This window comes from Ruegeria sp. H7 (genome assembly GCF_056532945.1).
Genome location: NZ_JBQFNZ010000002.1, coordinates 617,251 through 728,582, shown reverse-complemented (window position 1 = coordinate 728,582; position 111,332 = coordinate 617,251). Strand labels below are relative to the sequence as shown.

The 111,332-nt window shown below is 59.1% G+C and carries 109 protein-coding genes, 3 tRNA genes, 1 other RNA gene and 1 pseudogene (2 of these 114 only partly in view); 67 read left to right on the top strand and 47 right to left on the bottom strand.

What is annotated here, in order from left to right; translation table 11 throughout:
• The 3 genes from tgt to lon all read left to right on the top strand — a co-directional run.
• Nucleotides 1-1,078, top strand: partial view of a tRNA guanosine(34) transglycosylase Tgt gene (tgt, locus tag ACR0AC_RS08665; RefSeq protein WP_480872814.1) — the 3' portion only. It extends 53 nt beyond the left edge of the window; the window shows 1,078 of its 1,131 coding nt (coding positions 54-1,131); its start codon lies beyond the left edge, outside the window; the stop codon is at nt 1,076-1,078.
• Nucleotides 1,079-1,170: 92 nt separating this feature from the next.
• Nucleotides 1,171-1,578, top strand: a complete 408-nt coding sequence (locus tag ACR0AC_RS08660) for a DUF6636 domain-containing protein (RefSeq protein ID WP_170450936.1) — start codon at nt 1,171-1,173, stop codon at nt 1,576-1,578.
• 226 nt (nt 1,579-1,804) lie between these two features.
• Nucleotides 1,805-4,213: an endopeptidase La gene (gene lon / locus ACR0AC_RS08655; RefSeq protein WP_480625966.1), complete on the top strand. Its 2,409-nt coding sequence runs from the start codon at nt 1,805-1,807 to the stop codon at nt 4,211-4,213.
• Between the two features lie 50 nt (nt 4,214-4,263).
• On the opposite strand, the gene ACR0AC_RS08650 is transcribed toward lon, so the two are convergent.
• From ACR0AC_RS08650 to ACR0AC_RS08640, 3 genes are all read right to left on the bottom strand, one after another.
• On the bottom strand, nt 4,264-5,850 hold the full coding sequence (locus ACR0AC_RS08650) for an APC family permease (protein WP_480872812.1): 1,587 nt from the start codon (nt 5,848-5,850) through the stop codon (nt 4,264-4,266).
• A gap of 106 nt (nt 5,851-5,956) precedes the next feature.
• Nucleotides 5,957-6,031: transfer RNA gene (locus ACR0AC_RS08645), tRNA-Val, on the bottom strand.
• A 112-nt stretch (nt 6,032-6,143) separates the two neighbouring features.
• Nucleotides 6,144-6,881 (bottom strand): porin, encoded by a 738-nt coding sequence (locus tag ACR0AC_RS08640; RefSeq protein WP_170630117.1) that lies wholly within the window; start codon nt 6,879-6,881, stop codon nt 6,144-6,146.
• A gap of 334 nt (nt 6,882-7,215) precedes the next feature.
• Here ACR0AC_RS08640 and ACR0AC_RS08635 point away from each other — a divergent pair.
• The 4 genes from ACR0AC_RS08635 to ACR0AC_RS08620 all read left to right on the top strand — a co-directional run bounded on the left by ACR0AC_RS08635 (nt 7,216) and on the right by ACR0AC_RS08620 (nt 11,413).
• Nucleotides 7,216-7,292: transfer RNA gene (locus ACR0AC_RS08635), tRNA-Asp, on the top strand.
• 45 nt (nt 7,293-7,337) lie between these two features.
• Nucleotides 7,338-7,414, top strand: a tRNA-Asp gene (locus ACR0AC_RS08630).
• Nucleotides 7,415-7,593: 179 nt separating this feature from the next.
• Complete coding sequence (gene uvrA, locus ACR0AC_RS08625; protein WP_480872811.1) at nt 7,594-10,452, top strand: excinuclease ABC subunit UvrA; 2,859 nt, start codon at nt 7,594-7,596, stop codon at nt 10,450-10,452.
• Between the two features lie 91 nt (nt 10,453-10,543).
• On the top strand, nt 10,544-11,413 hold the full coding sequence (locus tag ACR0AC_RS08620; protein WP_480872808.1) for a fused MFS/spermidine synthase: 870 nt from the start codon (nt 10,544-10,546) through the stop codon (nt 11,411-11,413).
• A gap of 1 nt (nt 11,414) precedes the next feature.
• Here the strand turns inward: ACR0AC_RS08620 and mmsB are convergent, their stop codons facing one another.
• From mmsB to ACR0AC_RS08600, 4 genes are all read right to left on the bottom strand, one after another.
• On the bottom strand, nt 11,415-12,287 hold the full coding sequence (gene mmsB, locus ACR0AC_RS08615; protein WP_480872806.1) for a 3-hydroxyisobutyrate dehydrogenase: 873 nt from the start codon (nt 12,285-12,287) through the stop codon (nt 11,415-11,417).
• A gap of 3 nt (nt 12,288-12,290) precedes the next feature.
• Nucleotides 12,291-13,331, bottom strand: coding sequence for an enoyl-CoA hydratase/isomerase family protein (locus tag ACR0AC_RS08610; RefSeq protein WP_480872804.1), 1,041 nt, complete (start codon nt 13,329-13,331; stop codon nt 12,291-12,293).
• Between the two features lie 7 nt (nt 13,332-13,338).
• On the bottom strand, nt 13,339-14,481 hold the full coding sequence (locus ACR0AC_RS08605; protein ID WP_480872802.1) for an acyl-CoA dehydrogenase family protein: 1,143 nt from the start codon (nt 14,479-14,481) through the stop codon (nt 13,339-13,341).
• Nucleotides 14,482-14,595: 114 nt separating this feature from the next.
• Nucleotides 14,596-15,711 carry a carboxylate-amine ligase gene (locus tag ACR0AC_RS08600; protein ID WP_170734676.1) on the bottom strand — a complete coding sequence of 372 codons (1,116 nt, stop codon included), beginning with the start codon at nt 15,709-15,711 and terminating at the stop codon, nt 14,596-14,598.
• Nucleotides 15,712-15,851: 140 nt separating this feature from the next.
• On the opposite strand from ACR0AC_RS08600, the gene ACR0AC_RS08595 reads away from it, so the two are divergent.
• Together ACR0AC_RS08595 and ACR0AC_RS08590 are read left to right on the top strand one after the other, a co-directional pair.
• Nucleotides 15,852-16,703, top strand: a complete 852-nt coding sequence (locus tag ACR0AC_RS08595; RefSeq protein ID WP_480872800.1) for a class I SAM-dependent methyltransferase — start codon at nt 15,852-15,854, stop codon at nt 16,701-16,703.
• A gap of 71 nt (nt 16,704-16,774) precedes the next feature.
• Nucleotides 16,775-17,251 (top strand): fasciclin domain-containing protein, encoded by a 477-nt coding sequence (locus ACR0AC_RS08590; RefSeq protein ID WP_170450914.1) that lies wholly within the window; start codon nt 16,775-16,777, stop codon nt 17,249-17,251.
• A gap of 74 nt (nt 17,252-17,325) precedes the next feature.
• On the opposite strand, the gene ACR0AC_RS08585 is transcribed toward ACR0AC_RS08590, so the two are convergent.
• Together ACR0AC_RS08585 and ACR0AC_RS08580 are read right to left on the bottom strand one after the other, a co-directional pair.
• Nucleotides 17,326-17,910 carry a L,D-transpeptidase gene (locus tag ACR0AC_RS08585; protein ID WP_170453041.1) on the bottom strand — a complete coding sequence of 195 codons (585 nt, stop codon included), beginning with the start codon at nt 17,908-17,910 and terminating at the stop codon, nt 17,326-17,328.
• A 203-nt stretch (nt 17,911-18,113) separates the two neighbouring features.
• Nucleotides 18,114-19,613, bottom strand: a complete 1,500-nt coding sequence (locus ACR0AC_RS08580; protein ID WP_480872798.1) for a CoA-acylating methylmalonate-semialdehyde dehydrogenase — start codon at nt 19,611-19,613, stop codon at nt 18,114-18,116.
• 105 nt (nt 19,614-19,718) lie between these two features.
• Here ACR0AC_RS08580 and ACR0AC_RS08575 point away from each other — a divergent pair, with 105 nt between their 5' ends.
• The 3 genes from ACR0AC_RS08575 (at nt 19,719) to coaD (ending at nt 21,694) form a co-directional block, all read left to right on the top strand.
• On the top strand, nt 19,719-20,621 hold the full coding sequence (locus tag ACR0AC_RS08575; RefSeq protein ID WP_170621753.1) for a LysR family transcriptional regulator: 903 nt from the start codon (nt 19,719-19,721) through the stop codon (nt 20,619-20,621).
• 59 nt (nt 20,622-20,680) lie between these two features.
• Complete coding sequence (locus tag ACR0AC_RS08570; RefSeq protein WP_170450908.1) at nt 20,681-21,118, top strand: CBS domain-containing protein; 438 nt, start codon at nt 20,681-20,683, stop codon at nt 21,116-21,118.
• Nucleotides 21,119-21,202: 84 nt separating this feature from the next.
• Nucleotides 21,203-21,694 carry a pantetheine-phosphate adenylyltransferase gene (gene coaD, locus ACR0AC_RS08565; RefSeq protein WP_170450906.1) on the top strand — a complete coding sequence of 164 codons (492 nt, stop codon included), beginning with the start codon at nt 21,203-21,205 and terminating at the stop codon, nt 21,692-21,694.
• On the opposite strand, the gene gap (ACR0AC_RS08560) is transcribed toward coaD, so the two are convergent.
• From gap (ACR0AC_RS08560) to gap (ACR0AC_RS08550), 3 genes are all read right to left on the bottom strand, one after another.
• Entirely contained in the window at nt 21,686-22,690 is a 1,005-nt protein-coding gene (gap, locus tag ACR0AC_RS08560; RefSeq protein WP_170450904.1) for a type I glyceraldehyde-3-phosphate dehydrogenase, read from the bottom strand. The genes coaD and gap (ACR0AC_RS08560) overlap by 9 nt on opposite strands.
• A gap of 93 nt (nt 22,691-22,783) precedes the next feature.
• A complete protein-coding gene (locus tag ACR0AC_RS08555; protein ID WP_480872795.1) occupies nt 22,784-22,927 on the bottom strand; it encodes a hypothetical protein in 144 nt (47 codons plus the stop codon).
• Between the two features lie 71 nt (nt 22,928-22,998).
• A complete protein-coding gene (gene gap, locus ACR0AC_RS08550) occupies nt 22,999-24,000 on the bottom strand; it encodes a type I glyceraldehyde-3-phosphate dehydrogenase (protein WP_170450900.1) in 1,002 nt (333 codons plus the stop codon).
• Nucleotides 24,001-24,181: 181 nt separating this feature from the next.
• Here gap (ACR0AC_RS08550) and ACR0AC_RS08545 point away from each other — a divergent pair, with 181 nt between their 5' ends.
• Together ACR0AC_RS08545 and ACR0AC_RS08540 are read left to right on the top strand one after the other, a co-directional pair.
• Complete coding sequence (locus ACR0AC_RS08545) at nt 24,182-25,153, top strand: DUF808 domain-containing protein (protein WP_480581342.1); 972 nt, start codon at nt 24,182-24,184, stop codon at nt 25,151-25,153.
• A gap of 89 nt (nt 25,154-25,242) precedes the next feature.
• A complete protein-coding gene (locus ACR0AC_RS08540) occupies nt 25,243-26,043 on the top strand; it encodes a thioesterase family protein (protein ID WP_480872793.1) in 801 nt (266 codons plus the stop codon).
• Between the two features lie 48 nt (nt 26,044-26,091).
• Here ACR0AC_RS08540 and tkt read toward each other — a convergent pair whose 3' ends face one another.
• On the bottom strand, nt 26,092-28,113 hold the full coding sequence (gene tkt, locus ACR0AC_RS08535; RefSeq protein ID WP_480872791.1) for a transketolase: 2,022 nt from the start codon (nt 28,111-28,113) through the stop codon (nt 26,092-26,094).
• 236 nt (nt 28,114-28,349) lie between these two features.
• Between tkt and ACR0AC_RS08530 the strand changes: the two genes are divergently transcribed.
• The 3 genes from ACR0AC_RS08530 to ACR0AC_RS08520 are packed head-to-tail and all read left to right on the top strand — an operon-like array spanning nt 28,350 to nt 29,949.
• A complete protein-coding gene (locus tag ACR0AC_RS08530) occupies nt 28,350-29,207 on the top strand; it encodes a hypothetical protein (protein WP_480872790.1) in 858 nt (285 codons plus the stop codon).
• The gene (locus ACR0AC_RS08525; protein WP_170518380.1) at nt 29,207-29,602 is read left to right on the top strand and encodes a cell division protein ZapA; all 396 of its coding nucleotides are present in this window, start codon (nt 29,207-29,209) and stop codon (nt 29,600-29,602) included. The genes ACR0AC_RS08530 and ACR0AC_RS08525 overlap by 1 nt, the downstream gene beginning before the upstream one ends.
• Nucleotides 29,599-29,949, top strand: coding sequence for an MliC family protein (locus tag ACR0AC_RS08520; RefSeq protein ID WP_170734679.1), 351 nt, complete (start codon nt 29,599-29,601; stop codon nt 29,947-29,949). The genes ACR0AC_RS08525 and ACR0AC_RS08520 overlap by 4 nt, the downstream gene beginning before the upstream one ends.
• 7 nt (nt 29,950-29,956) lie before the next feature.
• On the opposite strand, the gene grxD is transcribed toward ACR0AC_RS08520, so the two are convergent.
• The 5 genes from grxD to ACR0AC_RS08495 all read right to left on the bottom strand — a co-directional run bounded on the left by grxD (nt 29,957) and on the right by ACR0AC_RS08495 (nt 36,553).
• On the bottom strand, nt 29,957-30,319 hold the full coding sequence (gene grxD / locus ACR0AC_RS08515; RefSeq protein ID WP_170518386.1) for a Grx4 family monothiol glutaredoxin: 363 nt from the start codon (nt 30,317-30,319) through the stop codon (nt 29,957-29,959).
• A 70-nt stretch (nt 30,320-30,389) separates the two neighbouring features.
• Nucleotides 30,390-30,626: a BolA/IbaG family iron-sulfur metabolism protein gene (locus tag ACR0AC_RS08510; protein WP_039530494.1), complete on the bottom strand. Its 237-nt coding sequence runs from the start codon at nt 30,624-30,626 to the stop codon at nt 30,390-30,392.
• A gap of 145 nt (nt 30,627-30,771) precedes the next feature.
• Nucleotides 30,772-32,931 carry a phosphoribosylformylglycinamidine synthase subunit PurL gene (gene purL, locus ACR0AC_RS08505; protein ID WP_480872788.1) on the bottom strand — a complete coding sequence of 720 codons (2,160 nt, stop codon included), beginning with the start codon at nt 32,929-32,931 and terminating at the stop codon, nt 30,772-30,774.
• 190 nt (nt 32,932-33,121) lie between these two features.
• Entirely contained in the window at nt 33,122-35,374 is a 2,253-nt protein-coding gene (locus tag ACR0AC_RS08500; protein ID WP_170450883.1) for a mechanosensitive ion channel family protein, read from the bottom strand.
• 270 nt (nt 35,375-35,644) lie between these two features.
• Nucleotides 35,645-36,553, bottom strand: coding sequence for a LysR family transcriptional regulator (locus ACR0AC_RS08495; protein ID WP_170450880.1), 909 nt, complete (start codon nt 36,551-36,553; stop codon nt 35,645-35,647).
• Nucleotides 36,554-36,722: 169 nt separating this feature from the next.
• Here ACR0AC_RS08495 and ACR0AC_RS08490 point away from each other — a divergent pair, with 169 nt between their 5' ends.
• The 10 genes from ACR0AC_RS08490 (at nt 36,723) to ACR0AC_RS08445 (ending at nt 48,168) form a co-directional block, all read left to right on the top strand.
• Nucleotides 36,723-40,142 (top strand): indolepyruvate ferredoxin oxidoreductase family protein, encoded by a 3,420-nt coding sequence (locus ACR0AC_RS08490; protein WP_480872786.1) that lies wholly within the window; start codon nt 36,723-36,725, stop codon nt 40,140-40,142.
• Between the two features lie 79 nt (nt 40,143-40,221).
• Entirely contained in the window at nt 40,222-41,100 is an 879-nt protein-coding gene (locus tag ACR0AC_RS08485; protein ID WP_170518396.1) for a lysophospholipid acyltransferase family protein, read from the top strand.
• 8 nt (nt 41,101-41,108) lie between these two features.
• Nucleotides 41,109-41,918: an aspartate/glutamate racemase family protein gene (locus ACR0AC_RS08480; protein ID WP_170518399.1), complete on the top strand. Its 810-nt coding sequence runs from the start codon at nt 41,109-41,111 to the stop codon at nt 41,916-41,918.
• A 94-nt stretch (nt 41,919-42,012) separates the two neighbouring features.
• Complete coding sequence (gene argC, locus ACR0AC_RS08475; protein ID WP_480780556.1) at nt 42,013-43,041, top strand: N-acetyl-gamma-glutamyl-phosphate reductase; 1,029 nt, start codon at nt 42,013-42,015, stop codon at nt 43,039-43,041.
• A gap of 7 nt (nt 43,042-43,048) precedes the next feature.
• Nucleotides 43,049-43,495, top strand: a complete 447-nt coding sequence (gene ccmE, locus ACR0AC_RS08470) for a cytochrome c maturation protein CcmE (RefSeq protein WP_170518405.1) — start codon at nt 43,049-43,051, stop codon at nt 43,493-43,495.
• A 150-nt stretch (nt 43,496-43,645) separates the two neighbouring features.
• Nucleotides 43,646-44,257, top strand: a complete 612-nt coding sequence (locus ACR0AC_RS08465) for a holin-associated N-acetylmuramidase (protein WP_480872783.1) — start codon at nt 43,646-43,648, stop codon at nt 44,255-44,257.
• Nucleotides 44,248-44,826 (top strand): holin family protein, encoded by a 579-nt coding sequence (locus tag ACR0AC_RS08460; RefSeq protein ID WP_480872781.1) that lies wholly within the window; start codon nt 44,248-44,250, stop codon nt 44,824-44,826. Before ACR0AC_RS08465 ends, ACR0AC_RS08460 begins: the two co-directional genes overlap by 10 nt.
• Nucleotides 44,827-44,901: 75 nt before the next feature.
• On the top strand, nt 44,902-46,866 hold the full coding sequence (locus tag ACR0AC_RS08455) for a heme lyase CcmF/NrfE family subunit (protein ID WP_480872851.1): 1,965 nt from the start codon (nt 44,902-44,904) through the stop codon (nt 46,864-46,866).
• Nucleotides 46,863-47,318, top strand: a complete 456-nt coding sequence (locus tag ACR0AC_RS08450) for a cytochrome c-type biogenesis protein (protein WP_170450864.1) — start codon at nt 46,863-46,865, stop codon at nt 47,316-47,318. Before ACR0AC_RS08455 ends, ACR0AC_RS08450 begins: the two co-directional genes overlap by 4 nt.
• A 73-nt stretch (nt 47,319-47,391) precedes the next feature.
• Complete coding sequence (locus ACR0AC_RS08445) at nt 47,392-48,168, top strand: enoyl-CoA hydratase-related protein (protein ID WP_480872779.1); 777 nt, start codon at nt 47,392-47,394, stop codon at nt 48,166-48,168.
• A 6-nt stretch (nt 48,169-48,174) separates the two neighbouring features.
• Here the strand turns inward: ACR0AC_RS08445 and bmt are convergent, their stop codons facing one another.
• The gene (gene bmt, locus ACR0AC_RS08440) at nt 48,175-49,191 is read right to left on the bottom strand and encodes a betaine--homocysteine S-methyltransferase (RefSeq protein ID WP_480872777.1); all 1,017 of its coding nucleotides are present in this window, start codon (nt 49,189-49,191) and stop codon (nt 48,175-48,177) included.
• Between the two features lie 125 nt (nt 49,192-49,316).
• A complete protein-coding gene (locus ACR0AC_RS08435; RefSeq protein ID WP_170518424.1) occupies nt 49,317-49,637 on the bottom strand; it encodes a DUF1476 domain-containing protein in 321 nt (106 codons plus the stop codon).
• A gap of 187 nt (nt 49,638-49,824) precedes the next feature.
• On the opposite strand from ACR0AC_RS08435, the gene purC reads away from it, so the two are divergent.
• The 6 genes from purC (at nt 49,825) to ACR0AC_RS08405 (ending at nt 58,262) form a co-directional block, all read left to right on the top strand.
• A complete protein-coding gene (gene purC, locus ACR0AC_RS08430; protein ID WP_170450855.1) occupies nt 49,825-50,580 on the top strand; it encodes a phosphoribosylaminoimidazolesuccinocarboxamide synthase in 756 nt (251 codons plus the stop codon).
• 264 nt (nt 50,581-50,844) lie between these two features.
• A complete protein-coding gene (gene purS, locus ACR0AC_RS08425; RefSeq protein ID WP_117872765.1) occupies nt 50,845-51,075 on the top strand; it encodes a phosphoribosylformylglycinamidine synthase subunit PurS in 231 nt (76 codons plus the stop codon).
• Between the two features lie 25 nt (nt 51,076-51,100).
• On the top strand, nt 51,101-51,769 hold the full coding sequence (purQ, locus tag ACR0AC_RS08420; protein ID WP_170450854.1) for a phosphoribosylformylglycinamidine synthase subunit PurQ: 669 nt from the start codon (nt 51,101-51,103) through the stop codon (nt 51,767-51,769).
• Nucleotides 51,770-51,805: 36 nt separating this feature from the next.
• Complete coding sequence (locus tag ACR0AC_RS08415; protein ID WP_480625980.1) at nt 51,806-53,584, top strand: sensor histidine kinase; 1,779 nt, start codon at nt 51,806-51,808, stop codon at nt 53,582-53,584.
• Nucleotides 53,585-53,595: 11 nt separating this feature from the next.
• Entirely contained in the window at nt 53,596-54,930 is a 1,335-nt protein-coding gene (locus ACR0AC_RS08410; RefSeq protein ID WP_170450850.1) for a sigma-54-dependent transcriptional regulator, read from the top strand.
• Between the two features lie 518 nt (nt 54,931-55,448).
• Nucleotides 55,449-58,262 (top strand): Rne/Rng family ribonuclease, encoded by a 2,814-nt coding sequence (locus ACR0AC_RS08405; protein ID WP_480872774.1) that lies wholly within the window; start codon nt 55,449-55,451, stop codon nt 58,260-58,262.
• Between the two features lie 50 nt (nt 58,263-58,312).
• Here ACR0AC_RS08405 and ACR0AC_RS08400 read toward each other — a convergent pair whose 3' ends face one another.
• Nucleotides 58,313-58,546, bottom strand: coding sequence for a sulfurtransferase TusA family protein (locus tag ACR0AC_RS08400; protein ID WP_480872772.1), 234 nt, complete (start codon nt 58,544-58,546; stop codon nt 58,313-58,315).
• 113 nt (nt 58,547-58,659) lie between these two features.
• On the opposite strand from ACR0AC_RS08400, the gene ACR0AC_RS08395 reads away from it, so the two are divergent.
• From ACR0AC_RS08395 to ACR0AC_RS08380, 4 genes are all read left to right on the top strand, one after another.
• Nucleotides 58,660-59,412, top strand: a complete 753-nt coding sequence (locus ACR0AC_RS08395; RefSeq protein ID WP_170450844.1) for a cytochrome c biogenesis protein CcdA — start codon at nt 58,660-58,662, stop codon at nt 59,410-59,412.
• Nucleotides 59,413-59,467: 55 nt separating this feature from the next.
• Nucleotides 59,468-60,670: a hypothetical protein gene (locus tag ACR0AC_RS08390; protein ID WP_480872770.1), complete on the top strand. Its 1,203-nt coding sequence runs from the start codon at nt 59,468-59,470 to the stop codon at nt 60,668-60,670.
• The gene (locus tag ACR0AC_RS08385) at nt 60,667-62,016 is read left to right on the top strand and encodes a cytochrome P450 (RefSeq protein ID WP_480872768.1); all 1,350 of its coding nucleotides are present in this window, start codon (nt 60,667-60,669) and stop codon (nt 62,014-62,016) included. The genes ACR0AC_RS08390 and ACR0AC_RS08385 overlap by 4 nt, the downstream gene beginning before the upstream one ends.
• 73 nt (nt 62,017-62,089) lie before the next feature.
• Complete coding sequence (locus ACR0AC_RS08380; RefSeq protein ID WP_170621770.1) at nt 62,090-62,971, top strand: fructose bisphosphate aldolase; 882 nt, start codon at nt 62,090-62,092, stop codon at nt 62,969-62,971.
• A 3-nt stretch (nt 62,972-62,974) separates the two neighbouring features.
• Here the strand turns inward: ACR0AC_RS08380 and ACR0AC_RS08375 are convergent, their stop codons facing one another.
• From ACR0AC_RS08375 to fumC, 4 genes are read right to left on the bottom strand one after another with little or no spacing between them, the layout of a single operon-like run.
• On the bottom strand, nt 62,975-63,577 hold the full coding sequence (locus ACR0AC_RS08375) for a DNA-3-methyladenine glycosylase I (RefSeq protein ID WP_170450836.1): 603 nt from the start codon (nt 63,575-63,577) through the stop codon (nt 62,975-62,977).
• A gap of 59 nt (nt 63,578-63,636) precedes the next feature.
• A complete protein-coding gene (locus ACR0AC_RS08370) occupies nt 63,637-63,858 on the bottom strand; it encodes a ribbon-helix-helix domain-containing protein (protein ID WP_170621772.1) in 222 nt (73 codons plus the stop codon).
• Nucleotides 63,855-64,031, bottom strand: coding sequence for a DUF4169 family protein (locus ACR0AC_RS08365; protein ID WP_170450832.1), 177 nt, complete (start codon nt 64,029-64,031; stop codon nt 63,855-63,857). The genes ACR0AC_RS08370 and ACR0AC_RS08365 overlap by 4 nt, the downstream gene beginning before the upstream one ends.
• Nucleotides 64,031-65,425, bottom strand: a complete 1,395-nt coding sequence (gene fumC / locus ACR0AC_RS08360; RefSeq protein ID WP_170450830.1) for a class II fumarate hydratase — start codon at nt 65,423-65,425, stop codon at nt 64,031-64,033. The genes ACR0AC_RS08365 and fumC overlap by 1 nt, the downstream gene beginning before the upstream one ends.
• Nucleotides 65,426-65,632: 207 nt before the next feature.
• Here fumC and ACR0AC_RS08355 point away from each other — a divergent pair, with 207 nt between their 5' ends.
• Nucleotides 65,633-66,196 (top strand): hypothetical protein, encoded by a 564-nt coding sequence (locus tag ACR0AC_RS08355; RefSeq protein WP_170518459.1) that lies wholly within the window; start codon nt 65,633-65,635, stop codon nt 66,194-66,196.
• A 29-nt stretch (nt 66,197-66,225) separates the two neighbouring features.
• On the opposite strand, the gene ACR0AC_RS08350 is transcribed toward ACR0AC_RS08355, so the two are convergent.
• The 9 genes from ACR0AC_RS08350 to ACR0AC_RS08310 all read right to left on the bottom strand — a co-directional run bounded on the left by ACR0AC_RS08350 (nt 66,226) and on the right by ACR0AC_RS08310 (nt 73,224).
• Nucleotides 66,226-66,684 (bottom strand): ClpXP protease specificity-enhancing factor SspB, encoded by a 459-nt coding sequence (locus ACR0AC_RS08350; protein ID WP_170450827.1) that lies wholly within the window; start codon nt 66,682-66,684, stop codon nt 66,226-66,228.
• A 76-nt stretch (nt 66,685-66,760) separates the two neighbouring features.
• Entirely contained in the window at nt 66,761-68,014 is a 1,254-nt protein-coding gene (gene chrA, locus ACR0AC_RS08345) for a chromate efflux transporter (protein WP_480872764.1), read from the bottom strand.
• Nucleotides 68,011-68,826 (bottom strand): sulfurtransferase/chromate resistance protein, encoded by an 816-nt coding sequence (locus tag ACR0AC_RS08340; protein WP_170450823.1) that lies wholly within the window; start codon nt 68,824-68,826, stop codon nt 68,011-68,013. The genes chrA and ACR0AC_RS08340 overlap by 4 nt, the downstream gene beginning before the upstream one ends.
• Nucleotides 68,827-68,955: 129 nt before the next feature.
• Nucleotides 68,956-69,387, bottom strand: coding sequence for an ester cyclase (locus tag ACR0AC_RS08335; protein WP_170450821.1), 432 nt, complete (start codon nt 69,385-69,387; stop codon nt 68,956-68,958).
• A 100-nt stretch (nt 69,388-69,487) separates the two neighbouring features.
• Nucleotides 69,488-69,835: a transfer-messenger RNA gene (ssrA, locus tag ACR0AC_RS08330) on the bottom strand.
• Nucleotides 69,836-69,871: 36 nt separating this feature from the next.
• Nucleotides 69,872-70,234: a DUF4345 family protein gene (locus ACR0AC_RS08325; RefSeq protein WP_170518469.1), complete on the bottom strand. Its 363-nt coding sequence runs from the start codon at nt 70,232-70,234 to the stop codon at nt 69,872-69,874.
• Between the two features lie 64 nt (nt 70,235-70,298).
• Entirely contained in the window at nt 70,299-70,949 is a 651-nt protein-coding gene (locus tag ACR0AC_RS08320) for a hypothetical protein (RefSeq protein ID WP_170518472.1), read from the bottom strand.
• Between the two features lie 13 nt (nt 70,950-70,962).
• On the bottom strand, nt 70,963-72,363 hold the full coding sequence (locus tag ACR0AC_RS08315) for a selenium-binding protein SBP56-related protein (RefSeq protein WP_170450815.1): 1,401 nt from the start codon (nt 72,361-72,363) through the stop codon (nt 70,963-70,965).
• A 129-nt stretch (nt 72,364-72,492) separates the two neighbouring features.
• Nucleotides 72,493-73,224 carry a FadR/GntR family transcriptional regulator gene (locus tag ACR0AC_RS08310; RefSeq protein WP_480708165.1) on the bottom strand — a complete coding sequence of 244 codons (732 nt, stop codon included), beginning with the start codon at nt 73,222-73,224 and terminating at the stop codon, nt 72,493-72,495.
• 86 nt (nt 73,225-73,310) lie between these two features.
• On the opposite strand from ACR0AC_RS08310, the gene ACR0AC_RS08305 reads away from it, so the two are divergent.
• The 19 genes from ACR0AC_RS08305 to ACR0AC_RS08215 all read left to right on the top strand — a co-directional run bounded on the left by ACR0AC_RS08305 (nt 73,311) and on the right by ACR0AC_RS08215 (nt 90,099).
• Nucleotides 73,311-74,102: a DUF2182 domain-containing protein gene (locus ACR0AC_RS08305; protein ID WP_480872762.1), complete on the top strand. Its 792-nt coding sequence runs from the start codon at nt 73,311-73,313 to the stop codon at nt 74,100-74,102.
• 4 nt (nt 74,103-74,106) lie between these two features.
• Nucleotides 74,107-74,811: a DUF1326 domain-containing protein gene (locus tag ACR0AC_RS08300; protein WP_170450809.1), complete on the top strand. Its 705-nt coding sequence runs from the start codon at nt 74,107-74,109 to the stop codon at nt 74,809-74,811.
• Nucleotides 74,811-75,338 carry a DinB family protein gene (locus ACR0AC_RS08295; protein ID WP_170450807.1) on the top strand — a complete coding sequence of 176 codons (528 nt, stop codon included), beginning with the start codon at nt 74,811-74,813 and terminating at the stop codon, nt 75,336-75,338. Before ACR0AC_RS08300 ends, ACR0AC_RS08295 begins: the two co-directional genes overlap by 1 nt.
• Nucleotides 75,339-76,442: a dimethylsulfoniopropionate demethylase gene (locus tag ACR0AC_RS08290; RefSeq protein ID WP_480872761.1), complete on the top strand. Its 1,104-nt coding sequence runs from the start codon at nt 75,339-75,341 to the stop codon at nt 76,440-76,442.
• A gap of 103 nt (nt 76,443-76,545) precedes the next feature.
• Nucleotides 76,546-77,541: an acryloyl-CoA reductase gene (gene acuI, locus ACR0AC_RS08285; protein ID WP_480872760.1), complete on the top strand. Its 996-nt coding sequence runs from the start codon at nt 76,546-76,548 to the stop codon at nt 77,539-77,541.
• Nucleotides 77,542-77,709: 168 nt separating this feature from the next.
• The gene (gene frr, locus ACR0AC_RS08280) at nt 77,710-78,273 is read left to right on the top strand and encodes a ribosome recycling factor (protein WP_170450800.1); all 564 of its coding nucleotides are present in this window, start codon (nt 77,710-77,712) and stop codon (nt 78,271-78,273) included.
• Nucleotides 78,274-78,282: 9 nt separating this feature from the next.
• The gene (locus ACR0AC_RS08275; protein WP_170450798.1) at nt 78,283-79,014 is read left to right on the top strand and encodes an isoprenyl transferase; all 732 of its coding nucleotides are present in this window, start codon (nt 78,283-78,285) and stop codon (nt 79,012-79,014) included.
• Nucleotides 79,011-79,793, top strand: coding sequence for a phosphatidate cytidylyltransferase (locus ACR0AC_RS08270; protein WP_170453037.1), 783 nt, complete (start codon nt 79,011-79,013; stop codon nt 79,791-79,793). Before ACR0AC_RS08275 ends, ACR0AC_RS08270 begins: the two co-directional genes overlap by 4 nt.
• Nucleotides 79,793-80,965: a 1-deoxy-D-xylulose-5-phosphate reductoisomerase gene (gene dxr / locus ACR0AC_RS08265; protein WP_170450795.1), complete on the top strand. Its 1,173-nt coding sequence runs from the start codon at nt 79,793-79,795 to the stop codon at nt 80,963-80,965. Before ACR0AC_RS08270 ends, dxr begins: the two co-directional genes overlap by 1 nt.
• Nucleotides 80,966-80,969: 4 nt before the next feature.
• Nucleotides 80,970-82,322 carry an RIP metalloprotease RseP gene (gene rseP, locus ACR0AC_RS08260; RefSeq protein WP_170621781.1) on the top strand — a complete coding sequence of 451 codons (1,353 nt, stop codon included), beginning with the start codon at nt 80,970-80,972 and terminating at the stop codon, nt 82,320-82,322.
• Between the two features lie 79 nt (nt 82,323-82,401).
• On the top strand, nt 82,402-82,530 hold the full coding sequence (locus tag ACR0AC_RS08255) for a hypothetical protein (protein ID WP_480708172.1): 129 nt from the start codon (nt 82,402-82,404) through the stop codon (nt 82,528-82,530).
• Between the two features lie 127 nt (nt 82,531-82,657).
• Nucleotides 82,658-85,018 carry an outer membrane protein assembly factor BamA gene (bamA, locus tag ACR0AC_RS08250; RefSeq protein WP_170450791.1) on the top strand — a complete coding sequence of 787 codons (2,361 nt, stop codon included), beginning with the start codon at nt 82,658-82,660 and terminating at the stop codon, nt 85,016-85,018.
• A 6-nt stretch (nt 85,019-85,024) separates the two neighbouring features.
• Nucleotides 85,025-85,609, top strand: a complete 585-nt coding sequence (locus ACR0AC_RS08245; protein ID WP_480872759.1) for an OmpH/Skp family outer membrane protein — start codon at nt 85,025-85,027, stop codon at nt 85,607-85,609.
• A gap of 72 nt (nt 85,610-85,681) precedes the next feature.
• Nucleotides 85,682-86,155, top strand: coding sequence for a 3-hydroxyacyl-ACP dehydratase FabZ (fabZ, locus tag ACR0AC_RS08240; RefSeq protein WP_170450786.1), 474 nt, complete (start codon nt 85,682-85,684; stop codon nt 86,153-86,155).
• A complete protein-coding gene (lpxA, locus tag ACR0AC_RS08235) occupies nt 86,152-86,937 on the top strand; it encodes an acyl-ACP--UDP-N-acetylglucosamine O-acyltransferase (protein ID WP_480872758.1) in 786 nt (261 codons plus the stop codon). The genes fabZ and lpxA overlap by 4 nt, the downstream gene beginning before the upstream one ends.
• A gap of 4 nt (nt 86,938-86,941) precedes the next feature.
• Nucleotides 86,942-87,736, top strand: coding sequence for an LpxI family protein (locus ACR0AC_RS08230; protein WP_480872757.1), 795 nt, complete (start codon nt 86,942-86,944; stop codon nt 87,734-87,736).
• A complete protein-coding gene (gene lpxB / locus ACR0AC_RS08225) occupies nt 87,736-88,902 on the top strand; it encodes a lipid-A-disaccharide synthase (protein WP_480872756.1) in 1,167 nt (388 codons plus the stop codon). Before ACR0AC_RS08230 ends, lpxB begins: the two co-directional genes overlap by 1 nt.
• Nucleotides 88,895-89,470: a hypothetical protein gene (locus ACR0AC_RS08220; RefSeq protein WP_480872754.1), complete on the top strand. Its 576-nt coding sequence runs from the start codon at nt 88,895-88,897 to the stop codon at nt 89,468-89,470. Before lpxB ends, ACR0AC_RS08220 begins: the two co-directional genes overlap by 8 nt.
• 83 nt (nt 89,471-89,553) lie before the next feature.
• Nucleotides 89,554-90,099 (top strand): carboxymuconolactone decarboxylase family protein, encoded by a 546-nt coding sequence (locus ACR0AC_RS08215; RefSeq protein WP_480872752.1) that lies wholly within the window; start codon nt 89,554-89,556, stop codon nt 90,097-90,099.
• On the opposite strand, the gene mnmA is transcribed toward ACR0AC_RS08215, so the two are convergent.
• Nucleotides 90,096-91,241, bottom strand: coding sequence for a tRNA 2-thiouridine(34) synthase MnmA (gene mnmA, locus ACR0AC_RS08210; protein ID WP_480872750.1), 1,146 nt, complete (start codon nt 91,239-91,241; stop codon nt 90,096-90,098). The two genes, ACR0AC_RS08215 and mnmA, sit on opposite strands and share 4 nt — an antisense overlap.
• A gap of 129 nt (nt 91,242-91,370) precedes the next feature.
• Between mnmA and sciP the strand changes: the two genes are divergently transcribed.
• From sciP to ACR0AC_RS08185, 5 genes are all read left to right on the top strand, one after another.
• On the top strand, nt 91,371-91,664 hold the full coding sequence (gene sciP / locus ACR0AC_RS08205) for a CtrA inhibitor SciP (protein ID WP_170450771.1): 294 nt from the start codon (nt 91,371-91,373) through the stop codon (nt 91,662-91,664).
• Between the two features lie 84 nt (nt 91,665-91,748).
• Nucleotides 91,749-92,465, top strand: a complete 717-nt coding sequence (gene ctrA, locus ACR0AC_RS08200; RefSeq protein ID WP_170450769.1) for a response regulator transcription factor CtrA — start codon at nt 91,749-91,751, stop codon at nt 92,463-92,465.
• Nucleotides 92,466-92,588: 123 nt separating this feature from the next.
• Nucleotides 92,589-94,841 carry an NAD-dependent DNA ligase LigA gene (gene ligA / locus ACR0AC_RS08195; protein ID WP_480872748.1) on the top strand — a complete coding sequence of 751 codons (2,253 nt, stop codon included), beginning with the start codon at nt 92,589-92,591 and terminating at the stop codon, nt 94,839-94,841.
• Nucleotides 94,838-96,928: an ATP-dependent DNA helicase RecG gene (recG, locus tag ACR0AC_RS08190; protein ID WP_480872746.1), complete on the top strand. Its 2,091-nt coding sequence runs from the start codon at nt 94,838-94,840 to the stop codon at nt 96,926-96,928. Before ligA ends, recG begins: the two co-directional genes overlap by 4 nt.
• Nucleotides 96,929-97,039: 111 nt before the next feature.
• Nucleotides 97,040-97,162 carry a hypothetical protein gene (locus ACR0AC_RS08185; protein ID WP_480581227.1) on the top strand — a complete coding sequence of 41 codons (123 nt, stop codon included), beginning with the start codon at nt 97,040-97,042 and terminating at the stop codon, nt 97,160-97,162.
• A 187-nt stretch (nt 97,163-97,349) separates the two neighbouring features.
• On the opposite strand, the gene ACR0AC_RS08180 is transcribed toward ACR0AC_RS08185, so the two are convergent.
• Complete coding sequence (locus ACR0AC_RS08180) at nt 97,350-97,988, bottom strand: MarC family protein (protein ID WP_170450764.1); 639 nt, start codon at nt 97,986-97,988, stop codon at nt 97,350-97,352.
• 59 nt (nt 97,989-98,047) lie between these two features.
• A complete protein-coding gene (locus ACR0AC_RS08175; RefSeq protein WP_170450762.1) occupies nt 98,048-98,500 on the bottom strand; it encodes an iron-sulfur cluster assembly scaffold protein in 453 nt (150 codons plus the stop codon).
• A 48-nt stretch (nt 98,501-98,548) separates the two neighbouring features.
• On the opposite strand from ACR0AC_RS08175, the gene hisI reads away from it, so the two are divergent.
• Nucleotides 98,549-98,938, top strand: coding sequence for a phosphoribosyl-AMP cyclohydrolase (gene hisI, locus ACR0AC_RS08170; protein ID WP_170450760.1), 390 nt, complete (start codon nt 98,549-98,551; stop codon nt 98,936-98,938).
• Between the two features lie 54 nt (nt 98,939-98,992).
• On the opposite strand, the gene gluQRS is transcribed toward hisI, so the two are convergent.
• The 4 genes and pseudogenes from gluQRS to ACR0AC_RS08150 form a co-directional block, all read right to left on the bottom strand.
• Nucleotides 98,993-99,874, bottom strand: a complete 882-nt coding sequence (gluQRS, locus tag ACR0AC_RS08165) for a tRNA glutamyl-Q(34) synthetase GluQRS (RefSeq protein WP_170450758.1) — start codon at nt 99,872-99,874, stop codon at nt 98,993-98,995.
• Nucleotides 99,871-100,485, bottom strand: coding sequence for a methyltransferase domain-containing protein (locus ACR0AC_RS08160; RefSeq protein WP_170450756.1), 615 nt, complete (start codon nt 100,483-100,485; stop codon nt 99,871-99,873). The genes gluQRS and ACR0AC_RS08160 overlap by 4 nt, the downstream gene beginning before the upstream one ends.
• A 37-nt stretch (nt 100,486-100,522) precedes the next feature.
• A complete protein-coding gene (gene trmFO / locus ACR0AC_RS08155; protein WP_170450754.1) occupies nt 100,523-101,863 on the bottom strand; it encodes a methylenetetrahydrofolate--tRNA-(uracil(54)-C(5))-methyltransferase (FADH(2)-oxidizing) TrmFO in 1,341 nt (446 codons plus the stop codon).
• Between the two features lie 257 nt (nt 101,864-102,120).
• Nucleotides 102,121-102,915 (bottom strand): annotated as a pseudogene (locus ACR0AC_RS08150) (enoyl-CoA hydratase); the annotation flags it as partial.
• Nucleotides 102,916-102,964: 49 nt separating this feature from the next.
• Between ACR0AC_RS08150 and ACR0AC_RS08145 the strand changes: the two are divergent.
• A complete protein-coding gene (locus ACR0AC_RS08145) occupies nt 102,965-103,408 on the top strand; it encodes a PaaI family thioesterase (RefSeq protein ID WP_170450751.1) in 444 nt (147 codons plus the stop codon).
• A 60-nt stretch (nt 103,409-103,468) separates the two neighbouring features.
• On the opposite strand, the gene ACR0AC_RS08140 is transcribed toward ACR0AC_RS08145, so the two are convergent.
• Nucleotides 103,469-103,696 carry a YjiS-like domain-containing protein gene (locus ACR0AC_RS08140; protein ID WP_170450749.1) on the bottom strand — a complete coding sequence of 76 codons (228 nt, stop codon included), beginning with the start codon at nt 103,694-103,696 and terminating at the stop codon, nt 103,469-103,471.
• Nucleotides 103,697-103,795: 99 nt separating this feature from the next.
• Here ACR0AC_RS08140 and ACR0AC_RS08135 point away from each other — a divergent pair, with 99 nt between their 5' ends.
• Nucleotides 103,796-105,199 (top strand): aminotransferase-like domain-containing protein, encoded by a 1,404-nt coding sequence (locus tag ACR0AC_RS08135; RefSeq protein ID WP_170621790.1) that lies wholly within the window; start codon nt 103,796-103,798, stop codon nt 105,197-105,199.
• 4 nt (nt 105,200-105,203) lie between these two features.
• On the opposite strand, the gene ACR0AC_RS08130 is transcribed toward ACR0AC_RS08135, so the two are convergent.
• Nucleotides 105,204-105,950, bottom strand: coding sequence for a glycoside hydrolase family 19 protein (locus ACR0AC_RS08130; RefSeq protein WP_170621791.1), 747 nt, complete (start codon nt 105,948-105,950; stop codon nt 105,204-105,206).
• A 260-nt stretch (nt 105,951-106,210) separates the two neighbouring features.
• On the opposite strand from ACR0AC_RS08130, the gene rplM reads away from it, so the two are divergent.
• Together rplM and rpsI are read left to right on the top strand one after the other, a co-directional pair.
• Entirely contained in the window at nt 106,211-106,669 is a 459-nt protein-coding gene (rplM, locus tag ACR0AC_RS08125; protein WP_039536983.1) for a 50S ribosomal protein L13, read from the top strand.
• A 6-nt stretch (nt 106,670-106,675) separates the two neighbouring features.
• Nucleotides 106,676-107,161, top strand: coding sequence for a 30S ribosomal protein S9 (rpsI, locus tag ACR0AC_RS08120; protein WP_170518545.1), 486 nt, complete (start codon nt 106,676-106,678; stop codon nt 107,159-107,161).
• 57 nt (nt 107,162-107,218) lie between these two features.
• Here rpsI and ACR0AC_RS08115 read toward each other — a convergent pair whose 3' ends face one another.
• The 4 genes in view from ACR0AC_RS08115 to ACR0AC_RS08100 are tightly spaced (at most 26 nt apart) and all read right to left on the bottom strand, a layout consistent with a single transcriptional unit that may run on beyond the window.
• Nucleotides 107,219-108,379 (bottom strand): ABC transporter substrate-binding protein, encoded by a 1,161-nt coding sequence (locus ACR0AC_RS08115; RefSeq protein WP_170621792.1) that lies wholly within the window; start codon nt 108,377-108,379, stop codon nt 107,219-107,221.
• Between the two features lie 26 nt (nt 108,380-108,405).
• Nucleotides 108,406-110,292 (bottom strand): AMP-dependent synthetase/ligase, encoded by a 1,887-nt coding sequence (locus tag ACR0AC_RS08110; protein ID WP_480708186.1) that lies wholly within the window; start codon nt 110,290-110,292, stop codon nt 108,406-108,408.
• 5 nt (nt 110,293-110,297) lie between these two features.
• Nucleotides 110,298-111,071, bottom strand: a complete 774-nt coding sequence (locus tag ACR0AC_RS08105) for an ABC transporter ATP-binding protein (protein ID WP_170450737.1) — start codon at nt 111,069-111,071, stop codon at nt 110,298-110,300.
• A protein-coding gene (locus ACR0AC_RS08100) for an ABC transporter ATP-binding protein (protein ID WP_170450735.1) crosses the window boundary here: on the bottom strand, nt 111,068-111,332 show its 3' portion. Its footprint extends 500 nt past the window's final position; 265 of the gene's 765 nt are visible here — the last part of the coding sequence; its start codon lies beyond the right edge, outside the window; its stop codon occupies nt 111,068-111,070. Before ACR0AC_RS08100 ends, ACR0AC_RS08105 begins: the two co-directional genes overlap by 4 nt.

The following is a 111,332-nucleotide window of genomic DNA, read 5'->3' as shown; positions in this document are numbered from 1 at the left end:
CGGCGTGATCAACACGCCAAGGGGCGAGGTGCGCACGCCGGCCTTCATGCCGGTCGGCACCGCGGCGACCGTCAAGGCGATGATGCCGGAAAGCGTGCGTGCAACCGGGGCGGATATTCTGCTGGGCAACACCTATCACCTGATGCTGCGTCCCACGGCCGAGCGGATTGACCGTCTGGGGGGCCTGCACAAATTCATGAATTGGGAGCGGCCCATTCTGACGGATTCGGGCGGGTTTCAGGTCATGTCGCTGGCCGGGCTGCGCAAGCTGACCGAGAAGGGCGTGACCTTCAAATCTCATGTGGATGGGTCCAAGAACGAACTCACGCCGGAACGCTCGATGGAAATCCAGCGCCTGCTGGGCTCGGACATTGTGATGTGTTTCGACGAATGCCCCTCGCTGCCCGCCGACCGGGAGCGGATTGCCGAGTCGATGCGCCTGTCGATGCGGTGGGCCGAGCGGTCGCGCGATGCGTTCGGGGATCGTCCGGGTCACGCGCTGTTTGGGATCATGCAGGGCGGTTTGGAACAGGATCTGCGGGAAGAAAGCGCCGAGGCGTTGAAAGCCATCGGTTTCGAAGGTTACGCCATTGGCGGTCTGGCCGTGGGTGAAGGGCAGGAGGCGATGTTTGACTGCCTCGACTATGCCCCCGATTTCCTGCCCACCGACAAGCCACGCTATCTGATGGGCGTGGGCAAGCCGGATGACATCGTCGGCGCGGTGGCGCGCGGTGTGGACATGATGGATTGCGTCCTACCGTCGCGCTCTGGCCGTACCGGACAGGTTTTCACCCGTCGTGGCGTGGTGAACATCAAAAACGCGCGGCATGCGGACGACCCGCGCCCACTGGATCAGGAATGCTCGTGCCCGGCCTGTTCGAATTATTCGCGCGCCTATCTGCATCATGTGTTCCGGTCGAACGAGATGATCTCGGGCATGTTGTTGACCTGGCACAACCTGCATTATTTCCAGGAGATCATGCAGGGCATGCGGGATGCCATCTCGGCCGGAAGCTTCGATGCGTGGCAGGCCGATTTCCATGCAACGCGCGCGCAGGGCGATATCGAGCCGCTATAGCCGTCCCGTTCGGGTGACAATTGCGTGGTTTTCAGGTAGTCTGAGGACACTTTAAGCAATGTTATTTTTAGTTCGTGACCCGGAGAGTTTTTATGTTTCGCCTTTTTCTCGGCGCAGCAATTTTCTGCGCGACACCTGTCATTTCAGATGTCTGGACCTTTGAAACCCCTTCCGAAAATATTCAGTGTTCGGTGGGCGAAGGCGCTGAGTCTTCTGATATCCAGTGCACGATAATCGAAAAGTCCGGCCAGCCCGCGTTACCTCGGCCTTCCGACTGCCAATCCGACTGGGGCCATGATTTCCTGATGTTCAATACCGGCCCCGTGGAAATGCTGTGCCAGCCGCTGAATCGAAACCGCGGCGGGTTTAACCGTGCGGAATATGGTGTCACGGGCCAGTTTGGTGGGTTTACCTGTAGCTCCTCGCGGAAAGGTCTGGAGTGTCGCAATCAGGACGGCCACGGGTTTTTCCTGTCCCGCGCCGTGCAGCGCGTGTTCTGATCTTTTTTGCCTGCGTATTTCTCACGCAGGGTGCGTTAATTTCGGTGGATATGTTTCCGGGACGCCTTGCAGTCCGGAAAACCTCGGGTCATGCTGCGCCAGAGACATGATGGTGAGGTTGAAATAGGGCGGTGACAGCCCCACCTTTAACCATCCAAGACAGGAGACGGCCAAGCGTTGCCTCAAGCAGGGACCAGAGCCGTCTTGCCAACGATAAGGATAGAGCATGCAAGAGCCTCTGAATTCCTCATACCCCGTCCTGCCGCTGCGCGACATTGTGGTTTTCCCGCATATGATCGTGCCGCTGTTCGTGGGCCGAGACAAATCGGTCCGCGCGCTGGAAGAGGTGATGCAGGATGATAAGCAAATTCTGTTGTCCAGCCAGATCGACCCCGGTGTCGATGATCCGGAAGTGGACGGCATCTATCAGGCTGGTGTTCTGGCCAACGTTCTGCAACTGCTGAAACTGCCCGACGGCACCGTCAAGGTGTTGGTCGAAGGACAGGCGCGTGTGCAGATCACGGAATTCCTTGAAAACGATCAGTTTTTCGAGGCGCGTGCCGAGTATCTGACCGAAATCCCGGGCGATGTGACCACCACACAGGCGCTGCTGCGCACTGTAGCGGATGAGTTCGAGCGCTACGCAAAAGTGCGCAAGAACATCCCCGAAGAGGCTCTGACCGCCGTTGGTGAAACCACCGAGCCTGCCAAGCTGGCCGATCTGGTGTCGGGTCATCTGGGTATTGAGGTTGAGCAAAAGCAGGAACTGCTTGAGACGCTCAGCGTCAGCGAACGGCTTGAGAAGGTCTATGGCCTGATGCAGGGCGAAATGTCGGTTCTGCAGGTCGAGAAAAAGATCAAGACCCGCGTCAAATCCCAGATGGAGAAGACGCAGCGCGAGTACTACCTGAATGAGCAGATGAAGGCCATTCAGAAGGAACTCGGCGATGGTGAGGACGGTTCGAACGAAGTCGCCGAGCTGGAAGCCAAGATCAACGAAACCAAGCTGTCGAAAGAGGCCCGCGAAAAGGCTGAAGGCGAGCTGAAAAAGCTTCGCAACATGAGCCCGATGTCGGCCGAAGCCACCGTCGTGCGCAACTATTTGGACTGGATTCTGTCGCTGCCGTGGGGCACCAAATCCCGCGTCAAAAAGGACTTGGGCCGCGCGCAGGACATTCTGGACGCTGATCACTATGGGCTTGAGAAAGTCAAAGAGCGGATCGTCGAATATCTGGCGGTTCAGCAGCGTTCGAAAAAGCTGAAAGGCCCGATCCTGTGCCTTGTTGGCCCTCCCGGTGTGGGTAAAACCTCGCTGGGTAAATCGGTTGCAAAAGCCACGGGGCGCGAGTTTATCCGCATCTCGCTGGGTGGTGTGCGCGACGAATCCGAGATCAGGGGCCACCGTCGCACCTATATCGGCTCAATGCCCGGCAAGATCATTCAGGCGCTGAAAAAGGCGAAAACCACGAACCCGCTTATCCTGCTCGATGAAATCGACAAGATGGGGCAGGACTTCCGTGGCGACCCGGCCTCGGCGATGCTGGAAGTGCTGGATCCGGAACAGAACAGCACGTTCATGGACCACTACCTTGAGGTCGAATATGACCTGTCCAACGTGATGTTCCTGACAACCTCGAACAGCTACAACATGCCGGGGCCTCTGCTGGATCGGATGGAAATCATCCCGCTGGCCGGTTACACCGAAGAGGAAAAGAGTGAGATCGCCAAGCAGCACTTGATCAGCAAGCAGGTCAAGAACCACGGTCTGAAAGCCAAAGAGTTCGAACTGACCGATGAGGCGCTGCAAAAGATCATCCGCACCTATACCCGCGAGGCGGGCGTGCGGAACCTTGAACGTGAAATCGCCAAGGTTGCGCGGAAATCGCTGACCAAGATCATCAAGAAAGAGGCGGAAACCGTGACGGTGACGCCGGACAATCTGGATGATTTCTTGGGTGTGCCGAAGTTCCGCTATGGCCTGGCCGAGCAGGACGACCAGATCGGCGTCGTGACCGGTCTGGCCTGGACGTCCGTGGGCGGTGATCTGCTGCATATCGAGGCGCTGAAACTGCCCGGCAAGGGTCGGATGAAGACCACCGGTAAGCTGGGCGATGTGATGAAGGAATCCATCGACGCGGCCTCGTCCTATGTGCGGTCGATCTCACCGAAGATCGGGGTGAAGCCGCCGCAGTTCGACAAGCTGGACATTCACGTCCACGTGCCGGATGGGGCAACGCCCAAGGACGGCCCCTCGGCGGGTCTGGCGATGGTGACCTCGATTGTCTCGGTCCTGACCGGCATTCCAGTGCGCAAGGACATTGCCATGACGGGCGAGGTTTCGTTGCGCGGCAATGCGATGCCCATCGGTGGTTTGAAAGAGAAACTGCTGGCGGCGCTGCGCGGTGGCATCAAGACGGTTCTGATCCCGGAAGAAAACGAAAAGGATCTGGCCGAGATTCCGGACAATGTGAAAGAAGGGCTGGAAATCATTCCCGTCAAACATGTCTCGGAAGTATTGAAACAAGCACTGGTGCGCGAGCCAGAGCCCATCGAATGGGACGAGGCCGCCGAGGAAGCTGCTGCCGCTGCGACAAAGGCTGCGGAAAACGCAGGCCCATCAGCGACGGCGCATTAAGCGTGCGGAAAAGATTGAAAAGGCGGGGCCGGACCCCGCCTTTTTTCGTTTCAGAACCCAATAATCGGTTTTTTGGGGTCCAGTATCTCTTCTTCCGCGATGTATTGTTGAAACTTTTCATCCCGTAGGGCGGACCGAACGGCGAGGGCGAAAACTACCGCCGAGAACAGGGTGCAGAGTACAATGTCCCACCCGAACGGAATTTGCTTCAGCGCGCTGTCACCGAACTGACCGAGGTATGAGATCAGGCCGATGCCCGCCAGATAGGGCACCAGCCACAGCGCCTCGGTCACGTCCATCTCATCCAGCCGACCCCAGAACCGGACTAAAAGCAGGACCATCCCTGCCATCAGCGCGATGCCCAGCCGCCATACGGTGTCCCAGCCGCTCCAATAGACGACCAGAGTTGCAACGGCGAAGGCGGTGACGGCCACCAGTTTGACGGCGGGGATGCGGATGGATCTGGGGTGGTCGGGCATCAAGCGGCGCAGGCAGACAACGGCGATTGGCCCCACCGCAAAGGACAAGACAATTGCGGCCCCGTTCAGGGCGATGACTGTGGTAAAGGGCACCGTCAGCAGAAACACAATGCCGATTACAAAGTTCAAGGCCAGCGCCCAAAGCGGCACGCCAAACGTAGACAGAATCGTCAAGCGTTGCGGCAGGAACCCGTTCTTCGACAGGGCGAGTGCAATCCGGGCATTCGACCCGGTGGCCACAAGCCCGTTGCCGAAGGGGCCAATGACCGATCCCACATTCAGCAGGCTGAGAAACCAGACCATCCCAACGGACATGATGACCGCATCCAGCGGGCCTTCGCCGCCAAAGTTTAGGCTGTTCCACCCGTTTTTCAGCATGTCGGCGTCAAGCGCACCGATGAACGCGACTTGCAGGCCCAGGTAGATCGCTGCGCACAGGATGATCGACAGGATCAGAGCGGCGGGAATGTCGAATTTCGGGTTCCGAACCTCTCCGGCCATGTCGACCACGTGGCGGAAACCGATGAACGAAAAGATCACCCCTCCGGTCGATACAGCGGCCATGATGCCTTGCAGACCGTAAGGCGCGAATCCGTCGGGGTGCGAGAAGTTCTGCGTGTCAAACCGGCTGGCAATCAGAAGCACCGACAGCACAATCGGAATTGCAATCTTGGCCCATGTCAGCGCGGCGTTGACCTGGGTGAAGAACTTGACGCCCAGCGCGTTGATGGCGACGAACAGCAGCATGAAGAACAGGGCCACTGCAATACCCGCGCCGGTCAGATCTCCGGTCGCTGCAGTGTGGAGCCACGGGGCGTAGGGGGCCAGGTATTTCAACATTGCCTCGACTTCGATCGGGGCCGTGGTGTTGTAGCCGATCCAGGCCGTCCAGCCCATCGCCATCGACACGATGTTGCCGTGCGAGAACTGCGGTACGCGGGCGATGCCGCCGGGGATCGGTAGCATGGCCGAGATTTCGGCGAATGTAATAGCAAGGATGAACATTGCCACTGCACCAATGATCCATGACAGGATCGCAGCAGGACCCGCGTGTTGCACCGCCAGCAACGGCCCGAACAGCCATCCTGACCCGATGATTCCGCCGACGGAAATGAAGGTCAGACCCACAAGGCCAATATCCCGCTTGAGTTTGGCCATGCGTATCCTCTTGTTCACGCGCCGTTAATTCAGCGATTGTGAAAAGGATACGCAGTTACAACGCCCGGTGGCAAGCTAAGCGGAGTCACACGATTGGAAAGGGGAATGGTGGGTGATAAGAGATTTGAACTCCTGACATCTTCGATGTGAACGAAGCGCTCTACCACTGAGCTAATCACCCATAGGGCGGCCTCTTACCGCAGGTCTTGGTGCTCTGCAAGGGCGGGAAGATCAGTTTTTCCCGGCTAACGTGCGCAGAACGAAAGGCCCCGGAAAACCGGGGCCCTGGTGTTTTACAGACCGGGCAGGCCAGGCAGTTTGGCCAGAACACCGCGACGGCCAAATGTCGTGCCGCGATCGTTGCCAAAGTTTACACGAACGCCGACGCCCACATAGGCCTCGTTCGAGCTGCCGGAAACCAGCGGAGATGAGATGTGTGCGACGCCGATATTGCCATAAACTTCGGCGTTGTCAGCGGCGGCATAGGTGGCGCCGATTGCAAAAAGGTTGTAATCCAACGCACCCACAAAGTTGTCGACAATGTCCCAGCTTGCGGTGAAGTCCCAGCGGTCACTCAGTTCGGTTGTGGCCGAAACTCCGAAAATTGTTCCGTCCAGACCAGAGACGTTGCTCAGTTCCTGGCGACCGATATAACCTTCGATCTCTGCCGGGCCTGCGTCGAAGCCACCCTCGATTCCGAAAAAGTCGAAATCAGCATCTTCCAACTTTTCCTGACCGTAGAACGCACCAAACGACGCGTTGCCGCTGGTGTGCAAGTTGGCATGCAGTGTCCAGTTCGTTGCGGTTTCGCCGAGGTCCTGAAAACGATAGCCGCCCAGATCCAACTGGGCGCTGAACGCGCGGGTGAAGGCCAGTTCAGCAGCTCCGTTCAGGTTGTAGACGTCACCAAAATCGGTGTCGGTGAAGGTTGAATACCCCAGATCAAGATAACCGCCTGTAAGTTCGACAGCCTGCGCCGCGCCGGTCGACAGGGTTGCTGACAGGGCGCTGTAGATAAAGAGTTTTTTCAAGATTATGCTCCGATCTTTTTTTGTTGGCCGGGCCCCGGAATGTGGCCCTTTTTGCGCGCGCAGCATTAGGTTGATTCTGCTTTGCGGTGTATTGATTCACTTGAATTAACTGGTGCTGTTGCCGGGGTGTCACATTGAGGGTGAAGCATGCTGTTTCTGTGCGGAAATCCACGGACAACCGCGTGCCATTTGACCGTATCCAGAAAACTGACGCCGCCGCCCGGACAGCGGCATGCGTAAAATTCTGGAATTCGGAAAAAACTTCAAAACGCCGCTTGACGATGCCGGGGCGGGGCCATAATACACCCCAACGTTCAGAGCGAACGTGCAGCGGGCGGTTGTAGCTCAGTTGGTTAGAGTACCGGCCTGTCACGCCGGGGGTCGCGGGTTCGAGCCCCGTCAACCGCGCCATCGCTGCAATCCTTGGTCCAGGATAAAGGCCATGAAAATAGATGCGCGGTTGTAGCTCAGTTGGTTAGAGTACCGGCCTGTCACGCCGGGGGTCGCGGGTTCGAGCCCCGTCAACCGCGCCATTTTCTCCTTTAGTTTACACCTCAGACCATCAGCGATTGCCCTGCAAGGCCCAACTGCGTCGCGCCTTGTCAGTAGGTGTCGGCAATAATTGGTTCGTTCACACTTTGTTCTAACTTTTCTGTTGGAGACTCAGCGCCGCTCGCCTATTTCTAGGACACTTGTCTGGTTGGGGGCCTGAATGGCTGAGCTGAAGAACATCGAAGTGCGCGGCGCGCGCGAGCATAACCTGAAAGGGATCGACGTCGATATTCCACGGGATCAGCTGGTGGTGATCACCGGTCTGTCCGGCTCGGGCAAATCCTCGCTGGCGTTTGACACGATCTATGCCGAAGGTCAGCGCCGCTATGTCGAAAGCCTGTCGGCCTATGCGCGTCAGTTCCTGGACATGATGGAAAAGCCTGATGTGGACCATATCAGCGGTCTGTCCCCGGCGATTTCCATCGAACAAAAAACGACGTCGAAAAACCCACGTTCCACCGTGGGTACTGTGACTGAGATCTACGACTATATGCGTTTGCTCTTTGCGCGCGCAGGAACGCCTTACAGCCCTGCGACCGGTTTGCCGATCGAAGCGCAGCAGGTGCAGGACATGGTCGATCGGATCATGATGATGGAGGAGGGGACGCGCGGCTACCTGCTGGCCCCTATCGTGCGCGACCGGAAGGGTGAATATAAGAAAGAGTTTCTGGAACTGCGCAAACAGGGCTTTCAACGTGTGAAAGTTGACGGCGAATTCTACGAGTTGGATGAGCCTCCGACGCTGGACAAGAAATTCCGTCACGACATCGACGTTGTGGTCGACCGTCTGGTTGTGCGCGAAGGGATGGAAACCCGGCTGGCCGACAGCCTGCGCACGGCCTTGGATTTGGCGGATGGGATCGCGATTCTGGAAACCGCCCCGCGCGAAGGTGACCCGGAACGCATTACGTTCAGTGAGAATTTTGCTTGCCCGGTCAGCGGCTTCACCATTCCCGAAATTGAACCACGCCTGTTCTCGTTCAACGCCCCTTTCGGGGCATGCCCGGATTGTGACGGTTTGGGGGTCGAGCTGTTCTTTGACGAACGCCTCGTCGTGCCGGATCAGACATTGAAGCTGTACGATGGTGCCTTGGCCCCATGGCGCAAAGGGAAGTCCCCGTATTTCCTGCAAACCATCGAGGCCATCGCGCGGCATTATGAGTTCGACAAGAACACGCCGTGGAAGGATTTGCCCGCCAAGGTGCAGCAGGTCTTCCTGCGCGGCTCGGGCGATGAGGAAATCCAGTTCCGCTATGACGAAGGCGGGCGGGTCTATCAGGTCACGCGCAGTTTTGAGGGCGTGATACCGAACATGGAACGCCGCTATCGCGAGACCGACAGCGCGTGGATTCGCGAGGAATTCGAACGGTATCAAAACAACCGCCCCTGCGGCACCTGCGAAGGCTACCGCCTGCGCCCCGAGGCGTTGGCGGTAAAGATCGCGGGCCTGCATGTGGGTCAGGTGGTCGAGATGTCGATCCGCGAGGCGCTGGCTTGGGTTAAGGATGCGCCGAACCATCTGAGCGTGCAGAAGAACGAGATCGCGCGCGCCATCCTCAAGGAAATCCGCGAACGCCTTGGATTCCTGAATAACGTTGGTTTGGAATACCTTACGCTGTCACGTTCAAGTGGCACACTGTCCGGAGGGGAAAGCCAGCGTATCCGCTTGGCCAGCCAGATCGGCTCGGGCCTGACGGGTGTTCTGTATGTACTGGACGAGCCATCCATCGGCCTGCACCAGCGCGACAATGACCGACTGCTGGGTACACTGAAGAACCTGCGGGATCAGGGGAACACGGTCATCGTCGTAGAACATGACGAAGAAGCCATTCGCGAGGCGGACTATGTGTTCGACATTGGCCCCGGCGCGGGTGTGCATGGCGGGCAGGTGGTCAGTAAAGGAACGCCAGCGGAAATCACGGCTGACGCCGCTTCGATCACGGGTCAATATCTGGCCGGCACGCGAGAGATTTCGGTGCCGACCGAACGGCGCAAAGGTAACAAAAAGAAGGTTTCGGTTGTCAAAGCGACGGGAAACAACCTGAAGAACGTCACCGCCGATTTTCCACTGGGTAAATTCGTCTGCGTGACCGGCGTGTCCGGGGGCGGCAAATCCACGCTGACCATCGAGACGCTGTTCAAAACCGCCTCGATGCGTCTGAATGGCGCGCGTCAGACACCCGCGCCATGTGAGACCATCAAGGGGCTGGAATTTCTGGACAAGGTTATCGACATTGACCAACGGCCCATCGGGCGGACTCCGCGTTCGAATCCAGCGACTTACACGGGGGCCTTCACCCCGATCCGCGACTGGTTCGCTGGCCTGCCCGAGGCAAAGGCGCGCGGGTACAAGCCCGGGCGGTTCAGCTTCAACGTCAAAGGTGGCCGTTGCGAGGCGTGTCAGGGTGACGGTGTCATCAAGATCGAGATGCACTTCCTTCCCGACGTTTACGTGACCTGCGAGACCTGCAAGGGTGCGCGCTACAACCGCGAGACGCTGGAGATCAAGTTCAAGGGCAAATCCATCGCCGACGTGCTGGACATGACGGTGGAGGACGCGCAGGAGTTCTTCAAAGCCGTGCCGTCGATCCGCGACAAGATGGATGCGCTGGCGCGTGTGGGGCTGGGCTATATCAAGGTCGGTCAACAGGCCACGACCCTGTCAGGGGGCGAGGCGCAGCGGGTTAAGCTGTCGAAAGAGCTCAGCAAACGTTCCACCGGGCGCACCTTGTATATTCTGGATGAACCGACCACGGGTCTGCATTTCGAAGATGTGCGCAAGCTGTTGGAAGTGCTGCATGAATTGGTCGATCAGGGAAATACGGTTGTTGTAATCGAACACAATCTGGACGTGGTGAAAACCGCCGACCATATCATCGATATCGGCCCCGAAGGCGGTGACGGTGGTGGTGAGATTGTCGCGACCGGCACCCCGGAAGAGGTGGCCGAGGTCGAGCGCAGCCACACCGGGCGGTATCTGAAACAGATGCTTGATGCAAAGGCGGTTGCCGCCGAGTAGCCCGCTCACGCATACTGCCAGGAATACGTCTATTGGGGACGGCGCCTGGCAAATCGGCGGTGTCGGTGCGTCCAACGCGAACGGAGGTCGCATGGCCGATCCAGATCCGACCGTGTTCATCTCGGCATCCTTACCCGGCTCAATTGCACAGCGGCTGAGGCATTTGCAGGATCTGCCGGATGGTTTGGTCGAGCATCGGCAGGGCCAAATCGGTCAGGTGGTCGTTGCAAAGAGCGGGAGCGAGCTGTTTCTGGTGTTTTGCCCCAGCGGAGTTCCTCTGACCAACGACGCGCTCAGCGGAGTCATGTCGCGCATTGATCTGACAAACCCGCTGACTCTGACCGGTGGTTATACGCAGGCGATGCTGTTGTGCCTTGCTTTCGTGCCTCGGCCCGAGCGCGTCTATGTCATGGGCGGTGGCGGTGGGCGGGTGCCCACGGTTCTTCATGCGCTGCTCGATGATGTCATGATCACCGGCTCGGAGATTGATCGGGAAGTTCTTGACCTGTCATACCGGTATTTCGGTCTGAAAGACGGTCCGCGCCTGCGGATTTCCTGCGCCGACGGCAGCTTGCATTTGGCCGAACAGTTGGACGCGCAATTCGACCACATCTATCTGGATTGCTTCGCGGCGGACGGGCGTGTGCCGCAGTCCTTGTCCACGCCCGCGTTCTTTGAAATGTGCGCAAGCAAGCTAAGGCCCCGGGGCGTGGTCTGCATGAATCTCGTGGACAGCGACCCTCGGCTGTCTGAGCAGAAAGCGGACTTTCAGGCGGTTTTTGCAGATGCCTGCATGGTTGAAGTCGAGGGCACGCATGTTCTGTTCGGATGCAAAGAGGCGTGTGCCGATCCGGACAGTGTTTCGGCATCCGCGCGCGCGCTGCAAACGCGGATGCCGTTTGGGTTTGATTTGTCCGAATACGCAGATCGGCTTTGTATCTTATCCCAAGACGAAAGTTAGATCAGCCGCGACCGCGTTTCTCGAATCGAGGCAGCATGGCACTGAAATCCATACCATTCCCGTCTTCACCTTCGACGAATTGTTCATACAACGCCGTTGCGGCTTGCCCCATCGGAGTGTCCGCATCGGCGCTTTCGGCGGCTTGCTGGCTGAGGCGCAGGTCTTTCAGCATCAGCTCGGCGGCAAAACCGGGTTGGTAGCCGTTATCCGCAGGGCTGGTTGGGCCAACGCCGGGGGCGGGGCAATAGGCGTTCATGGTCCAGCTATAGCCGGAGGACGTGCTGACGACGTCGAACATTTTTTGACGGTCCAGCCCCAGCTTGTCAGCCAATGCAAAGGCTTCGCAAGTAGCGATCATGGTGACGCCGAGGATCATGTTGTTGCAGATCTTGGCCGCTTGACCGGCCCCGGCTTCGCCGCAGTGCACGGCCTTTTGCCCCATGATCTCGAACAGGGGGGCAGCTTTGGCAAAGGCGTCTTCGGATCCACCGGCCATGAAGGTCAGCGTACCTGCCGAGGCCCCGCCGATCCCGCCCGAAACAGGTGCGTCGACCGAGAGCAGGCCTGCGGCACCGGCTTGATTGGCAACAGCGCGGGCGCTGTCGACATCGACGGTTGAGCAGTCGATCAGAGCGGCACCGGATTGCATATGTGGAATGATCTGATCGGCGACGGCGCGCAGGATGGCTCCGTTCGGCAGCATTGTGATAACGGCGTCCGCGTCCGCGACGGCCTCGGCAGCTGTCTCAACATTGGTGACACCGTCCACGCTGACCCCTGCGGTATCAAAACCGCGCACCGTGTGACCGGCTTTGGCCAGATTGGCCGCCATGGGCGCGCCCATATTGCCCAGCCCGATGAACCCGATTTGCATGTCTTACTCCTCCTCGAATGTCAGGGCGTCCTTGCCCAGCGGCTGCAACATCTTCGACACCGCCACAGCTGGCACGGTCATATCCGCATATTGCCAGCGGGGATTGCGATCTTTGTCGATGATTTGCGCCCGGATGCCTTCCAGAAAATCACCATGTTGCATGGCGCGGAAGGTGAAACGGTATTCCATTTCCAGCGCCCGACGCATGGTTAGCGTGGCCCCGCGCAGGCGGTGCAGCATTTCCACCGTGCAGGCCGCCGACAGCGGCGCGTTCCGTTCCAGCTTGGCCAGCGCCTTCACCGCGAATTCGGAACCACTGCTCCGCAGGTTGGTTAGAATATCGCCGAGTGTCTCACCATCGAAGGTGCGGTCAATTTCGGGTTGCAGACCGGCAAGTTCACCGTTGGGCGGCGTGGCGGCTTGTTCGCCAATCAGATCGGCGTTGCCGGACGCCTCCAGCATGTCGATCAGATCAGCCCACTGATCCTGCGGGATGAAATGATCGGCGAACCCGGCAAGGATCGCATCAGCGGGGCCCATGCGGTGCCCGGTGGTGCCCAGAAACTCTCCCAATCGACCGGGGGCCAGCGCCAACATCAGCGTGCCGCCGACATCGGGAACCAGCCCGATGGAGCATTCGGGCATTGCAATCTGAGAGGTTTCGCCAACAACCCGGTGGCTGCCGTGGCAACCGATTCCGACGCCGCCGCCCATGGTGAAGCCTTGCAGGAAGCTGATGACAGGTTTGGGGTATTCAAAGATCAGGGCGTTCAGCCGGTATTCGTCGCGCCAGAATGTCTGACCATAGGCGAAGTCGCCCTCGACTCCGGTCTGGTAAAGTTCGGCAATGTCCCCTCCGGCGCAAAAGGCCTTGTCGCCTTCCGCGTCGAAGATGATCAGATCGACCGCATCATCCTCGCGCCAGTTGCGCAGGGCTGCGTCGATGGCCATGCACATATCGTAGGTCAGCGCATTCAGCGCCTTGGGTCGGGTCAGGGTGATGCGCCCGGCGCGGCCGGTTGTGCGGATGTCGATGTCGGACATGTAACCTTTAGCCTTGTGCAATCATCTGGCGCGCGACGATCACGCGCATGATCTCGTTCGTGCCTTCCAATATCTGATGCACCCGCAGATCGCGCACAAGCTTTTCGATGCCGTAATCGGCCAGATAGCCGTAGCCGCCGTGCAATTGCAGGCACTGATCGACCACCTTCGATCCGGTCTCGGTCACGAATTTCTTGGCCATGGCGCAGAATTTGGTCGCATCCGGAGCGCCTTGATCCAGTTTCCAGGCCGCTTGGCGCAGAAAAGTGCGGGCGGCCTGCAGTTCGATCTCCATATCCGCCAGGCGGAATTGCAGGGCCTGGAACTGGTCGATGGATTGGCCAAAGGCTTTGCGTTCGGACATGTATTGCAGGGTCATGTCCAGCCCGGCCTGTGCCGCGCCCAAGGAACAAGAGGCGATGTTCAGACGCCCGCCATCCAGACCCTTCATGGCGTATTTGAACCCGTCGCCTTCAACGCCGACCAGATTGCCGGCTGGAATTTTGCAGTCGTCGAACTGGACCTGCGCGGTGGGTTGGCTTTTCCAGCCCATCTTTTGTTCCAGCGCACCAAAGCTGAGGCCGGGTGTTCCGTCTTCGACATAGACGGTCGAAATACCTTTGGGGCCGTCCTGACCGGTACGCACCATGCAGACATAGGCGTCCGAATATCCTCCGCCGGAAATAAAGGCCTTTGACCCGTTCAGCGTGTACCCTTCATTAGTGCGTTCGGCGCGGGTTTTCAGCGCGGCCGCGTCCGAGCCTGAGCCCGGTTCGGTCAGACAGTAGCTGAGCACTGTGTTCAGGCTCAGCACGCTTGGCATAACTTGGGATTTAAGGTCGTCGCTGGCGAAGCTGTCCAGCATCTTGGCGCACATGTTGTGGATCGACAGAAACGCCGCGACCGAGGGGCAGGCCATCGACAAGGCCTCGAAAACCAGTGTCGCGTCCAACCGGGTCAGGCCCGACCCGCCGCTGTCCTCGGACACGTATAGCGCACCGAATCCAAGTTCCCCGATCTTGGGCCACAAGTCCTTTGGAATGGTGCCGTCGCTTTCCCATTGGCGCGCGAATGGGGCGATGTTTTCCTGCCCAAACGCATATGCCATATCGAAGATGGCTGTCTGTTCCTCGGTCAGCCCGAAATCCATGGCGTACCCTCCCGCAGGTAAAGAATTGAACGCTTGTTTATTTCGCAATCGTTACAGAAATTTTGCAAGATCAGCAATCGTTCGCGGGCTGCGCGGCGACTACGCGCCGCAGGGTCACAGATCGGCGTGAAACTCTTCGATCAAATGGCGAACGACCGCCTGACCGGGGTCCTCGCCTTTGGCGACAGCTTCGGCATGTGCGCGCCGTTGGCGTGTGGCCGAGGTCCCGTTTTCGGCAATCTGCCGCAATCGCGCGAGTTCGGTCATGGTGCCCAGCGCCTCGGCATCTTCGGCCAGCATGCCCATCAGTTCGCCCATCAACTCGGCCATCGGTTTGATCGAGCGATCCCCGAAATCGATCAGCCCTTCGCCAACACCATAGCGCTGAGCGCGCCACCGGTTTTCACTGATCAGGAACCGATCATACTGTCGCCACCGCAGATTTCGCGCCTTCAGGCGGCACAGCATCCGGGTCAGGGCCTGCACCAGTGCCGCCAGCGACAGGGTATGTTCCAACCGGGGCTGCACATCCATGATGCGGGTTTCAAGCGTCGGGAACCGGTGCGACGGGCGCAGGTCCCACCAGATTTTTGAGGTATCCTCGATCACACCCAGTTCGACCAGAACGCCGGTGGTACGCTCGTATTCGGACCAGCTGTTATAGTCAGGTGGCAGCCCTGTGCGCGGCAGGTTGTCGAAGACAGTCAGCCGGTAGGAGGACAGGCCCGTATCCTCTCCGTTCCAGAAGGGCGAGGATGTGGACAGCGCCAGAAGGTGAGGCAGAAAGTAGCAGAGCTGGGGCATCAGGTCAGCCCGCAGCGCCGGGTCCTCGACCCCCACATGAACGTGCATTCCGCAGATCAGCATTCGTCGCGCAACACCGCCCAAGGCATGTTGCAGGGCATCGTAGCGTTCCTTCCGGGTGTGGTGCTGATCCTTCCAATTGGCGAACGGGTGGCAGGATACCGCAATCGGGCTGAGGTTATATGCGGCGGCGTGTTTCGACACACAAGATCGCAGCCGCTTCAGATCCTCACGCGCGCCTTTGATCGTGGTATGAGGGCGCGTTCCGACCTCGATCTGGCATTGCAGGAATTCGGGGCTGACCTGACCTTCGAAATCGGCCTGGCAGGCTTCCATCAGGGCGGCGGGGGCTTCGGTCAGTTGCAGGCTGTCGCGGTCAACCAGCAGATATTCTTCTTCAATGCCCAGCGTGAAATCCTGCTGCATACACGGACCTCCCTTTGTTTTACGATCTCAGTGAATACGGAAATCGGCGTTTTGCCAAGGGTTTGCCGTTCTGCCGCTTGCGAAGGCCCCTGCCGGAAAGGTATGGAAATGCAGAAAGCCACCGAACCGGAGCGACGCGCGTGAAACTCAGAAAATTCCCGAAGATCAACGAAGCGCTTGATGAGTTGGGGGTGAAACTGATCGACAAGGCCGCCGAACAGGACGAACGCGCACGGCTTGAAGCGTTCGAGCGGGCAGGGGGGCTGACCAAACCGGCATACACTCTGTCACCGGGGATGGAGGGGTTCGATATCGAGCCGCTGAAACAGGAGTTTGCGGAACACCGCGACGCCTTGGCCGCTCTGAAAGACCCCACGCGCAATCAGACCGGTTATCGCCTCGGCAATGGCTACTATGACAGCCCTGACGCGGATGCGCTGTACCTGATGATCCGAAGGTTTCAGCCAAGACAGGTTATCGAGGTCGGCTGCGGAAATTCGACCCGCGTCACACGTCAGGCGATCATCGATGGTGGGTTGGAAACCAAGATCACGGCCATCGACCCGTATCCCCGGGCGGATATTGCGCATGTGGTGGACGGGTTCGAACAGAAACGGCTGGAAGATGTGGACCCCGCGCTGTTCGACCAATTGGAGGCCGGCGATGTCCTGTTCATCGATTCCAGCCATGTTGTTCGGATGTCGAACGATGTCGCGCACCTGTTCTGCCGCATCATTCCCAGCCTGAAACCGGGTGTTGTCATCCACGTGCATGATGTTTTTTTGCCCTATGAATATCCCAAGCGGTTCTTCTATGACTGCCCCGGCTGGGGGGAACAGTACATGTTGCACGCTTTGCTGCAATCTGGCGCGTTTTCAATGCTTTGGCCGGGATACTACCTGCAACAGGAGCGTCCGGATGCCGTCGAAGCCTTGCCCTTTTTGAAAGAGGGTCGCGCCCAGAGTATCTGGGTTCAGATCAAGGAACAGTGATCTCAAAGTGATCCGGTGTGACAAAAGGCCCGTACCCCTTTCCATAACAAGCTGGAGAGGAGAAGACAGCCATGTTTCGTCGCACGTTTATGGGCGCTGCCGCCGCACTCGCATTTGCCATGCCGCTGAAGGCCCAGGCTGCTGACATTGTCGATACCGCAGTATCTGCCGGATCGTTCACCACCCTGGTCGCAGCCGTTCAGGCGGCCGGTCTGGTCGATACGCTGAAGGGCAATGGCCCGTTCACCGTGTTTGCGCCGACGGATGAGGCGTTTGCAGCATTGCCCGAGGGGACTGTCGAAAGCCTCTTGCTGCCCGAGAACAAGGATCAGCTGGTTGAGATTCTGACCTATCACGTGGTTCCGGCCAAGGTGATGTCGGGCGATATCGCTGGCAAGCGCGCGAAGGTTCTGACCGTGCAGGGCGACCGTCTGAGCGTGAATGCGCGCAACGGCGTGAAGGTCAACGGTGCCGAAGTTGTTCAGGCCGATATCGAGGCCAGCAATGGTGTGATCCATGTGGTCGACGCGGTGATCCTGCCGGAATAAGCGCCACGACCGCAGAAAACAAAAGCCCCGGTCCTGATGGCCGGGGCTTTTGTGTAACTGATGATCAGATCAGATCAGACCAGACGCACCTGCGTGCCGATCTGGACCAGCGGATACAGCTCTTCCACATGCTGGTTATACAATCCGATGCAACCGGATGAGCTCTGACGACCGATTTTGCGCGTATCATGGGTGCCGTGCACCAGATAGGCGGGCCAGTCCAGATACATGGCGCGGGTGCCCAACGGGTTGCCCGGATCGCCGCCATCCATCCGGACAGGCAGCGAAGGATCGCGTTCCCGCATCGACGCGGTCGGTGTCCAACTTGGATTTTCGGCCTTGCGCACAACTTTGGTGTAACCGCGCTTGGTCAGTTCTTCGCTCATCGGTACAGAACTTGGGTACAGCTTATAGGTCCCGTCAGGACCCCAGTAATGTACGGCACGGCTGGTGATGTCGGCCAGCAGGCAGCCCGAGCCAAGCTCGTCAAAGTGATCCTGCCAGTTCTGCTGAGAGAACGAGGATACATTGCGGCGCACCGGCAACTGCGTGCTGATCGCGTCTTCGGTCTGCGGGAAGGCATCCGTGCTTTGCGCGCGTACAAGCGCGGGCGTTGCCAGAACGGACGCGACCCCCAAAAGGGCCGAGCGGCGGGTCATACGGGAATTGGACAAAACGGCCTCCGATATTTTTGAACTGCTCGATCAAAAAATTTGAGAGTAAATTATTTGTGCAGGATGCGAATTTCCAGCCTGTGAAACCTGAATTTATCGTGAAGGTGCGGGTTTTCTGGGGCATTGGCGAGTCTTTGCCACAAAAAACCCGGCCAAATGGGCCGGGCTTGAGGGTGTCATGGCTCAGATCAGTCCATGGCTTTGAAATTGAACTCGCCACCTTCCTTGATGCCCGACGGCCAGCGGGCCGTCACGGTCTTGGTGCGCGTGTAGAACTTGAAGCTGTCCGGTCCGTGCTGGTTCAGGTCCCCGAACATGGATTTCTTCCAGCCGCCAAAGGTGTGGTAGGCCAGCGGCACCGGGATGGGAACGTTGATGCCGATCATGCCGATGTTGACCCGGTTGGCAAAGTCACGCGCTGTGTCCCCGTCGCGGGTGAAGATCGCGGTGCCATTGCCATATTCGTGGTCCATCGCCAGCTTTAACGCCTCTTCATACGACTCTGCGCGCACGGTCGACAGGACGGGGCCAAAGATCTCTTGTTTGTAGATGTCCATATCGGGTGTCACATGGTCGAACAGGTGCGGCCCGACAAAGAAGCCGTCCTCATACCCCTGAAGGCTGAAATCGCGGTTGTCCACGACCAGCTTTGCGCCCTGTTCCACACCTGAGTTGATCAGGCCGAGAATACGTTCCTTTGACGCGGCGGTCACGACCGGACCCATGTCAACGTCATCGCCTGCGGTGTAGGGGCCGACCTTCAGCTTTTCGACGCGCGGCACCAGCTTTTCGATCAACGCGTCGGCGGTATCCTGACCCACGGGAACCGCAACCGAAACGGCCATGCACCGTTCACCCGCCGCGCCAAATCCTGCACCGACCAAGGCGTCGGCAGCCTGATCCAGATCCGCATCGGGCATCACGATCATATGGTTCTTGGCGCCGCCAAAGCACTGTGCGCGTTTCCCGTTCGCGGTGGCGCGGGAATAGATATACTGCGCGATCGGGGTCGAGCCCACAAATGACACACCTTGAATGATCTCGCTATCAAGGATGGTGTCGACCGCCTCCTTGTCGCCATTGACGACCTGGAAGACGCCTTTCGGCAGACCGGCCTCGACGAACAGTTCCGCCAGCATCAAGGGGACCGAGGGGTCACGTTCAGACGGCTTCAGAACCACGGTATTCCCGCAGGCCAGTGCCGGACCGACGTGCCACAAGGGCATCATGGCGGGAAAGTTGAAGGGCATGATCGACCCCACAACGCCCAGCGGCTGACGCATCGAATACATGTCGATGCCGGGGCCTGCGCTGTCGGTGAACTCTCCTTTCAGCATTTGCGGCGCGCCGATGCAGTATTCGATCACTTCCAATCCACGCTGCAGATCACCCTTGGCATCAGGAATGGTTTTGCCGTGCTCGCGGCTGAGCGCCTCGGCCAGCTTGTCCATGTCGCGGTTCATCAGATGCACCATCGCCATCATCACGCGCGCGCGCTTTTGCGGGTTGGTCGCGCCCCATGCGGGTTGGGCAATCGCGGCCTGTTCAATGGCGGCCGTCGTTTCAGCGGCGCTGGCCATCGGGCATTTGTATTGCACTTCGCCCGTTGCAGGGTTGAAGACGTCGTCAAACCGGCCTGACGTGCCGGCCACTTGCGCGCCATTCAGGAAATGGGTCAGGTCTTGCATTGATATCTCCTCCGAACGTTTGGGCGCAGGATAGGCTTGCAAAAATCACCCGAACAGAGGAAATGTTCGAAAAATACGCGCTGGGAAAAGCACGGAAGGCAAAGCATGGACCCAAATTGGGACGATATGAGGGTTTTCCTGGCCGTCGCGCGCGAGGAAAGCCTGTCTTCAGCGGGTCGTATCCTGAAAATCGATCCGGCCACGGTCGGTCGGCGCATTGCCCGGCTCGAGGCCACTTTGGACGCGCCGTTATTTACCAAATCGCAGCAGGGGTACATCCTGACGCGGGCAGGTCAACGCTTGCTGGATCACGGTCTGCAAGCCGAAGAGGCGATGCGTGCCGCCGCCGGTGCGGTGGTTGGCTCGACCAAATCGCTTAGCGGTCAGATCCGGATCGGGGCGCCGGATGGGTCGGCCAACTATCTGTTGCCGCAAGTCTGCGCCAAGATCAGCGATGCCAACCCGGATCTGGACATTCAGATCCTCGCCTTGCCCCGGATCATCAACCTGTCCCGGCGCGAGGCCGATATGGCCGTTACCGTAAGTGCTCCGACGGCGGGAAAATTGCTGGTCAAGAAAATCAGCGACTATCGCCTGCACATGGTCGCCGCGCAGGATTATCTGGATCGTCATGATCCGATCCGCAAGGTTGGCGATCTGAAAGGGCACCGTCTGATCGGGTATATCCCGGACATGATTTTTGACCGGGAACTGGATTATCTGAATGACATCGGCGTTGACCGTGTCGCGCTTGCATCGAATTCGGTCTCGGTTCAGTTGCGGCAGGTGTCGTTGGGCACCGGGGTCTGTGTCGCGCATGATTTTACCCTGCCGTTCCATCCGAACCTGAGGAAAATCCTGACGGACCAAGTACATTTGACCCGCAGTTTCTATCTGGTCCGGCATCAGGGCGATCAGCGCAATGAACGCCTGAACCGCTTTGCCGAGGCGCTGACGCAGGGCATCCGTGAAGAAGTGACGCGGCTGGAAGCCGCCGCCGAAGCTTGACAGGTTGTCCTAATCGCGCAACGCTTTGGAATAAGTTTATTATTCCGGAGGTGTTCTTAATGCTCGTTCAGGCCATTCTGAAGTCCAAGGCCGCAGAAGGCGTGGTCACGGTTCAACCTTCAGCGACGGTCTCTGAGGCGTCAAAAATCCTGGCGGAGAAACGGATCGGGACCGTTGTCGTATCCGAAGACGGCGGGCAGACGGCGGTGGGCATCCTGTCCGAACGCGATATCGTCCGCGAACTGGCGGCCAGCGGCAGCGGGTGCCTGAATCAGCCGGTAAGCTCGTACATGACCGAAGATCTGGTCACGACCACACGGCAGGCGACGGTTCAAGACATCATGTCACGCATGACCGAAGGGCGCTTTCGCCATATGCCGGTCGTTGAAGAGGGCAAGCTGGTCGGCATTGTTACCCTTGGCGATGTCGTCAAGGCGCAACTGGCAGAACTGGCGATGGAAAAGGACGCCCTTCAGGGCATGATCATGGGCCATTGACTTGGTCAGGGGCGTTTCCACCCCTTGCACCTGCGTCAAAGTTATGTTTGCTAGCGCAGAAATAATGTTGCGCAGGAGATCCTGATGCGGGTTGGATTGTATCCGGGAACCTTTGACCCGATTACACTGGGTCATATTGATATCATCCGTCGGGCCTCTGCGCTGGTGGACAAGCTGGTGATCGGCGTTGCGATCAACCGCGACAAGGGGCCGTTGTTCTCACTGGAAGAACGTGTCGCCATGATCGAGGCGGAATGCGCGCATCTGACCGAACAGACCGGCACCGAGATCGTTGCTCATCCCTTTGAAAATCTGCTGATCGATTGCGCCCGCGATGTGGGCGCCCAGATCATCGTGCGCGGTCTGCGGGCTGTGGCCGACTTTGAGTATGAATTCCAGATGGTCGGCATGAACCGTGCCCTCGACGATTCAATCGAGACCGTGTTCCTGATGGCCGAGGCGCGGCATCAGGCCATCGCCTCGAAACTGGTCAAAGAAATCGCGCGGCTAAACGGGGATGTGTCGAAATTCGTCACACCCAGCGTCCACGCGGCCTTGCGCGACCGCTTAGGCTAGGGCACCCATCGCGGCGGCTGTGTCCAGCATCCGGTTCGAGAAACCCCATTCATTGTCATACCACGCCAGCACCCGCACAAGGGTGCCGTCGGTGACCTTGGTTTCGGCCAGCGACACGGTCGAGCTGTGGGAATCATGATTGAAATCGACCGAGATCAAGGGCCGGTTTTCCGCAGCCAGTACGCCGGGAATTTTCGCAGCAGCATCGACGAACAGCGCGTTGACCTCATCCTCGGTCGTCGGGCGCGACACCTCGGCCACCAGATCGACAACCGAGACGTTGGGGGTAGGGACCCGGATCGCCTGACCGGTCAGCTTTCCCGCTAGTTGCGGCAGCACAAGCCCGACCGCAGCAGCCGCGCCGGTGGTTGTCGGGATCATCGACAAGGCGGCAGCGCGCGACAGGTAGGGGTCCTTGCCTGCCGTATCATGCACCGGCTGGCTGGCCGTGTAGGCGTGAACGGTGGTCATGTTGCCATGCACAATGCCAAGCCCCGCATCCAGCGCCGCAGCGACCGGCGACAAGCAGTTAGTGGTACAGGATGCGTTCGAGACGATGATGTCGTCTGCGGTCAGTTCGCTGTCGTTGACACCAAAGACCACGGTCTTGACCCCACCATCGCCACGCGCGGGGGCCGAGATCAGCACTTTCTTCGATCCGTTCTTCAGATGACGCTCAGCGGCTTCGCGCGTCCGGAAGACGCCGGTGCATTCCAGCACGACATCGACGTCCGACCAATCCAGCGCTTCGGGATCGCGTTCACTGGTCAATCGGATGGGGCCCGCGCCGACGTCAAGACCTGCGTCGCTCAGGGTAACTGTGTTGGGGTAGCGGCCATGCACGCTGTCAAACTCGAACAGATGCGCGTTCATTTCGGGTTTCGCCAGATCGTTGATCGCCACGATCTGAACATCCGTGCGGCCCGATTCCATGACCGCCCGTAGCACTCCGCGCCCGATCCGTCCAAAGCCGTTGATTGCCAGTTTGAGTGTCATGTCGCGCTCCGTTTCATTCGTCAGAGAGTCCCGAATTGGGCTTGGTTAGCGCTAACAATTCCAGATTGGCGCGAATGTCAAGAAAAACCTCGGTCAGCGCCAGAAAGCGACCCAGTCCAGGAAGGCGTAAAGCTTCTTGCTGAGGAACACCAAATGCTCGGGTCCGAACAGGACATAGTCCAGCACGATCGCGCCGAGGATAAGCAATCCGAGCCAGATGGCGAGTTGATTTGTCATTCTGTCCCCGAACGAAAACACCCGCCCAGATAACCTGAGCGGGTGCAAAGCTACAAGCGAAGTCCGAAGGGTCAGTTAAGACGACCCATTGCAACGGCAACGTCTGCCATGCGGACCGAAAAGCCCCATTCGTTGTCATACCAGGCCAGCACGCGGACCATGCGGTTGTCGACAACACGGGTCTGGTCGGGTGCGAAGATCGAGCTTTCTTCGGTGTGGTTGAAGTCGGTCGAGACCAGCGGCGCGGGCTCATACCCCAGAACGCGCTGCATCGGGCCTTTGGCGGCTTCTTCGACGATGGCGTTGACCTCTTCGACGGTCACATCGCGCGAGGCGCGGAAGCTCAGATCAACGGCCGAGACATTCGGCGTCGGCACACGGATGGCCGAGCCGTCCAGACGACCCTTGAGGTTGGGCAGCACTTCACCCAGCGCAGCGGCGGCACCGGTCGAGGTTGGAATCATCGACATCGCGGCAGCGCGGGCGCGATACAGATCGCTATGGCGGCGGTCCAGGGTCGGCTGGTCGCCGGTATAGGCGTGGATCGTGGTCATGATGCCATGTTCGATGCCGACACCTTCATCCAGTACCTTGGCAAGCGGGGCAAGGCAGTTCGTGGTGCACGAGCCGTTCGACACCATGTTGTCGTTCGCGGTCAGGGTGTTGTGGTTGACCCCAAACACGATGGTCTTGTCGACATTCTTGCCCGGTGCGGACAGCAGAACCTTGCCGGCGCCACGCTCAAGGTGGGTTTTCGCCTTGATGCCGTCATTGAACTTGCCGGTGCATTCCAGAACGACATCGCAGCCTTCCCAGTCCAGCTCGTTCATGTCGTAGGTCGAGAACATCTGCATCGGGCCGCGACCCAGATCCATGGTGTTTCCGTCAATCGATACATCGCGCGGGAAACGGCCATGAATGCTGTCATACTTCAACAGATGCGCCGAAGTCTCCAGCGGGCCGGTTGCGTTGACCTTGATCACTTCGATGTCGTTGCGGCCAGAGGCGGCGATATGCGACAGGGTACAGCGGCCAATGCGGCCAAAACCATTGATGCCGACCTTAATGGTCATGAGATGTCTCCAGATGCGCTTGCGTTGCAGGCCATATAGCGGCGAAATTGGAATCTCAAAAGGGCAAAAGCGGCATATTTTTAAGGTGTTAGCGCAAACCTCACGCGATTGCGCTAACGCTTGCGCTAGCTGTGAGATCGGGTAGGGTCGCGGTGCGACAGGTGACAGGAAAGGATGCGCAATGAGCGGTCTGTTGGCCCTTTTGGACGACGTGGCGGGGATTGCCAAGGTGGCTGCGGCCTCGGTCGATGATGTGGTAGCAGCGGCCGGTAAGGCCGGGGCCAAGACGGCGGGCGTGATCATCGACGACGCGGCGGTGACGCCGAAATACGTTCAGGGTTTCGCACCTGCGCGCGAGTTGCCGATCATCTGGCGCATTGCACGCGGGTCGTTCTTCAACAAGCTTATCCTGCTTTTGCCAGTCGCGCTGTTGTTGGCGAATTTCGCGCCGTGGCTGATCACTCCGCTACTGATGCTTGGCGGGTCTTACTTATGTTTCGAAGGGGCCGAGAAGATCTTTCACGTCCTGTTCCCACATGGCAGCCACGCCATCGAAGAAGACATGAGCGTGCGCGATCCCGGCCACCTTGAAGAACAAAAGGTCAAGGGCGCGATCAAGACCGACTTTATCCTGTCGGCTGAGATCATGACGATTGCTCTGGCGGCGATTGAGGCCCCGAATATCTGGATGCAGGCGGCGACTCTGGCGGTTGTCGGCATCGGCGTGACCGTGGCCGTTTACGGATCGGTCGCATTGATCGTGAAAATGGACGATGTGGGGCTGTTTCTGGCGCAGAACGCGCCAACGCCGATTGGGCGCGGGACAGGCCGGGGGCTGGTCAAGGCCATGCCGGTGGTCATGAAAGTTCTGTCCATCGTCGGCACGGCGGCGATGCTGTGGGTCGGCGGATCGATTGTCATCCACGGGATGGAGGTTCTGGGCTTTGGCTGGCTTGGTCATCACATTCACGATTGGGCTTATGCGCTTGGTCATATGGCATCCGGCCAGTGGGTCGGTGTGATTGAGTGGGTGTCCAAAGCGACTATGGACGGCGTGTTCGGTCTGGCCTGGGGCTTTGTTCTGATCCCGGTCGCGACCAAGGTCGTCGGTCCAATGATGGGCGCTTTCAGCGGATCAGCCGAGAAGCACTGAAACAGAATCCGAATGTGACGTTGGGTTGTGATGGTGATGTGTTGTCAGGCGGCTAGTGTCGGGTAAGACACAGTAGAATTGGTACCCTCATGCCCAATCAGTCTTTGATCGATGTTCTTGAGGCGCGGGTCGCCAAAGACAACGGCCTGAGTTTCCCTGTGCCCCAGAACTGGATGCAGGGCCGCACGACCTTTGGCGGGTTTTCCTCGGCCCTGATGCTGTCAACTGTCCACGCACATCATAAGGGCCTGCCGCCTTTGCGATCCGCTCTGATCAATTTCACAGCCCCGATTGGCGCTGCGCCCACGATCAGTACCGAGGTTTTGCGCCAGGGCCGCAATGTGACAATCATCAACGCCCGCGCCGAGATTGAAGGGCAGGTGGCGGCAACCGCCACGTTCTCGTTCGGTCATGCGCAGGACAGCCATGTCGCTTTTGACCACCCCGCAAAACCCGCCCCGGACCCCGAAGCCTGCGATCCCTATTTCCCGCTGGGCTTGCCGCGCCCGCCAATTCCGTTCCTTGAGAATTTCGACGTCAACCGGGTGGAAGGCTCTTTGCCGTTTTCGGGTGCGGAACACGGGTACTTGCGTTTATGGGCGCGGCACCGTGACCGGCGAATGTGGGATCGGATGGAAGGGCTGATCTCGGTCGCGGATCTGCCACCGCCTGCGATCTATCCGACCTTGAAGAAACCCGGCCCGAATTCATCAATGAACTGGATTTTCAACGTGGTGTCCGAGGATGTTCACACTCGCGATGGCTGGTGGCTGCTGGAACATCAACTAACGGCAGGGCGCGACGGTTATAGCTCGCAGGTCATGCGGGTGTGGAATACCGACGGCGATCTGATCGTGGACGGGATGCAGTCGGTTATCATCTTCGTCTGACAAAAAAGCCCCGGCGCTGGCCGGGGCTTTTGAGTTAAGCGCTTGGGTTTAGCCCAGCAATTCCTTGACCTTGGCGACGGTCGCTTCGGCGGTGATACCGAAATGCTTGTAAAGCTCACCGGCAGGGGCCGAGGCACCAAAGCTCGACATGCCAATGAACCCGGCCTTGGCTTCGCGGCCACGCTCGCCCAGCAGCCAGCGGTCCCAGCCACCGGCGCGAACGGCGGCCTCGATCCCGACGCGCACGGCACCGGCGGGCAGAACGCGCTTGCGATAGGCTTCGTCCTGCTGCGCGAACAGCTCCATGCAGGGCATCGAGACGACGCGGGTGCCGATGCCTTCGGCCTCCAGCATCGCTTTGGCTTCCATCGCCAGCGACACCTCGGACCCGGTGGCAATCAGGATCGCCTGACGTTTGCCTTCGGCCTCGGCCAGAACGTAAGCACCTTGCGCGGTCAGGTTCTTGGTCTTGTGATCCTTGCGCACGGTCGGAACGCCCTGACGGGTCAGCGACAGGACCGAGGGGCTGTCCTTGAAGGTCAGCGCCAGTTCCCAGGCCTCAGCCGTTTCAACGGTATCAGCAGGACGGAACACATAGGTGTTCGGCGTCGCGCGCGAGATTGCCAGATGCTCGACCGGCTGGTGGGTCGGGCCGTCTTCGCCCAGTCCGATCGAGTCATGGGTCATCACAAAAACCGACGGGATCTTCATCAGTGCCGCCAGACGCATCGAGGGGCGGGCATAGTCGGTGAACGCCATGAACGTACCGCCATAGGGGCGGATGCCGCCATGCAGCGCCATGCCGTTCATCGAGGCGGCCATACCGTGTTCACGGATACCGTAATGGATGTAACGACCTTTACGGTTTTCCGGTAGGAACACACCCATATCGGCCGATTTGGTGTTGTTCGAACCGGTCAGGTCGGCCGAACCGCCCACTGTCTCGGTCATGATCGGGTTCACGACGTTCAAAACCTTTTCGGACGAGGCGCGTGTAGCCAGTTTGGGCTGATCTTCCGACACCTGCTTTTTGAACGCACGGATTGCACTGGCCAGTTTCTTGGGGGCCTCAAACGCGTAGGCACGGTTGAATTCGGCCTGCTTGCGCTCGGACAGTTGCGCAAAACGTTCTTCCCATGCGGCACGTTCAGCAGCACCGCGCGAGCCGATGGCCTCCCAAGCGGATTTGACATTCGCGGGGATTTCGAACGCATCATGCGGCCAGCCGTATCCGTCTTTGGCCGCCTTAAGCTGCTCCTGATCGGTCAGCGCGCCGTGGCCTTTTGACGTGTCCTGCGCCGCGTGACCCAGCGCGATATGGCTTTCACATGCGATCATGGTCGGCTTGCTGGATTTCTTCGCGTCCACGATGGCAGCATCGATGGCCTTGGGGTCGTGGCCGTCGATCTCGATCACATGCCAGCCCGAGGCCGCGAAACGGCGCACCTGATCTGTGCGGTCGGCGATGTCGACGGTGCCGTCAATGGTGATGTTGTTGTTATCCCAGAAGACGATCAGCTTGCTGAGTTCGTGACGGCCCGCTAGGGTGATCGCCTCTTGGCTGACACCCTCCATCAGGCAACCGTCGCCTGCGATCACGTAAGTATAGTGATCGACAACCTTTTTGCCGTAATGGGCGCGCTGAATTTCCTCGGCCATGGCAAAGCCCACGGCGTTCGAGATGCCCTGACCCAGCGGACCGGTGGTGGTTTCAACGCCATCGATCAGGAAGTTTTCCGGGTGACCGGCGGTTTTCGCGCCCAGCTGCCGGAAATTCTTGATCTCGTCCAGTGTGACGTCGGCATGACCCGTGAGATACAGCAGCGAATAGACCAGCATCGAGCCATGGCCTGCCGACAGGATGAACCGATCACGGTCGGGCCAGCTGGGGTTTGAGGCGTCGAATTTCAGGTGCTTTTCGAACAGTACGGTCGCAACATCGGCCATGCCCATCGGCATGCCGGAATGGCCGGAATTGGCGGCGGCGACGGCGTCCAGGGTCAGGGTGCGGATGGCCGCAGCTTTGTCCCAGTGTTCGGGGTTGGCATTGCGCAGCGCAGTCAGGTCCACGGGCGTTGTTCCTTTGGATTTGAAGCAGATTGCGCGCTCAATAGCATCCACCCCTCAAAGTGCAAGCAGAACCGCGTGTCACAAAGGCCATGCGCTTCAAGAGAGCTGTCCAAGTTGTTGAAACCAAACAGTGGGTATTTCCCGCCGCATTCCGCTAAACTACTTGCAGGTGGGGGATGACGTTGATTCGGGTCACCCTGCAACAGAACGAACCTTGATAAAGAGATGACAGGGGCATGAGCCAGATCGAGGAATTACAGCATCGCATTATTGCAGCGATGGAGCGCATTGGCGCGGGCGTCGACGCCTTGCAGGACGCAGCCCCCGGCAGTGGCGATGCGGATGAAGGGTTGAAGGCCGAGCTTGAGGATGAACGCGTCGCAAACGCTCAGCTACAGGAACGGTTGAAGTCCCTGAAAGAACGGCATGAACAGGAAGTCGATGGGCTGCGCGCCGAATTGGATCAGGCCCGCGGGGCCTCGGGCGACGGGTCCGAAACCGAGACACTGCGCGAACAACTGGCCGAGGCGACTGCAAAGCTGGCATCGGTCGAAGCGGCCCGCGCGGAATTGGCCGAAGCCAAAGCCGCGTTGGAAAACTCGGAAGAACTGGACACGCTGAAAGCCGAGAATGAACAGCTAAAGGCCGAGCTTGAGGCGCTTGATGATACCGCGCCCTTGCAGGCCGAGCTGGAACAGCTTCAGGCGCTTGTGGCGCAGGCCAAGCAGATTGAGGCGGAAAACAGCCGGTTGCGGGCGGAACTTGCCGATACGGAACGTGTGGGCGACCTGAGCGCCGAGCTTGAGATGTTGCGCGCCGAACGGGCCAGCCATGGGGCAGCGATGTCTCGGCTGGATGATGATCTGCAACGGATGCGCAAAGCCAACGAACAACTTCGCGGCTCGGTTGATGAGTTGCGGGCCGCAGCGGAACAAGGTGTGACAGATGCCGAACTTCTGAATCGGGCGACGATCGCGGAATTGGAGGCGACACGCGCGGCGCAGGCAACCGATGCGGCCGAGGCCCACGCGGTTCTGGCGCGGCTGGAGCCGTTGCTGAACCAGGCAAAACTTGCGGAAGGTGAGGTGGAATAATGCCCGAGGTTACCATTCATATCGGCGGGCGCGGGTTCGATGTGTCCTGTCAGGACGGGGAAGAGGTGTTTCTGCAATCTGCCGCAAAAATGCTGGATGACGAGGCGCAAGTTCTGTCGGATCAGATCGGCCGGATGCCGGAATCCCGGATGCTGTTGATGGCGGGCCTGATGCTGGCCGACAAAACGGCTGCGACCGAGGATAAGGTCAAGGCGCTGGAGGCCAAACTGGCCGAGGCCGAAACCGAGCTGAACACCCTGCGCAACGCCCCTGCGCCCGAGCCGGAACGGGTCGAGGTTGCGGTGGTTCCGCCTTCGGTGACCGATACGCTGGCCGAATTGGCGGCACGGGCCGAAGCCCTGGCCTCGGTCGTTGAGGAGAAGAAATCCCAATGAACAAGCTACGTGTTCTGGCCGGTGGTGCACTGGTCGCGATGTCTGCTTCGGCAGCGTTGGCCGAGATCGACATTCTGTCCGTGACCTTCACCTGCGAAAACGGATTGCCGCTGCCGGTCACCTATTTCAACGCTGCTGACGGGACGGGTGCGGCGGCGACGATTGTGGACAATACTCTTGTTGCGTTGCGTCAGGTCGAAAGCGGTTCGGGCATCCGCTACGAATCCGTCGACACGGAAGGCACCTATGTTCTGCGCTCGAAAGGGTGGGACGCGTCCATCAGCTATCTGGCGGCAAGCGATGCCGCCAGCGAGCAGGTGATCTATCAGAATTGCTCCAGCCGCTAAGGCTGGATCACGCGTTTGCTTCGCGTATTTTGTCTGCGGCTTCCTTGTTGTAGCCGACGCCGTTTTCGTCAAACAGCGTGTCCAGTTCGCCCGACAGGGTCATCTCGGTGATGATGTCGCAGCCGCCGACAAACTCACCTTTGACATATAGCTGCGGCACGGTCGGCCAGTCCGAGTAATCCTTGATGCCCTGACGCACCGCGTCATCGGCCAGAACGTTCACGTCCGCATAATCGACGCCCATATAGTTCAGCACGCCAGCCACACGGGATGAGAAGCCACATTGCGGCATCTCTTTGGTGCCTTTCATATACAGAACCACGTCATTTGCTTTGACGGTCTCATCGATCTGGGTTTTCACATCGGTCATTTCGCGTTTCCTTGTGGTCTTCCCTTTAGGGAATGCATTGGGATCTCTGTTTTCTGCGGAAAACCAAGAGCTATTCTGGGACTTTCGTGGTCAACGCCAGCGCGTGCAATTCTCCGTCCGGCCCGTCCATCTTGCCTTTCAAGGCCGCGTAAACGGCGCGTTGCTGCTGAACGCGGTTTTTGCCGCGAAAGCTTTCGTCCACGACCATGGCGGACATATGCACGCCATCGCTGCCGCCAACCTGAATTTCCGCGTTGGGAAAGCTCTCGCGCAGCAGGGTTTCAATTTCGTGGGCGCTCATCGGCATGTAGGTTTACTCCTGAAAGTCTTTCCCAAGATGTAGAGCGATGGGGCGGGGCGTGCAAGATGGCACGCGCGGACAAAACCGGCAAATCCTGCGCCCGGTTGTGCGCGCAGGATGTCCGTATTTGGGACGAGAAGAAGCCTGTAGGTCAGGCAACAGCCGCCGCAAAGCTGGTGCGGAACGTGTCTTGCAAATCCGCCAGCGATGCCTCGGACGCGCCGATCTTGACGCTGTCGCCGGTGAAACGACCGACCGAGACCAGCGGTACACCGGCCTGACCGGCGGCGATCATCAGCGCCTCGGCCTGATCGAAGTTGCAGGCGACCAGATAGCGGGCCTGATCCTCGCCGAACAGGAACTCGGTCGGGGCCTCGTCGAGTTGGACGCCCACGCCAGCGGCCTCGGCCAGTTCGAACGCGGCCAGCGCAAGGCCGCCATCGCCCAGATCGGTGCAGGCCTTGATCATCTCGCGGTTGGCGCGGATGAAATCCCCGTTGCGCTTTTCCGCGTCCAGATCCACATGCGGGGCGTCGCCGTCTTCACGGTTGAACACTTCGGCCAGCAGGGCGGATTGGCCGAGATGGCCATTGGTCTCGCCGATGATCAGGGCAACATGGCCCTCGCGAACCTCATTGCCGATGATTTCATCGGAATGGTTCAGAAGACCCACGGCACCGATGGTCGGGGTGGGCAGGATCGCCTGACCGTCGGTCTCGTTATAAAGCGAGACATTGCCCGACACGATGGGCATGTCCAGCGCGCCAACGGCGGCGCCGATGCCCTGAATGGCACCAACGAACTGGCCCATGATTTCGGGCTTTTCGGGGTTGCCGAAGTTCAGGTTGTCGGTGGTGGCCAGCGGTTTGGCCCCGACGGCAGTCAGGTTGCGATAGGCCTCGGCCACCGCCTGTTTGCCGCCTTCGACCGGGTTGGCCCGCACGTAGCGCGGCGTCACGTCGCTGGTGAAGGCCAGCACCTTGTCAGTGCCGTGGACGCGGACCATGCCTGCGCCCAGGCCGGGTGTGCGGGCGCTGTCGGCCATGACCATGGTGTCGTATTGTTCATAAACCCATTGCTTGCCCGCGTAGTTGGGCGAGGCGAGCAGGGCGCGCAGACCGTCAATGGGATCGATCTGCGGTACATCCTCCAGCGGTGCGGCCTCGGGGGTTGGCTCCCATGGGCGGTCGTATTCCGGCGCGGTCGAGGACAGTTTGGACAGGACCAGATCGGCTTTGACCTCACCATTATGCATGATCAGAAAGCGGTCTTCGGCGATGGTTTCGCCAACGATGGCAAAATCCAGATCCCATTTCTCGAACACGGCGCGGGCCTCGGCCTCAAGCTCGGGCTTCAGCACCATCAGCATGCGTTCCTGAGATTCCGACAGCATCATCTCGTACGCTGTCATGTTCTCTTCGCGCTGGGGGACGTTTTCCAGATCAAGGCGCACGCCCAGACCGCCCTTGTCGCCCATTTCCACGGCAGAACAGGTCAGACCCGCCGCGCCCATATCCTGGATCGAGATCACGGCACCGGTCTGCATCAGCTCCAGCGTCGCCTCCATCAGGCGCTTTTCGGTGAAGGGGTCGCCGACCTGAACGGTGGGGCGCTTTTCTTCGATAGTGTCGTCGAATTCGGCCGAGGCCATGGTCGCACCGCCAACGCCGTCACGGCCGGTTTTCGCACCCAGATAGACGACCGGCATCCCGACGCCCGATGCGGCCGAGTAGAAAATCTTGTCGCTGTCGGCCAGACCGGCGGCAAATGCGTTCACAAGGCAGTTGCCGTTATAGGCGGGATGGAACCGCACTTCGCCGCCGACGCAAGGCACGCCGAAACAGTTGCCATAGCCGCCGATGCCTTCAACCACGCCGTTCACCAGTTGACGGGTCTTGTGGTGGCCGGGCTCACCAAACGACAGCGCGTTCATCGAGGCGATGGGACGCGCACCCATGGTAAAGACGTCACGCAGGATGCCACCCACGCCAGTGGCCGCACCCTGATAGGGTTCGATATACGAGGGGTGGTTGTGGCTTTCCATCTTGAAGACCACGGCTTGTCCGTCGCCAATATCGACTACACCGGCGTTTTCGCCCGGACCGCAGATCACCTGAGGGCCAGAGGTCGGCAGGGTGCGCAGCCATTTTTTGGACGACTTGTAGGAACAGTGCTCGTTCCACATGGCCGAGAAGATGCCCAATTCGGTGAAGGAAGGCTCGCGCCCGATGATCTCGAGGATCATGTCGTATTCCTCGGGCTTGAGCCCGTGTGCGGCAATCAGATCGGGTGTGATAGCGGGCTCTTGCATCGTCTGTCCTGTGTCCAAGTGGGCCGAGATTGCGCGCCTTTTAGGGCAAGGGGCGGCCTGTGGAAAGGGCCAAGTCAGCGCAGGGCGGTTATGGCAAAGAAAAACGGAACCGACGGTAGGGGCGGTTCCGTGTTCTTTCCTTGCAATTCAGCGGCCAGCCATCAACAGAATGAGGGCTGGCTGCGTATCGTTACGCGGGGTTTTGCGCCTTGTTGGCGGCATCCGCCGCTGCTGCACCTACGGCTGCCTTTTGTTCATCCGTCAGGTTCTCGGCCTCATCCAGACCCGGGATCGCAACACGCACTTCGCGGCGGGCAAAGTCGATGCCGTTTTCCTTGAACGACGCCTTGACCCGATTGAAGATTTCCTTGCGCAGGGTGAATTGTTTGCCCGGCTTGGCCATGAACTTGCCGCGGATGATCATGCCGACATCGTCAAAGTCGAACACACCCTGCGACTTGAAGGGCTGCAGGAAGCCATCCTTGTGAGTCTCGTCCTCCATCATCTCGGCACCGATCTTCTTGAAGATCTTCTTGACCTTGTTGGGGTCGGTGTCGAAAGGCACGGTGAATTTCAGCTTCATGATGACCCAGTCGCGGCTGTAATTGGTCAGCTTCTGAATCTCACCGTAAGGAATGGTGTGCACCGGCCCGCGATGGTGGCGCAGTTGCATCGACCGGATCGAGATCTTCTCGACCGTGCCGGTGGTGCCGCCCACATCGACATATTCGCCCACGCGGAAGGCATCGTCGATCAGGAAGAAGATCCCGCCCACAATGTCCGAGACCAGTTTTTGCGCGCCGAAACCGATGGCCAGACCAAGGATACCGGCACCCGCCAGCAACGGCGTGATATCGAGACCCAAGGCCCCCAGCGCCAGCAGAAGGAAGATCACCGCAATCGCGACCTGAGCCGTGACGCGCAGCAGCGGCAGAACCGTCGCCAGACGCGATCCGCCCGAACCGCCGCCTTCGCCAGCCTCTTCATCGGGGCTTTGATCGGCGGTCATCTCTTTCGCCAGGCGACGGTTGATCCAAAGCGAGACGACCTCGTTCAGGATGTAGCCGACCGCGATGATGATGAAGAACTGGATCAGCCGGCTGCCTTCTTCCTGCGCGCCGCCTGCGATTTCCTGCAGGTTCAGGTTCCAGGCTTTGGCGATCATCAGGATCACAAGGATACCGGCCAGAACGCGACCAATGCGGATATAGCTGCGTTTGGTCGATCTGTAGGCCTGCTCGGCCACCGGGCCTTCGCCCAGCATTGGCGGTTGCAGGTGACGCACCAGACCCCGGATTAACGTATCCAGCGCAGGCGCGATCAGCAGCCAGAACATCGTGGCGAAATGCGCGCCCTGAACCAGAAGCGCAAGCGACGACGGATCGCGCTGAGCCACCAGAAACTCGACCAATAGCCAGATCGCCGCCGAGACACCGATCGCGAAGTAGGGATAGTAGTGCGCCACTTCCTCGTCGAATTTTGTGTGGTCCGGGTCGGTGCCCAGCATCATCTGCGACAGGCCCTCACGCGCTTTCCACGCGATGACGCCGATATAGATGTGAATCCCCGCGTTCAGCCAGAAACCAATGCGCGTCTCGCCGCTGGTGATCCCGTTCAGCCGGTTGAAGTGCAACAGGAACAGCGTGAAGCCGATCAAGATCAGCAGGCCAATCAGGTTACGATGCAGGTATTTCGCCCAGTGATCGTCAATATTGACCAAACGGTAATGCGGTTTTTTGGGTGCGAGAATGAAACGCGAGGCGGCTGCACCCAGTCGCGGAACCCAGATCAGATAGAACACGAAAGGCGCGGCATAGGTGATTTGTTCTGCAGACAAAAGGCCGCGACCGACCGCGCGGATCACCACATAGAACACCACAAGCCCGGCGATTTCTCGGCAGAAACGACCAAACAGGTAGCGGACGGCGCCCCATAGATCGCCTTCTTCTTCAACCTCAGCCTGTACATGCCAACGACGCGTCAGCAGCTCAAACAGCTTTTCCGCGATGAAGCCCACGACCAGAACACTCAGGACCAACCCCATAAGTGTAAGCGCTCCGCTGGCTCCAAAAGTTCCCGTGAAATTCGAAACCGCCTCGACCTGGGCATGGAAGATGTTCGGCACAGTCATGATGACCTGCGTCCACGACGTCACCATTTCGGTCCAGATTTCGTTGAGTTCCGTGATCGGATCATCAACTTCTTCCGCCTCTGCCGCGTTTTTCTCGGCAACGGCATCCAGACGCTCCAACAGGATCGACCTGACCTGATCGTCCGACATGCGGGCCACCAGACCATCTACCTGTTCCGGGGTCAGGTCCTCGGGGATGGTCACTGTGGCAGGTGCGTCCGATGACGACGTTGTGGCGATTTGCGCATGCAATGGCGCGGTCATCAGCACAAATGACAAAAGCGCCGCCAAAAGGCGTAGGGGGTGGAACATTGATTTGTCCTCGATCGCGAAAAATTTAGTTGTTTTTCGGGATCATAGGCACAAGCCGCCAGATTTCCCAGCAGTTTCACCGCCCTGACAACCCGTGAAACCAAAAAAAAGGCCGAGCACTAAGCTCGGCCATAGTCCAACAGGGAGGTATGAAGATGATGAGCGTTTCAGCATCACCGCCTTCGAGTGCTCATTTAGGGATCAGTTTGTTAACGTTCAAGGAGTTTCAGACTGTGCATTGGACAACCCTGATATGCCCTACGCGCATATCTATAGTTTACCCAATTTCTTCAACTGCTTGCGTTGTTCAATGATTTCGGCCTGAACAAAATCGCGGAACGCTGCAACGCGTTTGGAGTGCCGCAATTCCTCGGGGTAGGCCAGATAAACCGGAACATCGGCGGTTTCGATATCGGAAAGGACGGGCACCAGATGCGGGAAATCCTGCGTGACATAATCGGGCAGAACGCCAATGCCCAGATTGTGCAGCACGGCCTGCAGGACGCCGAAGTAGTTGTTCACCGTCAGCAGAGATCCCGGATTATAGGTCATCAAATGGCGCACCATTGACGCGCTTGCCCCGACCTGAGGCGCTGCGGGCGTTTGGCAAATCAGGCGATGATCCTTGATCTCGTCCAGCGACTTCAGGTTGCCGCCATGCGTTTCGATGTACTCCTGTGTGGCATACAGCGTCATCTGAACAGTCATCAGCCGCTTGCGCACCAGATCGGCCTGGCTGGGTTCTTTCATGCGGATGGCAACGTCGGCCTCACGCATGGGCAGGTCCAGAACGCGTTCTTCCAGCATCAGGTCGATATTCAGATCGGGATACTGTTCATACAGCTTGGGCAGGCGCGGGGCCAGCCACAGGGTTCCAAAGCCGAAGGTCGTGGTAACACGCAGGACGCCGAACACCTCGTCCTCGCTGTCGCGGATGCGGGCAGCTGCAGCGTCGAGGCGTTTGGACATGGCCGAGGTCGCATCGAACAACAACTCACCCTGTTCGGTCAGGATCAGGCCACGGGCGTGACGGTGAAACAGGGTCGCATCGAGTGATTCTTCCAGCGCGCGGATCTGACGGCTCACGGCGGATTGAGACAAATTGAGCTTGTCCCCCGCATGGGTCAGGCTGCCTGCATCTGCAACCGCGTGAAATATCCTAAGCTTATCCCAATCCATCGCCGCAACTTTCGTTATCCTCGGGAAGGCCTATATGAAATAGGTAACAAGTTCCACAAACAAACGGTGAAATCGTTAGGTTTCAGTGGATAAACTCTATACAGGTCAGCATTTGTGACCTAATATGCGAGAATATGAAGCACACTGATCTGACGAGGGGAGACGTCTGATGAGTCAGCCAAAAATATCGCTGAACGACCGGTTCGATCTTGAAAAGTCACCTGTTCTTTTGAACGGAACGCAGGCGCTGGTGCGGCTGATGCTGATGCAGCGCGCGCGCGACCAGAAGGCCGGGCTGAATACGGCGGGACTGGTGACCGGATATCGCGGTTCGCCACTTGGAGCCGTCGATCAGCAGATGATGCGGGCGCAGCGGTATCTTGCCGAAAGTGACGTTACCTTTCAGTACGGTCTGAACGAAGATCTGGCCGCCACCGCGTTATGGGGCAGCCAGCAGGCAGGATTGCGCGGCGATGGGCGCTATGATGGTGTGTTCGGTCTTTGGTACGGCAAAGGGCCGGGTGTCGACCGGTCGGGCGATGTGATGCGTCACGCCAATATGGCGGGAACGGCACAGCATGGCGGCGTGCTGATGGCGATGGGGGATGACCACACGGGCGAAAGCTCGACCGTTTTGCACCAATCCGAGTGGTCTTTGGTCGATATGTATATGCCGGTGGTCAGCCCGGCGGGCGTGCAGGAGATATTGGACTACGGCATCTACGGCTTTGCACTCAGCCGGTTTGCCGGTGTCTGGGTTGGCTTGAAAACGATGAAGGACACGATCGAGGTGACCTCGGTCGTGGATGGCAGGCCGGACCGGGTGGGTCTGGTAATGCCCGAGTTCGACATGCCCGAGGGCGGACTGAACATCCGACTGGGCGACACGCCGCATCTGCAAGAGGCGCGGATCATCGACTATAAACGTTTCGCGGCCGAGACGTTTTCTCATGCCAACAAGCTGGATAAACGGGTCTGGGGCAAGCCGGGGGCCAAGATCGGGTTTGTGGCGGCTGGCAAGAACTGGCTGGATCTGGCCCACGCGCTGTCGCTGCTGAACATTGATGAGGCCGAGGCCGAGCGCCTGGGTATCACCACCTACAAGATCGGGCAGACCTTTCCGCTGGATATGGCCGGGTTCCATGACTGGGCAGAAGGGCTGGACCTGATTGTTATCGTTGAAGAAAAGCGCAAACTGATCGAGGTGCAGGTCAAGGAAGCCATCTTTGACGACCGCCGGGGTCGCCGCGTTTACGGTTGGTACAAGGGCGGGGCCGGGACCTTGCACCGCGAGGAACTGTTCCCCACGCGCGGCGCGCTGGACCCGATCATGATTGCCGAGAAACTGGGTGAGATCCTGATCGAAGAGGGCCGCGATACCGATGGTGTTCGGGCGGGGCTAGAAAAGCTGTCCCAAGCGCGTCGGGCCGACAACGCCCAGGAAATCGCGACGCGTCTGCCGTATTTCTGTTCGGGCTGTCCGCATAACAGCTCGACCAAAGTGCCCGATGGCAGCCGGGCTTATGCCGGGATCGGGTGCCATTACATGGTGCAGTGGATGGATCGGGAAACGACCGGGTTCACTCAGATGGGCGGAGAGGGCGCGAACTGGATCGGGGAGGCTCCGTTTTCGACCACCAATCACGTGTTCCAGAACCTTGGCGACGGAACCTATAACCACTCGGGCGTGCAGGCGATCCGGGCCGCTTTGTCGGCGGGCACGAACATCACTTTCAAAATTCTGTTCAACGACGCGGTTGCAATGACCGGTGGACAGGGAAACGAAGGCGATCTGACCGCCGAACGGATCGTGGCCGAGGTCAAGGCCATGGGTGTCCAACACGTAGCGCTGGTTTATGACGAGAAAGAAGACGTGAACCTTGGCGCCTTGCCCTCCGGTGTGGAAACCTTCGAACGGGCCGAGTTGATGCAAGTGCAGGATCGGTTCCGCGAGATCGACGGTGTCTCGGTCATTGTCTATGTCCAAACCTGCGCTGCCGAAAAGCGCCGCCGCCGCAAGCGAGGCGAATTCCCGGACCCGGACAAACGCGTCTTTATCAACACGGATGTCTGCGAAGGTTGCGGCGATTGCGGGGTGCAATCGAACTGCGTCTCGATCGTGCCCAAGGAAACCGAACTGGGCCGCAAGCGGGCGATTGATCAATCAAGCTGTAACAAGGATTTTTCGTGCCTGAACGGGTTCTGCCCGTCCTTTGTCACTCTGGAAGGGGCGAAAATTCGGAAAGAGGCGACGAAACAGCTTGATCTGCCCGATCTGCCACTGCCGGAGCTACTGCAGATCAGGGGCACGCATAACGTGGTCATCACCGGGGTTGGTGGCACGGGCGTCGTGACCCTTGGTGCTATTCTGGCGCAGGCCGCGCAGATAGACGGCAAGGGCGCGGGCATGATGGAGATGGCAGGTCTGGCGCAAAAAGGCGGCGCGGTTCATATCCACTGCCGTCTGGCCAACAAGCCGGAAGACATCAGCGCCATTCGCGTGGCCACGGGTGAGGCGCACGCGCTGATTGGTGGCGATTTGGTGGTGTCAGCCGGGGCCAAGACGCTGGGCCTGACACGGGCCGGACAGACAGGTGCCGTGGTCAACAGCCACGAAACCGTAACCGGCGACTTCACCCGCGACACCGAATTCCGCATCCCGGCCGATCAGTTGGAACTGGCCTTGCAGGCGCGGCTGAAAGACGATGTCACGCTATTTGATGCCACCGAGTTGGCAAAGGTGGTGATGGGCGATTCGATCTATTCCAACATGATGGTCTTTGGTGCGGCCTGGCAGCGCGGCGTCCTGCCGGTTACCTACGAGGCCATAATGGGTGCCATCGAACTCAACGGCACAGCGGTTGAGCGCAATAAACGCGCCTTTAATGTAGGCCGCTGGGCTGTTCTGCACCCGGACGAGGTGCAGGCGATGTTGTCGCCCTCGGTCACCGAGTTGCCGAAATCTCTGGACCAGATGATTGAGTTCCGGGCGCAGCACTTGACCAACTACCAATCCAAGCGGCTGGCCAAACGTTATCGCAAGCTGGTGGATGGGATCGAGGATGCCAAGATCCAGGAAGCGGCGGCCAAGGGATACCACAAACTGCTGTCCTACAAGGACGAATACGAGGTTGCCCGATTGCTGCTCAGCAGCCGGGACAAAGCGGCGGCGGAGTTTGATGGCGACTTCAAGATGACCTTCCATCTTGCCCCGCCGATCTTTGGCAGAGCAGGCGGTAACGGCAGACCGCGCAAACGCGCCTTTGGTGAGTGGATGCTGGGGCCGCTTAAGCTGATGGCGAAGATGAAGGTGCTGCGGGGAACACCTCTGGACATTTTCGGATACTCGGCCGAGCGCAAAATGGAACGCGCTTTGATCCGGCAATATGAAAAGGACATGAAGCAGGTTCTGCCTTTGGTGTCTCAGGACACGCAAGAAGCCATTGCCGCCCTGGCGCGTCTGCCGCTGGAAATCCGCGGTTTCGGCCCGGTTTTGCTGGAAAACGAGGCCAAAGCCGCGAAACGGCGCGAGGAATTGCTAGCGACCATCAAAAGTGGAGGGCCAGAACTGCGCGCTGCGGCGGAATGAGGCGTCACAAACCTGTCACGATAGCTAGGCAAAATTGCGCCTCAAACATATAATACAGGCGAACAACCGGAGTCCGTAAATGCCCTCGCGCCGTCATGTCGTTCGTGACATTTCCTACGCCCATTCCGCCGAAACCAAAGGCGGTCGGATGGTTATCAAGCTTATGGAGAATACAACGGGCCGAATGCGCCTGATCAAGCGTGCGGATGGGTATGAAAAAGACGTGGCCAAAGGGCGCGACTTCTGGGCCGTCATGGTCGAACGATATGGGCTGACGCTGGACGTTGTGGGCGGGTCGTTGTCGAATATCCCCAAGGACGGACCTTTGATCCTGATTGCCAACCACCCCTATGGCATTCTGGATGGTCTGATGATGGGGCATATGCTTTCCGAGACGCGCGGCGATTTCCGCATTCTGGCCCATAGGGTGTTCCGCAAGGCCGAGGAATTGAACCGCATCATCCTGCCGATTTCGTTTGATGAGACGAAAGAGGCGATGAAGCTGAACCTGGAAACCCGCAAAACCGCGCTGAACTATCTGGGGGATGGCGGGGCGATTGGGATTTTCCCGGGCGGTACGGTCAGCACGGCGGTCAACCCGTTTGCCTATCCGATGGATCCGGGTTGGCGTGGGTTCACGGCCCGAATGGTGGCAAAATCGAACGCGACCGTGGTGCCCGTGTTTTTCGACGGGCACACCTCGCGCCTGTTCCAGATCGCCAGCCATCTGCACAACACGTTGCGGATGGGACTGCTGATCAAAGAATTCAAGAAACGCGTCGATACCCCGGTCAAAGTGGTGATTGGCGAGCCCATCGGGCGCGATGTTCTGGACCCGTTGGGCAAGGATACGCGCAAGATGATGGATTTCCTGCGCAAAGCCACGTATGAGCTGTCTCCGACACCGCTGAAGTCGTATGACTACGGCTATGAATTCGAGGAACGGCATCGCGCCTGAAGGGGCAAATGGCAGTAGGCATCTTTGATTCCGGTTTGGGCGGTCTGACCGTCCTGAACGCCGCGCAGAAACACCTGCCGGACGTTGATTTCCTGTATTTTGCGGACAGTGCACACGCGCCTTACGGTGTGCGCGACGCCGAGGATATCTATCAACTGACCCGCAAGGCGGTGCACGAACTGTGGGATCGCGGCTGCAATCTGGTGATTCTGGCCTGCAATACCGCCAGCGCCGCTGCGCTGCGGCGGATGCAGGAAGCGGGTGTGCCCGAGGGTAAGCGGGTTCTGGGCGTTTTCGTTCCTCTGATCGAAGCACTGACCGAACGGCAGTGGGGCGATAACTCACCCCCGCGCGAGGTTGCGGTGAAGCACGTTGCCCTATTTGCCACACCTGCCACCGTATCCAGCCGGGCCTTTCAGCGGGAACTGGCGTTCCGCGCGATTGGCGTCGATGTCGAGGCGCAGGCCTGCGGTGGTGTGGTCGATGCCATTGAAGATGGCGACATGATTCTGGCCGAGGCATTGGTCCGCAGCCATGTGGATGCGTTGAAACGGAAAATGCCCGACCCTCAGGCCGCGATTCTGGGCTGCACCCATTACCCGTTGATGGCCGAGACCTTTCAGGCCGCGTTGGGCCCGGATGTTCAGGTCTTCAGCCAGGGCGATCTGGTTGCCGCAAGTCTGGCGGACTACCTGCAACGCCACCCCAATATGCTGGGCGACGGCACGAGCGGATTCCTGACGACCGGCAAGCCGGGTTTTGTCAGCGATCGGGCGACACAATTCCTCCGACGACAAATCTCGTTCGAGGCGGCCTGATTTAGGTCAAGGACGCGCCCCTTCCAATTTTCTAAATCCAAGACCGTCACATCGGCGGTCATGAAATGTGACACATGGAAAGAAGAGGTCTGACATGACCCACAAAATCGCAATTCTGGGCGCATCCGGTTATACCGGCGCCGAATTGGTGCGGCTGATCGCCGAGCACCCGAACATGGACATCGTCGCGCTGGCGGCCGAGCGTAAGGCAGGCATGAGCATGGCGCAGGTCTTCCCGCATCTGCGCCATATGGACCTGCCGGATCTGTGCAAGATTTCGGAAATCGACTTCTCTCAGATCGATCTGTGTTTCTGCGCTTTGCCACACAAAACCAGTCAGGATGTGATCCGCGATCTGCCGAAGACCCTGAAAATCATCGACCTGTCCGCAGATTTCCGGCTGCGGGACGCGGATGAGTACGAAAAATGGTACGGCAATCCGCACAGTGCGTTGGAGCAGCAGGAAGAGGCTGTCTATGGCCTGACCGAGTTCTACCGGGACGAGATCCGCACCGCTCGGCTGGTGGCTGGTACAGGCTGCAACGCGGCGACGGGGCAGTATGTGCTGCGGCCGTTGATCTCGGCCGGTGTGATCGATCTGGACGATATCGTGCTGGATTTGAAATGCGCAGTCTCGGGTGCGGGGCGGTCTTTGAAAGAGAACCTGCTGCACGCCGAGTTGAGCGAGGGGTACAACGCCTATGCCATCGGTGGTACGCACCGGCATCTGGGTGAGTTTGATCAGGAATTCTCGAAACTCGCCGGGCGCACGGTCCATGTGCAATTCACGCCGCATCTGGTCCCGGCGAACCGGGGGATTCTGGCGACGACCTATGTAAAGGGCGACCCGCAGAGCATCTTTGAGACGCTGGCCAAGGCCTATGAAGGCGAGCCGTTCATTCAGATGCTGCCAATGGGCGAAGCCCCGTCGACCCATCATGTGCGGGGCTCGAACTTCTGCCATATCGGTGTGGTGGCTGACCGGATCGAACGGCGCGCGATTGTGGTCGCTGCGCTGGATAATCTGACAAAAGGTAGCAGTGGGCAAGCCTTGCAGAACGCCAACCTGATGTTAGGTGAGGATGAAACCCGGGGGCTGATGATGGCCCCTCTATTCCCGTGAGGACGGTATGAAAACGCTCAAGAAACGTCGTCGAGTTCAGGTCATTCTGGTGGCCGTTGTCGCCCTTGTGGCGTCGACGGCGTTGATTGGGTACGCAATGCGCGACGGCATCAACTTTTTCCGCTCGCCCAGTCAGGTGATCGCGGAACCGCCCGCACCGACCGAGGTGTTTCGCATCGGTGGCTTGGTCGAGGAAGGCTCGATCGTGCGCGGGCAGGGTGAGACGGTGCGTTTCGTCGTGACTGATGGCGGCGAAAGCGTACAGGTGGCCTTTACCGGTGTTCTGCCGGATCTGTTTTCTGAAAATCAGGGCATGGTGGGGACCGGAAGTTACGTGAACGGTGTCTTTGAAGCCACTGAAATACTTGCGAAACACGATGAGACTTATATGCCGAAGGAAGTGATGGATGCTTTGAAAGAACAAGGCGTCTACAAGGGGCCTGAGGAAAGCTGAACGCAGCTGCGCTGCGTGCCTCCGGCGGAGGTATTTTTGAACAGAAGAAGCAGGGGCGTTGCGCGTATAAGGCGGCAGCGCCCTGTTTTGTTTGGGGATGTTAACTGTCTTGCGTGACCGTTTTGCCCGACAGATTGGTCAGGGGAAGATATGCAGACGGTTCAACAGATAGCCGCAGAGATCGTAGCGCGGGAAGGCGGGTTTGTGGACGACCCGGACGATCCGGGCGGGGCCACGAAGTTTGGCGTCACCATTCACACCATGCGCAGGCTTGGGTTGGATTTGAACGGCGATGGGCAGGTCGACACCGCTGATGTCCGGGTGCTGAGCCGTGGGCAGGCGGTCGATATTTTCGTGCGGCACTATTTTGAGAAGCCACGCATTGCCGCTTTGCCCGATATTCTGCACGCGACGGTGTTTGACATGTATGTCAACGCGGGTGCGCAGGCGGTTCGAATCCTTCAGCGGTTATTGCGCGAGATGGGCTTTGATGTGGCGGTTGATGGGGTCATTGGGCCGCAGACGGAACGCGCCTGTGAAGAGGCGTTGCGCCCTGACGCTGTTGCCCTTCGGGATGCATATGGCGTGGCGCGCCGAAACTATTATTTCCGGTTGGCGGATCGACGCCCCGCATCGCGAAAATACGCCCGCAGCCGTGCCGGTGGGAAAGGCGGATGGATCAGGCGGGCCGAGGAGTTCATTTCGCCCAAATACCACATGGGCGACGTTGAGTTTCAAAGGAGAGTTGCGGTATGGGGTTGATTACGGGCGTGTTGGGTTTTCTGTTCGGCGGCGGGCGCAACGTGGTGCGTGAAACTGCGGAAATCTTTTGGGAAAACTCCGAAGAAGGGGCCAGGCGGGCGCTGGCCGTGCAAGGGCAGGCGATGGCGCAGTTCGGGGCCGAGTTTCAGGTGCCGCGCAAGGGTGCGTTTGATCGGTTTATGGACGGGCTGAACCGCGTACCGCGCCCGGCGCTGGCGTTGGGAACGCTGGGCCTGTTTGCGGCGGCGATGATCGACCCATTGTGGTTTGCCGCGCGGATGCAGGGGATCGCACTGGTGCCTGAACCTTTGTGGTGGTTGCTGGGTGTCATCGTGTCGTTCTATTTCGGTGCGCGGCATCAGGCCAAGGCGCAGGATCTGCAGCGTGAGATATCTCAGACCATGTTGCGGGCCCCGCAGGTCATGGACAATCTGCGCGCGCTGAGGGAGTTGCGCAGTGACAGCCCGGGCGTTGCCGATACCGGCCCGGATGCCGGGTTGCAGCTTGAGGTGATGCGCTCCGATCCCAATCCTGCATTGGTCGATTGGAAACGGTTGCGCAGCGCCTGAACCGCGACACTATGTGCGCCTGAAATGGGCGAAAGTGATTGGCGATCAGGAAGCCCGCGGAGTATATCCATGGGCATGATTACAGAGCTTGGTCACTTCGCCCTAATTCTAGCCTTTCTGATCGCCATCGTGCAAAGCGTGTTGCCCCTTGTCGGCGCTGCCAAGCGGTGGACCGGGTGGATGATATTTGCGGAACCTGCCGCGATTTCACAGTTCCTGTTGACCGCGTTTTCATTTGGGGCCTTGGTCTGGGCGTTCACAAGCTCGGATTTCTCGCTGCGGATCGTGGTTGAAAACAGTCATTCCGCGAAACCGATGATCTACAAGATCAGCGGGACATGGGGAAACCACGAAGGGTCGATGCTGCTATGGGTTCTGATCGTGACCCTGTTTGGTGCCATGGCTGCGGTCTTTGGCGGTGGCTTGCCGCCGACGTTGAAGGCTCGGGTGCTGGCTGTGCAGTCGGCCGTGGCGGTGGCGTTTTTTGCCTTTATCCTGTTTACATCGAACCCGTTTGACCGGCTTGCCGTTGCGCCCTTTGATGGGCGCGACCTGAACCCGCTGCTGCAGGACCCCGGTTTGGCGTTTCACCCGCCGTTTCTGTACCTCGGCTATGTGGGCCTTAGCATGGCCTTCAGCTTTGCCGTCGCCGCGCTGATCGAGGGTCGCGTTGATGCGGCCTGGGGACGGTGGGTGCGTCCGTGGACTCTGGCGGCCTGGGTCTTTCTGACCATCGGTATCGCGCTGGGATCGTGGTGGGCGTATTACGAGCTTGGCTGGGGCGGGTTCTGGTTCTGGGACCCGGTCGAGAATGCCTCGTTCATGCCGTGGTTGCTGGCGGCGGCGCTGTTGCATTCGGCCATTGTGGTTGAAAAGCGCGAAGCGTTGAAAAGCTGGACTATCTTGCTGGCGATCATCGCCTTTGGGTTCTCGCTGATCGGGACGTTCATTGTCCGCTCGGGCCTGCTGACCTCGGTGCACGCCTTTGCAACGGATCCCGAGCGGGGCGTATTCATCCTGATGATCCTTGTTTTCTTCATCGGCGGCGCGCTGACCCTGTTTGCGGCGCGCGCGCAAGCGATGGAGGCCAAAGGCGTCTTTGGTGTTGTCAGCCGTGAAAGCGCGCTGGTGGTGAATAACGTTCTTCTGGCCGTCAGCTGCTTTGTCGTATTCGCCGGGACCATGTGGCCGATGGTGGCCGAGATGATGTTTGATCGGAAGCTCTCGGTCGGGCCGCCGTTTTTCAATGTCGCATTCACGCCGTTCATGGTGCTGTTGGGTCTGGTTCTGCCCATTGGTGCAATGCTTCCGTGGAAACGGGGCAAGCTGGGCAAGACGGTATGGTCCCTGCGCTATGCCTTTCTGCTGGCCGTGGCCTTGGGGCTGCTGGTATGGGCGATGCAGACCGGGCGCAGCGCGCTGGGTCCGGTGGGGCTGTTCCTTGGGGCCTGGATCACGCTCGGCGCGATCATTGACCTGTGGAGCCGTACGGGCAGCAAAGGCAATCTGAAACGGCTGTTTCGCCTGCCGGGGGCCGATTGGGGCAAGGCCGTGGCCCATACCGGGCTGGGCGTCACCATCTTCGCCATCGCCGGTCTGACCGCGTGGGAGGTTGAGGATATTCGGGTCGCCCAACCCGGTCAGCCGTTCGAGGTGGGGCAATTTACCCTGACGCTGGAAGACGTGCGACGCGTGCAGGGACCGAACTATTTTTCGACCACGGCCGATGTTCTGGTTGAATCCGGCGATCGGGTGATTGGCACTTTGCACCCAGAGAAACGAGACTATCCGGTGGCGCGCATGCCCACCACCGAGGCGGCGATTGACTACCGGGTTCTGCGTGATCTTTATGTGGTGATTGGCGATCAACAGGCCGATGGGGGCTGGGTGATGCGGACCTATGTCAAACCTTTTGCCAACTGGATCTGGGCGGGATGTATCCTGATGGCGCTGGGTGGTGTTCTCAGCCTGTGTGACCGTCGTTTCCGGGTTGCTGCTGGCGCGCGCAAGACCCCCTCGGCCGGAGTACCTGCGGAATGAAGCGCCTGATCTTGATCCTGATGCTGCTGGCGACGCCCGGATTTGCCGTGCAGCCTGACGAGGTTCTGGACGATCCGGTTCTGGAACAGCGCGCGCGTGACCTTAGCACGGGGTTGCGCTGTCTGGTGTGCCGAAATGAAAGCATCGATGAAAGCAACGCGGACCTCGCCCGCGATTTGCGCCTGTTGCTGCGGGAACGGCTGGTCGCGGGGGATACAGACGAGCAGGCGATTTCCTTTATCGTCGATCGCTATGGCGAATATGTGTTGCTGAAACCGAAAGTTACGGGATCCAACCTGATGCTGTGGCTGGCCGGTCCGCTGATGCTGCTGGTTGCGGCTGGCATGGGGTGGAACTTTGTTCGAAACCGTTCCAAAGTTCAGGCGGCGGGCGAGACGGATACGCTCAGCGACGAAGAAAAGGAACGGCTGCGTCAGATTCTGGAAGATTGACGCGCGGTTCCACTTCCCCTTGTCCTGCGAATACGTCAGGGTTCGCTGAAACTGTCGCCAGGGGAGGCTTTGCATGGATTATGAAACGATCCTGTTGGACATCACGGACGGGCTTGCCGTTCTGACATTCAACCGTCCGGACAAGATGAACGCTCTGACCACGCAGATGCGCGCGGAAATCACCCATGCCATGAAACACGCCGCTCGCCACGCGCGCTGTGTCGTGCTGACCGGGGCCGGTGGGGCGTTTTGCTCGGGGCAGGATCTGGGCGATGCGTCATCGACCGGGAAGATCGATCTCGAACGGTCCCTGCGTGATGAGTATCAGCCGATGCTTGAAACCATCCATGACTGCCCGGTTCCGACCATCGCCGCCGTGAACGGCCCGGCTGCCGGGGCGGGGGCGAATCTGGCGCTGTGTGCCGATGTGGTGATCGCAACCGAAAGTGCGTATTTCCTGCAGGCTTTTGCCCTGATCGGACTGTTGCCGGATGCGGGCGGAACCTGGTTCATGCCGCGTCAGATGGGGCTGGCCAAGGCGATGGGGGCGTCGCTGTTTGCCGAGAAAATCGGCGCCCGTCAGGCGGATGACTGGGGTTTGATCTGGGAAGCGGTCGCGGATGAGGATTTTGCCGCGCATTGGCGCAAGCGGGCCACCTGTCTGGCCAACGGCCCGACCGCAGGCTTTGCAGCGATGAAACAGGCCCTGCGCGGAACATACGAAAACACGCTGACGCAGCAGTTGACGACCGAGGCGCATTTGCAGGGCGAATGCGGACGTTCGCGCGACTTTGCCGAAGGTGTTGTGGCCTTTCTGGAAAAGCGCCCCGCCAAATTCGAGGGGCGCTGATCGCAATCAGGCGCGGCGGCGACGGCGCGTGCGCCGTTCCGGCGCTGCCGCATCCTCGCCCGTGCCGTCCGAGGCCGACGTGAACGGCCCCAACGCGTCGGTGATCTGATCCAGCGTTGGACGTTCCGTGCGCGGCGTGGTGTCCAAAGCGCGGCGCATCTTTTCCAGATGCGCGGGCATGGTACCACAGCAGCCACCGATGATGGTGGCCCCGGCATCGCGGGCCATCACGGCGTATTGCGCCATCAGATCAGGCGTGCCGTCATAGTGGATGTGGCCATCCACATATTTCGGAATACCCGCATTGCCTTTGGAAATCAGCGGGCGTTCGGTACCCTGAGCCGCAAAGCCCAGAACCGTGCGCAGAATGTCCGACGCGCCTGTGCCGCAATTCGCGCCAAAGGCCACTGGCGGGTTGGGCAGGGTCTCGACCAGCAGGGCCAGATCGGACGAGGTCACGCCCATCATGGTGCGCCCGGCGGTGTCAAAGCTCATGGTGCCACACCAGGGCATGTCGGCCAGTGCAAACGCCTCGGCGGCGGCGCGGAATTCTTCGGGCGCGCTGATGGTTTCCAACCACAAAACGTCAGCGCCACCTTCTTTCAGCGCCTCGGCCTGTTCATGAAACATCTCGACCGCTTCGACATGGGACAGGCTGCCGACAGGCTCCATGATCTCACCGGTCGGGCCGACGGACCCGGCCACGATCACGGTGCGCCCGGCCTTGTCCGCCACTTCACGGCCCAGTTCGGCCCCGATGCGGTTCAGCTCACCCACGCGATTCTGTGCGTCATGCAGTTTCAGCCGTGCGGCCGTGCCACCAAAGGTGTTGGTCAGAAACAGATCGCTGCCCGCATCGACCGAACCCTGATACAGCGCCCTGATCTTGTCCGGCGCGTCAACGTTCCAAAGCTCGGGCGCATCGCCGGATTGCAGGCCCATATTGAACAGATTGGTGCCGGTCGCGCCGTCTGCCAGAATGGCATCGGCGGTGTTCAGAAGTTCAGTCAGCGCGTTTGTCATTGGGGTATTCCGAAGCAAGGCGTAATGCGCCTGTAAGAAAAAAGAGACGCCCCGTGTCTCATGACAGGGGCGTCAAATCAAATTCATATTACTCATGAAGATCATGAGCAATTCTGTGAGAAGGGTCAGATATCGGCCTCGGCCATGACCTGTTCTTTGGCCTCAACCAGCAGTTCTGCCATTTTGGACCGGATCTTGGCTTCATCCGCCAGATCGCCCAGATAGCCTTTGACCGCGTTGATCACGTCATCTTCGCTGACATTCTGCAGGTCCGTATGAACCAGTTCCTGCCCGTATTTGCGCGCCTGTTCAACGGTCTCGCCCTTCAGGGTCGAGGCCCAGACAGCCATAAACCGGTTGCGGCGCATCCGGGCGATGAACTGCATCTTTTCGTCATGTGCAAATTTCGATTCAAACGCAGCTTCACGCTCGTCAAAAGTGGTCATGGGACAGGGGCCTCTTGGGTTAGGATGTCTGCATTGATGATATGACCATACGGGACCATCGGTGCAAGGTATTTGCGCTGTGTCAAAGTCTCGCTGGTCTGTAAACTTGCGGGAAGAGGGGGCTTGGACTATGAGGACGCCAACGTGAGGGGACTCGATCCCTCTGATCAGTCTGGAAAGGTCGCTTATGGCGCGTCGCAAGAAAATCTACGAAGGCAAAGCCAAGATTCTGTATGAAGGCCCCGAGCCGGGCACGATTGTGCAGTATTTCAAGGATGACGCCACCGCGTTCAATGCGGAAAAGAAGGACGTGATCGATGGCAAGGGCGTGTTGAACAACCGCCTGTCCGAGTTCTTCATGAACGGTCTGAACCAGATCGGCGTACCCACGCATTTCATCCGCCGCCTGAATATGCGCGAGCAACTGGTGCGCAATTGCGAGATCGTGCCCCTGGAAGTGATCGTGCGGAACTATGCCGCAGGGACGATGTCCAAACGTCTGGGCATTGCCGAAGGCACGCAGTTGCCGCGCCCGATTGTCGAGTATTGCTACAAGGATGACTCGCTGGGCGATCCGCTGGTCACTGAGGAACATATCGCCGCCTTCGGGTGGGCCAGCCAGCAGGACATGGACGATATTCTAAGCCTTGCGCTGCGCGTCAATGATTTCATGAGCGGTCTGATGCTGGCCGTTGGCATTCGCCTGATCGACTTCAAGATCGAAATCGGGCGCGTTTTCGATGGCGATTACCAGCGCTTGATCGTGGCCGATGAAATCAGCCCCGACAGCTGCCGGTTGTGGGATATTGAAACCGGTCAAAAGCTGGACAAGGACGTATTCCGCCGTGATTTGGGCAATCTGACCGATGCCTATTCGGAAGTTGCACGTCGTCTGGGTGTGCTGCCGAAAAGCAACGTGACCAAGCCAACGTTGATCAACTGATCCCTTTGGCTGATGAAACAAAGCGCCGCCGCGAAACCGGTGGCGCTTTTTTGTTGGGATTGAAAGCCCGTCCAGTGTGACCGCCCTTTGCGGATTCAGGGCCGCCGAATTGACTGGCTTGGTCGCACAAGCCTGTCGGTGGCGGCCAGAAAACGACCTGCGTCAAACTGCGGTGCAAACAGGGTTGTCCCAAGGCCGCAACCACGCTATCCCCCGCGCAACGAAATGGGCCCTGACGCGCGGCCCGCAGGTGGAGTTGCGAAAATGAAAGCACGGGTGCATGTGATGCTCAAGAACGGGGTGCTGGACCCGCAGGGCGAGGCTGTGCGGCACGCATTGGGCGCCATGGGCTTTGATCAGGTCGAAGGTGTGCGCCAGGGCAAGGTGATCGACCTTGAGCTGGCAGACGGCGCGACCGAGGCTGACGTGACCGAGATGTGCGAGAAGCTGTTGGCCAATACGGTCATCGAACGCTACGAGATCGAACTGGTCTGATATTACCCGCAAAGGAGGGTCTGCCATGCGTGCTGCCGTCATCGTATTCCCCGGCTCGAACTGCGACCGGGACCTTGCCGTGGCTTTCGAACAGGCCGGTTTTCAGGTCGATATGGTCTGGCACAAGGATGCGGCATTGCCGGACGGGATCGACATCGTCGGCGTTCCGGGCGGCTTTTCCTATGGCGACTACCTGCGGTGTGGCGCGATTGCGGCCCAATCCCCGATCTGCAAGGCGGTTGTCGAACATACCGAGCGTGGCGGCTATGCCGTGGGTATCTGCAACGGCTTTCAGATCCTGACCGAGACCGGTATCCTGCCGGGCGCGCTGTTGCGTAATGCGGGGCTGAAATACATCTGCAGAACTGTCGGCCTGAAGGTCGAAACCAGCAACAGCGCCTTTACCGAAGGCTACAATGCTGGCGACGTGATTGGCATTCCGATTGCGCATCACGACGGCAACTATTTCGCGGATGATGCCACATTGTCCACGCTGCGCGATCAGGACCGGATAGCGTTCACCTATACCGAGAACCCGAACGGCTCGGTCGGGGATATTGCTGGTATTTTGTCGGAAAACCGTCGTGTTCTCGGGATGATGCCGCACCCGGAACGGGCCGCGGATGAAGGTCACGGCGGCACCGATGGTACGGCATTGTTCCGCGCATTGTCGGGCGTGCTCGCTCCGGCGTGACTTGAGGTTGGGCCCTAGCGCGCGTACCTTCTGGGTATGAGTACCGAGGTTCGCACAGGCTGGTCCAAACTGGCACGACCCTTTCGCGGGGCACCTCTGGGGTGGCGGCTGCGTCTGGCCATCATCCTGCTGCTTTTGGTCACGGTAGCAACGGTCTGGATCACCAACCGTCTGCTGACCGACCGCTTCACCGAAGACACCCGAAACAGCGCCGAACTGCGGCTGGCGCTTGATTCCGGCAACTTGCTGAGCGAGTTGCGCCGCAACGCCATTGTTCCGCAATTGTTGTCGCGCGACCCCACCCTGATCTCGGCGTTGCAATCCAGCGATTATACGCTGTCCACCCAACGCCTGATTTCGTTCGTGGAAGAAATCGGCGCCGCGTCGCTGATGCTGCTGGATGGAGACGGGCGTACGGTTGCCGCCACCGACCGAAACCGACTGGGTGAGGCGCATCGAAACGCGCCTTATTTCGTGGATGCAATCCGGGCCAATTCGACCTTGTTTTCGGTCATACCAAGGGAATCCGGCGGCTACAGCTTTGTCTATTCGCGCCGAATTCAAGGTGCGGCCGAAATCCTCGGCGTGATCGTGGTCGAGGTCGATTTGCAGAAATTCGAGCGGGCCTGGGCAGGTATTTCGCACGCCGTTCTGGTGACCGACAGCACCGGCAACATCATCCTTTCAACCGAGCCGCAATGGCGCGGTCTGGATGAGACGTCGGCGATGCTGCGTCAGCCGCCTCAGGGCGCAATTCAACGCGCGATCCGGGCCACGACCGATTGGACGGCGCTTCCGCCCGACGCCTACCTGCAGGGTGAGGCGGTGATGCGAATGGAAAAACGCATCCCGTTCCGCGGCTGGCAGATGACCTCGTTCACCTCGTACGAGTCGGTGCGCGAGCGGGTGAACAGCGTGCTTGCGCTGGAAATCATGGGATTTGCGATTCTTCTGGCGCTGACCTTCTATGCGCTCAGCCGTCGGGCCACCTTGCGGATGGCCCTGTTCCAGCGCGAGTCGGCAGAGCTTCGCGCATTGAACACAAGGCTACAGCGGGAAATCGCTGAGCGGGAAAGGGTTGAAAAGACGCTGGATTTGGCCGAGCAGACCCTTGCCCAAAGCTCGAAACTGGCGGCGTTGGGCGAGATGTCTGCGGCGGTGAGCCACGAGCTCAATCAACCGCTGGCGGCGATGAAAACCTATCTGGCTGGCGCGCGTCTGCTGCTGCGCCGCAACCGCCCCGAAGAGGCGCTGGCCAGCTTTGGCCGCATCGATGGGCTGATCGAGCGCATGGGTGCGATCACACGGCAACTGAAATCTTACGCTCGCAAAGGGGCAGATGCGTTTTCACCTGTGAATCTTGGTGAAGCGCTGGCCTCGTCCCTGTCGATGATGGAACCGCAACTGCGCCAGCGACATGTGAAGATCACTCAGATCCTGCCGGAAGAACCTGTGGTGGTGATGGGTGACCGGATGCGGATTGAGCAGGTAATGGTCAACCTCTTGCGCAATGCGCTGGACGCCACCAAATCGGTGGCAGAGCCGGATGTGGAAATCATCCTGGCAGCGGGTGATACGGCGGTGCTGACCGTGCGCGACAATGGCTACGGGATCGAGGATATCGAGAACCTGTTCGAGCCCTTCTACACCACCAAGCAGCCCGGCGATGGCGTCGGACTGGGGCTTGCCATCTCGTCCGGGATCGTGAACGACCATGGTGGACGGCTAACCGCGCGCAACGGACAACACGGCGGCGCGGTGTTCGAAATGCAATTGCCGATACTGGGAAGCGACGGCCTTGAGGCCGCAGAATAAAAGGGAAGACTATGGCACAGGCCATGAAGATCGCCATTGTGGATGATGAACAGGACATGCGCCAGTCGATCAGCCAATGGCTGGCATTGTCCGGATATGACACCGAAACCTTTGCCAGCGCCGAAGATGCGCTGAAGGTGCTGGGGCCGGACTATCCGGGCATTGTGATCTCGGATATCAAGATGCCCGGGATGGATGGTATTCAGCTTTTGAAAAAGCTGATGGGGGCGGACAGCACTCTGCCGGTGATCATGATCACCGGTCACGGCGATGTACCCATGGCGGTTGAGGCGATGCGGGTTGGGGCGTTCGATTTCCTTGAAAAACCGTTCAATCCGGATCGCATGTCGGAACTGGCCAAACGCGCCAGCAATGCGCGGCGTCTGACGCTGGACAACCGGGCGCTGCGGCGCGAGTTGTCGGGCGGCACCCAGATCATGAACAAGCTTATCGGGGCCAGCCCGGTTATGGAACGCCTGCGCGAGGATATTCTGGATCTGGGTCAGGCGGACGGTCACGTTTTGATCGACGGCGAGACCGGAACGGGTAAGACGCTGGTAGCCCATGCGCTGCACGCGGTTGGCAGCCGGGCGGGTAAGAAGTTCGTTCTGGTGTCCTGCGCAGCGCTGGAAGAAGAGGCGCTGTCCAAACGCCTGTTTGGCCCGATGATGCCCGAAGACGCTCAACTGCCCGCGATTGAGGAAGCCCGTGGTGGTACGCTGGTACTGGAGGATGTGGAGGCCCTAAGTGACACGCTGCAAGCGCGTTTGCTGAGCGTGATGAACGAACAGGGCACCCCGGCGGAAACACGCATCGTTGCGATTTCGAACCTGCAAGAGGCCGGAAAAACCAGCGAAGACGTGCTGCGCCCGGACCTGTTCTATCGGCTTGCCGCGCTGCGGATCACCATGCCGCCGTTGCGTCAACGGGGCGAAGACATTCTGACCCTGTTCACCCGCCTCAGCGAGCAATTTGCCGAGGAATATGGCTGTGATGCGCCGCAGGTCAGCGCTCAGGAAGCGGCGCAGCTGTTGCAGGCCCCGTGGCCGGGGAATGTGCGTCAGTTGATCAACATCGCCGAACGGGCCGTGCTGCAATCGCGGCGTGGGTCGGGGACGATTGCATCCTTGCTGATGTCGGATCACGAGGAAATGCAGCCGGTGATGACCACCGAAGGCAAGCCGCTGAAAGAATATGTCGAGGCATTCGAGCGGATGCTGATCGACAACACGATGCGGCGACATAAAGGTTCTATTGCCTCGGTCATGGATGAGCTGTGCCTGCCGCGTCGGACGTTGAATGAGAAGATGGCGAAATACGGGCTTCAACGGTCGGACTATTTGTGAGGCCGGGGAGGGGGGCCAGCCCCCCTCTTGAGCCACAGGCTCAATTCACCCCCCGAGGTATTTTTGAACAGAAGAAGATGGGCGCGGCGCGTTTGAGATGGACGGGATGCAGTTTGCCCATTGTGTTTTCCACAGGACTGCTTTTATTGTGTCCGAACGGGCCGGGCCATTTTTGCGCCTTTAAGCCCCGAATCTTTGAGTTTCGCTGCGTCGCAGCAGGTGATCTTTTGTTTTCACCGCGAAGCAGACCGATTGTGCCCCGATCCATGGGGCAGTTGAGTACCTGAGCCCGATGCGTCGGGTGAAAGGAATAAATGGGCAGGCAGCGATCCCAATCGCGCCTGTCGGAGAAGAACCGCGATGACGCGCGCGCAACGTTTGAGAGACCGGGCAGGGGGCCATAGCGCCAGACCCTGCCGCGCGCCGTCCGATATCGCCCTGACAAGACACCTCCCCAAAAGCGCCTGTCCGCCTGGACGGGTCAGGACAACGCGTTTGGCGCGGTGCACCAAGGACACATGGCTAAGAAAATGCTTATCGATGCCACCCACGCGGAGGAAACCCGCGTCGTGGTGGTCGACGGAAACAAGGTCGAGGAGTTCGATTTTGAATCCGAAAACAAACGCCAGCTTGCTGGCAACATCTATCTTGCAAAAGTAACCCGGGTCGAGCCGTCGCTGCAGGCGGCCTTTGTGGATTATGGCGGGAACCGGCATGGGTTCCTGGCATTTTCCGAGATTCATCCCGATTACTACCAGATCCCCGTCGCCGACCGTGAGGCGCTGATGGAGGAAGAGCGCGCTTATGCCGAGGCCATGAAGGCACGGGATGAAGCGGAAGAGGCCAAGCCGAAAAAACGCCGGTCGCGGTCGCGGACCAAGGCGGCGGATGTGAAATCCGATGATGCGGTCGAGTCGATTGAAGTGTCGTCCGAACCGAGCGGCATGGAAACCATCGATCTTGAAGACGGGGAAGAGGCGGAACTGGCGGTGCCCGAGGGGACCTCACCGGTTGATTTGGTTGCAGACACTCCGGTGGAAGAGCCGGCGGATGAGGAAACGCCTGCAGAAGACGCGGCGGATGTAGCGGTCGAGGCCGATGAGCAGGCCGCGGAAGAAACTGACTCTGCGGCTGAGACGCGAGCAGAGGGTGAGGCCGATGCAGAGGTGGACGCCTCGGCAGAGGACGCTGCGGACTCGTCGGACGAGGTGAGCGAGCCAGAGCAGGCTGAAGAAGAAGCCAAGGCCGATGCCGAAGGTGAGAACCCCGAAGACGGTAACGCACCATCGGATGCAACTGCCAAGGATGCTTCGATTGAATCGGTTGCGGATGAAGATGACAGCGAGGATATTCGCCCTCCGCGCAAGCCGCGGCCGCGTCGCTACAAGATTCAGGAAGTCATCAAGGTGCGCCAGGTTCTGCTGGTGCAGGTCGTCAAGGAAGAACGCGGCAACAAGGGTGCTGCGCTGACCACATATCTGTCGCTGGCCGGGCGCTACTGCGTTCTGATGCCAAACACCGCGCGCGGTGGCGGGATCAGCCGTAAGATTACCAATGCCCCCGACCGCAAGAAGCTGAAAGAGATTGCAGCCGAGATCGACGTACCGACCGGCGCGGGCCTGATCATCCGGACCGCCGGGGCCAAACGCACCAAATCCGAGATCAAGCGCGACTATGAATATTTGCAGCGTCTGTGGGAGCAGATCCGCGAGCTGACGTTGGAATCCATCGCGCCCGCAAAAATCTACGAGGAAGGCGATCTGATCAAACGGTCGATCCGCGATCTCTATAACCGCGATATCGATGAGGTTCTGGTCGAAGGCGAGGGCGGGTATCGCATCGCCAAGGACTTCATGAAGATGATCATGCCGTCCCACGCCAAGAACGTGAAACGGTATGAGGACGCGCTGCCGCTGTTCGCGCGTTATCAGGTGGAAAGCTATCTGGCGGGGATGTTCAACCCGACTGTGCAGTTGAAATCCGGTGGCTATATCGTGATCGGTGTGACCGAAGCTCTGGTAGCGATCGACGTGAACTCGGGCCGGGCCACCAAGGAAGGCTCGATCGAGGAAACGGCGCTCAAGACCAACCTTGAGGCGGCTGAGGAAGTGGCGCGGCAGTTGCGTCTGCGGGACCTGGCCGGACTGATCGTCATCGACTTTATCGATATGGACGAGCGCAAGAACAACACCGCTGTTGAGAAGCGCCTGAAAGACAAACTGAAAACCGACCGTGCGCGCATTCAGGTTGGCCGCATCTCGGGCTTTGGCCTGCTAGAGATGAGCCGCCAGCGCCTGCGCCCCGGCATGCTGGAAGCGACCACGCAGCCGTGCCCGGCCTGTCATGGCACCGGCCTGATCCGCTCGGACGACAATATGGCGCTGTCGATCCTGCGTCAGATCGAAGAGGAAGGCACCCGCCGTCGCTCGCGCGAGGTGTTGGTGCGTTGCCCGGTCAGCATCGCCAACTTCCTGATGAACCAGAAGCGCGAGCATATCGCCCAGATCGAGGCGCGCTATGGTCTGTCGGTAAGGGTCGAAGGCGATCTGCATCTGGTCAGCCCTGATTTCTCGATGGAGAAATTCAAGACCGCCAGCCGGATCGTGCCCGAGGCGACCGCGCCTGTTGTGTCTGCGGATGCCTCGCTGATGGATCTGGTCGATGCGACCGATGAGGATGAGGCTGAAGAGGAAACCGTTCAGGCCGAGGAAGAGACCAAGCCCAAGCGCAAGCGTCGCCGTCGCCGTCGGAAGAAGGGTGGCAATGCGGCTGAACAGCAAGACGCTGGGGCGGATTCTGATGCCGTGAGCGAAGAGGTTGCTACTGACGAGGATGGCTCTGACGATGCCAAACCTCAAGAGGGTGCCGACGCGTCCGAGGATGAGGACAAGCCTGCGAAGCCAAAACGCCGCCGAGCACCGCGCCGTAAAAAGAAGGATGCGGAACCGGTTGCGGCCGAAGCTGAGGCAGAAACCGGTGACCCGGAAGCGGTGACTGAGGAAGCCCCCGCTGAGCCTGTTGCTGAACCCGAGGCCGAAGAGGTTGCTGCGGAAGCCGAAACCCCTGCGATGTCTGAGCCCGAAGAGGTTCAGGCCGAGGCTGTAGAAGTCGCTGAGTCGGTGGAAGAGCCAATCGAAGCCGCAGACGCTCAGGAAGACCCTGCTGAGGCGGAAGAGGTTACAGCCGAACCTGTCGTCGAAGACACGCCTGCCGAGCCGGTTGCGGAAGAAACCGCAGCCGAACCGGTCTTGGAAACCGTGGCGGAAGAACCGGAAAAACCCAGCGAACCACCCAAGCCAAAGCGGCGCGGATGGTGGTCCTTGGGCCAGTAAACAAAAGAAAGGCGGGCCAGGTGCCCGCCTTTTTCTTTGGCTCGATCCGATCAGGCTGATTTTTGGATCAGATAGACCTGATGGCCGTTCTCTTCTTCCTGCGACAGCAAGTTATGGCCGCTTTCCATGCAGAAATGTGGAACATCGACGATTGCGGCCGGGTCATCCGCCAGCACACGCAAAAGCCCCCCGGCAGGCAGGGTTTTCAGCCGCTTGCGGGCCTTCAGAACGGGCAGGGGGCACAAAAGCCCTAGCGCGTCGAGTATCTCGGGTTCGTCAGTCATGTTGATTGAGATATTTCCAACGGGCGACGCTGTCCAGCATGCAACATACGACCACGAGGATGTGACTGAATGGCCCCGTGACGAAATCCACCTGATACCATATGTGCTTAGTCATGTTCGGAATTGATATCATCGACGCGGGGCTGCTGCCCGCCATGTTCATCGCCATGATCGGTGGGTTGATCAGTTTTCTGTCGCCCTGCGTTCTGCCGATTGTGCCGCCCTATCTGGCATATATGAGCGGCGTGACCATCAATGAGATGCAGGATGAGGCACGCGCGCGGCGCAAGGCGACCCTGTCGGCGCTGTTCTTTGTTCTGGGCCTGTCGACCGTCTTTCTGCTGCTGGGCTTTACCGCCTCGGCGTTTGGGGCGTTTGTGCTGAAGAATCAGGTGCTGTTTGCAAAGCTCTCGGGCGCGGTGGTTATTGTCTTTGGTCTGCACTTTCTGAACGTTTTTCGCATTCCGCTGCTGGACCGCGAGGCGCGGGTTGAAACCGGTGATTCCGGAGGCTCGGTGTTCGGCGCTTATATCCTTGGTCTTGCCTTTGCCTTTGGCTGGACGCCGTGCATCGGCCCGCAATTGGGGGCCATCCTGTCCCTGGCGGCGTCAGAGGCATCGGTTGCGCGCGGCACGTTGTTGCTGGGTGTTTATGCTGCGGGTCTGGGCATTCCGTTCCTGCTGGCGGCGATGTTCCTGAACCGCTCGATGAGTGTAATGAACCGGATCAAGCCATACATGGGCACGATTGAGAAGGTGATGGGTGGTCTGCTGCTGTTCGTTGGGATCATGCTGATCACCGGCCTGTTCACCGAATTCAGCTGGTGGCTGCTGGAAACCTTCCCGGCACTGGCGGTTCTGGGCTGATCCACCTTACCTTGGCCGCAATGCTGCGTTAACCTTCGCAGCAGAAGGTAAGGCCATGAGCAGTCACACAAATCAGCGTCAGGTGTGTAAACGCCGGGTGTTCTACATCCCCGGCTACGACCCGATTCCGGCGCGCCGCTATCGTGAGCTGTATCGGTCTGAGTCGCAGGCGCAGGCCGCGATTTCGGGCTATGAGATTGCTATATCTCCCAAACCTGTCGAAGGACCATTTGGCTGGCACGTGACTTCGGTTCAGGATGGCATGGAGGTCCAGACGGACATGGACGTTCTGGTCTGGTCCGACATCGTGCGCGACAGCATGTCCGGGTCGATTTTGGCGACCTATCTTCAACTCGGGCGGACGGCGTGGACCTATATCTCAACCGGCACGCTGAAACGGCTCAGTCAGTTGCGGAAAGGGCCGGTGATCGCGGCGCTGTATCCGGTTGGCATGCTCTTACTGCAATTGGCGGCTGCGATGATCGTCGTGGCTGTTGCGATGGCCACTCTGGGTTGGTGGGGTCTGTTGCCCTCATTGGCTTTAGCTTACCTGCTGCTTCAATGGTTTCGAAAGATCGATAACCGGTTGTTCGCCTATTACCTCATGCACGATTACGCCTATTCAGCGCAGCTGAACGGGGAAACTCCCGCCGGGCTGCAGAATCGTCTGGATGAGTTTGTGCACCTGATTGATGCCGCCTTGGATGCAGATGTGGATGAGGTTCTGGTCGTCGGCCACAGCTCTGGCGCGCATCTGGGCGTGTCTGTTCTGGCCGATTTGATCCGCGCGCGCGGCGATCTGCCGAACCGCCCGGTTCTGTCCTTTTTGACGCTCGGGCAGGTGGTTCCGATGGTCTCGTTTCTGCCCAACGCCACAAAACTGCGGGGTGATCTGCGGTTTCTGTCGTCGCAAAAGGCCGTGACCTGGGTCGATGTTTCGGCGCCGGGCGATGGGTGTTCCTTTGCCCTCTGCGATCCGGTTGCGGTTAGCGGGGTGGCCGGGCCGGACAAGATCTGGCCGCTGGTCCTGTCTGCGGCGTTCACTCAGACGCTGTCGCCTGAACGCTGGCGAGAATTGCGGTGGAAATTCTTCCGGCTGCATTTTCAATACCTTTGCGCTTTTGACCAACCCGGAACTTATGACTACTTCCGCATCACGGCAGGCCCCCAAACACTGGGCGCACGGTTCAAGGGGCGAACCCCGTCCAAAACCCGTATCGAGACCGCGGTTTCGAAACATACGAGTGTCGACGCATGACCCCGCCCAAACCGCGCTCTCGTCCTGATCGTGTTTCGCTGTGGCGCTATCTCAAACTGTTCCGCCGCGATCTGCTGTCCGCGCAGCCCGAGCGGTTGTACCGCGCCTGGATGGCCGAGTTTCGAACGCCTTTCTTCCGGTCCTACATGATCAACCAGCCGGACCTGGTTGAAACCGTTTTGAAAAAGCGCCCCGACGACTTTCCTAAATCCGGCCGTATCAGTGAGGGGCTGCGCCCATTGTTGGGCAATTCGGTCTTCCTGACCAATGGCGACGTCTGGAAACGCCAGCGCCGCATCATTGACCCCGCTTTCGAGGGCGGACGTCTGAAAGACACGTTTCCCGCCATGCAGGCCGCCGCCGACGCCTGCGTTGAACGGCTGCGCGGTCAGGCCGGGGCTGAGGTCGAATGCGAAGAGGTGACCAGCCACGCCGCTGCCGATGTGATCTTTCGGACGCTGTTTTCCGTACCGATCGAGCATGAGATCGCCGCCGAGGTGTTTCGTAAGTTCCGAACCTATCAGCGCGAACAACCGTTGCTGAATCTGGCGGCCTTTGTGCCGCTGCCACGCTGGTTGCCCCGGTTGCATTCGAAACGCACCCGTCAGACGGCTCGGGAAATCCGCGACCTTATCGCCAGACTCACGTCCGAGCGGGCCGTGGCGATTGCCCAAGGCGAGGCCCCGGATGATCTGGCAACCAAGATCATGACGACGCCTGATCCCGAAACCGGTGCGTGTTTTGACACCGAAGAGATGATCGATCAGGTCGCGATCTTCTTTCTGGCGGGCCATGAAACCAGCGCCTCGGCGCTTGCGTGGACGTTGTACCTGATGGCGCTGTACCCTGAGTGGCAGGAGAAAGTCGCGCAAGAGGCCGAGGCGTTGGACGTCCCCTCCTTCGCCGTCATGTCCAAGCTGAAGCTCAGCCGTGATGTGTTTCGCGAGGCATTGCGGCTGTACCCGCCGGTGCCGATGATGGTGCGGCAAGCCTCTTGCCCTGAAAGATTTCGCAATCGCGAAGTGCCGAAGGGGTCCCAGATCGTTATCAGCCCGTGGCATCTGCACCGCCAAGAACGGTTGTGGGATAACCCCGACGCATTCGATCCGGCACGCTGGCACACCGAAAATGGCAAGTCCTGTCAGCGCGACGCCTATATCCCGTTCTCCACCGGCCCGCGTGTCTGTACCGGGGCGGGGTTTGCGATGGTCGAGGGGCCGTTGATCCTTTCCACGCTATTGCGCAGGTTCAGATTCGAAACAATCGCCGAAAAAACACCGGTTCCGGTGGCCCATCTGACCGTCAGATCGAAAGACGGCATTTGGTTGCGCGTGGTTGAGCGCTAACAAACTATCATCGCCCAACGCCGTGCTGTATGCGAAGAATGAAATCGGAATCATTCTTGAACGGGAAAACATTATGTCCAAAGCAGAACAGCGCGCGCAGATGTCCAATGGCGCAGGGTTTATCGCAGCACTGGATCAAAGCGGCGGATCGACTCCCAAGGCGCTGGCGCTTTATGGTGTGGATGCCTCGCAATATGGATCGGACGAGGAAATGTTCGGCGAAATCCAGCAAATGCGCGCGCGGATTATTCTGGCGGATGACTTCACCAAGGACAAAGTGATCGGCGCGATCCTGTTCGAACGCACTTTGGGCGAGGAAATCGAAGGTCGCAAAGTGGCCGATTATCTGTGGTCGGTCAAAGGGATCGTGCCGTTCCTGAAAATCGACAAAGGGCTGGAAGATCAGGCCAATGGCGTTCAGATGATGAAGCCCATTCCGGGGCTGGCTGAAACCCTGGGCAAGGCTGAGGGCGTGTTCGGGACCAAGGAACGCTCGGTCATCCACGAAGCCAACGCCGAAGGCATCGCCGCTGTGGTCGCGCAGCAATTCGACGTTGCGCGCGAGGTTGTCGCCGCAGGCATGGTTCCGATCATCGAGCCTGAGGTGAACATCAACTCGGACACCAAGGCCGAGGCCGAAGATATCCTGAAGGGTGAGTTGCTGAAAAACCTCGACCAGTTGGACGAGGGGCAGGATGTGATGCTCAAGCTAACCATCCCGAGCAACGCGAACCTGTATGACGAGGTTGCAGATCATCCGCGCGTCGTGCGTGTCGTGGCGCTGTCGGGCGGGTATTCGACCGAGCAGGCCTGTGATCTTCTGGGTCAGAACGGCAAGATGATCGCCTCGTTCTCGCGCGCATTGACCGAAGGACTGTCGAAGCAGCAATCAGAAGCCGAGTTCAACGCGGCTTTGGGCGGCAATATCGACAAGATCTTCAACGCGTCCTGCTAAGCCTCAGACCGGTTTGACAAAATCGCGGCGCATCTGCGCCGCTTTTTCCCGGCATAAGCAGCCCTCGGCATGGTCATTGACCAATCCCATCGCCTGCATGAAGGCAAAGACCGTGGTGGGTCCGACGAATTTCCAACCGCGTTTCTTCAGGTCCTTCGACATGGCGATGGATTCAGCCGAGGTTGAGGCGCTGCGTGGCGGCGGCGGGATTTCCGGCTCATACCGCCAGACATAAGCGGCCAGAGAGCCTTCCGAGGCGACCAGTTCTTGCGCGCGGCGGGCATTGTTGATCACCGCTTCGATCTTGCGGCGATGGCGGATGATGCCTGTGTCCTGCGACAGACGTTCGACATCTGCATCGGAAAACTCGGCCATCCTGTTGAAATCAAACCCACAAAAGGCTGCGCGAAAATTCTCGCGCTTGCGCAGGATCGTCAGCCAGCTGAGGCCGGACTGAAAGCTTTCAAGACACAGTTTCTCGAACAACCGTTGGTCGTCGGCCACCGGGTATCCCCACTCATTATCGTGATAGTCCGGAAACTCGGGCGCGGCCAAAGACCACGTGCACCGAGGTTTTCCGTCTGGGCCGATGGCTGTGTCCGTCATGCGCGTACCCTTTTTGTTCTCACCTCACGCTACACGCATTGCAAGCGTGCTTGCAAGGGTCAAACCTTGTCGCGGTACCAGTTCAATATGAAGACCCGAATAGCGGATGCCAGGCCTGTTTCGGGATCACGAGCCACATCAATCTCTGCCGCCAAAGCATTGATTGGTTGATCTTTTTCCTGTGCAATATCCCGAAAGGCCCGCCAGAACTCATCTTCCAGAGACACCGAAGTGCGATGCCCTTTAAGCGTCAGGGACCGTTTGACGGGACGGCCGCTCATTCATCCAACTCGTGATTGTCCAGGTCGCGCTTCTGCTTGTCCTGCCGCAGTTTCACGACGTCTTTTTCGGCCTTGGTCCGCCCAAAGGCGACAGCGTTCTGATCTGCGCGGGCCTTCTTTTCGGCCCGCGCCCTTTCTTTGCGAAACCGGTTCAGATTGACCGGCTTGCCCATCAGTTTTTCGGGCCGATCATCTGCTCGGGCCGGACAACGGCGTCAAAGGTTGCCTCATCCACAAAGCCCAGCGCGATGGCCTCTTCCTTCAGGGTCGTCCCGTTCTTATGCGCGGTCTTGGCAACGGTGGTGGCGTTGTCATAGCCGATCGTGGGCGCCAGTGCGGTGACCAGCATCAGCGATTCCTTCATCAGCTTGTCGATGCGCGGTTCGTTGGCCTTGATGCCCAACAGCATCCGTTCGGTAAAGCTGTCGGCAGCGTCACCCAGCAACTGGATCGATTGCAGCAGGTTGTAGGACATCATCGGGTTATAGACGTTCAGCTCAAAATGCCCCTGCGACCCGGCAAAGGTCATCGCGGCGTTGTTGCCCATTACATGGGCCGCGACCTGAGTCAGCGCCTCGGCCTGAGTCGGGTTCACCTTGCCCGGCATGATCGATGAGCCGGGCTCGTTTTCAGGCAGGATCAGTTCACCGAGACCAGAACGCGGGCCGGAGCCCAGAAACCGGATGTCATTGGCGATCTTGTAGCAACTGCCTGCAATCGTCGCCAAAGCACCAGACAGGAAGACCATGGCGTCATGGGCGGCCAGCGCCTCGAACTTGTTCGGGGCCGTCACAAAGGGCAGGCCGGTGATCTCGGCCATATGGCCTGCGACCGCTTCACCCCATCCATTCTGGGTATTCAGGCCGGTGCCGACGGCTGTGCCGCCTTGCGCCAATTCATAGATCCCCGGCATCGCCGCGTGCACGCGGGCAATCCCTTGACGGATCTGGTGGGCGTAGCCGCTGAACTCCTGACCCAGTGTCAGGGGCGTTGCGTCCTGCGTATGGGTCCGGCCGATCTTGATGATGTCCTTGAACTCTTCGGCCTTCTGTTCCAGGCCCGAGGCCAGTTTTTCAAGACCCGGCAGCAACACGTCGCGCACGCTCATCGCGGTGGCGATATGCATGGCGGTGGGGAAGGTGTCGTTCGAGGACTGCCCCATGTTGCAGTGATCGTTCGGGTGCACCGGGTCTTTCGAACCGATCACGCCGCCGAGAATCTCGATAGCACGGTTTGCGATCACCTCGTTCGAGTTCATGTTCGACTGCGTGCCCGAACCGGTCTGCCAGACGACCAGAGGGAAGTTGTCGTCAAACTTGCCCTCAAACACCTCACCAGCGGCCTGAATGATCGCGTCAGCGATTTTGGCGTCCAGCTTGCCGGTCGCCTTGTTTTCCATGGCGCAGGCTTGCTTGATCACGCCCAGCGCGCGCACGATGGCCACGGGCTGTTTCTCCCACCCGATGGGGAAATTCATGATCGAGCGCTGCGTCTGCGCGCCCCAATACTTGTCGGCAGGAACCTCGAGCGGGCCAAAGCTGTCGGATTCGGTGCGGGTCTGAGACATCTGTCACTCCGTCTGGTATGCAGTCGTATGCCGTTTAGCGGCCACAACGCCGTGACGCAATCGGCCAGTTGCGCGCACCTTAGACATACGGTCCCGAAAGGTATAGCCGCCGGATGGCATCATTTTAATTTGCACCGCACAGGATTGTGCCATTGTGCGCACCGCGTGCATGTTTAGAATAAGGTGGCTGCGGTCGAGGAGGTTTAAATGCCCGAATCTGAACGGATATCGCCAATCAAAGCCATCTCGGTGGCTTTGGCCGCAACCTTGTGGATCGCAGTTCTAAGCGTGTCGGCCCGCGCCGCCGACGTAACGCCGTTTGTCGGAGACTATATCGGTTCGGCAAATGTGGTGGACGCGGACGGAACAAGCACGCCCCGAGACATGAGCGTTTCGATTCACGAGACCAAAAACGGCTTTAACGTCAGTTGGAAAACAACGACCTACAAGCTGGACGGGCGCGTCAAGGAACAGGCGTTTTCAATCGATTTCCAACCGTCTGACCGTCCCGACGTGTTCGCCGCCGCGATGAAGCGCAATGTCTTTGGTCATGAGGTTCCGTTGGACCCCATGAAAGGCGAACCCTTTGTCTGGGGCCGCATCGACGGGGACACGATGACCGTGTTTTCACTGTTTATCGATGAGACCGGCGGATATGAATTGCAGCAGTTCGACCGCACTCTGGCCGAGGGTGGCCTGAACCTGTCCTTCTCGCGCTTTATCAACGGCGAAAAGTCCCGCTCGGTCGAAACGTTTCTGAAGAAACAATAAACCCCGCGTGGGTCGCGGGGTTTCAGGGCCTATTTGCGGAAGCTGTCCAACGAGACGACGTCTGCGTCGTGGTGTTCCTCAGGCTCTTCAACCTCAATCGACTCTTCGATGAAGTTGTCTTCTTCCAGCTCGTCCTCGGGGCTTTCGAACCGCAGGCCAAACTCGACGGACGGGTCCACGAAGGTTTTGATGGAGGTATAGGGGATATACAGCGGCTCGGGCGCGTCGCCGAAGTTCAGCGTGATGGCAAAGCCGGTCTCGCCAACCTCAAGGTTTTCGAACCAGTGCTGCATGACAATTGTCATCTCTTCTGGATACCGCTCGCGCAGCCAATCCGCGATCTGCACGCCGGGTTCACGGGTGTCGAAGGTGATGAAAAAATGATGGGTGCCGGGCAGGCCGGTTTCGGAAACGCCGGTCAGAACCGTTTTGATGAGACCGCGCATGGCGGTGTGCATCAGGTTTCCATAGTCGATGTCTTGCGACATGTGTGATCCTCGAAAGTGGTTATCCCCAGCATAGGCGTTTTAACTGGAAACGAAAGAGCAGGTATGGCCGGATTGATCAGAATAGATGGATGGCCATGCCAGCCAGAGCCATCAGCGCCAGTACCGTTGCCATCCCCAATTTTGCCTTGAAAATCAATAGACCTGCGGCAAATGTCAGGGCCAGAGCAGTATAATTTGGGGATAACACGTCCGGAACAGGAGTTGACAGCGGCCCCCAGCTTGCCTGACCGACCACATCAAAGAGAACATTTAGGGCGAACCACACGGACAGGTTGAGAATCACACCGACCACCGCCGCCGTGATGCCGTGCAGCGCGGCTGTCAGCCTTGGCCTCGTCGCAAGGCTGTCCAGATAGGGGGCGGCCAGAAAAATCCAGAGGAAACAGGGAACAAATGTCGCCCATAGCGCCACAGCACCCGCTGCCAGGGCCAATGTGACGCCGCCGTTTATCTGCCCGGTCAGCATGGCAACGAACTGCGTCACCAGAATCAGCGGCCCCGGCGTTGTTTCGGCAAGGCCCAGCGCGTCGATCATCTGGCCTGTGCTGATCCAGTTGTACTGATCGACGACCGTCTGAGTCATGTAGGCCAGAACCGCGTAAGCGCCGCCAAAAGTCACAACCGCCAGACGGGCAAAGAACCAGCCCAGATCGCTGAGCAGTTGGTGCCCCGACAGTGTCAGCAGGACCAGCGGTCCCAGCCACAGGGGCAGCCAAATGGCTATCGTACGAAACGGTTTTGCCAAGGTCGTTGCAGCGGTGGGTTCGGGTGCGGGTACCGCGCCCTTGAAACTGAGATACCCCCAAAGAGCAGCCGTCAGAATGATCAAAGGGAACGGAATGTTGAACAGGAAAATGCCCAGAAACCCGAGACCCGCGAGGATGCGGTGTTCCACATCCGACAGCGCCTTGCGGGACAGTTTGAGCAAAGCCTGTAGTACAATCACGATGACCGTGGCCTTGATCCCAAGAAAGGCCGACTGAACCAGGGGCAGGGTGCCAAATGCTGCGTAAAGCATCACCAAAGCCGCGATCACAATCGCGCCGGGCAGCACAAACAGGGTTCCGGCAATCAACCCGCCGGTCACGCCGCGCAGGCGCCAACCCGCATAGGTCGCCAGTTGCATGGCTTCGGGGCCCGGCAGTAACATGCACAAGGACAAGGCTCGCAGATAGGCTTGCTCATCCAGCCAGGGCCGACGTTCAACCAACTCGTGATGCATCAGCGAGATCTGAGCGGCCGGCCCTCCGAAGGACAGAAGGCCAATCCTGCCGAACACTTGCGTTAATTCCCTGAGTGTAGGCGTCATGATCTGCGATCCGTCGGCCAGTCATGGGTTTCTTCAAACCCGTCGCGCGCCCATCGGTACAGGGCGTCATAGAGATGCATCCCGGCCTCAAGGTTTTCGTGATCGTCACGATATTGTCGTGACAGGCCGACCGAGATGGCCAGTAATCCGGCTGCCTCGGGGGCAAGGTCGTGGCGATTGGTGTCCGCAGCCCGCACCACGGTTGCAAGCCGATCCAACGCTTCAGAGCGCAGGCGCAGCTCGTCCAACAGTGTATCAAATGTGCAGGCGTCGCCTCGGTGGCTCCAGAATGCGTTTTCGATGTCAAAGGGCGTGGCGTTGAATTTTTCTGCGACGCTTTCCACCTCGGCTGGCGCGACGAACAGAAATTTCGCCTTGGGGTCGACAAAGCGACGGATCAGCCAGGGGCAGGCGATACGGTCAATCTTTGGACGGTGCCGCGTGACCCACAGTGTCTGCCCGTTAACCGGCGACGGCACAGACGCGGCCGGAATGCGCAGGCCGTCCGGCAGGTCGCGCCAACCATACATGCCGCCATCCAGATACTCAGCCGCGCAGCCTTCACTGCGCAGCCAGGAAACGACACCTTGGCTGAGTTTCTTGCCCTTTTGACAGATGATAACGCTGCGGCGATCCGAGACCAGCCGCACAAGCCCCGCAATGTCTGCGACCGGGTGCCGGAATGAACCGGGGATCAGATACGGATCCTCCGCAAAATCTTCGTCCAGACAAATATCCACCAGCATCGGGGCCTGAGGTGTGCCGATCAGACGCGACAATTGCTTTGGGGTAATGGAGTTTGGCGATGCCATGGCATGTTCCTTGTAGTCTCGGATACATGCGAAACTTGGGCTGACGCCTCACGGGGCGTTCGCAATCTTACCCCATGGCTCTAGCTACCGTGCAAGCCGCCCATGGGTCAAGATTGCACCACCTTTGGATCAGGCCCAATCCAGCCTTTGCCCCGTCATACAAACCGGCAGTGTGTCCTGTGGAAACTGACCCAGTTGTTCGAAAAGCGAGACGAAATCGAACTGATTATAGGCTTCGACCATCTTGTCGCCCTTGAATCGCGCCATGACCTGCCCGGTGACCTCCAGCGGTGCCCCGTTATCGGCGCGGAAGGTTTTGACGTGAAGAATGGCTGAAACCCAATCGCCGTTTTCGATGATTTTGGGCATCTCAACGGTGATCTCGCCAAGGATATGACGGAAGGCCATGACCAGATCGCGGAAATCGTCGGCGCCCACCTGCATTTCGGGGATCAACCCCTCGGCCATCGTATCGGGCGCAAAATACTGATCGATCGCTTCGGTGTTTCCCTGTTCCCAAACCTCGGCGTACCATGCTTTTAGGATATCTGTGTGTTTCATCCCGGCTCTCCTGTCTGACTGGGATGACAGTGGACAAAAGGGATGAACAAACTCTAAATCTGCACAGAAAAAGAATTAAACTCAGACATTATAATGTGGAAATGCAGGTTTCTGTTGCCAGGTACCTGCGAACCCCGCCTTACGCGGCTAGGCGCAAGGGCTTAGATTTCGGTCTTGTTACTGCTTACGCAGCAACTGCAACCGGAGCACGATTGTCGTTTGCAATTGTACTATTTTCGCCGGTAACGGTGGCAGACAGCCGAGACAAAGCTAACCCCTTTAGACGTTCGTCGATCCTGTTTCGGCCCCAAAATCCCCAAACGAAGGATGGTTGGTGGAGCCGCCGGGTACCGCCCCCGGGTCCGATCCGCTTATTACGAGCGCGTTTATATCCATAGTCCCGAAGGACATACCCTATATAGGTGAGGCGGCGCTGGGTTGCAAATCCAGATTTTTGGATGCGAATACGTTCAAAAACAGCGTGTTATGTGGTTTTGTTGAAGTTCGCTGCAATCAGCCAGACGGCAAGCACAAGTTCGATTCCACCAAAAGTGGCTGCTTTGACGAATGGCGGGTTGTCCAACGCCAGCGACACGAACCGCCCAAGCGCCGCCCCTGCGTAGACCACGCCCAGCATTGTGTATGCCATCGGCGCGTTCAGCCAGATCACGGCAATGCCGGTTACAACAAACAACCCTCCGACCGAGGCGCGCAATTCACTTAGGCCCATTGTGCTGTCGGTCGGGGCCAGATCCAGCGCGTTGGCGGTGTGGGCGGGGGCCAGAAAGCCGAAAAGGCCGAAACCGATGGTCAGCAAAGCGACGATTACATTCAGGGTTGTTACCATTTCGGCCTCTTCCAACTTGCTTATCCGTCGACAACGGTAATCCGTTGTTTTCCGAAGAAAAGCACTAAATCGCCGACCACAGCCCCAGAACTCCAACCAGAATCAGACTGAGCGCCCAGATCAGTTCCAGATTGAACCAACTGCGGGACAGGAATTGCAGGCCCAGCCAGCGATAGACGGCATAGGCTAAAAGACCGCCGCCAAGGATCATTGCGGCGGTATGCAGCGCTGCTACCCCAAGAACCAGCAGGCCATTCGTTGTCATAATCTGCGAGATTGCCTGATGCCCGGCATCCAATTCATCCAAGCCGCACAGGCCCAGATAGATCGGAACCAGCATCAGCGCGGCCCCATGCGCCAGCGCCACCAGAAAGGACCAAAGCGCCAGTTTCCTTGGGGGGACGCGCGACAGGAATCGCGGGTGGCGCTGGGTGAGGGCGATATAGAGACCCATCGCGATGACGATCAGCGCCGCCCCGATGCGAATCTCGCGTTGGTAGTCAACCAGTACGGCCATCAGGGCAAAGGGCAGCAGGACACCCAGCATCGCCACGAAATGCCCGCCAGCCAAGGCCGCCAGCGCGCGCCACAGGGCGGATTGGCGCTGCTCCATCAATGCCGAAGAAACAGCCAGCGGCCAGCCCATTCCGGGGTTCAGCCCGTGATATGCGCCGCTGAGAACAACGGCCAGCCAGAGACCAGCCGTTGATGTCATCAGAACCTCCAACTCAGACCGAGGGGTAGCAGAAGCTGTCGGTCGAGCAGTCTCCGCCCTCCAGCCGGATCTGGTGGCTGCGGTAGCCGTCGGGGAATTCGACCCAGAAGTTCGGGTCCAGCGTCAGGCCACCGTTTTCGCCAACATCGGCCTTGACCATCGCCGCGCCGCGTTCGCCGGGATAGAACTGATCATCCCATGTGGAATAGAGCGAGTTGGTCCAATAGACGCGTTTACCGTCCCGGCTGATCTCGACCATTTGCGGGCCGTAACCAAAATCCTGACCGTTTGGATGTTTGGTTTTCTTGACGATACCACCGATTTCAACCTTGCCCGCCAGCGTCGGGTTCATCGGGTCCGAGACATCGTACTGATGCAACTCACCCGTGCCCCAGCAAGCGACATAGAGATACTTGTCGTCGAGGCTCAGGTCGATATCAGTGACCAATGGCGGAACGGCCGAGAATCCCTTCAGCAGATCGGGCAGGTCATCCGGGTCGGCTGGTTGCGGGTCGATGGTGATGGTCTTTTTGGCCTCGAACGTGCCGTCCTCATTGCGCCACCACGTGAAAATCGCGCCTTGCAGGTTGGTGGTGTCCACAACCACGCCGCAGAACCCGTATTGCTTGACCGGATCATGGGCCGGGCGGATTTCCAGCGCCATCTGGTGGTTTTCACCCAGATCGATGGTCTGGATATTGGTCCGGTTGCGTAGGTTCCAGAAGTGGATGCTGTGACCATATTTGTTCGACAACAGATCCTCGGCCACGATGCCGTTTTCGAACTGCGGAGGAAGTCCCCATTCGGAACTGACCATGTAATCGCGTGGCAGGTTCCACCAGAAATCATAGTGCTTGTCCTGCACGCCACGCTCGATCTCATACCGCCCTATGATCTCAAAGCTTTGGCAATCCATGATGAAGATACCCGGAGGGCCATCGGTCCCGTCTTCACCGCCACCACCCAGCGTGCTGACATAGATGCCCTCGGGGCCGCAATGGATGGTGTGAGGGCGGGAATATCCTGTCTTTGCAAAGACTTCCTCGGGTTCGATGATCTTGTGGATCTTGGCCTCAAGCGGGTTCTTGACGTCGATCACGTAAATCCGGCTGGACCGAATGCCCGGGATAATCAGATAGCGCCGTTCCAGAAACGCATGGCCGGTCAGCGGTGACAAGGCCGAGGAACAAGCGTTCCAGCCAAAATGATGAAACTCATCGCCTTTTTCCGGCATCATCACCTTGTGGACGATCTTGCCGAAATCGTCGGATGTCGGATCGACATTCACAACCGCCAGCCCGTCGGGTTGCGAAAAGTCCGGGCTCAGCATCAGCGTGAAAGCAAGCGTCTCGGCGGGGCCTTCCATCGCCAGCTTGGCGGATGGATAAAAGGTTGGGTCCGGTCTTGTGTTCATAACGTCCTCCCGTAAGCAATTGATATTCAATTTGTATTGAGAGTTCCGGTCTTGGCGCCGGGTGACATCCTGCCTGCTCTGTCTTCCTTGTGCCTGTTCGTCTGCGTCAATCCTGGGGCCTGATCGGGATCAGGCGGGTTTGCGTTTGCGCTCGGCCACGTCCTGGGCCAGTTGGCGGGTGTAAGCTTCCAGCTCGACCAAGGTGGCATCGACCGTTGTGGCGTCATGCGCTTCAAGGGCGTCGGCGATCTTGGTGTGAAGCAAGATGATCTCTTCGCGTGACCTTGCGGTGAAGGTGATCATGTTCATCAGGGGCTGCATCGCCTCGACCGCGCCTGCCAGTTGATAGGACAGAACCGGATTGCCCGCGCCGTCCACAAGTGCCCGGTGAAAGGCGACGTCCGAGGCGCAAAACGCCTCATCCGTCAAGCCGGGCTGCGCCTGTCGGAAAATCTCGGCCCGCATGGTGGCGAGTTGATCTGCTGTGCGACGCTGCGCAGACAAGGGGGCGCAGGCGCGTTCCAGCGCGTATCGCGCCTCGCAAGCCGTATCGAAGCGCACCGCGTTCATCGACAGCAACAGGGTCGAAGTGGTGATTTGCTGCGAATACGCATCTTCAAAACTGATGCGGTTCACAAAGGCCCCGCCGGTTGCCCCGCGCTGGGTGCGGATCAGGGACTGAGCCGCCAGACGTTTCAGCGCCTCGCGAACCGTAGGGCGAGAGACCTGGAATTGGTCGGCCAATTCGGCCTCGGACGGCAAACGCTCATCCACAATCAACTCACCCGAGACAATCGCATCGCGAATGGCCTGCGCGATTTGCGCGGACAGGTCTGCGGTTTTCTGTGGGTTAATCTTCATTTTGCACGCGGCTTTACGATTTTATTTGTCTGACATTTAAAAGTCTGACATTTGAAAAGCAAGGGAGTTGAGTCGGAGGGGATCACATGAGTCGCGCAATGCTACGCAGCTGGATGTGGCTGGCGTTCTATGTGCTGATCCTGTGGGCCTGGTGGGTCATGTTCTCGATGAGCCGCGACATGGACCTGGATTGGATCGGTCGTCCGGGTCCGATGGGACAGGCCATGGCGGCGATGGATCCGCGTATGGACATGTATATGCCCATGGCCGAGTTTGGTCCGCTGTTCTGGATGTGGGCGATCATGATGGCGGCGATGATGCTGCCGACTCTGGTGCCAACCCTGCGCGGCTATGACGACCTGATCCGCAGCGCCAACGGCACGCGCGCCGGATGGCTGGGCGTTCTGACCGGTTACTTCATCGTCTGGGTGGGCTTCGCGGCGCTGATCACCGGCGTTCAACTAGCTCTGTTGTTTGGTGGGGTCGTTGACATGTTGGGCATCGCCAAGTCCAACTGGGTGGCCGGAGGGTTGCTGATCGTCGTCGGTGCCTTCCAATTCACCCGCGTGAAAGAGGTCTGCCACGGCGTCTGCCATGCGCCGATGACCTATTTCCTGGGCCATTGGAAAACCGGTTTCGCAGGCGGCGTGAGAATGGGGCTGGGCCTTGGCGCGTTTTGTGTGGGCTGCTGTTGGGGCTTCATGGCACTTGGCTTTGTCGGTGGTGTCATGAGCCTATTGTGGATGGGTCTGGCCACCTTGTTCATGGTTTTGGAAAAACTTCCCCAGATCGGGCATGTTGTGACCCGACCCATGGGGTTTGCGTTGATTGCAGGCGGTCTTGTCCTGCTGATCTATCCCTTTGCATACGGAGGATAAGCCGATGGCAAAAAACAGAAAACCCGAAGCGGACAGGCTTCCCATAAGTCAGCGGATCGACAGCCGTATGCCCAACCCGAAACGGCGCGAGATGAGCCCGACGGAATGGGCCATCAAGGGCGAACTGATCCTGAACTGCTCGTGCGATGTGTTTTGTCCCTGCGTTGTCTCGCTGGGCGCACACCCTCCGACCGAGGGGCATTGTCACGCGTGGATGGGTGTCATCATTGATGAGGGGCATTACGAGGGTGAGGACCTCTCGGGTCTGTGCGTCGGCCTGCTGGTCGACATTCCGGGCCGTATGGGCGAGGGGCAATGGAAAGTCGCCGCCTATGTGGACGAACGTGCCAGCGGCAAGGCGTATAACGGGCTATTGCAGATTTTCAGCGGTCAGGCGGGCGGCACCACCGGCCTGTTCACCATGCTGGTGAGTGAGATCATCGGGGCCGAGCGGGCTCCGGTCGCCATCGAGCGCGACGGCACCAAGCGCCGGATCGTGATCGGTCGCAAAGTTCAGGGTGAGATTGAGATGCTGGCGGGCAAGGATCCCGAGCATCCCGTGATGGTCTCGAACTCGAAATACTGGATGGGACCGGACATCATCGTGGCGCGCGGTACCAAGTCCAAGGTGCGCGATTATGGCCGCGTCTGGGATTTCGGCGGCAAATCAGCCGAGATTTGCCCCATCGATTGGCATGGGCCAAAGTGATGATTACCGGAGCCTATGCGCGTGAAATGTCGCGCTATAATCAATGGCAAAACAGTCAGTTGTCAGAGTTTCTTCAAGCATTGACCCCTGAGGAACTAACGCGAGAACGCGGGGCGTTTTTTGGCTCGATCCTGGGCACAGCGAACCACTTGCTGTGGGGCGATTGGATCTGGATGTCCCGGTTCGACAAGGGGCCGGGCCCGGAAAGCAACATCCATCGCAAAGGCGGCGGCATCCATGAAAGCGTCTATCTGTGCCCTGATCTGGCCAGTTGGCTGTCTCTGCGTAAGACCGTGGATACCCGGATTGCAGATTGGGCGAACACGTTGGGTGATGATCTGATCACCGGCCCGTTTACCTGGTATTCGGCGGCAAAAGAAGGTGATATTACATTGCCTTACGCGCAGTGCATCATGCATTTTTTCAACCACCAGACGCATCATCGCGGTCAATTGCACAAAATGCTGACCGAGACCGGGTCTGAGGCCCCGGTCAGTGATCTGGTTTTCCTGCCGCAGGAGGGCTGAATGCCGCAAATATCCTTGTCTCGCCGCTTGCGGCGCACGCCCTTTTCCGACGGGGTCGAGGCTGCGGGGGTCAAAGGCTATACGGTTTACAATCGGATGTTGCTGCCGACGGTTTTTGAAAGCGTCGAAGCCGACTATCGCCATCTGAAAGAGCATGTTCAGGTCTGGGACGTATCCTGCGAGCGGCAGGTGGAACTGCGCGGCCCGGATTCGGCGCGGCTGATGCAGATGCTGACGCCCCGTGACCTGCGGGGAATGCTGCCGGGGCAGTGCTATTACGTGCCCATCGTGGATGAAACCGGTGGGATGCTGAATGATCCGGTGGCGGTGAAACTGTCCGAGGACCGCTGGTGGATTTCCATTGCCGACAGTGATTTGTTGTTGTGGGTCAAAGGATTGGCAAATGGGTATCGGTTGGACGTTCTGGTGGACGAGCCTGACGTCTCGCCTTTGGCAGTTCAGGGGCCCAAGGCCGATGAGTTGATGGCGCGTGTCTTTGGGGATCGGGTGCGAGATATCCGGTTTTTCAAGTTCGACATGTTCGAGTTCGAAGGTCGCGATCTGGCTGTTGCGCGATCAGGCTATTCAAAACAGGGCGGGTTCGAGATCTATGTCGAGGGCGGCGATATCGGGATGCCGCTTTGGAACGCGCTGTTCAAGGCGGGCGAGGACCTTCAGGTGCGGGCCGGGTGTCCGAACCTGATCGAACGCATCGAGGGCGGCCTATTGTCTTATGGCAATGACATGACGGACGACAACACGCCGCATGAATGTGGACTGGGCAAGTTCTGCAACACGCACACGGCCATTGGCTGCATCGGGCGCGATGCCTTGTTGCGCGTGGCCAAGGAAGGCCCGGTGCAACAAATCCGTCCGATTGCGATTCAGGGCGACCCGGTGCCGCCCTGCGATCGACCCTGGCCGGCTTTTGTGGATGGGAAACAGGTGGGGCAGGTGACCTCGTCTGTTTGGTCGCCCGATTTCGAAACGAATGTCTCCATAGGCATGATCCGCCTGAGCCATTGGGAACCGGGGACCGAACTGGATGTTGAAACGCCGGATGGCACGCGCCGCGCGCAGGTGAAGGCGCATTTTTGGGTTTAGAGGGGGAAGGGGGCTCTGCCCCCGTCGCTGCGCGACTCCCCCGGGATATTTTTAGCCAGATGAAGACTCGGATCTGGTTTTTTGGAAACGAAAGGAACTGCAAATGTTCAATGCGTTGGTAATGGACAAGGGTGAAGAAAGCGGGCTGGCGAGCGCTTCGGTCAAGCAGCTTTCAGCAGATGATCTGCCCCATGGTGAGGTGACGGTTGCCGTCGAATACTCGACAGTGAACTATAAGGACGGTCTGTGCATGTCGCCCAAAGGGGGCGGGTTGGTGCGGTCGTACCCACATGTGCCGGGCATCGATTATGCGGGTACGGTCGAGGCGTCCTCGGACGATCGGTACGCGCCCGGCGACAAGGTGGTATTGACCGGTTGGCGCGTGGGTGAGGCGCATTGGGGCGGATATTCGCAGAAAGCCAACGCTTTGGCGGATTGGCTGGTTCCCTTGCCGGACGGGCTGAGCGCGCGGCAGGCGATGGCGGTGGGAACTGCTGGTTTCACGGCCATGCTGGCTGTCATGGCGTTGGAGGATCATGGTCTGTCCCCGGACAAAGGTCCGGTTCTGGTCACCGGTGCCGCAGGCGGCGTTGGGTCCGTGGCGACCGCCATTCTGGGCAACCTGGGTTACGAGGTCGCCGCCGTGACCGGGCGGCCCGAGACCGGGGATTATCTGAAGTCGCTTGGGGCCACGACCATTGTGCCGCGTGAGGAGTTGAACGAGACCACCAAACGCCCGCTGGAAAGCGAAACCTGGGCGGGTTGTGTGGATGCTGTTGGCGGAGAGATGCTGGCGCGGGTGCTGGGGCAGATGAAATACGGCGGCTCGGTCGCGGCCGTAGGTCTGGCCGGGGGCGCGGGGCTGCCTGCGACAGTGATTCCCTTCCTGTTGCGCGGTGTGAACCTGCTGGGCATCGACAGCGTGATGCAGCCCTATGAAAACCGCGTGCGCGCGTGGCAGCGGATCGCGACCGACCTGCCTATGGATAAGCTGGAGGCGATGGTGCACCCCGCCGCGCTGTCCGATCTGCCCGGACTGGGCGCGGATATTCTCAAAGGTCAGGTCAAAGGGCGCGTGGTTGTCGACGTGAACGCCTGATCTGACATGGCAGCCGGGGCGTGCCTGTCCCGGCTGATCAAAACCTGGCGAAAAAGGACCGAAACAACTCTGGTCATTGGCACAATTCCTGATCATGATTGCTATACATCCCAAGTGCGATGGCGTAAGACCCATCCAAACAGCACCTGAAGACGGGGAGTGAGCAGCATGTCTGACGACTTCGAACTGGACACCGATGATCTGAAGCGCCGCATGGAAGGCGCGATGTCCAACCTCAGAACCGAGTTTGCCTCACTGCGGACCGGGCGGGCCTCGGCCTCGATGCTGGAGCCGGTGATGGTGGATGCTTATGGGTCGATGACACCGATCAATCAGGTTGGCACGGTCAATGTGCCCGAGCCCCGGATGGTGACGGTCAATGTCTGGGATAAGTCCCTGGTCGGTAAGGTGGAAAAGGCAATCCGTGAAAGCGGGCTGGGGATCAATCCACAGCTAAACGGCACGATCATCATGTTGCCGATCCCCGAACTGAACGAAGAACGTCGCCGCGAGTTGGGCAAGGTCGCCGGGCAGTACGCCGAAAGCGCCCGGGTTTCGATCCGGAATGTGCGCCGCGACGGGATGGACCAGATCAAGAAAGCCAAGGCTGACGGCATGTCCGAGGACGATCAGAAGTTCTGGGAAAGCGAAGTGCAGGACCTGACGGATGAGATGATCAAGGCCGTTGATGCCGCGCTTGAGACCAAGCAGTCCGAAATCATGCAGGTCTGAGCCGGTCTCATGCCCAAAGATCCCCACACCGAGCCCTGTGCTGGTCCGCGCCATGTGGCCATTATCATGGATGGCAATGGCCGTTGGGCGCAGGCGCGCGGTCGGCCCCGGCTGTTTGGGCACCATGCAGGCGCACGGCGCGTGCGCGAAGTGGTTGAGGCCTGCCCGGGACTGGGGATCAAATACCTGACAATCTTTGCCTTTTCGACCGAGAATTGGAAGCGGACACAGGTCGAGGTCGCCGGGCTGATGAGCCTGTTTCGCCGGTATATCCTGAAAGAAACCAAGACGCTGGCGGATAACGGCATTCGTGTGCGGTTCATCGGGGATCGGGTGCGCCTGGATTCCAAGTTGACCGATCTGATGGATTCTCTTGAGGAAGAGACCAAGGATAATGACCTTGTCCATCTGACGGTGGCGCTGAACTACGGCGGTCGGGATGAGGTTGCGCGGGCCACCAAACGTCTGGCCAGTGATGTCGCCGAGGGGCGGTTGAAGCCTGAAGATGTGGATGAAGAAACCCTGCCGAAATATCTGGATACCCGGGTTCTTCCCGACCCTGATCTGGTGATCCGCACCAGTGGTGAGGCTCGGATTTCGAACTTTCTGCTCTGGCAGTCGGCCTATTCCGAATATGAGTTCATCGACACCTTGTGGCCCGATTTCACCGCCGCTGAACTGGAACGCCTGTGTCGCAACTACGGCTCGCGCGAGAGACGCTTTGGGGCAGTTCCGGCATGAGCGAAGGCCGATGGTCTGATCTGACGACGCGGGTTCTGTCCGCCATTGTGCTTGTGGCCATCGGCTCGATCGAGGTGTGGCTGGGCGGTCTGTGGTTCGAGGCGTTCATCGCCATCGCCTGCGCCATCATGACATGGGAACTGGTTCGGATGATCGAACCGCAGCGCATGGGTGTGGCGGTTCAACTGGGCATTCTGACGGGCATCGCGGTGGTTCTGAGTTACCATGTGCCGCCGCTTTACAAACTACCGATCTTGCTGGCCCCGGCGCTGGTGGGGGCCGGGCAGGTCAGCCACTCCAGGGGGCTGTACGCCATCTTTGTGATCTGGATTGCCGGGGCAGGGCTGGGATTTATCTCGATCCGCGAGAATATGGGGTTCGGCTGGATGATCTGGCTGATCGCCATTGTGGTCGCCACCGATGTCGCGGGTTATTTCGTGGGCAAGGCCATCGGCGGGCCGAAGTTCTGGCCCAAGGTCAGCCCCAAGAAGACATGGTCTGGTACGGCAGGCGGTTGGGTCGCTGCTGCTATTGTCGGGGTCGCGTTTGCCGCCCATGGCGGGTTTGGCGTTCTGTTCGTAATGGTCTCGGTCTTTGCGTCCATGGCCAGTCAGGCAGGCGATATCGTGGAAAGCGCGGTAAAGCGCAGGTTCGGGGTCAAGGACAGCTCGAACCTGATACCGGGCCATGGCGGGTTTCTGGACCGGTTTGACGGCATGATGGGTGCGGCCCTGTTTGTCTTGCTGGCAGGCCTGCTTTATTCACCCGGGGCAATGTGATGCGCAAAGTATCGATTTTTGGCGCGACCGGTTCTGTCGGTCAGAACACGATTGATCTGATCGCGCGGGATCCGCAGGCCTATGACGTCGTGGCGCTGACAGGTGGTGCGAATATCGAACAGCTTGCTGCTGATGCCCGTCGATTGAAGGCCGATTTGGCCGTCACGGCCTTTGAGGATCGCCTGCCGGACCTGCGCGACGCGTTGCAGGGGTCTGGTGTCGAAGCTGCCGCAGGATCTCAAGCACTGACCGAAGCGGCGGCGCGCCCGGCGGATTGGGTCATGTCTGCGATTGTCGGAGCCGCCGGTCTTGCGCCGGGGATCGAAGCGTTGAAGCAAGGCGCGACACTGGCGCTTGCCAACAAAGAAACGCTGGTTTGTGCCGGGCCTTTGGTGCTGGAAACAGCCAAGACCCACAATGCCCGCCTGCTACCGGTGGACAGCGAGCATTCGGCCGTGTTTCAGGCACTGTTGGGGGAAGAGATTGATGCGGTCGAGCGCATCATCATCACCGCCAGCGGCGGCGCATTCCGGGACTGGCCGCTGGACGATCTGGCCAAGGCGACGGTCGAACAGGCCTCGAGCCACCCGAATTGGGATATGGGTCAGCGGATTACCATCGATAGCGCGTCCATGTTCAACAAGGCACTTGAGGTCATCGAAACGAAAGAGTTCTTTGGCGTCGCCCCGGATCAGATCGAGGTTCTGGTCCATCCCGAATCCATCGTTCATGCGCTGGTCGGGTTTCGCGACGGGGCGGTGATGGCCCATTTGGGCGCGCCGGATATGCGCCACGCCATTGGATTCGCGCTACATTGGCCCAATCGGCAGGACTTGCCCGTTCAGCGGCTGGATCTGCCCGCCATTGGGCAGTTGAACTTCCAGGACCCCGACCTGGCCCGCTATCCGGCGCTGAAACTGGCGCGGGACGTGATGGCGCGCGGGGGCTTGTCGGGGGCTGTGTTCAACGCGGCCAAGGAACGGGCGCTGGATCACTTTATCGCGGGTCGAATCAATTTCCCCAGCATGGCGGATATTGTCGCAATGGTTCTGGACAGATTCGAAGCGGGACATAGTCTTATTGATGCCGCTTTGACTCTTGATAACGTACAGCAAACGGACCAACTGGCACGGCAATGGGCGGATGAAGCCGTAAGCAAACGAGCAGGATAGACATTTGGACCTACTTTCCCTGATCCCGCAATTTGGCAATTTGCTTTGGACCATTGTGGCCTTTGTCATCGCCTTGTCCGCCATTGTCGCGGTGCACGAATATGGCCATTACATCGTCGGGCGCTGGTCAGGCATTCATGCCGAGGTGTTTTCCATCGGGTTCGGCCCGGTGCTGTGGAGCCGCATGGACAAGCGCGGCACCCGCTGGCAGATCGCTTTGCTCCCCTTTGGCGGCTATGTGAAGTTTCTGGGCGATGCCAACGCGGCGTCGGGCAAGGACGAAGAGGCGATGGAAGAGATCGCCGAACAAAGCCCCAAAGAACTGCGTCGCACGATGCACGGCGCGCCGCTCTGGGCGCGGGCGGCCACTGTTGCGGCGGGTCCTGTGTTCAACTTTGCAATGTCGATCATCGTGTTCGGGCTGATCTTCTGGTCTCAGGGCGTTTCGCGCGAGCCTTTGACCGTGGGTGAGTTGCAACCCCTGCCGGGCACCGTTCAGGGTTTGCAGGTCGGTGATGAGATCGTCGCAATCGCAGGCATCCAAACACCGGATTTCGATGAGGAAAGCACCTGGAGCGAGTTCACCGACTCGCTGCCGGTTGAGCCAGTGCTGGACTACACGGTCATTCGCGATGGGCAGACCATCGATGTTGAAGCCCCGTGGCTGTTTCCGCCGCTGATCCGTCAGGTCGCGCCGCGCAGCGCGGCCATGGATATCCAGCTTGAGCAGGGGGATGTCATCACCTCGGTAAATGGTGAACCGATCTTTGCGTTCGAGCAGCTCAAGGAATTTGTCGAAAGCTCGGATGGTCGGGTTCTGTTGCTGAATGTCTGGCGCGACGGGGCCGATCTTGAGTTTGCACTGGCCCCGCGCCGCACGGATGAACCGAAGTCTGATGGCGGTTTTCAGACCCATTGGCGCATCGGTATCGTCGGTGGAATGATGCTGGAACCTGCAACCCAGCCTGCGGGTCTGTTTGACTCGCTAACAGGCGGCGTCAATCAAACGATCCGCATCATCGAAGGATCGCTGTCGGGGATGTGGCATATGATCACCGGCGCGATCAGCACCTGCAACATCTCCGGCCCGATTGGCATCGCCGAGACGTCGGGCGCAATGGCCAGCCAAGGCGCGCAAAGCTTTATCTTCTTCATCGCCGTCCTGTCCACCGCAGTCGGGTTGCTGAATCTGTTCCCGATTCCGGCTCTGGATGGTGGTCATCTGCTGTTCTACGCCTATGAGGCCGTGACCGGAAAACCACCCAGCGACATGGCATTGCGGATTCTGATGACTGTTGGAATCACGGTTATTCTCAGCCTGATGTTGTTCTCGGTGACCAACGACCTGTTTTGCTGATTGTGGCGCAAGCCGCACAGGAAAGCCGCATTCTTGCCGCATTCCGACGGTACGGTTTGCGCGACGTTGAGGGGCGATCATGACCAAAGCACTGCGCAAATCCTATCGGAGTTTTAGCTTCCTGTTCATGCTGAACTGGGATGTGTTGCTGAGTTTTGCCGTCACCGCTCTGGCACTGGCCGCTGGTGCCTATCTGGCGGGATTGTGATTCTGACAGACCGTCTTTTCACGCCCTAAAGGCCATCAAATGCCGGATGCGCTTTTTGGCCTTTTGACAACCCCATCCATTCCCGCTACTCAGCATTAAAGTCTTAAAATTCTGGGTTGAGAAAAAAATGACCGACGGGCGAGGCGCGGGCACATCCTGCGGGGGGCGTAAGTCTACAAACAAGATTTTGTGGCAATCGCTGACGTTTCTTTTCCTTTTTGTTGCCGCCAGCTTACTGGCTTTGCCGAACACGGCGCAGGCGCAAAGTTTCACCATCAACTCGTTCGAGGTGGAAGGAAACCGCCGCATCGAGACGGGAACGATCATCGCCAGAACGGGGATCGAACCGGGGCAAACCGTCACAACCGGACAGTTGAACGACGCGTTCCAGCGTTTGCTTGACAGTGGTGTTTTTGAAACAGTCGAACTGACCCCGCGCGGCACAACCCTGCTGATCGAGGTTCAGGAATATCCGACGATCAACCAGATCAGCATCGAAGGGAATCGTCGCGTCAAAGACGATGTCCTGCTCGAAGTGATTTCGTCCCAACCACGACGCGTTTTCACCCCTCAGGTCGCGGAAACCGACGCAGATCTGATTGCCGAGGTGTACTCGGCCCAAGGTCGGGTCGCCGCAACCGTAATCCCGCGCATCATCCGCCGCAGCGACAATCGCGTAGATCTGGTCTTTGAAGTCGCCGAAGGCACAACGATCGAGGTTGAGCGTGTCAGTTTCGTCGGCAACCGGGCCTATTCGGACCGCCGCCTGCGTCGGGTGCTGGAAACCAAACAGGCGACCTTTCTGCGTACTTTCTTCCGCAGCGACACCTTCATCGGTGACCGGATCGAGTTCGACAAACAGGTTATCCGCGATTTCTACCTGTCGCGCGGCTATATCGACTTCCGCGTGAACAGCGCAAATGTGGAATTCACCCGCGAGCGTGATGCCTTCTTCCTGGTCATGAATGTGACCGAGGGGCAGAAATTCTCGTTCGGCAAGATCACGACTGTCAGCGAAATTCCCGGCGTCGATCCGGCCCCGTATCAGGAAGCGCTGAAGATCAAACCGGGCGTGACCTATTCACCGACGCTGATCGAGAACTCGATTGCCCGGCAGGAGCGTTTGGGGATCCGGCAAGGTGTCGATTTCCTGCGGGTCGAACCTCGGGTGACCCGCAACCCACGCGACCTGACGCTGGATGTCGAATTTGTCCTCAGCAAAGGCCCGCGCATTTTTGTTGAGCGGATTGATATTGAAGGCAACACCACCACGCTTGACCGTGTGATCCGGCGTCAGTTCGACACGGTGGAAGGTGACCCCTTCAACCCGCGTGAGATCCGGCAGGCAGCGGAACGCATCAACGCATTGGGCTTCTTTGCCGTTGCAAATGTCGAGCCGCGCGAAGGATCGTCGCCCAGTCAGGTTATTCTGGATGTGGATGTCGAAGAGCAACCGACCGGATCGCTCAGCCTCGGTGGTAGCTTCTCGGCCTCGGATGGTTTCGGGATCGCGATTGGCCTGAACGAATCCAACTTCCTCGGTCGCGGCCAGAACCTGGGTTTGACCCTGTCGACGGCGCAGGATTCCGAGCAGTACACCATCAACTTTACCGAACCTTATCTGTTGGGACGTCGGCTGCGTTTCGATCTGGGCCTCGGTCTGGCCGGTACGAACTCGGGCTTTGCAAGCTACGACACCGAGCGCGTGTTCTTTAACCCGCAGCTGACCTACGCGATTGGTGAGCTGTCCTCGCTTCGCCTGCGGTACGGCTGGGAACGCAGCGAGATGACGCAGCAGGATGATGAGATCAACGGCGCGGTCATTTCCTCGGAAATCGATCAGGGCAAGCGCACGACCAGTTCAATCGGTGTATCTTATGTCTATGACAGCCGTCTTGGTGGCCTGAATCCGAATGCCGGTGTGCTGTTCGAGGTTGGTGTTGATGCGGCCGGTCTGGGTGGCGACAACGAGTTCTTCAGAACAACCGCGCGCGGTATCGCACAGACCCGCGTCCTAAGCGAAGAAGTGGTGTTGCGCGCGACACTGGAACTGGGTGCCTTGCATTGGACAGGCAACGATTTCAGCCGCACAATTGACCGCTTCCTTCTGGGGCCGAACACATTCCGCGGGTTTGAGCCCGCAGGTCTTGGCCCGCGTGACCTGTCCAACGGTCAGGACGACGCCATCGGCGGCAACTACTACTGGGTTGCCCGGTTCGAGTCGGATTTCCCGCTGGGCCTGCCAGAGGAACTTGGTCTGCGCGGCGGTGTGTTCTATGACGTCGGGAACCTCTACAACATCGACAACGTGAACACGGCGGGGGCGAACATCGTCGGGGCCAACGGGTCGATCCGTCACGTTATCGGCGTCTCGGTCCTGTGGGAAACGCCCTTCGGCCCGCTGCGGTTCAACTTCTCGAAAGCTCTGAAAAAAGAAGAGTTCGACAACGAGCAGAACTTTGACCTGACCGTTCAAGCCCGGTTCTGATCCGCGATGCGGTGGATTTGCAAACGTCTCATTCAGGGCCCTTTGGGGGCCCTGTGTATTTTTCTGGCTCTGTTTGGCGTGACACCAGCGGCGGCGCAGCAATTGGGCGTCACGCAGACCGTTGTGCTGACAGTCTCAAGTGATCGCTTGTTCACCGAATCCGAATTTGGCCAGCGGGTGCTGCGCGAGATCGAGCAGGAAGGCACGCTGCTGTCCGAGGAAAACGAACGGATCGTTGCCGAGCTAAGCACCGAAGAAAAGAACCTGACCGAGAAACGTGCTGAATTGGCGCCCGAAGACTTCCGTCCTCTGGCCGAGGCATTTGATCGCAAAGTGCAATCGCATCGCGAGGGTCAGCGCGCCAAACTGGATGCTCTGGGCCGCATCAGCGAAGAAAGCCGCCAAAGGTTCTACGAATTGGCGCGCCCGGTTCTGATCGATCTTATGCGTGAAAACGGGGCGTCCATCATCCTCGAACGCTCCAGCGTGCTGCTGAGTTCGGACACTTCGGACATTACCAGCGCCGCGATTGAGCGTATCGATGCTGCAATCGGTGATGGAACCGGCTTGCAGGACGGGACAGGCGAATAGGTTTGCTTGCCCTTGCGGGCCTGTATTGCTAACCACGCTGAAACTGAGAATGCAAAACGGGACATTTGAATTATGACCACGGAAACCAAAAGCGCTGACATTCAGCTGATCCAGCGGATTTTGCCGCACCGCTATCCGTTTCTGCTGGTCGATAAGGTGGTCGATATCACCGATTACCACTCGGCCCGTGGCATCAAGAATGTCACCATGAACGAGCCGCATTTCCAGGGCCACTTCCCCGGAACCCCGATCATGCCCGGCGTGACCATTGTCGAGGCAATGGCTCAGACCGCCGGCGTTATGCTGGGTGTTGGCATGGATGTGATCGACACCGAACTGCTGATCTATTTCATGAGCATCGACAAGTGCAAATTCCGTCGCAAGGTTGTTCCGGGTGACGTCCTGGAAATGCATGTCGAGACGATCCGTGGCAAGAAGGGCGGCAAACTGTTCAAGTTCAGCGGTCGAGCAACCGTTGAAGGCGAGGTTGCCGCCGAAGCTGAGTTTTCGGCCTATGTTGACTGGGACATGGAAAAGACAACATGAGCGGCATTCACCCCAGTGCAATCATCGAAGAAGGCGCCCAGATCGGGCAGGACTGCGTCGTTGGGCCGTTCTGCTATGTCGGGGCGCAGGTCCGGTTGGGGGATCGGGTCGAGCTGAAGTCTCATGTTGTTGTCACCGGCGAAACTTCGGTTGGCGAGGACACGGTGATCTTCAACTTCTCGGTCGTCGGTGAGATCCCGCAGGACCTGAAGTTCGGCGGTGAGAACACGCGGCTGGAAATCGGTCAGCGCAACCGGATCCGCGAACATGTGACCATCAACACCGGCACCGAAGGCGGCGGCGGTGTGACCCGCATTGGCGATGACTGTTTGCTGATGGCCGGTGTTCACGTGGCCCATGACGTTCAGATCGGCAACCGTGTGATCATGGTGAACCATGCAGGTGCGGCAGGTCATTGCATCATCGAGGATGACGTGATCGTGGGCGGAATCTCGGGCCTGCACCAATGGGTGCGTGTGGGTCGCGGGGCCATTATCGGCGCGCTGACCATGGTGCCCAATGACGTGATTCCATACGGGCTGGTACAGGCACCGCGCGGTGAGTTGGATGGTCTGAACCTGGTGGGCCTCAAGCGGCGCGGCGTGTCGCGCGCTGATATCTCGGCTTTGCGGGCGGCGTTCCGCGAATTGTCGGGCGGCGAGGGCACCTTTCAGGAGCGTGCCCGCCGCGCGGGTGAAGATACCGAAAGCGAATATGTGCGCCGTATCGTCGATTTCGTCACAGGTGACACGGACCGGTCGTTCCTGACCCCAAGGAAGTAACCCCATGCTGGCATTGATTGCGGGAACGGGTGTTTTACCGGATGAGGTTGTGTCTGCGCTGGCAGAGCGGCCTTTGATCTGTGCAATGGAGGGGTTCGAGCCCGATAACCTGACACCCGATCTGGTGTTTCCGCTGGAACAATTGGGCAGTTTCATCGCCGACCTCAAATCGCGCGGCGTGACCCAAATTTGCATGGCAGGCGCGGTTCGGCGACCCAAGGTGGATCCCGCGCGCATCGATGCGGCGACGCTGCCTTTGGTGCCAATCCTGCAGCAGGCAATCATGTCTGGCGACGATGGTGCCTTGCGGGCTGTGATCGGCATCTTCGAGGGTGCCGGCCTGTCCGTTCAAGCCGCGCATGACATTGCGCCCGATTTGCTGCCTCCGCTTGGTTGCCTGACCGAGGCGCAACCGTCCGAGGCTGATCTGGCTGACGCTGAGCGCGCCGCAGCTGTCCTGCGCGCAATGGGCAACGCTGATATCGGACAGGCTTGCGCGGTTTCGCAACGGCAGGTGCTGGCCGTCGAAAGCATCTTTGGCACCGCCTGGATGCTGCAATCTCTGACTCAGCGGCCTGATGCCGGCGGCGGTGTGTTGTTCAAAGGCCCCAAACCCGATCAGGATCGTCGGGCCGATTTGCCTGCGATCGGACCCGATACCGTGTCCGGCGCGGTGGCTGCGGGCCTTGCGGGGATCGTCATCGAAAAGGGCGGCGTTCTGGTGCTGCAACGCGAACGCGTGATTGCCGAATGCGACCGTCTGGGGCTGTTCCTTTACGTGCGCGAGCGGGCCTCCTGATGCGTGTTTTTCTGGTCGCCGGGGAACCTTCGGGCGACCGGTTGGGCGGCGCGCTGATGGAGGGACTACGGACCCTTGTCCCCGAAATCGAATTCGATGGGGTAGGCGGGCCCCTGATGCAGGCACAAGGGTTGGAAAGCCGGTTTCCGATGGCGGAGCTGAGCGTCATGGGGCTGGTCGAGGTCCTGCCCAAGTTCTTCCACCTCAAACGCCGGATCGCCGAGACTGCGCAAGCGGTGCTGGACACGCAGCCCGATGTGCTGATCACTATCGACAGCCCCGATTTCTCGTTGCGTGTGGCAAAACTGGTGAAGGCGGCCAGCTACATTCGCAGCGTGCATTACGTGGCCCCCAGCGTCTGGGCCTGGCGCCCGGGGCGGGCGGACAAGATGGCCAAGGTGATCGATCACGTTCTGGCCCTGCTGCCATTCGAGCCGCCCTATATGGAACGCGCGGGGATGGAGTGCGACTTTGTCGGCCATCCGGTCGCCAGCGAACCAATTGCGACCGAGACGGATATCCGCGATTTCCGGGCCGCCTATGATCTGGGCGATGCGCCCATTCTTCTGGCCCTGCCGGGTTCACGCCGGGGCGAGGTGGATCGCCTTGCCCCGGTCTTTGGGAAGGCGCTGGGGCAGTATCTCAAAACCCGACCAGACATGCGCGTCGTGGTGCCCGCCGTGGCCCATATGGTTGATACAGTGGCCGAGCATCTGCGCGACTGGCCCGGATCCCCAGTTGTGATCGACCCAAGAAATGTGCCCTCGGATCAGGCTGTGGCCCAGAAACGAGCGGCCTTCGCGGCGGCTGATCTGTCGCTGGCTGCGTCGGGGACGGTCTCGCTGGAACTGGCGGCGCAGGCGACGCCAATGGTGATTGCTTACAACCTGAACTGGCTTACGACCCTGATCGCCAAACGCATGGTGCAACTGGACACCGTGACTCTGGTCAATCTGGTGTCGGAAACCCGGGCCGTTCCCGAATGTCTGTTGGATGACTGCCAACCGGACAAGATCGCCGCCGCGTTGACGCAGGTGTCGGATGCACCGGATGCCCAGCGGCAGGCCATGGAGATCACGATGGAGCGTCTGGGCCGTGGCGGCGAAGCGCCGGGTCTGCGGGCGGCAAGGTCGGTTTTGCAGCGCATGACGGTCGCAGATGGGTGAATACCTGCTCTTTGCGGTGTCCGCCGGGATCGCGATGGTGTCGACCAATCTCGATAATCTGGCGGTGCTGCTGGGGCTGATGCTGGTCATGGATCACAAGCGGGCCGTGGCAGGGTTCGCCGTGGCGCAGGCGATTGTGCTGTCGCTGGCTTTCGCGGTGGCCATCGGTGTCAGTCAAAGCGGTCTTCCGGGCTGGATCGGGTATCTTGGGCTGATCCCCCTGGCCCTGGGGCTTCGCGGTATCTGGCAGCAGTTTTCGGGGGCCGAGCGACAGGCGGATGAACCCAATGGGGCCGTGACCTCGGTCGTGACCCTGTTTCTGAGCTTGTCGGTGGACAGTTTCGCAGTGATGACCCCGCTGCTGGCGGATTCGGCCCCGGTTTTCCGGCTGACCGCCCTGATCGGAGCGATTTGTGCTGCGGTGCTGTTAGCCTCGGTCGCTGCGTGGGGGGCACCTTATGCGCAAAACCTCGGGCCTCGTGTCGCGCGTCTGGATCGGATCGCGCCGTATATCATGGTCTGCGTCGGCCTCTACATCCTGCTCAATTCGCCGACCGACGTGCTTTGATCCGCCGTCTCGGCGTTGTGATCACCGCGCTGTTGTCGCGGCGATCTGGCCCTGCAATACCCTGCGGCCAAAGGAGATCGCAGTTGACCCGCATTCCCCCATTGACCGACGATCAGATGACTCCGCAGGCCCGCGCGGCCCATACCGAGCTGGGTGCATACGGCCCGTTCGACAACTGGGCGCGGGTGGCGGCCCATTGCCCGCCGGTGTTGGAACACGTGAGCGGTATGCTGACCGCATTGCGCGCGCAGGAAACTCTGCCGCGCCGGGCGCTGGAACTGGCGATGGTGACAGTGTCCAAGCTGAATGCCTGCGACTATTGCGTGTCGCATCACGCGCCATTGCTGACGGTTGCCGGGCTTAGCCCCGAAGGCGCCGCGCGGTTGCCCGATGTTACAGATCACCCTGAACTGGACGCCTGCGACAAGGCGGTCGTGCTCTACGCGCAGACCGTCACAACGCGATCAGGCCGGATGCGCGATGCCGAGGTGTCTGACCTGCGGCAATGGTTCAGCAATGCGCAGATCGTCGAGTTGACCTGGCGCATCGCGCTGTGCGGCGCGTTCAACCGGTTCAACGATGCGCTGCAAATCCAGATCGAGCCCGAGGTCGATCCGGTCTCGGCTTAATACCCGCGCCAGATCCAGCCGCCGCCAAAGATACGGCTGCCCTCATTGGCATAGAACACGCAGGCCTGACCCGGAGAGATGCCTTCCTCGGGTGTCAGCAACTCGACCTCAGCCGTGGTATCCGACAGGGGGCGGATGATCGCCTCACGTGGGGGGCGGGTCGAGCGGACTTTGACAGACAGGTACCATTCACTGCGCGAGGTGAAGGGTTCATCGCCCAGCCAGTTGATCTCACGCACGGGAACGGTGCGGGTGGCCAGCATCTCTTTTGGGCCGACAACAACCTGTTTCTTGTCCACGTCCAGCTTGACGACATAAAGCGGCTCGCTCAGCCCACCGATGCCAAGACCGCGCCGCTGACCGATGGTGTAGTGAATCACCCCGTCATGCTGCGCCAGAACACGGCCATCGGCGTGCACAATCTCACCCGGTTCCGCAGCACCAGGGCGCAGCTTCTCGATCACGCTGGCATAGTTGCCGTTGGGCACGAAACAGATGTCCTGACTGTCGGGCTTGTCCGCCACTGCCAGCCCATAGTGCGCCGCCATTTCGCGCGTTGCGTCTTTGGAGGGCAGGTGGCCCAGCGGGAAGCGCAGGTAATCCAGTTGTTCGGGCGTGGTCGAGAACAGGAAGTAGGACTGGTCGCGGTTTGCATCCTCGGCACTGTGCAATTCCGGGCCGTTCGCGCCCATCTTGCGCTGAATATAGTGACCGGTGGCCATGCAATCAGCTTCCAGATCCTTGGCGGTTTCCAGCAGATCCTTGAATTTCACCCGTTCATTGCAGCGGATACAGGGCACCGGTGTCGCGCCGGCCAGATAGCTGTCGGCGAATTCGTCGATCACCGCGTCCTTGAAGATGTTCTCGTAATCCAGAACGTAATGCGGAAAGCCACGTTCCTCGGCCACGCGGCGCGCGTCGTGGATGTCGATCCCTGCACAGCATGCACCTTTCTTGGCCAGCGCCGCGCCGTGGTCGTACAGCTGCAAGGTCACGCCCACCACGTCATACCCCTGATCGGCCAGATAGGCTGCCACGACGGAGCTGTCGACGCCGCCAGACATGGCAACAACCACCCGCGTTTCCGAGGGAGGTTTGGCAAAGCCAAGCGAATTGAGTTGGGTCTCGGCGGCGAGGGCCATGGCGATTCCAGTCCGGGTTAAGAAAGACCGGCAGAATATAGGAAAATTCTAGACACTCTCAAGGGGCGGTTTCACCCGGCATTAAGTAGGCTGGTGCCAGCTTTGATGCAGCAGGAAAAGGGTTGAAAGATGTATTTGCACAAAGTTGAAGGACCGCGGTCCGTAACCCTGCCGGATGGAACGATTTTGTCCCGCGCCGATCTTCCGCCTTCGGACACGCGGCGCTGGGTGGCCTCGCGCAAGATCGTAGTCGTACGCGGGGTGCTTTATGGGCTGATTACGCTGTCAGAGGCCAAGAAGCGCTATGGCATCAGCGATGAAGAGTTCAACACCTGGGTCGCAGCGGTTGCCGAGCACGGTGTTGAGGCGCTGAAAGTCACCGCCTTAAAAAAATATCGACAACCTAAAGGAGAAAGTGAATAAATGATTCAACGGTAACGTCAGATTAACCATTCTTGGTCAGGTTTAATTTTAATTGGAATATTTGACCCGAATTGGAGCAGTGAAATGAGAATACTTCTTGTCGAGGATGATCCGACCACGTCCAAAAGCATCGAACTGATGCTGACGCATGCAAACCTGAACGTGTATGCGACGGATCTGGGGGAAGAGGGGATCGATCTGGCAAAACTCTACGATTACGACCTTATTTTGCTGGACCTGAACCTGCCGGACATGAATGGGCACGAAGTTTTGCGGCAATTGCGGATCGCGCGGGTAGAAACGCCGATTCTGATCCTGTCGGGCGCCGATGATACCGAGAGCAAAATCAAAGGGTTTGGCTTCGGGGCTGACGATTACCTGACGAAGCCGTTCCACCGTGAAGAACTTGTCGCGCGTATTCATGCGATCATCCGCCGCTCCAAAGGGCATTCACAATCGGTGATCCACACGGGCCGCGTCGCAGTTAATCTGGATGCAAAAACGGTCGAAGTGGATGGCAAAACGGTTCATCTGACCGGCAAGGAATACCAGATGCTGGAGCTGTTGAGCCTGCGCAAGGGGACGACTCTGACCAAAGAGATGTTTCTGAATCATCTCTATGGCGGCATGGATGAGCCCGAACTGAAAATTATCGACGTTTTCATCTGTAAGCTGCGTAAGAAACTCAGCAACGCGACCGGTGGCGACAATTATATCGAAACCGTTTGGGGCCGTGGCTACGTTCTGCGCGACCCGCAAAGCAACACGGTGGACGAGACCCGTATGGCCGTCGGCGCCTGACACAAGAACACCTGTGCCGCCGGTGGTCCAGGGCGGCACCCGCACTCACGGATCAGCACGTCTGGACCTGGCCATGGCCTCGCCCTATCACTGATGTCCAAGAAGACGTGACAGGGCGAGGCCATGAGCAACTCCAATACACCCGCAGACATGACCGAAGACAAAGCCCGCGCCGAGCTGGAGCGTTTGGCCAAAGCGCTTTTGCGGGCCAACCGGTTGTACCACGCCGAAGACGCGCCCGAGATATCAGACGCCGAATACGATTCGCTGAAACGCCGCAATGCCGAGATCGAGGCGCAATTCCCGCACCTGAAACGCGCCGACAGCCCCAGCGAACAGGTTGGCGCAAGGGCGGCAGACGGATTCTCCAAAGTCACCCATGCGATGCGCATGATGTCATTGGGAAATGCCTTTGATGACGAGGACGTAGGCGATTTCGATCGGTCGATCCGAAAATACCTCGGGTTGGCTGCAGGCGCGCCGCTGGCCTTTACGGCGGAACCCAAGATCGACGGTTTGTCCCTGTCCTTGCGTTATGAGGACGGTGAATTGGTTCAGGCCGCAACGCGTGGCGATGGAGAGGTGGGCGAGAATGTCACCGCCAACGCCCGCACGGTTTCGGACATCCCGCAAAGGATCAAAGACGCGCCAACCGTTTTAGAGGTACGCGGCGAGGTCTATATGTCCCACGCGGATTTCGATGCGCTCAACCAGCGCCAGACGGAGAGCGGAGGGAAGACATTCGCCAACCCCAGAAACGCGGCCGCCGGGTCCTTGCGACAACTGGATGCGGAAATCACCCGCGCGCGCCCCTTAAGGTTCTTTGCCTATGCCTGGGGCGAGGTGTCAGAGCCGCTGGCGGACACTCAGATGGGCGCAATTGAACGGCTGAAGGATTTTGGATTTTCAACCAATACCTTGACGCGTCTTTGTGATGCGACAGAAGATATGCTCGCGCATTACCGCGATATTGAAGCGCAGCGTGCAACCCTTGGATATGACATCGATGGGGTCGTCTACAAAGTGAACGACCTGGCGCTGCAAGCACGGTTGGGGTTCCGGTCCACGACGCCTCGCTGGGCCATCGCCCATAAATTCCCCGCCGAACTGGCCTGGACCCGGTTGGAGGCAATCGACATTCAGGTCGGGCGCACCGGTGCCCTCAGCCCCGTGGCGCGCCTGCATCCGGTGACAGTGGGCGGCGTCGTCGTGTCGAACGCCACCTTGCATAATGAGGATTATATTGCGGGTCGGGATGCCAAGGGTGGCACCATCCGAGACGGCAAGGACATTCGGGTCGGCGATTGGGTTCAGGTCTATCGCGCCGGTGACGTGATCCCCAAAGTGGCCGATGTCGATCTGACCAAACGCCCGGCAGACAGTATCGCGTACGCTTTCCCGCAAGAATGCCCCGAATGCGACAGCGCCGCCATCCGCGAAGATGGTGATGCCGTCCGGCGTTGTACAGGTGGGTTGATTTGCCCCGCACAAGCAGTTGAAAAACTAAAGCATTTTGTATCCCGGAAGGCGTTCGATATCGAAGGGCTCGGGGCCAAACAGATTGAGATGTTTCATGGCGATGAGGTTCTGCCGATCAACACTCCGGCAGATATTTTCACGCTGCAGGCGCGCGACGCGGGCAATCTGGCTCGGCTCAAGAACCGGGACGGATGGGGTGAGACGTCGGCCAGGAACCTGTTCGACGCCATTGACGAAAAACGAACCATCGAACTGGGGCGCTTGCTGTTCGCCCTCGGCATTCGCCATGTCGGAGAGGTTGGCGCGCGCGACTTGGCGCTACACTACCTGACCTGGGAGGCTATGGCGCAGGCGATTGATGCGGCCCGCCCGGCCGCACTGGCGCAACGACGCGCCGATCAGGCCGAAGAGGCCGAGCGCATCGCCGCCACCGAAGAAAACCGTCGGGCCCGCGTGAAAGAAGCACGCGACGCTGCAATCGCAACTTCGGATGTACCCGAGGGCGCCGCCACGGCGTGGTCCGATTTAATTGGCATCGACGGCATCGGCGCAACGCTGGGCCTGTCCCTGTCGGATGCCTTTGCCAATTCGGATGAGCGCCGCGCTTTCGATGACCTAATCCGGCATTTGACGATCATATCACCCGACGCCCCTGCATCGGACAGCCCGGTTGCAGGCAAGACGGTCGTCTTCACCGGAACGCTGGAAAAGATGACCCGCGCCGAGGCCAAGGCGAGGGCTGAGGCTTTGGGTGCCAAAGTCTCAGGCTCGGTCAGCAAAAAAACCGATCTGTTGGTGGCCGGGCCCGGGGCAGGATCCAAGGCCAAGAAAGCCGCAGAACTGGGCATCGAAACGCTGGATGAGGATGGCTGGCTGCGGCTGATCGACGGCGCATGAGCGGACGGCCCGAACAACTTTTCCCGCTGTTTGCCGGGTTGGAAACGCTGGAGGGTGTCGGCCCCAAAACCGCACAGGCCATGATGCAAAGCGGGATCGAAAGCCCGCGCGATGTGCTGTTTGGGCTGCCATATGCCGTGGTTGACCGGCGCAGGCGTGACACGATCCAAGGGGCTGATCTGCCGACAACTCTGACGGTTGAGGTGACTGTTGGCCCGCACCGTCCGCCCCGAAACAAAGGCGGGGCCTATCGAATTCATGTCGAGGACAGTCAGGCCGATTTTCAACTCGTGTTCTTTCACGCACGCGGCGACTATCTGAAGAAGGTGCTGCCGCAAGGATCGCGCCGGGTGATCTCGGGCAAGTTGGAGCTGTTCGACGGGATGGCGCAGATGGTGCATCCCGATCACATGCTGCCGGTTGAGCAGGCGCGCGACATTCCCGAATTCGAACCGGTCTATCATTTGACGCAAGGGGTGACGCAGAAAACGGCGTACAAGGCCGCGCGCAGTGCGTTGGCCCGCGCGCCTGAATTGGCCGAATGGATTGATCCGGCACAAGTGGCCCAGCAAAAATGGACAAGCTGGCATGATGCGGTTCACGCCGCCCATCATCCGCAGGGCGCCGATGATGTGGCCGCGTTCTCTCCGGCCCGGGAACGTTTGGCTTATGATGAGCTGTTGGCGCATCAGTTGACCCTGGCTCTGGCGCGTCAGATCGAACGCAAGGCGAGGGGGATCTCCAGCGTTAGCACCGGGGCGTTGCAGTCCAGAGTTCTGCGCAGCCTGCCGTATCGGCCGACCGGGGCGCAAACCCGCGCGATTGAAGAGATCTCGGCCGATATGGCATCTGATCTGCGGATGAACCGGTTGCTGCAGGGCGATGTAGGGGCGGGGAAGACACTGGTCGCGTTCATGGCGCTTCTGATCGCGGTTGAGGCTGGCGGGCAGGGCGTGATGATGGCCCCGACCGAGATTCTGGCCCGTCAGCATCTGGAAGGCCTGCGCCCCTTGGCCGAAGAGGCCGGAGTCGTTCTGGAAATCCTGACCGGACGCGACAAGGGGTCCGAGCGTCGCGCCAAGCTTGAGGCTTTGGCGCGTGGCGATATTCAGATTCTTGTCGGCACCCATGCAGTATTCCAAAGCGACGTGGCATTTAGAAACCTGCGGCTCGCCATCGTTGACGAACAGCACCGGTTCGGGGTGCGTCAACGGATGGAATTGTCTGAAAAAGGGAAGGGCGCCGATGTCTTGGTGATGACCGCGACACCGATCCCGCGCAGTCTGGCGCTGGCGCAATATGGCGACATGGATGTTTCAGTTCTGGACGAAAAGCCGCCCGGGCGAAAGCCGATCAAAACCGCGATTGTCAGCACTGGGCGCATGGATGAGGTCGTCGCCCATCTGCGTCGCGCGATTGATGAGGGGCGACAGTGCTATTGGGTGTGTCCCTTGGTCGACGAATCTGAGGTGTCGGATCTGACCGCAGCCGAAGAACGGTTCAAGCGTCTGCGGGCGGTGTTGGGCGAAGGCATCGTTGGGCTGGTGCATGGTCAGATGCCGCCCGCCGAAAAAGACGCGGCCATGACAGCGTTTCAGAACGGGGACACCACGGTTCTGGTGGCCACGACGGTCATTGAGGTCGGTGTGAACGTACCCAATGCCACGATCATGGTGATTGAACGGGCCGAGATCTTTGGTCTGGCGCAACTACACCAGCTGCGCGGTCGGGTTGGTCGGGGCGACGCGGATTCGACCTGTTTGCTGATGTATCAAGCGCCGCTCAGCGAAGGCGGGCGCAAGCGGCTGGAAGTGCTGCGCGAGACCGAGGACGGCTTTCGCATCTCGGAAACCGATTTGCAGATGCGCGGGGCGGGCGATCTGATCGGCACGGCGCAATCCGGGTTGCCGAAGTTCCGCATTGCCGATCTGGAGCGGCAGGCCGGGTTGATGGCGGTTGCGCAATCCGATGCCCGCGCGTTGCTGAATGCGGACCCGAAACTGACCTCGGACCGGGGCAAGGCCGCGCGTGTTCTGCTATGGCTTATGAAACAGGATCAGGCGATCCGTTTGATTTCAGTGGGTTAGATCATAAATCCCGTAAAGTTCACAAATGTTCTCAAAAAGTTCTTTACCGACTCGGCAAAATATGAGAACAAAAGGTCAACAAAGGATTAAATCCCTGACCGGAGGTGACCCATGCTGACCCAGATCAAGACAGTCTTTACCCGCTCGCAACCGACGATCCTGCAGGATGCGGTGGGTGTGGCTTCCTTGGTCGTTATGCTGATGGTTGCCCTTCACCTTCCGATTGGATTCTAAGCCTTTCTGCCTGCGCTCTCGTGCCGATTAACCCGCGCCTGTCATCCCCAATACGATCAAGGGTGACCTGCCTGTCCCAAACCCCTTGAAGGGGCCATGCCTCGGCCCCGCGCGGTGTCCCGGACCCCACACGAGAAACGCATTGCCTGCCGCCGCCCTTTCCGCCCGGAAGGTGCGGCGGTTTTTTTTATAGCTGACCGGTTTTCATGATTTCCAGCATCGCAGACAGCACCGAATTGACTGCGACCGAGGCCAGAATCATTCCCATCACCCGGCTGATAATCGCGGCACCGGAATGTCCGATCAGGCGAATGATCGGCTCGGCCAGCAACATCAGGACAAAGGCAATCACCAGAACCGACAGCATGACCAGCGCAGTAATGCCCTGATCTGCCGCGCTGTAACGGTTGTTGTCGGTCAGGATCACAATCGCCAGCATCGCGCCCGGTGAGGCAAGGGACGGCACGGCAAGCGGAAAGATGGCCGGGTTATGCGTGTGGGTTTTGTCGTCCTTATCATCCTCGGCGGCGCGTTGTTCCATGTCCTGCTTGCTTTCGCCAAAGATCATGGTCAGCGCGAAAAGGAACAAGATGATCCCGCCGGCCACCTGAAATGAATTCAGGCCGATATCCAGCGCCTCGATCAGCAACTGGCCGAACACCAGGAAGAACAGCAAAACGCCGGCGCTGATCAAGGCGGCCAGAACAGCGGTGCGCCGTCGCGCGGCGGCCTCAAGCCCGGCTGTGACGGCGATAAATACGGGAATCGTCCCGATGGGGTCAATCACGACCCACAATGTCACGAAATGTTCGAGTAAATTGTTCACACCCATCTCTCCGCCAAATGGTGACTGACGTTAGACGGGATTGCCGCAAAACGCTACGATCAGGCGCAGTTGGCCTGTTCAGCTTGCGCAATTGCTTCGGCGGTGGCGTCAAGACACAAAAGGATCGAGGCGTGGCGGTTCTTATAGTCCCGCGCGGGTATCAGCACCTCTAACCCGTCAAACGGCGCGTCGGGGACCGGCCCGTCTTTTTTCAGCATCGCAGCCAGTTGATCCCGAGCGGTTTCGATCTGCGCCCGCGTGGCCCCCAATACCGCGTCTCCGACAACCGAAGCCGATGCCTGACCCAATGCACAGGCTTTCACGTCCTGCCCGAAAGCGGCGACTCGGCCATCCTGCACCTTCACGTCAACGGTCACGGTCGAACCGCACAGCGGAGACCGTTTTTTGACCGTCGCATCGGGGTTATCCAGCCGATCCAGATGCGGAATATCCGCCGCGAGCGCCAGAATGCGTCCGGAATAGAGCTTTATCAGATCGTTCTCGCCGCTCATGGCTTTCCCTCGTTGCGTGTTCCCCATACATAGTGGTCAGCCCCCGGGATGCAAAAGGTTTTTGTCATGTCTGACCCTGTCGTGTTTGACCCATCGACTTTGAAATATAACGAGGCTGGGTTGATCCCCGCCATCGCGCAGGATCACACATCCGGCGAGGTGCTGATGATGGCCTGGATGAATGCGCAGGCGGTGGAACGCACGTTGGAAACAGGGCGCGTCACCTATTGGTCGCGGTCGCGGCAGTCCTTCTGGATCAAGGGTGAGTCTTCGGGACACACTCAGGAACTGGTCGATTTCCGTGTCGATTGTGACAGGGACTGCCTGTTGGTTCTTGTTGATCAGAAAGGTCCCGCTTGTCACACCAACCGGCGCAGCTGTTTCTATACGGCCATTCGGGACGGAGATGAGACCGAGTTGATGAAACCGATGGAGTGAATGGCGCAAGCGCCATGCCTTCGGCGAGAGTATTTTTAAAAAGATGAAGCGCGGTCAGAGGCCGACCATGACGCGGATGTCCTGAGGCGACGCACCTTCGGATCGGTATTTTGAGATCGCGCGCGCGTCGTCGCGTTTTGCCAGCCGTTTTCCATTTTCGTCCCGGACAAGGTCGTGGTGGAGGTATTCAGGCGTCGGCAGGTCCAAAAGGGCTTGCAGCAGCACATGGATGCGGGTGGCTTCGAACAGGTCCTGCCCACGGATAACCCGTGTGATGCCTTGCTCGGCATCGTCCAGCACGACGGACAGATGGTAGGATGTGCCCATTCCCCGGCGCGCGAGGACCACGTCACCGATGGTTTCGGTCAATTCTTTGGGTGTGAAGGTGACAGTACCCGTTTCGCCGTTTGGCCCCTGGCCGAATTCGGCAAATTGACCTGCAGTGGGGTTTTTATCGAAGACGTGGCGCGCGGCTTTGGCCATGTCCAGTCGTAGTGCCTCGGTCCTTGGTCGGGGCGATGTTCCCCGCGTTTGGGGGCGGTTCCGGCAGGTTCCGGGATAGATCAAACCGTCCGGACCAAGCAGCGGCGCGCCCTCTTGCGGGGCGCTGACCGCCGCCCCGATGTCTTTGCGGTTGCAAGTGCAGGGATAAAGAAAGCCGCGTTGCCAGAGGCTGTCCAAAGCCGCGTCATAGATGGATTGCCGCTGCGACTGGCGCAGCGTCGGCTCGGGCCAGTCAAGGCCCAGCCAATGCAGGTCGTCATAGATCTGCTCTTCCCAGTGAGGCCGGGATCGGGATTGGTCGATATCTTCGATCCGCAGCAGAAAGGCACCGCCCTCGGCAGCCGCCATGTCACTGGCCAGCAGCGCCGAATAGGCGTGACCCAGATGAAGGGGACCCGTCGGAGAAGGCGCGAAGCGCGTGGTAAAAATCACGTTTTTTCTAATACATACACGTCAGATTTCATGTCCAGGCCGGGTAAATGCGGGCCATGTTCCCGGAACAGAAGACGCGCAGCCCCCATATCGAGCCAGTCGTTCAATCGTGACGTGTAGCTGTGATCCGCAAGCGTATGATCGTTAAAGGAAAAGGCCAGCTTTCCACCCTTGGGAAGCGCGTGCATAAGCATGTCCAGAGTTTCCGGCGGAGCGGCCCCCGAACCAATCACACCGATAGCCGTGATCGCCGCATAGGCATCTGGGGTCAACGGTGCGGGTTCGGTAATTTCAAAGCTCTTGAGATCCCGGTAAACAGCTTTGTCGCGCGCAACCTTCAGCATGTTTTCGGTTGGGTCCATGCCATCAAGCACTTCGAACCCGGCCTTGCGAAGCGCGACGCCGGACAGGCCGGTGCCACAGCCGTAATCCAGAACTGGCGTCAGGGGTTCCGGCATTTTCGACCAGAGCGCCTGGGCCACGCGGTCGGGGGTGGCATAGCCTTGCTCGGCCACCTCGGCCTCGTAGGTCGCAGCCCATTTCTGATAGTGGGCTTCGGTTTGTTCGGGTGTTTCCAGATCGTAGGTGCTTTTAAAGAATTCGTCGCTCATAACCACATGGTAGGCTGATCAACGGCGTCGCGTCCAGTCAGCACGCGGCCAGCCAGTTGGTCCATTCTTCTTTGGCGCGATCCGTGTAGGCTTTGTAACGGTCTTTGCGTCCGCGACGGCCGCCTTTCAGGCCATCGACAGGGCGGAACAGGCCGAAATTCACGTTCATGGGCTGAAAGGTCTTTGCCTCGGCCCCGCCGGTGATGTGGTGGATCAAGGCCCCCATGGCACTGTCTTGCGGTACGGTGGGTAGGGTGCGCCCCAAGATTTCGGCAGCAGCCAATCGGCCAGCAAGCAAACCCATCGCGGCGCTTTCGACATACCCCTCGACCCCGGTGATCTGACCGGCAAAGCGGATATTCGGTTTGGTTTTCAACCGCATCTGCGCGTCCAGCAACGTGGGCGAGTTGATAAACGTATTGCGGTGAATACCGCCCAAACGTGCGAAACTGGCGTTTTCAAGCCCGGGGATCATGCGGAACACCTCGGTCTGTGCGCCGTATTTCATCTTGGTCTGGAAACCCACAATGTTGAACAGCGTGCCCAAGGCATTGTCGCGACGCAATTGCACCACCGCATGAGGTTTCACGTCCGGCTGATGCGGATTGGTCAGGCCGACAGGCTTCATCGGACCGTGGCGCAGGGTTTCGCGACCACGCTCGGACATCACCTCGATCGGCAGACAGCCGTCAAAGTAACCTGCGGTCTCGCCTTCGTGGAACTCGGTCTTGTCGGCGGCCAGCAGGGCATCGATGAACGCTTCATACTGATCGCGGTCCATCGGGCAATTCAGATAGGCCGTACGTTCCTCTTCCGTCTCGCCCTTGTCATAGCGTGACTGCATCCAGGCCTGACTCATGTCGATGCTGTCAGCGTAGACAATGGGGGCAATGGCATCGAAGAAGGCCAGCGAGTCCGCACCGGTCTCGGCCCGGATTGCCTCACCCAAAGCCGGAGAGGTCAGGGGGCCGGTGGCAAAGATCCAATGCCCGTCATCGGGAAGGGTCGTGACCTCTTCGTCCGTCACGGTTACACGGGGATGGGCGCGCAGCTTGGCGGTGACATCCTCGGCAAACGGATCGCGATCGACGGCCAGTGCGCCCCCGGCGGGCAGGCGGTGCGCATCGGCGGTGGTCATGATTAGGCCGTTCGCGGCACGCATTTCCCAATGCAGCAGGCCCACGGCGTTTTGTTCGTCATCGTCGGACCGGAAGGAATTCGAACACACCATCTCGGCCAGATTGCCGGTCTGGTGCGCGAAAGTGCCGACATTGGGGCGCATTTCATGGATCACAACATCCACGCCCATCTCGGCGGCTTGCCATGCGGCCTCGGACCCGGCCATGCCGCCGCCCACGATATGCAAAACTTGTGTCATGCGCTGCCACATAGGGCAGGGGGCTGGCAGACGCAACTCAACCCTGTCAGTGGCTTCGAATTTTATGGGAGGGTCTTGGGGTCGCCGCTGCGGGAATGTCAACGCCGGTGAGAGAAACCAGCTTGGAGGGACCTTCCGCCCACGGCGACCCAAAAGTGTACCTGAGGCCTCAGCCTCGTCTCAGCTTTGCCACAGTGTCGCCCTTTTGAAAAGTGCAAAAATGAAAACAGTGGCAAAAAATGTACCTAACAATTGCGTCATTGCGTCCAATTCGGGGGGCGTTTCTCAATAAAGGCGGAAATGCCTTCTTCTGTGTCCCGATGCAGCATATTCTGCGCCATTACCTCTCCGGTATAGGTATAGGCCTGATCCAGCGGCATCTGAAGCTGTTGATAAAACGCCTCTTTTCCGATTTTAACGGCCGTTCCCAGCTTGCTGCCCAATTGCTCGGCCAATGAGATCGTTTCATGCTCCAGCAGCATTTCTGGCACAACACGATTGACCAGACCCAATTCCGCGGCCCGTTCAGCCGAGATGAAATCACCCGTTGTCAGCATCTCAAACGCATGTTTTTTGGGGATATTGCGGCTGAGCGCGACCATGGGGGTCGAGCAGAACAGCCCGATATTCACACCATTCACGCCAAATCGCGTGCCCTCGGCAGCGACCGCCAGATCACAGGTTGCCACCAACTGACAGCCCGCAGCCGTGGCGATGCCGTGCACTTGCGCGATAACCGGTTGCGGAAGTGTCTGAATGGACATCATCATTTTGGCGCAGCGCGCGAACAGGTCCTGGAAATAGGCCTTGCCGCCATCCTCGGACTGGCGCCCTGCGGTCATCTGTTTCAGGTCGTGCCCGGCACAAAAGGCCTTGCCCGCGCCCGACAGCGTGATCGCTCGAATCGAGCTGTCCTCGCGCAGCGCGTCGAATTCGGATTGAAGGGCCGCCAGCATCTCATCGCTCAGGGCATTCAGCCTGTCAGGCGCGTTCAGTTTCAACTGAGCTACCGCGCCTGTGTCGTTACGTTCCAAAATTGCCATCTTGCCCTCCCGCTGGCTGTTGGTCCAACTCTAGGGCGCGACGTTCAGGAGGGGAAGTATGGGTTTGGCGCTGCAGAAGGACGAACTGTCACAATACCTTCACCAGGTATTTCCGCAGGTGAAACAGGATTTTGTTGTCGAGGACCTGACCGAAGACAGTGTGACCATGCGGATGATGGTGGCCGAGCGTCACTTGCGCCCCGGTGGCACCGTATCTGGCCCGTCCATTTTCAGCCTGGCGGATGTCAGCGTCTATGCGATGGTTTTGGCGCGCAAGGGGCGTCAATCCCTGGCTGTTACCACCAACGGATCCTTGGATTTTCTGCGCAAACCGGAAGGCGGCAAGGATCTGATAGCCGAATGCCGGTTGTTGAAACTGGGGCGCAGCCTAGCGGTCGGGGATGTGCTGATCTTCTCGGAAGGGTCGAACAAGCCTGTGGCGCGGGCCAATATGACCTATTCCATCCCGCCCGAAGGTTCGGCTGCGGCAAAATTCGGTTGAAAAAGGGCCGGGGACGAACCCCGGCCTAGGAAGAGGTCCCGTGATGGGACTGGGGATAATTCAAAGCTGCCAGAAATAGCGTTTTACTTCGCGTGTGGCTTGCATGCGGGTCAAACCCACATCTTCAAGCAGCCTGTCATCCAGATAGCTCAGGTTAATACGACTGCGACGACGGCGTTCCCATTGAGTGACCGCCGCCGCAAACCGCACGGCCAGCGCGGCAATCAGCGGCAGCCGGGGGCTGTCGTTCAGCAGCAAGAGGGCGGGGTTGTGCATTGTGCGTGTCATCTCAGTATTCCTTTCAAATTGTATTGACACAAAGCATTGTTGTTCGGTACAGTTGCTTGATACATTCGATATTGTGTCAAATGCAAAGGAAGAATTGTAATGGATACAATTTGGCCAGAAGCACTGCCGAAATCCAAGGGGCCAAAATACACTCTGGTCGCCGACACAATACGAAAAGCCATCGAAAGCAAAACGTTAGACATCGGAACCAAGCTGCCGCCGGTGCGTGAGCTGGCGTATCGATTGAAAATCACTCCGGGCACAGTTGCGCGGGCTTATACGATTTTGACGGACGAAGGCTTGCTACAAGCTGAGGTTGGGCGTGGTACATTCGTGGCCCCGCCAAAGTCACCGATTCTGGACGATGTCTGGGCGCGGCAGCTGCATCTGCGGGACGATAAGTACAATGCCAATGTCAGCCTGTTTAGTCCTCGTTTGGCAGATGCCGGGCAGGTGGCGTTGATCCGGGAGTGTCTGCAAAAGGTCTCGCAAGCCGATCCGGGGCTGTTTTTGAATTATCCAACGCGCGATGCCTATCAACCGATGCGTCAGGCGGTTGTCGACTGGTTGTCGGACTTGCCGTTGGGTGCCGTCTCGCATGACGACATTGTACTGACCCACGGCGGTCAGAACGGGCTGTGTCTTGTGTTCCAGACAATCCTGCGCGGTCCAAAGCCGACTGTTCTGGTCGAAGATCTGTCTTATGCCGGGTTCCGACGGGCCGGAGAGCTAATGCGGGCCGAGGTCATTGGTGTGAAAATGGACAAATGGGGCATCGACCCGCAAGCGATGGAGCATGTGCTGCGGCAGAACCAGGCACAGGCTGTTTGCGTCTCGCCCGAAGTGCAAAACCCAACCGGCGCACATACGCCATTGGAGCGGCGCAAAGAGGTTGTCGAAGTGGCCCGCCGTTTCGATCTGCAAATCGTCGAGGACGATTGTTATCGTATGGGCGACGCCCGCGAACCCAGCTATCGCGCACTGGCACCGGAACGGGGTTGGCATGTCTCGTCAATCTCAAAGACCCTGACTCCGGCCTTGCGGGTCGGGTTTGCCATTGCTCCGAAGGAACGCAGCGTGGATCTGCGACGCTCGGCGGAATATGGGTATTTCGGTCTGGCGCAGCCGCTTGCGGAACTCACCCGGTTGATCCTGTCCGATCCCCGCACCCGCCAGATCGCGCAGGACGTACGGTCCTGTATGGGCGAATACGTGCGGGTGACGGTGAATGCGCTGGGGGGCTTTGATCTGAACTGGGCACCGGATGTGCCCTTTGTCTGGCTGAACTTGCCATCCGGCTGGCGCGCCGCCGCGTTCAGCCGCGCGGCTGAGCGGGAAGGGATACAGTTGCGATCTGCGGATGAGTTCGCCCTGCGAGACGGGCGCGCGCCGAACGCTGTGCGTATCGCAATGAACGGTCACGTCTCATTGCAGCGGTTCGAGGATGCCATGCTGCGGCTGCGGGCACTGCTGGACAATCCACCTGAACAAATCAGCGTCTAAGCGGTTACAACTCGTCCAGATAATCCTCGGCCAGATCGGCGATTTCCTTTTGCTTGTCGGTGCCATTGATGACTCGCCGCGCCTCAAGGAAATCGGTTTTACCTTTCGAGACATAATCTTCCAGCTTTCGCCCCGTGAATGTGCCGATCTTCATGCCGTGGGCGATGGTGAACAGGGACGCGTCGTGCCGAAGGGCCAGATCGGGATCACCGACCAGATCAAGCCCCAGAATGCTGGAATACACCTTGTAGTTATTCTCCCAGGTCAGTTGCACATAGCCGCGTCCGTAATAGGGATAGTAGCGAAAGTTGTCCCTCCGCCACTTTTCACTGAGCCAGTAGGCTTCCTTTACCGGTTCGAAAGTGTGCCCGGTTTCCCACTGCGCGGTTGCAAGGCCGTAGGCGATCTGGGTCTTCAATCCCAAACCGATAAAGCGGAACATGGCGGCGATGCTGTCTTTGACGTCATCTTTGCTGTCGGCAGGCATTGCGAAAATTGTGCGCAGCCGCTTGGCTTTTTTCTTCAGGTGATCGATCACAGCATCAGAGACGACCGAGGGATGGCCATTTCCAATGTCCTGCACCAGTTCGGCAAAGGCGTTTCGGGTTTTGGGTCCAATCAAACCATCCGCTTCACCAAGGGGGTGGGCGCAGATGGCCAACCCTCTTTGAACGGCGGCCAGACGGGTTTTATTCAGGTCATCCAATCGTGTACCCGGATCGATTTTGTCTAACGCGGACAGGTCCAGCATGTTCCCCTCCTGAAGTTTGTGCTTGCGATGCAATCGCGTTTTGGAAACTGTCAGAAATTGAAAAAATAGGGCTGCAGGATACTGCGCGAGGTAGAATTTGGATGGGGTAAAATAATACCTATTTTTTAACGCTTTGTAATTACGTAATAAAATAAGGTTTTAGGTTGTTGACGCGGCATTCCAGCGCGACTAAAACCCGTCCATCGAATTCGGGCCGCTCCGCTGGGGCGGTCTTTCACATCAAACAGGACTATCCTGCCATGAAAACCTTTTCTGCAACACCTGCAGACATCGACAAGAAATGGATCCTGATCGACGCCGAGGGCGTTGTTCTGGGCCGTCTTGCTTCGATCGTCGCCATGCGCCTGCGTGGCAAGCACAAAGCGTCGTTCACCCCGAACATGGACATGGGCGACAATGTCATTGTGATCAACGCTGACAAAATCCAGATGACCGGCAAGAAGCGCGAAGAGAACTTCTACTGGCACACGGGCCACCCGGGCGGCATCAAGTCGCGCACCAAACAGCAGATCCTGGAAGGTGCACACCCCGAGCGCGTCGTGACCCAGGCGGTCAAGCGCATGCTGCCGGGCAACCGTCTGGCGCGCCAGCAGATGACCAACCTGCGCGTTTATGCCGGTGCCGAGCACCCTCATGAGGCGCAAGCGCCCGAAGTTCTGGACGTCAAGTCCATGAACAAGAAAAACACCCGGAGCTAATGACCGATGGCTGATCAGATCAATACTCTCGAAGAGCTGAGCGCCGTCGCAGGCGTCGAAACCGTAGTCGAAGAAGTCATCGCACGTGAACCCGTGCGTGACGAACTGGGCCGTTCCTACGCCACCGGCAAGCGTAAAGACGCTGTTGCCCGCGTTTGGATCAAGCCGGGTTCCGGCAAGGTCACCGTGAACGGCAAAGACCAGGACAAGTATTTCGCGCGTCCCGTTCTGCAGCTGATCCTGCGCCAGCCGTTCCAGGTTGCCGGCGTGGAAGGTGAGTTTGACGTTGTTGCAACCGTCAAAGGCGGTGGCCTGACCGGTCAGGCCGGTGCGGTCAAGCACGGCATCTCGAAAGCGCTGCAACTGTACGATCCGTCGCTGCGCGGCGCTCTGAAAGCCGCTGGCTTCCTGACCCGCGACAGCCGCGTTGTGGAACGTAAGAAATACGGTAAGCGCAAAGCGCGTCGTTCGTTCCAGTTCTCGAAGCGTTAATCGCTGCGGAATACGACATTCGAAGGGCTCGCATTTGCGAGCCCTTTTTCTTTGCGATTACTCTTCGTAGACCAGTTTCCACGCCCCGTTTTCGACCACGTTCACAAAGACCGTGTCCGCGCCCTGATGGTCATCCGGGCCGTAGGTGATGTGGTTACCGACCAGTTCGTCGGTGTAGTCCAGCGACTCCATTGCCGCGATAAAGCTTTCATGGGTCAGGTCCGGACCGGCGGCCTCTAGCGCCTTGACCATCATTTCCGCAGCGGAATAGCCCAGCATCGCAAAGCCAACCGGATCTTCACCCGTTGCGGCCTTGTATTCCTCGATAAACGCAGCCGGCGCAGGTTCGTCGGCGCGTGCCCAAAGATCCTTCCACGACGCCGCCGCGTAGAAACCGTCGGTCACACCGCCCGGCACCTGCGCGACAACGGTCAGGAAGCTGGCCGAGGTGCCCAGGAATTTCATGTCGGTCAGGCCCATTTTCTTGGCAGTCCCAACGACCGTGATCGCCTGCCGTACGCCAAGCGCCATGGTGACGATGTCGCAGCCTTCTTCCTTGAGTTTGCTTAGCGAGCCGACAAAGTCCGTCTCATCCGGCTTGTGGGTGGTTTCTGCGACAAAGGAAATCCCGGCTTCTTCAGCTCCGGCTTTGCTGCCTTCCAGAATTTCCTCTCCAAAATCGGTGGGAAGATACATGGTGCAGACAGATTGTGATCCAAACTCACCGTTGAGGTATTTCACGCCAACCCGGGCCTGATCATAATAGGTCGAGAAGGATGTGAACTTATTGTCCATCGGTTCCTGCAGCATCTGCCGCGCGGCGGTAAGAGGGGCAACGTTGGGAATACCTTTGGGGTCCAGCAACTTGAACCCGGCCAGGTTCATCGGTGTGCCCAGCGATTGCAGCATGGCAAACACCTTGTCGCGGTTCAGCAGCTTGTTATAGCCCTGCATCGCGCGCGGCATCTGATAGCCATTGTCCTCGACCACATAGCGGATCGTGCGACCATGCACGCCACCTGCGGCATTCACTCGATCAAAGACCACATTCGCGCCTTTGGTGGCCGGAACACCCACGGCGGCGAAAATACCGCTCAGATCATTGACCGAGCCGATCACGATCTCATCGTCGGTGACCCCTTGCGTTTGCGCCCAACCCATCGTTGCCGCTGCAGTCAGCGCCGCAGCAACAGTCAGCCGGTTCCTCAGCTTGCTCATCTTTCTCCTCCCGTTTTATCCCTTGGTTAACTGTACATATCTTCAATCAAATGTGCGTGTTTCTTTTCTACCAGCCCTCGTTTCAACTTCATCGTGGCAGTCAGTTCATCGTCTTCTGCCGTCAACAATACATCGATCAGGCGGAAATCCTTGATCTGCTCTACCCGCGCGAAATCGGAATTGACTGAGGCGACTTCGGCACCGATCAGGTCCTTGATTTCGGTTGCCGCGCAAAGTGATGAGAAGTTCGAGAAGGGGATTTTGCGGTCCTGCGCAAATTTCTCGACGTTTTCCTGATCGATCATGATTAGCGCGGTCAGGTATTTGCGCTGATCACCCACGATCACCGCGTCCGAGATATAGTGGCTGAACTTCAATCGGCTTTCGATTTCAGCCGGGGTGATATTCTTGCCGCCCGCCGTGATGATAATGTCCTTCATCCGACCGGTGATCGAAAGAAACCCGTCCTCGTCAATTTTCCCGACATCGCCGGTGCGCAGCCAACCGTCGGTGGTAAAGCTTTCAGCGGTTTTGGCGTTGTTGCGCCAGTAGCCCTGAAAGACATTCAGGCCCTTTACCTGAATTTCCCCGTCGTCCGAGATACGCATGGCACACCCCTCGACCGCGCGGCCAATGGTGCCGACGCGGTTGTCTTCGATCGTGTTCAGGGATGCCAGACCCGAGGTCTCGGTCATGCCAAACCCTTCGATCAACGGGACACCAATGGCCCAGTACCATTTCAGCAGATCAGGTGAGATCGGCGCCGCCCCGGACCCGCCGCGGCGCATTTTGTCCATGCCCAGCATCCGCCGCAGATTGCGCAGCACCAGATGATCCCAGACCCAGAACCGCGCGGCAATACTGGTTGGGACAGGCTGGCCTGTCGTCAGGTACTCGGCCCTTGCCAACCCGGCCTTTACCGCCAGACCAAAGGCCAACCGGCCCAGCGGCGTGGCATCCTGCGACATGATCTGGACCTGCGCATAGATCTTCTCCCACACACGGGGAACAGCGGTGAATGTGGTGGGCGAGACCTCTTGCAGGTTGGCGAACACCGTTTCCGGGCTTTCGGCGAAATTGACGGTGCAGCGGGCGGCCAAGGGGAAAAAGACGGAAACATCCCGTTCGAGAATATGGCACAGGGGCAGGAAGCAGAGCTGCTCGTCGCTGGCCAGGGTCGGCAGCGCCCTTGCACCGCATTCGATACCGGCCAGAATGTTCTCGTGACTCAGCATCGCGCCTTTTGGTTGGCCAGTGGTGCCCGAGGTGTAGACCAGCAAGGCGGTGTCCTGCGGTTTGGCAAGGGCAATTTCGGCCTCGAACCGGCTCGGATCTTCGGCTTCGGCCTGTTTGCCAAGCGCATAGAGGTCTTCGATCATCATACAGCGGGGATGATCCAGATCGTGCAGACCTTCGTCTTCCAGAATGATGACCTTCAGCAGCCCCGGAACCTCGTCTTCGACCTCAAGAAACTTGTCCAGTTGTTCTTCATTCTCGACAACCAGAAACCGGCTATCGCTGTCATTGATCAGGTATTGCACCTGTTTGGCCGCGTCAGTGGTGTAGATTCCGGAAGAAATACCCCCAACGCCTTGGATGCCCATATCGAACCAGGCCCATTCCTTACGGTCCTCGGACAGGATCGAGACCACTTCGCCGCGCTCAAGCCCAAGTTTGCGCAGCGCCAGACCGATCCATTTCGCGTGTTGCCAATAGTCGGTCCACGAATAGGACTTCCAGATGCCCAGATCCTTTTCCCGATGGGCCGAGCGATCACCCAGTTCCGCGCAGCGGCTTTGGAAAAGGTCCGAGATCGTGATGCAGCCATCCACGCGCACGGGGCGCTGACCGGGCGTTGCGTTCAACTGCACGCCGTTGATCGTGATCTGAGGGGGCAGGGGGGTGCTGTCCATCCGTGTCACCTCCACGTCTTTTTCCGCTTCCAGCGGCGGTTTTCCCGCGCGCCTTCTTCCTGCACGCCCAGATAGAAATTCTGGATGTCCTCGGATTGCAGCAATGTGTCGGCAGCCCCATCCATGACGATGCGTCCGACCTCCATCACATAACCATGATGCGCCAGTTCCAGCGCCGCGTGGGCATTCTGTTCAACCAGCATCATCGTCATGTTCTGTTCGTCATTCAACCGTTTGAGGATGCCGAAGATCTCCTGAACAAGCAGCGGCGACAGACCCAGCGAGGGTTCGTCCAGCAGCATGATCTTTGGACTGGCCATCAGGCCCCGGCCAATCGCCAGCATTTGCTGCTGACCGCCTGACAGGGTTCCGGCCTCTTGTGCGCGACGCTCTTTCAGAACCGGGAAATAGCTGAACACCATCTCGCGATCCTGTTCGATCTGGGCTTTGTCCTTGGCCGTGTAGGCCCCGAGGCTGAGGTTTTCGTTCACGGTCAGCAGGGGAAATACCTCGCGGCCCTCGGGGACATGAACGATGCCTTGTTGCACAACCTTATGCGGCTCGGACCCCTGAATATCCCGCCCGTCGAAGGTGATCTTGCCTTTTTCGGGGTCCATGACGCCCGAGACGGTTTTCATCAGCGTGGTCTTACCCGCCCCATTGGCCCCAAGGATCGAGACGATCTGACCCGGATGCACATCCAGCGAGACACCGCGAATGGCCATGATCGGGCCATAGAAGCTTTCGATATTGCGGATTTTCAGGATCGGCTCGCTCATGAGGCTTTCCCCAGATAGGCCTCGACCACGGCCGGGTGGGATTGCACCTCGGCGGGTGTTCCGAGCGCCAGTTTGGCCCCATCCGCCATCGCCAGAACCCGGTCAGAGACGCCCGAGACCAGCCCCATGTCATGTTCGACCATCAAAACGGTGATCCCCATCTGCCGCCGGATGTCATCGATCCACCAGCGCATATCCGTGGTTTCCTCGACCGACAGGCCTGAGGCCGGTTCGTCCAGCAGCAACAGCTTTGGATCGGTG

Coding starts and splice junctions, on each gene's coding strand:
- ACR0AC_RS08660 (WP_170450936.1), top strand. CDS start 1,171: ATGTTTCGCCTTTTTCTCGGCGCAGCAATTTTCTGCGCGACACCTGTC.
- lon (WP_480625966.1), top strand. CDS start 1,805: ATGCAAGAGCCTCTGAATTCCTCATACCCCGTCCTGCCGCTGCGCGAC.
- ACR0AC_RS08650 (WP_480872812.1), bottom strand. CDS start 5,850: ATGGCCAAACTCAAGCGGGATATTGGCCTTGTGGGTCTGACCTTCATT.
- uvrA (WP_480872811.1), top strand. CDS start 7,594: ATGGCTGAGCTGAAGAACATCGAAGTGCGCGGCGCGCGCGAGCATAAC.
- ACR0AC_RS08620 (WP_480872808.1), top strand. CDS start 10,544: ATGGCCGATCCAGATCCGACCGTGTTCATCTCGGCATCCTTACCCGGC.
- mmsB (WP_480872806.1), bottom strand. CDS start 12,287: ATGCAAATCGGGTTCATCGGGCTGGGCAATATGGGCGCGCCCATGGCG.
- ACR0AC_RS08610 (WP_480872804.1), bottom strand. CDS start 13,331: ATGTCCGACATCGACATCCGCACAACCGGCCGCGCCGGGCGCATCACC.
- ACR0AC_RS08605 (WP_480872802.1), bottom strand. CDS start 14,481: ATGGATTTCGGGCTGACCGAGGAACAGACAGCCATCTTCGATATGGCA.
- ACR0AC_RS08600 (WP_170734676.1), bottom strand. CDS start 15,711: ATGCAGCAGGATTTCACGCTGGGCATTGAAGAAGAATATCTGCTGGTT.
- ACR0AC_RS08590 (WP_170450914.1), top strand. CDS start 16,775: ATGTTTCGTCGCACGTTTATGGGCGCTGCCGCCGCACTCGCATTTGCC.
- ACR0AC_RS08585 (WP_170453041.1), bottom strand. CDS start 17,910: ATGACCCGCCGCTCGGCCCTTTTGGGGGTCGCGTCCGTTCTGGCAACG.
- ACR0AC_RS08580 (WP_480872798.1), bottom strand. CDS start 19,613: ATGCAAGACCTGACCCATTTCCTGAATGGCGCGCAAGTGGCCGGCACG.
- ACR0AC_RS08575 (WP_170621753.1), top strand. CDS start 19,719: ATGGACCCAAATTGGGACGATATGAGGGTTTTCCTGGCCGTCGCGCGC.
- ACR0AC_RS08570 (WP_170450908.1), top strand. CDS start 20,681: ATGCTCGTTCAGGCCATTCTGAAGTCCAAGGCCGCAGAAGGCGTGGTC.
- coaD (WP_170450906.1), top strand. CDS start 21,203: ATGCGGGTTGGATTGTATCCGGGAACCTTTGACCCGATTACACTGGGT.
- gap (WP_170450904.1), bottom strand. CDS start 22,690: ATGACACTCAAACTGGCAATCAACGGCTTTGGACGGATCGGGCGCGGA.
- ACR0AC_RS08555 (WP_480872795.1), bottom strand. CDS start 22,927: ATGACAAATCAACTCGCCATCTGGCTCGGATTGCTTATCCTCGGCGCG.
- gap (WP_170450900.1), bottom strand. CDS start 24,000: ATGACCATTAAGGTCGGCATCAATGGTTTTGGCCGCATTGGCCGCTGT.
- ACR0AC_RS08545 (WP_480581342.1), top strand. CDS start 24,182: ATGAGCGGTCTGTTGGCCCTTTTGGACGACGTGGCGGGGATTGCCAAG.
- ACR0AC_RS08540 (WP_480872793.1), top strand. CDS start 25,243: ATGCCCAATCAGTCTTTGATCGATGTTCTTGAGGCGCGGGTCGCCAAA.
- ACR0AC_RS08530 (WP_480872790.1), top strand. CDS start 28,350: ATGAGCCAGATCGAGGAATTACAGCATCGCATTATTGCAGCGATGGAG.
- ACR0AC_RS08525 (WP_170518380.1), top strand. CDS start 29,207: ATGCCCGAGGTTACCATTCATATCGGCGGGCGCGGGTTCGATGTGTCC.
- ACR0AC_RS08520 (WP_170734679.1), top strand. CDS start 29,599: ATGAACAAGCTACGTGTTCTGGCCGGTGGTGCACTGGTCGCGATGTCT.
- grxD (WP_170518386.1), bottom strand. CDS start 30,319: ATGACCGATGTGAAAACCCAGATCGATGAGACCGTCAAAGCAAATGAC.
- ACR0AC_RS08510 (WP_039530494.1), bottom strand. CDS start 30,626: ATGCCGATGAGCGCCCACGAAATTGAAACCCTGCTGCGCGAGAGCTTT.
- purL (WP_480872788.1), bottom strand. CDS start 32,931: ATGCAAGAGCCCGCTATCACACCCGATCTGATTGCCGCACACGGGCTC.
- ACR0AC_RS08500 (WP_170450883.1), bottom strand. CDS start 35,374: ATGTTCCACCCCCTACGCCTTTTGGCGGCGCTTTTGTCATTTGTGCTG.
- ACR0AC_RS08495 (WP_170450880.1), bottom strand. CDS start 36,553: ATGGATTGGGATAAGCTTAGGATATTTCACGCGGTTGCAGATGCAGGC.
- ACR0AC_RS08490 (WP_480872786.1), top strand. CDS start 36,723: ATGAGTCAGCCAAAAATATCGCTGAACGACCGGTTCGATCTTGAAAAG.
- ACR0AC_RS08485 (WP_170518396.1), top strand. CDS start 40,222: ATGCCCTCGCGCCGTCATGTCGTTCGTGACATTTCCTACGCCCATTCC.
- ACR0AC_RS08480 (WP_170518399.1), top strand. CDS start 41,109: ATGGCAGTAGGCATCTTTGATTCCGGTTTGGGCGGTCTGACCGTCCTG.
- argC (WP_480780556.1), top strand. CDS start 42,013: ATGACCCACAAAATCGCAATTCTGGGCGCATCCGGTTATACCGGCGCC.
- ccmE (WP_170518405.1), top strand. CDS start 43,049: ATGAAAACGCTCAAGAAACGTCGTCGAGTTCAGGTCATTCTGGTGGCC.
- ACR0AC_RS08465 (WP_480872783.1), top strand. CDS start 43,646: ATGCAGACGGTTCAACAGATAGCCGCAGAGATCGTAGCGCGGGAAGGC.
- ACR0AC_RS08460 (WP_480872781.1), top strand. CDS start 44,248: ATGGGGTTGATTACGGGCGTGTTGGGTTTTCTGTTCGGCGGCGGGCGC.
- ACR0AC_RS08455 (WP_480872851.1), top strand. CDS start 44,902: ATGATTACAGAGCTTGGTCACTTCGCCCTAATTCTAGCCTTTCTGATC.
- ACR0AC_RS08450 (WP_170450864.1), top strand. CDS start 46,863: ATGAAGCGCCTGATCTTGATCCTGATGCTGCTGGCGACGCCCGGATTT.
- ACR0AC_RS08445 (WP_480872779.1), top strand. CDS start 47,392: ATGGATTATGAAACGATCCTGTTGGACATCACGGACGGGCTTGCCGTT.
- bmt (WP_480872777.1), bottom strand. CDS start 49,191: ATGACAAACGCGCTGACTGAACTTCTGAACACCGCCGATGCCATTCTG.
- ACR0AC_RS08435 (WP_170518424.1), bottom strand. CDS start 49,637: ATGACCACTTTTGACGAGCGTGAAGCTGCGTTTGAATCGAAATTTGCA.
- purC (WP_170450855.1), top strand. CDS start 49,825: ATGGCGCGTCGCAAGAAAATCTACGAAGGCAAAGCCAAGATTCTGTAT.
- purS (WP_117872765.1), top strand. CDS start 50,845: ATGAAAGCACGGGTGCATGTGATGCTCAAGAACGGGGTGCTGGACCCG.
- purQ (WP_170450854.1), top strand. CDS start 51,101: ATGCGTGCTGCCGTCATCGTATTCCCCGGCTCGAACTGCGACCGGGAC.
- ACR0AC_RS08415 (WP_480625980.1), top strand. CDS start 51,806: ATGAGTACCGAGGTTCGCACAGGCTGGTCCAAACTGGCACGACCCTTT.
- ACR0AC_RS08410 (WP_170450850.1), top strand. CDS start 53,596: ATGGCACAGGCCATGAAGATCGCCATTGTGGATGATGAACAGGACATG.
- ACR0AC_RS08405 (WP_480872774.1), top strand. CDS start 55,449: ATGGCTAAGAAAATGCTTATCGATGCCACCCACGCGGAGGAAACCCGC.
- ACR0AC_RS08400 (WP_480872772.1), bottom strand. CDS start 58,546: ATGACTGACGAACCCGAGATACTCGACGCGCTAGGGCTTTTGTGCCCC.
- ACR0AC_RS08395 (WP_170450844.1), top strand. CDS start 58,660: ATGTTCGGAATTGATATCATCGACGCGGGGCTGCTGCCCGCCATGTTC.
- ACR0AC_RS08390 (WP_480872770.1), top strand. CDS start 59,468: ATGAGCAGTCACACAAATCAGCGTCAGGTGTGTAAACGCCGGGTGTTC.
- ACR0AC_RS08385 (WP_480872768.1), top strand. CDS start 60,667: ATGACCCCGCCCAAACCGCGCTCTCGTCCTGATCGTGTTTCGCTGTGG.
- ACR0AC_RS08380 (WP_170621770.1), top strand. CDS start 62,090: ATGTCCAAAGCAGAACAGCGCGCGCAGATGTCCAATGGCGCAGGGTTT.
- ACR0AC_RS08375 (WP_170450836.1), bottom strand. CDS start 63,577: ATGACGGACACAGCCATCGGCCCAGACGGAAAACCTCGGTGCACGTGG.
- ACR0AC_RS08370 (WP_170621772.1), bottom strand. CDS start 63,858: ATGAGCGGCCGTCCCGTCAAACGGTCCCTGACGCTTAAAGGGCATCGC.
- ACR0AC_RS08365 (WP_170450832.1), bottom strand. CDS start 64,031: ATGGGCAAGCCGGTCAATCTGAACCGGTTTCGCAAAGAAAGGGCGCGG.
- fumC (WP_170450830.1), bottom strand. CDS start 65,425: ATGTCTCAGACCCGCACCGAATCCGACAGCTTTGGCCCGCTCGAGGTT.
- ACR0AC_RS08355 (WP_170518459.1), top strand. CDS start 65,633: ATGCCCGAATCTGAACGGATATCGCCAATCAAAGCCATCTCGGTGGCT.
- ACR0AC_RS08350 (WP_170450827.1), bottom strand. CDS start 66,684: ATGTCGCAAGACATCGACTATGGAAACCTGATGCACACCGCCATGCGC.
- chrA (WP_480872764.1), bottom strand. CDS start 68,014: ATGACGCCTACACTCAGGGAATTAACGCAAGTGTTCGGCAGGATTGGC.
- ACR0AC_RS08340 (WP_170450823.1), bottom strand. CDS start 68,826: ATGGCATCGCCAAACTCCATTACCCCAAAGCAATTGTCGCGTCTGATC.
- ACR0AC_RS08335 (WP_170450821.1), bottom strand. CDS start 69,387: ATGAAACACACAGATATCCTAAAAGCATGGTACGCCGAGGTTTGGGAA.
- ACR0AC_RS08325 (WP_170518469.1), bottom strand. CDS start 70,234: ATGGTAACAACCCTGAATGTAATCGTCGCTTTGCTGACCATCGGTTTC.
- ACR0AC_RS08320 (WP_170518472.1), bottom strand. CDS start 70,949: ATGACATCAACGGCTGGTCTCTGGCTGGCCGTTGTTCTCAGCGGCGCA.
- ACR0AC_RS08315 (WP_170450815.1), bottom strand. CDS start 72,363: ATGAACACAAGACCGGACCCAACCTTTTATCCATCCGCCAAGCTGGCG.
- ACR0AC_RS08310 (WP_480708165.1), bottom strand. CDS start 73,224: ATGAAGATTAACCCACAGAAAACCGCAGACCTGTCCGCGCAAATCGCG.
- ACR0AC_RS08305 (WP_480872762.1), top strand. CDS start 73,311: ATGAGTCGCGCAATGCTACGCAGCTGGATGTGGCTGGCGTTCTATGTG.
- ACR0AC_RS08300 (WP_170450809.1), top strand. CDS start 74,107: ATGGCAAAAAACAGAAAACCCGAAGCGGACAGGCTTCCCATAAGTCAG.
- ACR0AC_RS08295 (WP_170450807.1), top strand. CDS start 74,811: ATGATTACCGGAGCCTATGCGCGTGAAATGTCGCGCTATAATCAATGG.
- ACR0AC_RS08290 (WP_480872761.1), top strand. CDS start 75,339: ATGCCGCAAATATCCTTGTCTCGCCGCTTGCGGCGCACGCCCTTTTCC.
- acuI (WP_480872760.1), top strand. CDS start 76,546: ATGTTCAATGCGTTGGTAATGGACAAGGGTGAAGAAAGCGGGCTGGCG.
- frr (WP_170450800.1), top strand. CDS start 77,710: ATGTCTGACGACTTCGAACTGGACACCGATGATCTGAAGCGCCGCATG.
- ACR0AC_RS08275 (WP_170450798.1), top strand. CDS start 78,283: ATGCCCAAAGATCCCCACACCGAGCCCTGTGCTGGTCCGCGCCATGTG.
- ACR0AC_RS08270 (WP_170453037.1), top strand. CDS start 79,011: ATGAGCGAAGGCCGATGGTCTGATCTGACGACGCGGGTTCTGTCCGCC.
- dxr (WP_170450795.1), top strand. CDS start 79,793: ATGCGCAAAGTATCGATTTTTGGCGCGACCGGTTCTGTCGGTCAGAAC.
- ACR0AC_RS08255 (WP_480708172.1), top strand. CDS start 82,402: ATGACCAAAGCACTGCGCAAATCCTATCGGAGTTTTAGCTTCCTGTTC.
- bamA (WP_170450791.1), top strand. CDS start 82,658: ATGACCGACGGGCGAGGCGCGGGCACATCCTGCGGGGGGCGTAAGTCT.
- ACR0AC_RS08245 (WP_480872759.1), top strand. CDS start 85,025: ATGCGGTGGATTTGCAAACGTCTCATTCAGGGCCCTTTGGGGGCCCTG.
- fabZ (WP_170450786.1), top strand. CDS start 85,682: ATGACCACGGAAACCAAAAGCGCTGACATTCAGCTGATCCAGCGGATT.
- lpxA (WP_480872758.1), top strand. CDS start 86,152: ATGAGCGGCATTCACCCCAGTGCAATCATCGAAGAAGGCGCCCAGATC.
- ACR0AC_RS08230 (WP_480872757.1), top strand. CDS start 86,942: ATGCTGGCATTGATTGCGGGAACGGGTGTTTTACCGGATGAGGTTGTG.
- lpxB (WP_480872756.1), top strand. CDS start 87,736: ATGCGTGTTTTTCTGGTCGCCGGGGAACCTTCGGGCGACCGGTTGGGC.
- ACR0AC_RS08220 (WP_480872754.1), top strand. CDS start 88,895: ATGGGTGAATACCTGCTCTTTGCGGTGTCCGCCGGGATCGCGATGGTG.
- mnmA (WP_480872750.1), bottom strand. CDS start 91,241: ATGGCCCTCGCCGCCGAGACCCAACTCAATTCGCTTGGCTTTGCCAAA.
- sciP (WP_170450771.1), top strand. CDS start 91,371: ATGTATTTGCACAAAGTTGAAGGACCGCGGTCCGTAACCCTGCCGGAT.
- ctrA (WP_170450769.1), top strand. CDS start 91,749: ATGAGAATACTTCTTGTCGAGGATGATCCGACCACGTCCAAAAGCATC.
- ligA (WP_480872748.1), top strand. CDS start 92,589: ATGAGCAACTCCAATACACCCGCAGACATGACCGAAGACAAAGCCCGC.
- recG (WP_480872746.1), top strand. CDS start 94,838: ATGAGCGGACGGCCCGAACAACTTTTCCCGCTGTTTGCCGGGTTGGAA.
- ACR0AC_RS08185 (WP_480581227.1), top strand. CDS start 97,040: ATGCTGACCCAGATCAAGACAGTCTTTACCCGCTCGCAACCGACGATC.
- ACR0AC_RS08175 (WP_170450762.1), bottom strand. CDS start 98,500: ATGAGCGGCGAGAACGATCTGATAAAGCTCTATTCCGGACGCATTCTG.
- hisI (WP_170450760.1), top strand. CDS start 98,549: ATGCAAAAGGTTTTTGTCATGTCTGACCCTGTCGTGTTTGACCCATCG.
- ACR0AC_RS08160 (WP_170450756.1), bottom strand. CDS start 100,485: ATGAGCGACGAATTCTTTAAAAGCACCTACGATCTGGAAACACCCGAA.
- trmFO (WP_170450754.1), bottom strand. CDS start 101,863: ATGACACAAGTTTTGCATATCGTGGGCGGCGGCATGGCCGGGTCCGAG.
- ACR0AC_RS08145 (WP_170450751.1), top strand. CDS start 102,965: ATGGGTTTGGCGCTGCAGAAGGACGAACTGTCACAATACCTTCACCAG.
- ACR0AC_RS08140 (WP_170450749.1), bottom strand. CDS start 103,696: ATGACACGCACAATGCACAACCCCGCCCTCTTGCTGCTGAACGACAGC.
- ACR0AC_RS08135 (WP_170621790.1), top strand. CDS start 103,796: ATGGATACAATTTGGCCAGAAGCACTGCCGAAATCCAAGGGGCCAAAA.
- ACR0AC_RS08130 (WP_170621791.1), bottom strand. CDS start 105,950: ATGCTGGACCTGTCCGCGTTAGACAAAATCGATCCGGGTACACGATTG.
- rplM (WP_039536983.1), top strand. CDS start 106,211: ATGAAAACCTTTTCTGCAACACCTGCAGACATCGACAAGAAATGGATC.
- rpsI (WP_170518545.1), top strand. CDS start 106,676: ATGGCTGATCAGATCAATACTCTCGAAGAGCTGAGCGCCGTCGCAGGC.
- ACR0AC_RS08115 (WP_170621792.1), bottom strand. CDS start 108,379: ATGAGCAAGCTGAGGAACCGGCTGACTGTTGCTGCGGCGCTGACTGCA.
- ACR0AC_RS08110 (WP_480708186.1), bottom strand. CDS start 110,292: ATGGACAGCACCCCCCTGCCCCCTCAGATCACGATCAACGGCGTGCAG.
- ACR0AC_RS08105 (WP_170450737.1), bottom strand. CDS start 111,071: ATGAGCGAGCCGATCCTGAAAATCCGCAATATCGAAAGCTTCTATGGC.